Origin of the sequence: Virgibacillus senegalensis (genome assembly GCF_000821245.2) — a bacterium.
Classification (GTDB): domain Bacteria; phylum Bacillota; class Bacilli; order Bacillales; family Amphibacillaceae; genus Sediminibacillus; species Sediminibacillus senegalensis.
In genome coordinates, this window is the sequence record NZ_LN611422.1 from 2,539 (window position 1) to 99,321 (window position 96,783).

Here is a 96,783-nt window from a genome sequence, read left to right on the forward strand (position 1 = left end):
GGATAAGTGCTGAAAGCATCTAAGCATGAAGCCCCCCTCTAGATGAGACTTCCCATCATTTCAAATGAGTAAGATCCCTCAGAGACGATGAGGTTGATAGGTCCGAGGTGGAAGCATGGTGACATGTGCAGCTGACGGATACTAATCGATCGAGGACTTAACTTAAAACAAAAAGCGTCGCGGGCTTGGTCAGATGCGAAACGCATAAGCCAGTCACCGAAAAGCCCTGCATTATGGGCTTGTAGGGGAATGACTTATGACGCGAGCATCTAGCCCGCAGAGCTGGATTAAAAAAACGTGCCAATGTTCGTTGATTGTCTTCCTTCTTATCTAGTTTTGAAGGTGTAAAAGAAATTTTAAATTTACCCTTGATTTTTTGTGAAAAACAGCTATAATAGTTGTTGTCACAAAAAAAGTACACTTGGATGTACGCCAAAATGAGTCTGGTGGCAATAGCGGAGAGGTCACACCTGTTCCCATGCCGAACACAGAAGTTAAGCTCTCCAGCGCCCATGGTAGTTGGGGCTTTGCCCCTGCGAGAGTAGGACGCCGCCAGGCATAACCGTTCCACCGTAGCTCAGTGGTAGAGCAATCGGCTGTTAACCGATCGGTCGTAGGTTCGAATCCTACCGGTGGAGCCATGGAGAGCTGTCCGAGTGGCCGAAGGAGCACGATTGGAAATCGTGTAGACCGCTACCGCGGTCTCGAGGGTTCGAATCCCTCGCTCTCCGCCATTTCTAAAATGGCCCGTTGGTCAAGTGGTTAAGACACCGCCCTTTCACGGCGGTAACACGGGTTCGAATCCCGTACGGGTCATCACTCAATTGGAGGATTAGCTCAGCTGGGAGAGCACCTGCCTTACAAGCAGGGGGTCGCAGGTTCGAGCCCTGCATCCTCCACCATGAGTAAATTTGATAGGAATACATCTCCTACATTATCGCGGGATGGAGCAGTCTGGTAGCTCGTCGGGCTCATAACCCGAAGGTCGCAGGTTCAAATCCTGCTCCCGCAACCAAATTATTTTCACTCACTACGTCGAGTTAACATCTTGGCTAGTGAAAAATCCAGGTACTTGCAAGAGTGCAACCAAATTATTTTCTTAATATGGTCCGGTAGTTCAGTTGGTTAGAATGCCTGCCTGTCACGCAGGAGGTCGCGGGTTCGAGTCCCGTCCGGACCGCCACTTACATAGTTTCATATCATTTATTGGCTCGGTAGCTCAGTCGGTAGAGCAACGGACTGAAAATCCGTGTGTCGGCGGTTCGATTCCGTCCCGAGCCACCTTTTCTTATGGAGGGATAGCGAAGTTGGCCAAACGCGGCGGACTGTAAATCCGCTCCCATCGGGTTCGTAGGTTCGAGTCCTACTCCCTCCACCATTACATAGGGGTATAGTTTAACGGTAGAACAGAGGTCTCCAAAACCTCCGGTGTGGGTTCGATTCCTACTACCCCTGCCATTATAATATGTTGGCGGTCGTGGCGAAGTGGTTAACGCACCGGATTGTGGCTCCGGCACTCGTGGGTTCGATTCCCACCGGTCGCCCCATTTTCCAGTGTGTGGTATAGTTGGGCTATAGCCAAGCGGTAAGGCATCGGGTTTTGATCCCGTGATTCGCTGGTTCGAATCCAGCTAGCCCAGCCAAAAAATGCGGAAGTAGTTCAGTGGTAGAACACCACCTTGCCAAGGTGGGGGTCGCGGGTTCGAATCCCGTCTTCCGCTCCATTTTAAGGCGGCATAGCCAAGTGGTAAGGCAGAGGTCTGCAAAACCTTTATCACCGGTTCAAATCCGGTTGCCGCCTCCATATGAATAACGTGCCGGTGTGGCGGAATTGGCAGACGCGCACGACTCAAAATCGTGTTCCTTCGGGAGTGTCGGTTCGACCCCGACCACCGGTATCATGAGAAAAGACTTCAACCTTTTAGGTTGGAGTCTTTTTCTTTTGGGAGAAACCTTACTCCCACTATATGAATAGCCTATTGCAGGAGGATAATTTTTAGTTTCACTGCTAAATAAGGAGATGAAATTTTAAGAAGTCTAAGAAAGGAGGGTTTATCATGCAAATGTTCTACACTGTACGTGCAGGTGATACGATTTCTAAAATTGCTCAACGTTGGTCCATTCCAGTCGATTCCTTGATTGCTGCGAATTATCTCATTTCACCATATACAATTTTTATTGGACAGCAGTTATCTATGCCACCTGGGGTCGATCGCTATCGGGTTCAACCAGGTGATACCATTTTTCGAATTGCTCAATATTATCGAGTTCCTCAGTCGCTTATTATTGCTGCAAATAATCTTCAGCCCCCATATACCATCCAACCTGGTCAGCTTTTAACCATATCAAGAGGTGTTCCGTATTATGTCGTTCAGCCCGGTGACAATTTGTATCAAATCGCAAGGCGCTTTAATGTTGTAACTGGTGGAAACGTGAATTATGAATTGATTAGACAAGTAAACAATCTTTCTTCAACTACTATTAATCCTGGTATGAGATTAGTCATACCGTATGCACCACCTGGTGAGGATGGATTGATTGCTTATGTCTCCAATCGGTCTGGAGCATATGATTTATGGTTATATAATCCGATTGATGGCTCGAATAGACAGGTGACATTTGGCTTAGGTGAATCGTATTCGATTCCATATTGGTCTCCTGACAGTAGCAGAATCGCATTTGTAGGTAAAAATGGCGTATTATACTCAGTGAATTTGACGAATAACACATATGCTGCCATTGATCAGTTTGCACAACCAGAGGGAGTATTTCTTAACTGGGCTCCGGATAGTCAACGACTTGTTTATTCAAATGGGAATGAAATCATCATTTATAATGTAGCTACTCACCAAGTACAGCGAATCAATCAGCCAAACGCAAGGGATGTGCAATGGTTCCGAAGAGGACAGGAGCTATTCTTCGAGGCACAGGATGAAGCTGGTTTTAGTCAATTATACAGAATCCGGACAGATGGAACAGGCTTGCAGCAAATTACGCAAAACGCTGGTGGACCGTTCAATTTTGTAAGACTTTCATCAGATGGTCGTTATGTGCTCTACACGAGTCCTGGCGCTAGTATTTCAATTATTTATTCGATTGAACTTGCAACAGGCAGGGTTTTCGAGGTGGAAGGAGGACCGCTTGCCAAAAATTATAATCCAACATGGTCACCTAATTCGGCTACAATTGCCTATAGTGCAACTGCCTTTGAAAATGAGGGATATTTTTCGCAAATTCGAACAACTGGAAGGCAAGGAGAGAATGATCGGATATGGGCAATCTCAAATTGCTTTCTAACTCCTGTAACATGGTCGCCTGATGGAAGCAAAATTGCTTACTTATCTGGCTGCGATGAGCTAGAAGATGCCAGTGAGATTTGGATGGTCGATTTAGATGATCCGGTACCGATTCAACTTGGCACAGATGGGAACATTACGGCACTAGCTTGGTCGAGAACATCGATTTTCCCTGGTACTGCAACCTATACTAGTACCGATTATAGAGTGCAATTTCAATATCCTGCAAGTTGGCAAAAAGTTACAGATGAAAGGGAACGATATGAAGGTGTAGACGGCTTCTTTCAAGTAGGGGCGATAGCATATGATGGCCTGCTGGAGGATGTATGTCACAATGAAGCCTTTCATCTACTTCTTCCATACGGTAGTCAACCGCAAATTGTCTCAACCGAAATTCAAGGACAACCGGCTTGTTTTATTTATCCGTCAGAAGACCAGCCGGCGGAAATGAACAACCAATCCGCATTGATTGTCCAATACCCAACACCTATTACGATCAACGATAACAGCTACAATTTTTTGATTTTATGGGCGGATGTTGGCCATATTAATCAGATTTCTGCGACAGTTCGACTTCTATAAAACTATTTCGAGGGTGCCATCAGGGTACCCTTTTCTTGTACATAAGTTGTAATGTTCTTATTATTGGTAGATATTTGATTAATACTCTTCTTAGACGTTTAATTTCTATGCACAAAGAGGGAACTCTACATCAATCAATATCGTGTTGACAATGATGAAATGCGTGAATAATTCCCGAACAATAGGAAAATTGACCCAATAATCTGACTGCTTACGCTATAATGAAAGAAAACGTGGAAAGCAGGGATGGTATGACAGCTTCTTTTTCGTTTGAGAGTATAGCTTGGAAACGGATCGTGTTATTTTTATTCTTAATCCTTCTCCCGAATTATCTTGTGATGCAAGTGCAGCTTGTTGGTCCTGTCGATGACATGGTCGGCCTTTGCACAGCGCTTGATCTTGTTATCATTTTGCCATTGGTTCTATATTTTTTTGGATTTAAGAAAAGGGTTTCCTGGCTGGTGTTGTGTGCCTTTATATTCTGGGGACTGCTTCTGGCGAATTGGATGATCCCCAGTGAAGCGGATGCATACCTGTCTTACTTCACTCAATCGGTGATTGTGTTAGAGGCTGGTGTCATTCTTATCGAATTAATGCTTTTTATCATGGTCGTAAAAAAGTTTCCATTGCTTCTTGCAGATTACCGAAAAGAGAAGGATGTCCATTATCACTTTTTGTTAAGTTTTTCTGCTGCTATCCAACGCACATTTTCCTTCAAGAATGAAAGATTGAATAAATTCCAGTTCGCATTACGTATTTTGGCAACCGATATTGCGGCGGTTTACTATAGCTTGTTCAGCTGGAGAAAAACCCACCCCGCTATGGAGCATGGAAAAGGTCATTCTTTTACCTTTCATAAGGATGGCGGATACCTGGGAGTATTTATAATGCTGGTCCACGCTATGCTCCTTGAGATTATAGCAGTGCACATTATGGTTGCGCAGTACAGCCATACTGCCGCCTGGCTAGTCACGGGTCTTGATATTTACGCGTTATTGTTCATCATTGCGGATTACCAGGCCATCCGTTTATCTCCAGTGATGCTGGATTCAAAAGGAATTCATTTTCAAAAAGGAATCCGGCAATATGGATTTGTTTCATGGGAAAAAGTAAGCGGGATAAATGAAAATGAAAAATCAGTTAAGGAGGTAAGCCAAGACCGAAAAAGCATCTCCTTGGCACTTCATGGTCTTGAAAAAGAGCCAATCCCTTATGTGATTCAATTAACCGAACCAGTCCAGATCAGGCAAATTTTCGGATTCAAGAAAACAATCGAGTCTTTATATGTAAAAATGGATGAGGGACGTAAATTCTATGGGACTGTTGGTTCTTATATAAAGAAGGATTAAAGCGAATACTATCTAACCAATAATTTTACACGGATTATATTCTTAAGAGGACAACGTTTTTTGTTGTCCTCTTTTTATGACCAGATAAAAAAAGAAGGGGAGTCTGATTTCATTTTTTATCCGTAGGAAAGAATAAACACTCCCAATAATAGGCAAAGTAAGCGTGACTATACCTGAGGAGGTTTCAGTATGGAAGAAAACAAAGATAAGAAGGCTTCGAAGGGGCAGGACGTGGAACGTGAAACGTTGACCACGCGCCAAGGACGCCCTGTGGTTGATAATCAAAACATCCGTACGATTGGTAATCGTGGTCCTGCCACACTTGAGAATTACCACTTTATTGAAAAAATCTCCCACTTTGACCGGGAAGAGGTACCAGAGCGCGTCGTACATGCTCGTGGATCTGGAGCATTTGGTTATTTCGAAACCTACGGAAAAGTAGGGAACGAGCCGGTAGAGAAATATACAAGGGCGAAAGTATTTTCAGGAGCCGGGAAGAAAACTCCGTTAATGGTACGTTTCTCCACGGTGGCTGGTGCGAAGGACGCTCCGGAAACTGATCGTGACCCTCGTGGATTTGCGGTGAAGATGTATACGGAAGATGGCAACTGGGATTTGGTAGGAAACAACTTAAAGATTTTCTTTATTCGAGACGCTATGAAGTTTCCCGATATGATTCACGCGTTTAAAGCAGATCCGGCCTCCAATATAAAAAGTCCTGAGCGGATGTTTGATTTCGTTTCCCGGACTCCGGAAGCCACCCATATGATTACCTTCCTGTTCTCCCCGTGGGGGATACCTGCTACATACCGCCATATGCAGGGGTCAGGGGTGAACACGTATAAGTGGGTAAACGACAAAGGGGAAGCAGTGTTGGTAAAATACCACTGGGAACCGAAACAAGGGATACGCAATTTGACGCAAGAAGAAGCGAATGAAATTCAATCGAAAAACGTAGGACATGCCACTCAGGATCTATATGAAGCGATAGAGCGTGGCGACTATCCGGAGTGGGAACTGTTTGTACAAATCATGGAAGACGGGTACCATCCGGAGCTCGACTTCGATCCGCTTGACGATACGAAGCTTTGGCCGGAAGATAAGTTTCCGTGGCTGCCGGTAGGTCGGATGGTGCTAGACCGTAATCCAGAGGATTTCCACGCAGAGATCGAACAGGCGTCATTCGGTACAGGGGTTTTGGTAGATGGAATGGATTTTTCGGATGATAAAATGCTTCAGGGCCGTACTTTCTCTTACTCTGATACGCAGCGCTATCGCGTAGGAGCGAACTATCTGAAATTGCCTGTTAACGCGCCTAAGACAGGAATCCGGACAAACCAGCAGCGTGGTCAAATGGATACCCGTGATCCGCGGGAATCCGGAGACAATCCGCATATTAACTACGAACCTTCCATGGTGGGTGGTTTTAAAGAATCGGATGGATCCAAAACGCCGCCTCACGAGCCTGAGTATAACGCGGCTGCAATGAGTGCGCCGATTGACCGGCCCAATAATTATGGTCAGGCCGGCCACACGTATCGTAGCTTTAAGGATTGGGAACGCGATGAGTTAATAAAAAATCTCTCGGAAGCCCTAGCGATTTGTGACAAACGAATTCAGGATGCGATGATTGAACACTTTACGAAAGCCGATGAAGATTACGGGCGCCGGGTAAAGGAAGGCATCCAAGCGAAAATGGAAGAGATGAAGAAAATGATGCAGGAAGAAAGCAAACTTCCTGGCCGCGAAGCAGGGGAGTCCAAATATGGCCGAGGTTCCGTCGCGCAGCACGAAGCGACGGAAGATGCAGTGAAGAAAAGCCATGAGGCAGACCCTTATTAATTGCTGCAAAAAACGGAAAGGCTGTTTAGTCCGGTATGATCCGGGCAGAACAGCCTTTCTTTTTTCCAGAGATGCGGAGTTTTTCATGTTGCCTAAACTTCCTTCTTTTTTATACCTCATTAACTTATTTAAAAAGTCCGCCATTAATAAGGCCATTGATGATTCCGGCCATTTCTTTCGGGGATTTATCCATCTCGTTGTTCAGCCAGCTCTTTATGACATGAATGCTTCCGCTGATGATGAAGGTACTTAAATATTCTGAAGCGTCTTCTTCAAAGTTCTTGCTGGTTGTCCAATGGTTCATAAACACGTCATCCGCGAAAACCATCACTTTTTTCTGGAAGGTTGTATCGACTTTTTCGTTGAAAAGCGTCTTGCACACCTCATGCTTGGAAGCGAAATATTCAATCAGCTTTTCAATCATATGAAGAGAATCCTCTTCCTTCTCAAAATTGTATTGGCTTAGATACCCCTTCATGTCTTCAATAATTTCATTTTCTATTTTATCCAGGAGGTCATATTGATCGAAGTAGTGGGAATAAAAGGTGGAGCGGTTGATGTCGGCCAATCCGCAAAGCTCTTTCACGGTAATGGCCGCGATTTGTTTTTCCTTTAACAACTGCATCAGACTGTCCTTTAAAACCATCCGCGTGTATTTTTTTCTTCTATCCAATTTGGAGGAAGTCATAAAAATCCCCTTTCTTATTGCCTTGTCCATCCCAAAGGGATCCCGATCGGCAGTTTTTTTGTCGTTATCCAACACATTCGATTATTCTGTTGCCAAAATAACAAATGATAATGAACTGTTTGTTGAATATCCAACACGGTGTCCATATAATAATAAAGTGTGTGTTGGAAAATGGCAAGAGAGGGTGAATGAAAATAAAAATCGCAGCAGGAATTATTAAACATAAAAAGGCCGTTGCCATAACGTTTATGGTCCTTACCATCCTCTGTACCCTGGCACAGTTCACGGTGTCTGTAAACTATGATATGAAAGATTACTTGCCGGAGGATGCCCCATCAACGAAAACAATGGATGTAATGGACGAGGAATTTGAGGGAAGTGTCCCGACAAATAGAGTCATGATGCATGACTTGACGATACAGGAAGCCCTTGCCTTTAAAGAAGAATTGGCTGCCATCGACGGGGTGTTGGATGTTACCTGGTTGGATGATGCCATCGATATAAAACAACCGTTGGAAATGGCCGATCCGGATACCATTGAGAATTACTATAAGGATGAGAAAGCATTATTCTCTTTCAGCATTCGGGAGGGTGAGGAAGTGGCCGCCACTGATGCCATTTACGACCTGATTGGCGAAGACAATGCGATGGCCGGGGAAGATTTGAATACGGCCACGCAGCAGAAGATGGCCGGAAAAGAATCGATGTATGCGGGAGCCTTGCTGGTTCCGATCATCATCATTATTTTAATCATGGCTACGACTTCCTGGATAGAGCCGGTGCTTTTCCTGACGGCGATCGGTGTTTCCGTACTTATAAATATGGGGACGAATATTTTTCTCGGAGAAGTGTCTTTTGTGACCCAGTCAGTCGCACCGATTTTGCAGCTGGCGGTTTCGCTGGACTATGCTATTTTTCTTCTTCACAGTTTTTCCGATTACCGGAAGAAAACAGCAGATCCACAGGAAGCCATGCAGCTTGCGATGAAGAAGTCTTTTTCTGCGATTGCTGCCAGTGCATCGACGACCTTTTTCGGATTTATCGCCCTGACGTTTATGAATTTTGAAATAGGTGCCGATTTAGGCATTAATCTGGTTAAAGGAATTGTATTAAGTTTTATCAGTGTCATGGTATTTTTGCCTGCACTAACGCTATTGTTTTATAAGTGGATTGATAAAACGCAGCATAAACCTTTCCTTCCGCGGATCAGGAATAAAGGAAATTTGGTATTGAAACTAAGAATACCAGTATTGATTCTTGTGTTTGTATTAATCGTCCCGGCGTTTCTCGCGCAAAGCCAGACGAGTTTCATTTATGGAGTGGGAGACCAGCCGGAGAATACGAGGGCGGGCAGTGATTTTGCTGAAATCAAGGAGCATTTCGGCGAAAGCACCCCGATGGTAGTACTCGTCCCAAGAGGGGATACGGCTAAAGAAGAACAATTAGTCGAAGAATTGGAAGACACGGATAAAGTGTCTAGTGTCCTGGCGTATGTAAACACCGTAAGCGCAGCGGTTCCTCCGGAATATGTCGGAGAATCGGTTACGGAACAATTTTATTCGGAACGTTACAGCAGGATAATCCTGCAAACCGATACCAAAACCGAAGGGGAAGAGGCGTTCCGTTTAATTGAGCAGTTGCAGCATACCGCAGAGGATCATTATGGAAACGACGTTTACATGGCTGGAGAAAGTGTGACGCTATACGATATCAAAAATGTCGTTCAAAAGGATAATAAGTTAGTCAATCTTCTGACCATCGCTACGGTCGCTTTTGTTCTGCTGGTGACGTTCAGATCGATATCGATCCCTGTCGTCCTGTTGTTTACCATCCAGTCAGCCGTATGGATGAATTTATCGGTTCCGTACTTTACAAATTCTTCGTTAGTGTATGTCGGCTATCTGCTGATCAGCATCATACAGCTTGCTGCGACGGTGGATTACGCCATTCTGCTGACGGATGCCTATAAAGAGGATCGACAAGAAATGTCTGCACGCCAGGCGATCAAGAAAACATTAGATGAAAAAATCTTCGCTGTCGGCATATCCGCTTCGATTTTGACAAGTGTCGGGTTTATTTTGTGGATGACGTCGTCCAATCCAATCGTTTCATCCATTGGGATGCTGTTAGGAAGGGGAGCACTGTTATCCTTTATAATGGTCATATTCTTCCTGCCTGCCATGCTGCTGGTCTTTGATAAATGGATTGCCAAAACAACCTGGAAAGCAAATTTTAAAAAGGAGAAATGACGATGAGGAGAATCAAAAAGCTTCTACTTGTCTTTGCGATCATTATGCTCGTACTGCCGTCGCTGTTTGTTTCGGCTGAAGCGGGAAACAGCAAGCCAGAGGAAGATACCACCCAGGAAAAAGGGGAAGTCTCCTCCAAGGATGAGGTAGTCTATGGCAAGCTAAGCGCTGCAGGGGAAAGACAAGAACTTTATGTTGTAAATACGTTGGATGTCGAAAAAGCTGGTAACATCGTGGATTACGGATCGTACACCAACTTGAAAAACTTAACGAATTTAGCTGAGTTGGAACAGAAGGATGGGAAAGTAACCGTCGATGCTCCAGAGGGGAAATTTTATTACCAGGGGAACATGGATGATCAGTCTCTGCCGTGGGATATCTCCATTACCTATCTGTTGGATGGGAAAGAAATCGCACCGGAAGAGCTGGCAGGTAAAGCTGGTCATGTTGAAATCAAGCTAGCGACCTCGGCTAATGAAAAAGTGGACCCTGTATTTTTTGAAAACTATTTGTTGCAAATCTCGCTTTCTCTTAACATGGAAACCTATCAGAATATCAAGGCTCCAGACGGAACGCTTGCCAATGCGGGAAAAAATAAACAAGTGACTTTTACCGTGATGCCTGAAAAAGAGGAAGAGCTCATTGTCGAAGCGGATGTCTCAAGCTTTGAGCTGGATGGCATCGATATCTCCGCTGTACCATCTTCTATGTCGATTGATACACCTGACGTGGATGAGATGACAGGGGAGATGGACACGTTAACGGATGCGATTTCCAAGGTGAATGATGGAGTTGCGGAACTGGAGAATGGGGTTGCGCAATTAAACGATGGAGCGGTGGAATTGCGAGACGGTTCCACAGCATATAAAGAGGGAATTACCTCACTTGATGCTTCTTCTGAAGAACTGGTGAACGGCTCCGGCAGCTTAAAGCAAGCATTGGAGGAAATGAGCACATCTCTGGCGAATGGATCCGAAGATATGAGGCTGGGTGATCTGAAACAGCTGGAAGACGGGCTGTTTCAAATGGCAGATGGAATCACCCAGGCTTCAGATGGTCTGATTACGTTAAAAGAAAACTATGCCAAAGCTTACAGCACATTAGATGAAGCAATGGCAGCCATTCCGGATTATGAGCTTTCAGAAGATGCACTCAAGCAGCTGTACAGCAGCGGTGCAGATCCTGAAACATTGGATAAATTAAAAGAAACATACACAGCTGCACGTACGGCCAAGGGTACCTATTCCGCCGTCAAAGAAGGATTTGACGCAGTAGGTGGAACACTGGAACAAGTCAGCGGTGCTCTTGCAGGGATGGCTGGTAACTTGGAGGAGATGGCCAATCAGCTTTCTTCTTCCCGGAAAGACATGGACAGCGCGGATTCCTTTGCCCAGTTACAAGACGGGATCAGTCAACTGGCTTCGCAATATGCTTCTTTCCATTCCGGATTAGTGGAGTATACGGACGGCGTCCATCAATTGTCCAGCTCCTATGGAGAAATGGATGAGGGAATTTCCGGCCTGGCCGACGGGATAGGAGAAACGGCAAACGGAGTGAGCGAGCTCCATGACGGAACGGCTGAGCTGCAGGAGTCAACGAGTGACTTACCTGATCAGATGAAAGACGAAGTCAATGAAATGATGGATGAGTACGATAAATCAGATTTCGAACCGGTATCGTTTGTTTCCGAAAAAAATGAAGCCGTCAGTTCCGTACAATTTGTTTTAAAAACGGAAAGCATTAAACAAGAAGAACCGGAAGAGACCGAAGAACCCGTGGAAGAAGAGAAAGGTTTCTGGGATCGGTTGAAGGATTTGTTTAAGTAAAGGTGGCAGCATTTTCTTAGATGTCCTTTAAAGGGTTTTGAAAAGAAGATACGATCATCCCATACAGAAAAGACTCCGACATAAACGTCGGAGTCTTTTTTACGTTGGGATCGCTTTTAGTTGTGGAAACTTCTATGCTGGACTATTCTTCTTCCGCAATAGACCAGCTATGTTCAAATTCCACACTGCCTTTAAGCGTTTGGGAAACAGGACAATTACGGTCAAATACGCGAAGTGCACGTTCTGCTTTTTCGCGTGTCCCTTTTGGAATCGTTACCTCATAATGACAGGCAATCCTGGTGATTTTTAACACGCCTTCTGGTGCTTCAATGGTACCTTTAAAAGATCCTTTTAGCTTATCTGGATACGTCGGGATATTACGCGCTGCCAGCGCGCCTGATAATGTACCGGTTAGTCAGCCGCCAGCGGCTGCAACAATATGATCAAGTGTAGAAGGTCTTTCGACTTCTGGTACTCTTTTATAAAAGTCTTTTACACCACCATGCATCCCATAATAAACAGGGTCTTCAAAATCAGCAATGTAAGCTCTGCGGTCTCCGCCTTCATCTAGTTCGACGGTAATGTTTGAAATCTCTATCGATTCTCCCAAAAGATAACGCTCCTTTCTTTATTTTGAACCTCATTCTATTAGCTTCCACTGGAAAACGCAATGATGCGGTACGCTTCCCAAACTTTCGTAATCAATCATCCAATCCCATCAACTGTTTGTACCCTTGCAAATACGGAATTTCCGATGAGCTTCCCATCTCCAACGAATTCATGGCACGGTGCCAGTTTGGGTAGATAGGGACCGGGCGTGCGACTGATTCGATGCGGTCATGCTCCTCCTGGGTTAGCTGTATGTCGAAGGAGGCGATATTTTCCCTCAACTGCTGCTCGTTACGGGCTGCGATCACGATTGGACCGACGTTCGGACGGTCTTTGACCCAGGTATAAGCAATTTGCGGTACGGTAGCGTCATGATTCGCCGCTACTTCTTCGAGTGCATCAATCACTTGGTAGAGACGTTCTTGATCCTGTACCCACGGTTCTGACCAGCCGCCGCCCTGACGGGTGTTTTCAGGAGCCGATTTATTCCGTCCGATTTTCCCGTTTAAAAGTCCTTCGCCGAGCGGGCTCCAAATCATCGATCCGATACCGAGTTCCTTGCCTGCCGGAAGTAGTTCATACTCCGCTTCGCGCGCCTCAGGCGTGTAATAGATCTGTTGGGTGATCGGTGGAATAAACCCGGACAGCTCAGCGACAGAGTATGTTCTCGCAAGCGCCCAGCCACTGTAGTTGGATACACCCCAATAGCGGATTTTTCCTGACTTCACCAGGTTGGTCATGGTTTCTACTGTTTCTTCGACAGGGGTCTGCCCGTCCCACAGGTGTACAAAATACAAGTCAAGATAATCTGTTCCGAGCCGCTCCAACGAATGGTCAATCGAGGCTTCGATGTTGCTGCGGGAAGCACCTCGGGCGTTTGGGTCATCTCCAAATTGGAAGCCGGTTTTCGATGTAAGCAACACCTCGTCCCTGCGTCCCTGAATGGCAGCCCCAAGCACACGTTCCGCATCTCCTTTGGAATAAAGGTTCGCTGTATCAAACATATTAATCCCTGCTTCTAAAGCGATATCCACCATTTTCCGAGCATCGTCTTCGTTTATATTTCCGGCAGCTTCAAACCCATTGGTACCGCTGAATGGAATCGTTCCGAGTATATACTTTGGAACACGAAGACCGGAATTTCCTAAGTAAATGTATTCCATGATATCCCTCCTAGAAAATCACATTATCTTTATCAAATACCCGGAACATCGTAGGAGCAAAACGGTTCTTTTTTATATTGAGAAAAGATTTAGAGCTATTTGTATCTTTCAATCCGCTCTCTCTTAAGGGATGTCTCCTCCCACAACGAGTGACAATTCTCACATCATTACAAAAATCCTGTTGCTAAAATAAAACCATACCTGGCAGGAAAGGATGTTTTGCCGTTATGAATAAACGATACCTCAAAGTGTTAGGGCTATATGCATTATCATCTTTGGTCCCGGCTATTCTGTTTGGAAAAGAGGAGAGCGCTACAAAGTGGGTTACCAAGACCGCTGCCGGTTATAGCATATTTGCCTATGGTTTGAAGGCGATGACCAAAAGAAAAAAGGCTTGAAAAGGGAGAAGGGATTCCATTTCCTTTGTTTGATTATCTGGTTGCGAACAAGAAAAACAGTCTGGTACATAAAAGACTACTGTATGGATAGGATAAAGATGAAATCCATCATGCAGGAGGTCATTAGTATGGCTAAAAATCAAAATCAAATGCAGGGCGGTACCCAAATGCCGCAAAATATGGCAAACCAAGCGATGAACCATGGGGCACACGAAATGTTGGACTCCCATGAATTGATTGGCTGTTTAACTGGGGTTTTGGAGCAGTACCAATTGTACAATCAACATATCCAAGACCAGGAGCTGAAAGGGATCCTTCAGCGTCAATCCGCTTTCCTGACACAGCTGTATAACACTGTAATAGACAGCTTTCAAACCGGACAGGATCCGAACGTACCGACACAGCAGTATAAAATGGAGCAAAGCAACGAGATTACTTATGGATTGCAGGCCGGACAGCCAAAAAAACCAAAACAGTCTGTGGGTGAGCTTACGGACGACTGTTATTCTTCGTTTATGCTAAGCCAGACAAAATCAGCTGCCTCTACGTTTACAATGGCTGCCGCTGAAATGAACAATCCCGTCTTGCGCCGTGTGGTAGCAGACAGTGTACCGAACCTGATCGAAATGGGTTACGAACTGTTCCTTTATCAAAACAAGCATGGGTACTACCAGGTTCCCCAGCTAAAAGAACAGGATATGGCCACTATGCTCCACGCTTATACGAAAGCTCCGCAACAAGGGATGCATTAACCAGTCAATGCAGGGATAGCGTACTTCTCGCATCCCTGCATTTTTCTACTTATTGCTATTAAAAAGGAGACCCGTTACGGTAAAATAAACCTATACATAGTAAAACAGATGGCGGGTGTTTATATAGTGGTAACCAAACAGGAAATACGAGAGGAAAAATGGGACTATTTAACGGAACACAAACTGGGTAGATTCCCCTTTCCTTTGCAAAATCGCATCCCGAATTTCAAAGGAGCGGAACAGGCTGCTCAGTTCGTCACGACGATTCCTACTTACAAGGAAGCGAAGGTCATTAAAGTAAACCCGGATGCTCCTCAATTACCGATTCGGGCGCAAGTGTTACGTGATGGAAAGGTATTGCTAGTTCCCACGCCCAGACTGAAGGCAGGCTTTATCATGGTGAAACCGGAGTGGATTCCAGACGGGGAAGAAAGAAAGGCGGCAAGCCTGTCCCATATAAAATCCTATGGCAAAGAAATTCCGCTTGCGGCGATTCCAAAAATTGATTTGTTTCTCGTCGGTTCTGTCGCATTGCACCGAGATGGAAGAAGAGTGGGAAAGGGAGCCGGGTTTGCGGACAGGGAGTATGCCATTATCCGGGAGCTCGGAAATCCGGATGTCCCGATTGTTGGCACGATTCATAGTGCGCAATTAACGGATAAAGATATACCTAGAGATCCATTCGATTTAACAGTTGACTGGATTGCGACGGAAACAGAACTGATCAAAATCAGTTCCCGTTATAAAAAGCCGAGCGGAATTCAATGGGAGCTTGTGACTGAGGAAGAATTGGAAGAAATGCCAGTGCTCCGGGAGTTGCGAGAACGAACATAAATTTTCATCATTCTATATGCTCAATAACAAACACTCTTGGATGTTGAGAAATCAATGTTCGAGAGTTTTTTATTGGTTCCATAACCTTTCCTTTACTAGAAGAGTAGGATTTTAGAATTTCTGATATCTAAGAAAAACCAAAAAAACGTTTGCTTATTCTCCGCCAATGCGGTATGATAAATGCTAATCATGGATGATGTAAAGAATTTTTGAAATTAATGATATAAGGAAATTATAACATAAAAGGAGGAGAATCATGAAACGTTTTATTTTGTTTACCAAGACAGGAGTCGAAAAATGGCCATTGCAGCTTTTTCCTTCAGAAGAGGAAGAAATAAAACAGCCGCTGGAAGATTTAAACGGTGTCAAAGATGCAATTATCAAAAACGGCGGCTTGTATTACGTCAATACAAACAAACAGAACCCTTCCAGGCAATTCATCTACCGCTCGCAGATAAGTGCGATTTATGGACCTTACAACATACCAGGCAAAGAAAACTTAACGTTGGATCAAGTCATGTCACTGAACGAAGCTGCTTCCAGGTGGAAAAGTATCAGGAGTGTGGATACGATACGAAAGGCTATCCTGGCGAACCGTTTTTATGACTGGGAAGTCCGCAAATCTGAATCTGTTTGGCTAGTAACCTATGCAGGGCTTGTCAGGTTGTTTGGCCCCGAAGACCATATGGAAACAGACGAAGCATGCATATTGAAGGTCCAAGAACCAAAGAATCCGAAATTTGAAGAAATCAAAAAAGGAAAAGTGGAATGGATTGATCTATTAGAGGACAAAGAATCATCCATGGAAAAGAATGATTAGGGAATTTTCATTAACAAGAGAGTGTGAAGACTTTAGATGGAAGGCGGGGAATGAATGGCTGTTTTACAATGGATTGCTTGTATGATTGTGGGGATGCAGTGTTTAGGGCTAATTTTTTCCCTATGGGATACGTTTACTTCCCTCTTAAAACGTCACAACAATTTGAAGAAATACACAAAGGAAGATTACAGGCGTTGGGAGATCATTAAAAACAAAGGAATGATTTAGAATTGCTGTGATCGTTCTTGCTATTTGGAGCCAAAAGATTGTTTAACAAAAAACGGATGGAAAGGGGAAAAAGAAATGGGTCACGAGAAAAAGGATGAGAAACTTCACATTTGTCCCATGTGTTTCGGGGGAGGGATAGTGTTATTCCGTGAATATGACGATCCAGAAACGAATTTTGCAGTGTGTGAGAATGGTTGGTGCACCTATTGCGAAGGCATCGGACGCATTCCTTCGGAGAAACTGCCGCCTGAAAGCGATGAAGTCTTTACGGGCGAGGTCGAGTTACCGGAAGAAATTATGAAATTTATTGAAGAATTGTAAGACTACTGATTCTCGTTTCAAATAAGGAAATAGTGTTTCTATTAAGAAGAGAGGAATGATGGAATGGGAACAATGATTGTAATCGCAGTCCTATTGTTTATTTATCTGTTTTTTGTTATCAGGTTTCCGAATCGAAGCATGGAGGAGTTCAAAGACCGTATTTCGCAAATGAAAGCAGATTTGCAAAAAAAGGAAGAGGAACGGGTGGTTTTACAAGGTCAATACCAGGAAGCTGCGGTTTACGGTCAACAGCTTCGTGAAGATATTTTACATGCTCATGATGAACAGAAGGATCTTCTTCAATTGAAAGAAGAATGGAAACAAAAACATGAGTTTGTTTCCAACCAGAAGCTCCATGAAAATCAAGCCCTTTATTTTGCCAGCCAAGTCCCGGAAGAGGAACTCCATAAGGAAGACTTCGACTTGTTTAATTGGACAAGCCCCACACCAGATGATTCCTACTTACATAATGAGCCGTTTGAGCAAACAATCGAGAGTGGCGAGCAACAGCCGCAAGATCTGCACATACTAGCTGCGGAGATGGTGAATGACACGGAACCAAATATAGGAACCGATATGATCCGCGATGAGACCGACCATGGAATGGTGAACGGCATGGGTTTTCATTTACATGATCCGCAAAATCAGCCAGATCCTTTCGTTAATCTAAACGATTCGGAGGCGGGAAACAACGCAGGTTTTCCTGACAACGCATTTCCGGAGGAACCGATTGATTCCCTGCCTGATGATGGTTTTGTCGACATATCGATAATGGACGAACCACCCTATGAGGAATGGGATATGCCGGATAATGGGATGGATCTTCATACAGATGAAATAGATGACTTTGACGGTGGATTGGACATGTATGACAGTGCGCCAGATGATCCTTACCATTACTAACAAAAAAGGAGCGAATGCCATGGAGACGCTTATTTCTTTTTCTTTTTTAATCCCTGCAACGATTATGCTGTTTGTAATGCTTTTTTACTTAGCATTGGGTGAAGAGCTTGCTAAGAAAGAAACCGGAGAATCATTAGGATACATTGATTACCTTTTTGTCGGGCTGGCTGTTCCGGAAGCTGCTTTTGCCCGTCTCTATAACGTGAAGAATACGGAGGCAAGCGAAATACAAAAAGCACAACATGGTGTTATCGTACTGTTTATCGCATCTCTGCTTGTGTGTTACAAACATGCGGCAGCTGGTTTTGCCTTTCTCCCGCTTCTTACCGATCTGTTACTAACGTTCGGAGCCTTTTTCCTTGTAATACGGCTGTGGGCGGTTGTGCGCATCCATAAAATTTATAAGGAACGGAAGATATTCGAATCGTTGCTAAGCAAAGTGGAAGAAAAGCAAAAAGAAGCAGCAGAGACGGCACGACAGCAAAGACAGCTGGAAAGGCTAAATGAAAAGTTAAGGGAGAAAAAGTCACAAATAGAAGCAAGGAACAACCGCATCAACGTCTATGTTGCAAATAAACAGCAAATGATCAAACAACATATGGACCGGGATAAGGCAAAGATTGACCTTATGCGCCGGAACATTGGACGGCTTAATAACTATGTAGGTGGAGATACTGTCGTGGCGATTGACACCAATATATTGATGGAAGGGGATGACTATCTAATCGAAGAATTGAAAAAGCATCGGATTTTGATCAGTAAGGATGTACAGATGGAATGGGACGGGATTAATAAATACGCAAACGGTGAGAAAAAAAGAAAAGGAATCAGAGCGAGGAGACGACTGAAAGAACTGGTGAAAAACGGAAAGCAAACCGGAAACCTCGTTCAATTTACGGTAAAAAAGTGGGATAGTGATTTTATGAAAGAAAACAATCTGTTGGAAACCAATGATGATGACCGCATCATAGCGGACTACCTTTATGAGTATAAACAAGGCAGAAATCTTGTCGTCCTCTCAGGAGACCATATGTTTGAAATCAGCGCAAGCATCCATCTTCCTACTATTGAATTGGAAGACTATCAGTTGTTTTCCAGGGAAAAGCGAAATGAAAAGGTGGCGCTGGCGAAGTAGTTATTCCTGATTAGGGGGACGGATTGGGTTAAATATGAAATGGGGGAAGGATTGCTTGATGATTATTTTTCCATGTAACGAACCTTTTTGAAAGTTCCCTGCATCCCCGCGCATGAACCTTACACAATCACAAATACTATCACCACTTATCATTTACGCTGGAGTGAAACGATGTTACTCAGATTCGGCTACGTCTCAACTGCACTTTCTTTATGGGAAGCGTCTCCTTCCCGGACACTCACATTCACGAATTGGAAAAAGTTAGACAAAGATGAACGGGAGGAAAAGCTGTACTATCTCACAGAGCAAAATGTAATCAACACGCTTCGCGCTTTGCATTACAATATTGCCCATGGCATTGATATTTATCGAATGTCTTCCTCACTAGTACCGCTTGCCACCCATCCGGAAGTGAACTGGGATTTTGTCACTCCTTTTCGGGGGCTTTTCAAAGAGATAGGCGCTTTGGTGAAAAAGCATAGTTTACGTGTCAGCTTTCACCCTAATCAATTTACCTTGTTCACCAGCCCGCAGGAGCATGTTACGGATAACGCAATTATCGATATGACTTACCATTATGACATGTTGGAAGCGATGGGGTTACATAAGGAAGCAACGATGAATATCCATGTCGGCGGTGCTTATGGCAATAAGCAGGAGGCCATCGAACGGTTTGACCGGAATTTTGTCAAGCTGGACGGAGACATCCGCCGGCAGACGACGCTTGAAAATGACGATAAAACCTACACGGCAGAAGAAACCTTGCAAATTTGTGAAAAGCACGGTGTTCCATTTGTTTTCGATTATCACCATCACTGGGCGAACCCGGGAGAGGGGGCATATCAAGAGTTGCTGCCCCGGATATTTGCGACATGGGATGGAACTGGTTTCCGGCCTAAGTTTCACTTGTCCTCTCCTAAGTCAAAAAAACTGTACAGGGCCCATGCTGATTATGTAGAAAAGGATTTCGCAATGAACTTTATCAACGCGTTAAAAGCCCATGGAGCATCCGCAGATATCATGATCGAGGCAAAAGCGAAAGAAAAAGCAGCCCTGAAGCTTGTGGAAGAGTTAGCCAAAGTCCGTGGGTTCAAGCGGGTGAAGGGGGCTGCGATAGAGATATAAACAGTGTGAAAAACGTGTTACAACGTGTTTCGTTCCCAGAGATACCTGTTTAAGAGAAATAGGACGATAACTATCCAGTTAATTTTCATCCTCGTTCAAATTGATTGTTAGCACGTTTGTATCTTCTTTGGGCGTAAAGTTGATTGTTTTCAGCAGTATTGTTGCCTTCTTTTCAGATCCGTTAAACCTAGCAACAAGTTCATCTGCATCTTGAGATTCGGTTTCTGATACTTTAATCGTATAGTCAGTTTGGGTGTGTAGAACTTCTTTTTTTTCTTCTTTATCGTCAATAACGAAAAATTTTGCTTGCGGCAGCACAGCAAACTTCCCACTTGTACTTCCGGCAGTTAGGATTTCGATCAAATAATGCCGCCCCGCCATCCCACCCTTGAATTTCAGCAAAACCACCTGTGCTTTCGGTACAATGTTTCGTTTTTGAGGACTTTCTGGAGAAGAACTGTTAAGCAAGAAGACGATCAGGCAAAAAATAAACAAACTGACAAACGGTTTGATGACGTCCCTTCCTTTGTTAATTTTTCCAGCTATTAAACAATTACTAGACAACGGTTGCATTCTCCCCCTATATAATGGGAAAGAGGCTTTTCATCTATTTCGTATAAATGCCATTGCTCTAGGACCTATAGAAACACCGATTGTTAAGCTTTCTACGAGGCTACTTCAGAAACAAAAGAAAATACCAATGAAGGTATTCTGCGAAAACGTTTTGAAACGCCATCTTCCATTGCTCAATGTATTAATGATTAAGTAATTCGGATTGACGGAGGATTTACAATACGAAGTAAAAAAATAAAAAGAAACTGCCAACAGAATAATCGATTGAAAAGCCAGAAATAAAGAAATGTAGTGTTGGCTGCTTTTTAATACAGGGCACACTCAAAATCACTTCATTAAAAGTTTTGACTTTTCTAAAAAAACGTTGACAATCGATGCAAGAAATGGTAAATTTGAAATGTCTCATATAACCGACGGGTTATATTACTACCAAAGAACACAGAATCTACTAAAATAAGGTCTTAGTACCGGAATTGACTCTAGTAGAGTCTGGAAAAAAGACACTTACATTAATGTAAGTGTCTTTTTTTGTCTTTCATACTTTTCGGTCTATCGGTCGAAGGAAAGTGGATATTTTGGTAAAACGTGATTAAGTTTAGAATAATTTTGCGAATTATGGAAAAATAATGACAATTTGATTATAATGGACTAAAGGAAGAAAGGGAGGTTCGGAGGATGAATAAACGATTCGTCTTAGGACTAGATATCGGTATAGGTTCTGTTGGTTGGGGTATCATCGACCAGAATCAAAATATTTTGGATGCAGGTGTAAGGTTATTTCCCGAAGCTGATAAAAGCTTTAATGAAAGCAGAAGAAGTTATCGAGGAACAAGGCGCTTACTTAGACGAAGGCGACATCGAACAGACAGAGTAGTATTCTTATTGGATGAATACCAGATATGGAAAAAAGAAAAAAATATTGATTATAAAAAATATAAAGTGACTCCCTATCACTTGCGCATGAAAGGCTTAAGGGAAGCTTTGACAGATGAAGAATTAGCAATAGCTTTGTTGCATCTCGCAAAAAGAAGAGGAATACATAATTTGGAAGTATCGGACGATGAAAAAACAAGCAACAATGAATTATCAACTTACGACCAAGTAAAAAAGAATAAAAAGTTGCTAGAAGATAAATATGTATGTGAAATACAGGTTGAACGGTTGAATAAAGAAGGACAAATTCGTGGTCATCAAAATAGATTCCAGACGCAAGACTATGTTAAGGAAGCAAAACGACTTTTAGAAACGCAATCAAGTCATAATCCTCATATAACCATTGATTTTATAGAAAAGTATAAAGAGTTGTTACAAAATCGCCGTGAGTACTATGAAGGTCCAGGGTTCGGAAGCGAATATGGATGGGATCAGGACATAAAAAAATGGTATGAAAATATGATGGGGAGATGTAGTTACTTTCCAGACCAGTTAAGGGCCGTAAAAGAATCTCATTCAGCACAGCTTTTTAATTTGCTGAACGACTTAAATAACCTGACGGTGAATCGTGAAGAAAATATCAAGCTGCTTCCGGAAGAAAAGCAACGTATAGTGGACAGTTTATTTATGAAAAACAAATCAGTTTCTTTAAAAAAGATTGCTAAAGAGTTAGGTGTAAATGAACATGATATTAAAAGATACCGGGTCGATACAAAAGGAAGGCCACTTTTTACTGCTCTGACTACCTACCATGATATAAAAAAAGCTACAAACAAACCAGCAGTTTTAGAAAGTGTAGAAGCGATTGATGAAATAGCGGAAACTTTAACCATTTACCAATCAAAAAAAGATATTGAACAGGAACTTAAAAAAAGCAGTCTGCCTTTAAACGAGGAGGAAATAGACCACTTAAGCAATTTAAGTTATTCTGGCACCCACTCTTTAAGCTTGAAGATGATTAATCTAATTTTACCTGACTTGTGGCAAACGTCGAAAAACCAAATGCAGTTGATTACCGAGCTAGGGTATAAACCAAAAGATATTGATTATAGCAATAGAAAGTATATACCATATGCTCAAATAGAAGGTTATATTTTGTCTCCCGTGGTAAAGAGATCTTTTAAACAAACCGTACGGATTATCAATGCCATCATCAAGAAGTACGGAGTGCCGGATGAGATTATCATAGAGTTGGCAAGAGAGAAAAACAGCGATGATAAAAAGAAGTTTTTAAAAGATTTAAATAAAAAGAATGAATCAATAAACAAACAAGTCCGCGATAAACTGGAAGCATTGGATATCGATGCCTCTAAGGGCGTGTTCAATAAATTGAGATTGTGGCATCTTCAAGACGGCATTTGTATGTACTCTATGCAACCTATCGAAATTGAAGATTTAATAAGCAATCCGCAAAATTATGAAATCGATCACATTATTCCCAGGTCAGTCTCATTTGATGATTCTCAAAGTAACAAAGTTTTGGTTCATAAAGCCGAAAATCAAAAGAAGGGTAATTATACCCCTTTTCAATACTTCCACTCGAATAAAACGGATGTCAGTTATGATAAATTCAAAGCACACGTACTTCAGCTCGCCAAGTCATCACAAAAAATATCCCGAAAAAAGAAAGAATACTTGTTGGAGGAACGGGACATTAACAAGTTCACCATACAGAAAGACTTTATCAACCGAAATTTAGTTGATACCCGTTATGCTACAAGAGAGATACTATCAACCTTACAGCAATTCTTTTCTGAAAATAACCAGCATGTAAAAGTGAAGTCAATCAATGGTTCATTCACTCACTATCTGCGAAAGTTATGGGATTTTCCCAAGGATCGAGGAGCTGATTTTAAACATCATGCGGAAGACGCACTTATCATAGCTATGGCCAATCACATTTTCGAATATCAAAGTTCTTTTAAAGCAGAACACTTAATTTTTGCCAACGACGACATGATAGATTCAGAAACAGGAGAAATATTATCAGAGTCACAATTTAACGCGGCTTTCACGGAAAAAATCACGAAAGTAAAATCCATCAAACATTATATTGATTATAAGTACTCCTTTAAAGTTGACATGAAGCCGAACAGGCAGCTGATGAATGATACTTTGTATTCGACAAGGCAAAAAGGCGATGAAGAATATGTGGTCAATAAGTTAAGTGGTATTTATGATAAGGATAGCCAGGATAGTGTTAAGTTGAAAAAGTTGATGGAAAAAACGCCGGAAAATTTATTAATGTTTCACCATGATCCACAGACTTTTGAGAAGTTAAAACAAGTATTTGAACAGTATAGTGAATCTAAAAACCCTTTGAATCAATACTATGAAGAAGAAGGAGACTACTTGCGGAAATATAGCAAGAAAGGGAACGGACCAGTTATAAAGACAATTAAATATTATGGAAAGAGATTAAGCGAACATCATGACTTATCTCATAAGTTCCAACCGAAAGATAAAAAAGTCATTAACCTGTCCATCAAATCATTTAGAATGGATGTCTATAAAGATGGTGACCAGTTCAAGTTTGCTACAGTACGTTATAACAATTTGAAAGAGAAAAAAGATGGTTACCATATAGATGAGAAAGCATACCACGAAGAATTAGATGAAAAAAATATAAGTCCATCTGCAATTTTCATGTTCAGTTTGTATAAGAATGATATTTTACAGTTGAACGGAGAACTTTTTAGATTGATAGGCATTAATGATAATAAGCATAATAAAATCGAACTCAATACAGTGAGTCATGATTATAAACAATATTGTGAACAACATGGAATAAAGAACAATAGAATCATTAAAGGTATTTCAAAAAATACAAAAGATTTTTATAAGATAACAACCGATGTACTAGGAAATAGGTACATTAGTACTAAGGAAAAATGGAAGGATACTTTTCAGAAATAGTATGGGGGGTGAGAAATTGGGGTGGCGGATCATTCACATTACAAATGTTGATCAGTTATCGTTACAATTGGATAATTTGAAGGTAAGGAAATCGGACGATGAATTAAAAATTCCTTTACAGGATATTTTCGCGATAGTCATTGAAGATCTCACATGTAAGCTGACGAGTCGTCTCATGATCGAACTATCGAAGCATAACATTTTGGTATTGCTTTGTAATCAGCAATATTTGCCTGAGTGTGTAATCCAGCCTGTTACTGGTCATGCTCTTCAATATCGCCAAATGGTAAAGCAACTGAATTGGTCGGAAGAAGACAAGCATACACTATGGCAGCACATCATCAAGGAAAAAGTCAAAAATCAAGCTGAAGTAATGCATCGCAACCATGTTGAAAAGCACAGAGTCAACAAGTTACTTGAATTAGCCGGCCGTGTCGAGCAAAGTGATAAAAGCAACATAGAGGGGCAGGCAGCACGTATTTATTTCAATAGTTTTTTCGACGAGAATTATTCAAGAAGCAACCAAAACTATATCGAAAATGCGGCGCTTAACTATGGTTATGCGATTGCCCACTCGGCAATCGCACGTACTATAGTGGCCAAAGGGCTTATTTCCGGATTAGGAATAAATCATAAAGGGGAAAGAAATCCGCATAATTTGGCTTCTGACATAATAGAGCCTTTTCGTCAGATTATCGATTACTTCGTGATAAAGCACCCACCTGAAGGGTATTTGACTAAAAATTATCGTATACAATTAATCAACCTTCTGCACGCCAAGATATTGATTAATGGTAAAATGCAAACCTTTATTCGGGCAATTGAAATTACAATCGACTCTTTCCTGGAATTTTTTGAGACTGGCAAACCAGAAAAAATCAAGTTACCCACATTAGAAAAAATAGCGCTATATGAGCAGTCTTAGATTCGTGAGGGTTATGATTATGTTTGATTTGCCAGTAGAAACAAAAAAACAAAGAAGGACCTATTCAAAATTCCGGAAAGAGTTAATAAAGCATGGTTTTTTAATGATGCAATATTCCATCTATATTAAATCCTGTTTAAATAAAGAAGCTGCTGAAGGTACAATCCATCTAGTGAGACGCTTCCTACCCCGAGACGGTCATGTGCGTTCCATTATTATTACAGAAAAGCAATTTGAAAAAATGAAAATCCTGGTGGGTGAGGAAGATAAGAATATGGAAATACTGGGGGAAAATAGAACAATTGAATTTTAAGGTGGTGTATGATTGGATTTGCGATTATTGGTTCGGAAAGATGCTGAAGATTACGAGTTGAATGTAGGTAAATACAGTTCTTTGTTTGTCAACTACACAACAAATGAGCGAGCGCTTATACAACCTGTTATCGATTTCTTTCAACCACGGAGTAAAATGAAAAATGAGATAAGCGTGTCTGATATTGTGAATGAGTATGAGGAAATAGCTAGTTCTCGGTTTCGTGCCATTACGTTTACAAACGACTTATTACTAGAAGAAACAAAACTTGGCTCCAAGACCTTATTGAAAGGCCAAGTAAAACAAAGTTTGCTAAATAATGTAGAAGCAGATGGTTATATAAATAGCATTAATGTGTTAATTGAAGATCTTGTTGAGCAATCCATTTCAGAGTTGCCAGTCAGGCCGCGTTTATTGACATATGACTCCCTGATTAAACTTTTAGAAATTGATCTTGGTTCTGATATGCTAGGTGAAACAAATCACTTCATGCATCAGAACAAGTTATTGTTGCCGATTTTAAATAAATACTTAATCAACAACTTAAATCAGCCTGGGATTGTCTTTTTCTTTTACCCAGAAACATATCTTAGTCCAAAAGAACAAACAGAAATGCATCAATTACTGCAAATCTTTAGTGAAACTATCCCTGTATTTGTAATCACTAAATCGAAACAGTTTTTAAGTGATAGGTTATCAGGATTGAACTATTTCATTCATAATCACCAAATATTCAGTAAAGAATTTATTGAAGAATTGGAATGGAATAGTCCTGTTAACTATGATTATAATGATTTGGAAAAAAGGGTAGTAACATTATTTCAGCGTTTTGCCGATCTGTTGGAATTAAATCCGACTATTTCTAACTATACAGATGCGGATGTCGTATTGTTTACATCAATCGACCTATATGTATTCGTATCTTTGTTATTTAAAATGAAATTTGAATTTGAACTGAATTTAGATGAATCTCGGATAAATGCTCCCGTTTATAAGTATATTATAGATATTTATGAAAAGATTTGATATGTTTTCATTAGAGGTTTTAGTACTCTGTGTTTTTAGGTAGTAATGAGACACGAGGTATGTATAACCTGTACCATTATATGTTTTAGTACTCTGTGTTTTTAGGTAGTAATGAGACCATCGCTTACGGGCTGTCAACGAAACTACGGTTTTAGTACTCTGTGTTTTTAGGTAGTAATGAGACAGGTTATCGCTTTAGACGGCGAGGAGTACCGTTTTAGTACTCTGTGTTTTTAGGTAGTAATGAGACGGAGCAAGGGCATTGATCTTCAGGAAGCTAGTTTTAGTACTCTGTGTTTTTAGGTAGTAATGAGACTAGTAGAAGCACAAATCAATATTGTAATGGGTTTTAGTACTCTGTGTTTTTAGGTAGTAATGAGACAATGGCCGGATGCGACACATGGTGACCCTAGTTTTAGTACTCTGTGTTTTTAGGTAGTAATGAGACGTTTTGGCGTTACATTCTTTTCCGCCATAAGTTTTAGTACTCTGTGTTTTTAGGTAGTAATGAGACAACACACCACGGCTACATACAGCGATCTGGGTTTTAGTACTCTGTGTTTTTAGGTAGTAATGAGACATCCATGTTTGATGAACCTTGCTTCTGTCTGTTTTAGTACTCTGTGTTTTTAGGTAGTAATGAGACACGCACCATTGTATAAATTGCTTTATCTCCGTTTTAGTACTCTGTGTTTTTAGGTAGTAATGAGACGTCAGCCGTGCGTCTAGTTCATTTAATGGTGTTTTAGTACTCTGTGTTTTTAGGTAGTAATGAGACATATAAACCGGGACAGCAACGGATTACCAAGTTTTAGTACTCTGTGTTTTTAGGTAGTAATGAGACTTCGTTGCGAAGAATCCGTCGAAAAAGTCTGTTTTAGTACTCTGTGTTTTTAGGTAGTAATGAGACCCGCCTGTAATTCGGCGAGCACCTCGGCATGTTTTAGTACTCTGTGTTTTTAGGTAGTAATGAGACTCATGAAACCTTGAAAGAGATTGCCAGGTTGTTTTAGTACTCTGTGTTTTTAGGTAGTAATGAGACGTAAAATGGAGCAAGTGAAGCCAGTATTACGTTTTAGTACTCTGTGTTTTTAGGTAGTAATGAGACCTTGTGATAAGTTGTTTAACTTACTTCCGCGTTTTAGTACTCTGTGTTTTTAGGTAGTAATGAGACAGACATGGACACTGGGGATAGGAGGTCGAGGTTTTAGTACTCTGTGTTTTTAGGTAGTAATGAGACGTTCAAAGAAAGAAGCTGAAGCAAAGATAAGTTTTAGTACTCTGTGTTTTTAGGTAGTAATGAGACAACAAGTCGAATATGACGGCGGAACAGCCAGTTTTAGTACTCTGTGTTTTTAGGTAGTAATGAGACTGACTTGCTTCATATCTTCGCCACTATAATGTTTTAGTACTCTGTGTTTTTAGGTAGTAATGAGACCAGAAACAAGATAATCAGTTTGAACAGTTTGTTTTAGTACTCTGTGTTTTTAGGTAGTAATGAGACGTCAACGCCGGTAGTTTCCGTATCTACTGCGTTTTAGTACTCTGTGTTTTTAGGTAGTAATGAGACTCTATTTCTCCTTCAATACCGTCAAATTCAGTTTTAGTACTCTGTGTTTTTAGGTAGTAATGAGACTAAAAGTGCTGCCATTGTGTCTGGGTTTCCGTTTTAGTACTCTGTGTTTTTAGGTAGTAATGAGACCAAGTCGTCGCTCAAGATCTTGTGTATTCTGTTTTAGTACTCTGTGTTTTTAGGTAGTAATGAGACTGAAATCATTATTTTAACTGTGGACGCCGGGTTTTAGTACTCTGTGTTTTTAGGTAGTAATGAGACGCCCTCTACGCCCACGACCGCATCTTCGATGTTTTAGTACTCTGTGTTTTTAGGTAGTAATGAGACACGAAGCTGTTGTTAGTGCAACATTCTCCAGTTTTAGTACTCTGTGTTTTTAGGTAGTAATGAGACGGATATGGAGCAGCAAGTTCTCGGTCATCAGTTTTAGTACTCTGTGTTTTTAGGTAGTAATGAGACCCATCGCCCTTGATCGCGACGCACTGGCGGGTTTTAGTACTCTGTGTTTTTAGGTAGTAATGAGACTCATAGACGAATTAGAAGACCGCGTGCTTGGTTTTAGTACTCTGTGTTTTTAGGTAGTAATGAGACACGAACCGTTAAAGGAAATGTTCGAAGGTATGTTTTAGTACTCTGTGTTTTTAGGTAGTAATGAGACACCGTAGGGGAGATTTAATTGTCCCTTTGAGTTTTAGTACTCTGTGTTTTTAGGTAGTAATGAGACCATTAACGGAATATGGAACGTTGAGCAGCGTTTTAGTACTCTGTGTTTTTAGGTAGTAATGAGACCAAAGACTCCTACATAAAGCGGAGTTTTGAGTTTTAGTACTCTGTGTTTTTAGGTAGTAATGAGACCGTGCTATCGAAACTAGGTCGGCAGATTATGTTTTAGTACTCTGTGTTTTTAGGTAGTAATGAGACAAGCGGAGGCGGTTGAATGCCATTACCGGAGTTTTAGTACTCTGTGTTTTTAGGTAGTAATGAGACAAATATTGCTATTCGGTTATGCATTCGATGGTTTTAGTACTCTGTGTTTTTAGGTAGTAATGAGACTATTGTTAGCACACAATCCCTCCTATCTTCGTTTTAGTACTCTGTGTTTTTAGGTAGTAATGAGACAATGATTGCGATTGTTTTTCCATCGCGCCCGTTTTAGTACTCTGTGTTTTTAGGTAGTAATGAGACGTGACGGTGTGAGTTGGAATGGACAATGGTGTTTTAGTACTCTGTGTTTTTAGGTAGTAATGAGACGTTATTTGCCATTGTTGGTTTCCTCCTCTAGTTTTAGTACTCTGTGTTTTTAGGTAGTAATGAGACCTCCAGGGGTACCGATGATTTTGGAGTTCAGTTTTAGTACTCTGTGTTTTTAGGTAGTAATGAGACTGAAGGTGACGGACACAAACGGGGTGCCTAGTTTTAGTACTCTGTGTTTTTAGGTAGTAATGAGACATCACCTCGATGTTTTGCGTAACAGTGGCGGTTTTAGTACTCTGTGTTTTTAGGTAGTAATGAGACCATGGCGCCGGTTTCCTTGTCCTTCGCTAGTGTTTTAGTACTCTGTGTTTTTAGGTAGTAATGAGACTAAAGCAAGACAATTAATCAAACAAGCAGGGTTTTAGTACTCTGTGTTTTTAGGTAGTAATGAGACTTCAAAAGGAATGGCACAACCACCGCAATAGTTTTAGTACTCTGTGTTTTTAGGTAGTAATGAGACGCTAAACGGCCCTCTCCACACAATTACCACGTTTTAGTACTCTGTGTTTTTAGGTAGTAATGAGACGCCTGAAAGGAGGTAAAACATGAAGGACTTGTTTTAGTACTCTGTGTTTTTAGGTAGTAATGAGACGTCGAGCTGGTAAAGCGTACAGTAACCATCGTTTTAGTACTCTGTGTTTTTAGGTAGTAATGAGACGACTGACAAAGCTCGAAAAGGAAATCAGCCGTTTTAGTACTCTGTGTTTTTAGGTAGTAATGAGACCCCCCTAATGTGATGATCGCTCCCGCCGTCGTTTTAGTACTCTGTGTTTTTAGGTAGTAATGAGACGCTAATTGCTGGCTGGTAGGTTCGTAGTTTGTTTTAGTACTCTGTGTTTTTAGGTAGTAATGAGACCACATGGCCTGTTTGCAAAGTATCTGCCAGGTTTTAGTACTCTGTGTTTTTAGGTAGTAATGAGACGACAAGTTATAGGATAACGAGAAGGAACAAGTTTTAGTACTCTGTGTTTTTAGGTAGTAATGAGACTGAAATCGGGATATGACGCCGTTGAACGTAGTTTTAGTACTCTGTGTTTTTAGGTAGTAATGAGACTAAATCCAAAAGTTGAGAATGTGACGACTGGTTTTAGTACTCTGTGTTTTTAGGTAGTAATGAGACCCGAATACAAACCTCCGATAGCGTCAGACGGTTTTAGTACTCTGTGTTTTTAGGTAGTAATGAGACTTAATCAGCATGCTGTTCGAGCATTGGCCCGTTTTAGTACTCTGTGTTTTTAGGTAGTAATGAGACTAAATCCAAAAGTTGAGAATGTGACGACTGGTTTTAGTACTCTGTGTTTCAATAGTAATAAGACAAATTTGGTAGTTATTCGCAAAAAAAGATAAAATTTTAATTCATATTGAAGCTAGTAGCAGTTTAATTTATGGGACTATTATGTGAAAAAAAGCCTGATTTATTGGAAATCAGGCTTTTCTGGTTATAAGTCAAAGCGAATTAAAACTTATTTTTAATTCGCTTTCCTGCCCGGCTCCGCAGAAGCAATATTCGCTAAAACCGAACCATCCTTTTTGCCGTGCATGAAATAATAAATTACTGTCGTGACGATTACCAACAATCCCATCAAAATATACAGGTTGCGGTATCCGGATAACGGGATGATCAAGCCGAGAACATACGGCCCGAAACCGAGACCTGCATCAAGGGCGATATAGTAAGTGGATGTGGCCAATCCGATACGGTGTGTCGGAGTTACTTTTACTGCGATTGCTTGGGTCGTCGATTGCATGTTACCAAAGCCAAGCCCGATCAGAACACCGGCCAATAACAGGACAAAGCTGTTTCCCGCTGTGCTGAGGAGAAACAATCCTGCTGCGAATAAAACAAATGTCGGGTACATCACCCAGTTGGCGCCTTTTACATCCATCAATCGTCCAGTGAAAGGACGGGAAATAAGAATGGCCACGGCATACACCACAAAAAACAGGCTGGCTACTTGTACCAGGTCAATTTCAATAGCATAGAAATTGATAAAAGACAGTACGCTAGAGTAGCCAAGCGATAATAAAAGCACAACCAATGCGATCGGCAACGCTTTTGGTTCGATAAAATGCGATAACTTGAATCCTGGTTTTTCAGCCGTTTGCACCGGCTTTTTCACTACCGGCACACGCACAAACAGGGCGATCAGGAAGCTGATAATGCCTAATGCCAGGCAAAACGCGAATATCGATTGGTAGCTTGTATGTTCACTCATATACAGGCCGATGAAAGGGCCGATTGCTGTAGCAAGGGTGATACTCATGCTGTAAAAACCGATTCCCTCGCCTTTCCGTTCTTCTGGTATGACTTCTGCGACGATTGTGCCAGTTGCGGTACTCGCCATTCCCAGCGCAATTCCGTGTAATAAACGTGTGATTAACAAAAAGGTGATGCCGGAATTAATAAAGTATAAGGCAGATGTCAAAATGAAAAAGATCAGCCCGGCATATAACATCTTTTTGTTTCCTATTTTGGTGATCATCCGTCCGAGAAACAGTCGTCCGATCAGTGTTCCGATAATAAATACGCCTGTCACCAGGCCTGCCTGACTTTCTGATACACCAAATTGTTCGACTGCATACACAGCCATGGTGACCAATAATAAATAAAAGACTAAATATAAGAAAAAGTTAGCTGAGGATACAATGGTAAAATCTTTGGTCCATAATTTTGCTTTTGATTGATTCACAAATTTCTATCTCCTTACTTCAATATGTTGTTTCGAATTTGCTCCATGATGCGGATGGTCTCCTGTTGTTCTTCTTCGGAAATGCCATCTAAGATTTCCTGTTCAAATTGATCAATGGTTACACGGACATCCTCATAAACAGTGGTACCAAGCTCTGTTAGCTGCATGGGCTTTTCGCGCTTGTCTTTGCCGGCAACCTGTTCGACATACCCGGCTTCCTCCAGGCGTGCAATGGTTCTCGTTACGGTTGGTTTCTCGACGCCTTGATAGTGGGAGATATCGACAGCGGTTGAAGCGCCATGGTTGTATAAGTAGTACAAAATTGTCCATTGGGAGCGATGCAGCTGATGTTTGTTTAGCTGCACGTTCAATTGGTTCTCAAACGGGCGGTATAACAAAATCAGTTGATGAAAGAACTTTTGGGCAGATTTTATGGGAAACACCCCTCTTTTAAATGGTTATCAAAGGTAACAATTACTCAAGGTAACTATATTAGATTACCAAAAGTGACAGCAGCTGTCCAGTCGTGAAGGGAGGGATAGGAGGCGAGAAAGACTTAGATAAAAAGAAAAGGGAGAAGAATACTCTGTTCTTCTCAGTCAATGGAAAGGAAGGCTAATTGATTTTTTTGGTTTCGTTGGCAGACTCCGAGAATATTAATCCGCCAAGACTTATGAGAAGCTTATCCATTGCTTGATTTCGTATAGTAAAGAGTGCCTTGTCATTATAACCAATTTCCATGGCAGATTTTTCGATTGACCAATTGTTAAAATAACGGTATTTGATGAATTCCTGTTCAATTGGGGATAACTCCGCTAGAGCCCGCTCTATCGATGCCAATAACACTTCCAATTCCGCTAGTTCATTTGCCAGTTTTTCTTGATGATCCATAGAAAATGCAATCCTTTTCCCCTCCGATGTTTTTCGTTGGGCCAAAAGACGCTCCATTTGGTTTTTTATGTTAATCGCTGCCACTTTATAGTTGTTGTAATTCTTCAGATGCTTTTCAATCCGTTTGATCATTCTCTTTCTTTCTTGCTTGTCCAAATCTACAAAAAACATGTACATTTCCCCTTTCACATAAATAGTAATTTTTTCCTCCTTATAGTAGTAAAGAAAAAGGCTCCCTAATTTTGTAAACTATTCTTCAGATTTTCTTTGTACATTCTTGGATAGGAAAGGGGGGAAGTATGTTAGACTTTAAGGGGAACGACGGGGAAGGGGATAGATAATGAAGAATAGAATTATTTTTTTGATTGTTATGTTAGCGGTTACTTTGTTTTCCTTAGAAGCTTGTTCAAAAAATAGTGATAGTTCATCAACTGCCGATGTACCAACGGAGGCAGAAAGTAAGCCGAATTCTTCGGGAATATCCGCCGATTCAGACAGCAAGAAACAAGAAGAAGCGAGAGATGAACAGGAGCCCGAGACCGAAAAAAGTCCACACACAGATAATGCCCCAAAAGCGGATCGTGAGTCAGAGTCAGACGCTGAAACTCCAAATGAACAAACTCTTGCTCATACGGATGAGTCTGATAGTAATCGAGAAGCCTTTGATGTAGGGGAATATTTAAATGAAAATTACCCAATCGAAAACACCCATTACACAACAGAAACCTGGGAAAATGAAGAAACCGGAGAAACAGAATATATGGTTAAAATACTACCCGATACCAAAGAAAGTGATGAAGAGATCACGGGAGCCCTTAAAAATGGAGAGACCGATGAAAGAATTGATAAGATGATGAATCTGGCTGAAAAAATCATGGATGATTTGACCGAGAAAACTAACAACATTCATGTTGATTCTGTTAATTATGTATCCTACGACGGGGACTATGGTTTAACGTTGATTCAGGACTATAGGTAATGAAGGATCAAGGACACAAAGAGTATTATGTCCTTGTTTTTTCTTTTAGAGGACTTTCTTAAACTAAAGGAGGCCTTAGTTGAACAAAAATATTTTATAATATCAGAAGTGAAAGAAAGGTCCCCGTTACTTCTTATTTTAGATGATCTATTAAAAAGTCTCTGTCTTCAGGAAAACTTAAATGAAGTTTTTTTAATTCGTTTAGGTTTTTCCAAGCAACATCATAGATTAAATGATCAGGGTCTTGAATTGTCATTTCACCATCAACAATGTTCACTAAGAAATAGTGAACTTCAAAAGAAGTATTGATTTCCTCATAAATACCTTTCTTGACCTTTATTTCGTCAACTACTTCCGCAACATATCCTGTTTCCTCGTTAATCTCCCTGATACAACATTCTTCAAATGTTTCATTTTTTTCTAGTCCACCCGATGGTACAGTCCAAGTTTTGTCCTCTTCTGGTTTTCCTTGCAATACCATTAGCAGTTCTCCGTTTTCATTTACACATATACCCGACGAACCGAACCATTTTTGCATTCAACAAGCACGCTCCTTTTGTGTATTTTGGGTTACCTTTCACTGATTAAATAAACTCAATAACAAAGGGGGCCATCCTTTCGAAAAAAGCATCTATAATTTAAGATTGATTTTCTGAATTTTTTCTGTGATTCTTATTCTCTGCGTAATAATTCCATAAATGATAGATAAGCCAAAATGTAATGATTGCTAAAAGAGGATAATAAGCCTTGAAACCATTTGGAATAAAGGGAAATAGTATTATAACTGTTATTAGAAATGGGGGCATAAAAATCCAATAACGTTTATTCTTAAGGTATTTAATAACATCACCCCTTCTCAATACTTAATCGAAATGTCTCTACAAAAGTTCTGTTCTTTCGTTTTTCGTCCTTGCTTTGTAAGTGAAAAGGATTCCTGGTGCTCATGCATCTGAAAGGGCATGAAATGATTAAAGATAATTAATTCCACTTCTCTCCAATTTTATGACTGACTAGGAATAACGGGATAAGAAAGACCATAAATGCTATTGCATAAAAAATTGAATCCAAGGTTAAGAGATCAGTGTTGTGGAAGCGATAGAAAAACAAACTATAATAGGGGATAATCAGTAATAGGGATGTCAAGACTCCAGGAGTGTAGCCCCTTAAGTACAAAGCTTGTAATGGGTGGGTAAAGATGTTTAAGGCAAAAAGTAAGTTTATCCCTAAAAACATATAATAATGTTGTGTGATTATAGCTATCACAATCAATGTACAGACAAAAACAGAAAACACAAGTACTACGACAGCAAACTGTACGGACGTAATACTTTTATAGCGATTAAGCTCTTTTTGTATAGACGAAGGAATATGATAACGAACACGAGGATACGTATTTTGGAACCACTTTTCAACCGTTATGATTTCTTCCAAATTATGAAGCATAAATATGATTAGGAATGATAGAATCCATATATGTATATCCACTCTCATCCCCTCCCATCATGATATATATATATCAACTCATGTTACTCTCATCTGCTCCGTTAGCTTAATAACTTCTTCAAAAAAGGAAATATTTATCAATCGGGCGGATTGATAAAAAGTCATAAGCCTATTTTCTCGTTGGAAAGGAAGAGGGATTAGGCTTTAAATAAATAATTTTACGATCCGAAAATCTGTTCAACTCACTTTTTTTGAAGATAGCTATTTTATGAAGTACTTTCCTCTTTCTTGCTATAGATTTCATAAGCGAGATACCCAAGAAAAAAGCCAACTCCAGCACCTAAACCAACATTCATATTAAAAATCACACTGATAAGACAACCTAAAATCATTCCCAATGGTATTAAACTATCTAATAAGGTTTGAGCACTTTTTGTTTTTTTCTTGCCAAGAGTTCCGTTGTTATATTTATGTTTTAGCCTTAAAACTACAAATAACCCGATCGCTCCGACTATTACAATAGGTGCTAAAATCTTCATAATTCCCATTACAACATCCATCTTTGTACCTCCTTCCATCATTTTTTATCTGATTTAAATTTAACATAATTCATTCAACAACCTGGCCCAATGATGGGACATAAGCAAAGAGATTTATTTGCCCCGTGCATCCAATGAAGAGAACCCAAATTTTATTTCTTTTATTTTTATAGTACCCGGCGCCTAAAACAGCTAAAAAAATAACAAATAGCGCCACCATTATACTCATATCCATACTTTCGCTCCCCCGAGAGTATTTACTTGATAAGAATTACGTTACAAACAAAAGAATGTTTCAATAAACTTCTTCAAAACAACAGAGAATATCATCGCCGAAAAAATTCGCTGGATAGACGGAATTGCCAGTGTTAATGATGTCGAATGCAGACATTTATTCATGAGATATTGACACCATTTAGGAGATGTGATATTTATTTGTTAGGTGTTAGCACTCTTAGACGCCGAGTGCTAATCGTGCAATTCTAATAACATCCAATACATTAGAAAAAGGGGTTGTGACACATGGGAAAAAGAAAATTCAAGGCCGAGTCCAAACGGTTACTGGATTTGATGATTAATTCGATTTACTCGCAGCGGGAAGTTTTTTTGCGGGAGTTGATTTCCAATGCTAGCGATGCCATCGATAAAATCTACTACAAAGCGCTCACCGATGAAAATTTGACCTTTAACCAAAGCGATTACTACATAAAAATTGAACCGGATAAGGATGCGCGTACCTTAACGATTACGGATACAGGAATCGGCATGACCCAGGACGAGCTGGAAAAAAACCTTGGCACTATCGCAAAAAGCGGTTCGTTGAACTTTAAAAACGAAAATGAAGTAAAAGATGGCCATGATATCATCGGCCAGTTCGGAGTAGGTTTTTATGCGGCGTTCATGGTTGCGGATGTGGTGACCGTTACAAGTAAAGCGCTTGGCAGCGATGAAGCATTCAAATGGGAGTCCAAAGGCTCGGATGGTTATACCATTGAACCTGTTGAAAAAGAGTCGACTGGTACGGTCATTACCCTGAAGCTGAAAGAGAATACAGAAGATGAAAACTATGATGAGTATTTGGAAGAATCTCGCTTAAAGGGAATTGTCAAAAAGTACTCGGACTTCATCCGCTATCCGATTAAAATGGATGTGACGAAGAGCAAAAAAGAAGATGACGGCGATGAGTATGTCGAATATAAAGAAGAAGAAACCATCAACAGCATGGTTCCAATCTGGAAAAAGAACAAAAATGAATTGAGCGACGAAGATTACGAGAATTTCTACCGTGAAAAACGTTATGGATTTGACAAGCCGCTTAAACACATCCATTTGAGTGTGGACGGTACGATTCGTTACAACGCGATGCTCTTTATTCCGGAGAGCCGTCCGTTTGATTACTATACACAAGAGTATGAAAAAGGGCTGGAGCTGTATTCCAACGGCGTCCTGATCATGGAAAAGTGTGCCGATTTAATTCCGGATCATTTCAGCTTCGTCAAAGGGCTGGTGGATTCTGAAGATCTTTCCCTGAACATTTCACGGGAAATGCTTCAGCATGACAGACAATTGAAGCTGATCGCCAAAAACATCAACAAGAAGATAAAGTCCCAGCTTCTCAGCCTGCAAAAGGACGACCGGGAGCAGTATGAGAAATTTTATAACGCCTTCGGCAGACAGATTAAATTTGGGGTTTATAACGAATTCGGCGCCAATAAAGAGGTGCTGAAAGACTTGCTTCTGTTCTATTCTTCGAAAGAGAAGAAGCTGGTCACATTGGCTGAATATGTTTCAAGAATGCCGGAGGATCAAAAGTATATTTACTATGCAACGGGTGAATCGATCGACCGCATCGACAAGCTGCCGCAAACAGAGCTTGTGGCCGATAAAGGATACGAAATCCTTTATTTCACAGAAGAAATCGACGAATTCGCCATCCGCATGCTGGCAACATATGAGGAAAAAGAGTTCAAATCTGTTTCCAGCAATGATTTAGGATTAGAGGATGAGGAAGAGAAGACAGAAGTCGATGAGAAAGAACATCAGGAGCTGTTCGATTATATGAAGGAACAGCTGAACGGAAAAATCAAACAAGTACGGGTGTCGAAACGCCTGAAGACTCACCCGGTCTGCTTGACGGCAGATGGCGAAATCTCCATCGAAATGGAAAAAGTCATCAACGCCATGCCGGACAATCAGCATATTTCTGCTGATAAAGTGCTGGAAATCAATCCGACTCACGAGGTTTTCGGCATTTTGAAGGATGCTTTCGACAACGATAAGGAAAAACTGAACCTTTATACAAACATTTTGTATAACCAAGCCCTGTTAATCGAAGGACTGCCTGTCGAGGATCCGGTTGAGTTCTCGAACAACATGTGCAAGGTAATGGTGACGGCTTAATTAATTGTGTGGTTAAAAAGTGAACATGGAAAGAAGTGAAACTGTGAAGTGAGAGTCATTCGGATTCTTGCTTCGCAGTTTTTTCTATTTACAACATAATTTTAATAAAGCTCATTTCAAAAAATCCTCGCTTTATTGTATAGTGATGTTAATGTAAGGGTTTTCTTTTTCGGTGAGGAGGAAAAGAATGATACAGGATTTTGTCGGAGACGTAAGCGTTGATATAAAAGAACAGGAATGGTTGAAAGTCGAGAGGTGGATGTCGAAATCGCCTTTATATATTACGTCCGAGCGATCTGTAAAAGAAGCGGGTGAACGGATGCTCGAGCATCAAGTGGATTGTTTGCCTGTGGTGGATGAGCAAGGACATCCGATTGGTGCCATGACACTGCATGAAGTTTTTCGGCTTATGACGGAAGGCAATGCTGAACAACCGCTTTTCCCAAACCATATGATCGAACAGCCGGTTATTCATTCTAATGACAGCCTGTTGGAAATAGGCTCACGCCCGTGCGGCTGCTTTTCCGTTGTAAATGATAAAGGGGAACTTGTCGGAACGTTATCGCGGCAGGAAATGGAAAAAGCGTTTCGCCATCATATTGAATCATGGAACCAAAAAAGGCATGCATCCGAAGCATTGTCGGTGATTTTAGAAACAGCGTATGAAGGAATAGCAGTGGTTGATGAACATGCCACTATCCTCGAATTTAATGAAGCATACAGCCGATTTACCGGCATTCCGCGGGAAGATGCCATAGGTAAGCACGTACAAGAAGTGATTGATAATACGAACCTGCATAATACGGTCAAAACAGGAATGACGGAACGCGGAGTGATCCAGTATATCAATGGAGAAGCAATGATCGTTCACCGCATCCCGATTTGGAGAGAAGACCGTGTTGTCGGCGCCATTGGCATGCTGATTTTTGAAGGGGTAGGGGAGGTATATCGCATTTATGAAAAACTGCAGAGGAACGTGCCGGAGCCAAAGTCGGAAAAGACTGGAATCGCAGCACCTCGCCAGGACGATAAGCTGATGTCATTAGATCAGATTATCGGGAAAAGCGCTAGCATCTCTATTATCAAACAATTAGTGCGCAGGGTATCCAAAACCGATGCTACCATTTTGATTGCCGGTGAAAGCGGGACAGGGAAAGAGCTGTTTGCCCAAAGCATTCATCAGTTAAGCGGCCGGTCAACAGGGCCGTTTGTCAGCGTGAATTGCGGTGCGGTTCCCGATCAGTTATTTGAATCGGAGCTATTTGGCTATGAAGCAGGAGCTTTTACTGGAGCTAGCAGGGAAGGGAAGCCGGGAAAATTTGAGTTGGCCCAAAATGGGACGTTGTTTTTGGATGAAATAGCGGAAATGCCTTTGCTTATGCAGACAAAATTGTTGCGGGTTCTGCAGGAAAAAGAGGCTGAACGAGTAGGCGGTACCAAAAAATACAACATAAATACGAGAATCATTGCCGCCACCAATCGGAATTTAAAGGATATGGTAGAAGCAGGTCAATTCCGCAAAGACCTTTATTACCGCATTCAAGTCATTGAATTAACCGTCCCTCCACTTAGAGAGCGGCCGGAAGATATTCCGTTATTGCTCTCTCATTATATGAAAGAAATTTGCCAAAAGTATCGGCTTCCCTTGAAAACAATGACAAAAGACGCGATGGCGGCACTATCTCATCGGCGATGGGAAGGAAATGTGAGAGAATTAATCAACGTACTGGAGAAGCTGCTTATTTTAGTAGAGGGGGACAGCATTGACGTGAAACACCTCTCTCTTCTAGGAGAAGATCAGGTCAATGTCCCGACAACATCCCAAGGGAAAGGCCCGGACGGGTTGACGGAAAATGTGAAGGAACAGGAAAAACAATTAATAGAAAAAGTGTTGAAAGAATCCGGAGGAAACAAAACCAAAGCAGCCGATAAGCTGGGAATACACCGGACAACCTTGTATCAAAAAATAAAAAAATATCAATTAGACGTTTAGTGTAGTGTTTTCACTACAACAATACAGATAAAGTGTAGTGTTAAAACTACACTTTATTTTTTCATCCCCTTTTATGACGGTTTTTAAACTTGGCATGATTTTTGCATGTATAAGGATGAAGACATGAAGGGGGTGCAAGTAATTGGAAAACTATGCAGGTTTTCAAATGCCGCAAACTATAAATTATGGAAGAGGTGCTTTTGAAAAACTAGGCAAGGAAGCAGCAAGAAGCGGAACAAAGGCGCTGATTATAAGTGACAAGGTAATGGATGGTCTTGGCTATGTGAGAGAAGGACAGGAAAACCTGTCGATCGAACACGTAGAATCGGTTGTATACCTTGGTGTGGAATCAGAACCGACAGATTCCTATGTAGAGGAAGCTTTAACATTGTTTAAGGCGGAGTATTGCGATATCGTAATTTCTATCGGTGGCGGAAGCTGTATAGATACCGCAAAAGCCGTTGCCGTATTAGCAACAAATGAAGGATATATTGGCGAATACATGGGCAATAGAAAAGTCGCTGACTGTGCACCGATTGCCCATATTGCAGTTCCGACAACTGCGGGGACTGGTTCAGAGGCCACAGATGTAACCGTTATCACGAATACCTCCAATGACGTGAAGATGATGATTAAACAACCAGCATTCATGCCGGCGGCAGCGATCGTGGATCCGCTTCTGACGTTATCGTCGCCTGCACACGTAACGGCGGCAACAGGAGTAGACGCTCTAAGTCACGCGATAGAAGCATTCCTGTCGAAACGGTCCCATCCGATGACAGATATGATAGCCAAGAATGCAATGAAATTAATCATGGAAAATATCCGGACGGCTTATTCACACCCGGATAATCTTGATGCGCGAGAAGCGATGTCGATAGGGGCGCTTCAGGGAGGAATTGCCTTTACCAATTCTTCGGTATGCTTAGTGCATGGGATGTCCCGCCCGATTGGCGCGCTGTTCCATGTGCCGCATGGATACTCGAATGCCATGCTTTTGCCTGCTGTTTTAGAATTCAGCCAAAAGTATGCATTGAAGCGGTTAGCCGTTGTGGGAAGAATCTTCTCTCCGGAAGCGGCGAAGCTATCGGACAACGAGGCGGCTGAGTTGGCTGTATTGTCTGTGAAAAAATTATGCGGGGATTTATCGATTCCGAATTTAAAAGACTGGGGGCTAAACGAACAAGAATTTGAAACCGCTATCAGCAAAATGGCGGATGACGCTTTAGCGAGCGGTAGCCCGGCGAATAACCCAAGAGTTCCGACGAAGCAGGAAATAGAAGCGTTATATCACGTTTGTTTTGATTATGACTTTTCTTCTGTAAGTAAAGTCAGGTAAGGGGATATGGAGGGGAGAAGATGGAGTTTTTAGGGATGTTTGGTTTGATAATCTCACTGGTTCTCCTGATTTATTTAACGATGAAAGGCATCAACATCATCGTAGGAGCCATTTTAAGTTCTATTCTGATTGCGCTTACCGGCGGTTTGAACTTAGAAACCGCTATGTTGGATAATTATATGACCGGTTTTACGGATTACTTTTCTTCCTGGTTTTTGGTTTTTTTGCTTGGGGCGATATTTGGAAAGGTAATGCAGGAAACTAAATCGGCAGAAAGCATAGCGCAATGGATCAAGAAGACATTGGGGGAAAAGAGGGCGGTGTTCGCGGTAGTTGCAGCGGCAGCCATCATGACCTACGGTGGTGTCAGTCTGTTCGTTGTAGGTTTTGCTGTTTATCCGATTGCGGTATCGCTTTTCCGGGCAGCTAACCTGCCGCACCGTTTTATTCCTGCCGCTCTTGTATTCGGATCTATTTCTTTTACGATGACGGCGCCTGGTTCCCCTGAAATTCAAAACATCATTCCAACCGAGCACTTTGGGACTACACCAACAGCTGGTGGATTTATCGGATTGTTCAGTGCTCTTCTGGTTATGGTAGCCGGTGGCCTATGGCTTGGCCGAATGGTGAAAAAAGCATCCGATAATGGGGAAACGTTTAGTTTACCAAACAGAAGCAGTTCACAGGCAGCAGAAGAAACGGCTGCAGCGTTGCTTCAAGAGGAAGTAGAAGCAGGACCGGAAAAGAAAGCTTTGCCGCACATTGTGGTTGCAGTGTTGCCGCTAGTAGTGGTTATTGGCTTGTTAAACATATTGGGGCAGTTCATGAATCCGACAGTGTCCTTGCTGATTGCCTTGACAACGGGTATTTTCCTGACTTGTACAATGATGTATAAGTATTTGAGTGAATTTTGGGGTTCTCTTTCAGAAGGAACGCAAAATGCGTTGGTCGCCCTCGCGAATACTTGTGCAGTGGTCGGATTTGGCAGTGTGGCAGCCCAAGTAGCCGCCTTTGGCAATCTCGTAGATGCATTGGTAAACATGCCTGGACCGCCATTGATCGGTTTAGCGATTGGCGTAACGGTAGTTTGCGGTATAACGGGATCGGCCTCCGGTGGACTTGGAATCGCCTTGCCGATTCTTGCTCCGATCTACATGTCCCAAGGACTGGATCCCGGAGCTATGCACAGGGTCTCCGCGTTGGCATCTGGCGGGATTGACTCTCTTCCGCACAATGGATATGTGGTGACCACCGTGCGGGCTATCTGTGGTGAGTCGCACAGACGAGCCTACAAACCTATTTTTATGGTCAGTGTGATCGTACCACTGATTGTCATGTTTATGGCAGCAATACTATTTTCTATTTTTTAAGATCATGAGGAGGAATTTAGATGACACAAGTAAAACAAAAAGTACTGAAAAATTACATTGGCGGCGAATGGGTAGAAGCTAAAACCAATCAAACAGAGACGGTTTACAATCCGGCAACAGGGGAAGCGTTAGCGGAAGTGCCCCTTTCCTCCAAAGAAGATGTGGACTACGCTGTCCAGGTGGCTGGAGAAGCCTTTCAATCATGGAAAGAGGTGCCGGTACCAAAACGGGCCCGTATCCTGTTCAAATACCAGCAATTACTGGTCGATCATTGGGATGAACTTGCAGAAATCGTCACAAAAGAAAATGGGAAAAATCTCGCGGAAGCAAAAGGAGAAGTACAGCGTGGGATTGAAAATGTAGAATTTGCCGCTGGAGCGCCTTCCCTAATGATGGGACAGCAGCTACCTTCGATTGCGAATGGACTCGAATCGGGTGTTTACCGCTATCCAATCGGTGTCATCGGCGGTATCACTCCATTCAACTTTCCAATGATGGTCCCGGCCTGGATGTTCCCGATGGCAATTGTAACGGGCAACACATTTATCCTTAAACCGTCGGAGCGGACTCCTTTGCTTGCTATTCGGTTGGCAGAATTACTGGAAGAGGCTGGCTTGCCGAAAGGAGTCTTCAATATCGTCCATGGGGCGCACGACGTGGTAAATGGACTATTGGACCACAAAGGAATCGCGGCTATTTCTTTTGTCGGTTCCCAGCCGGTCGCGGAATACGTGTACAAACGAGGAACAGAAAACCTTAAACGCGTACAAGCGTTAGCCGGGGCGAAAAACCATTCCATTGTGCTGGGTGATGCCAATCTGGATAATGCGACGACGCAAATCATGAATGCGGCGTTCGGTTCTGCAGGAGAACGTTGTATGGCGGCATCCGTCGTTGCAGTGGAAGAATCGGTTGCAGATCGTTTTATTGAACAGCTGGTCACAAAGGCAAATGAAATCAAAATCGGAAATGGACTCGATGAAGGAGTGTTCCTCGGGCCGGTTATCCGGGATGCGCACAAGGAACGGACCTTGCAGTATATATCCACGGGAGTGGAAGAAGGAGCGACACTCGTCCGTGACGGCCGAAATGATGAGGATGCCCAAAGAGAAGGGTACTTTGTCGGACCTACCATCTTTGACCATGTCACTTCCGAAATGAAAATATGGCAGGACGAGATTTTTGCCCCGGTATTGTCGATTGTCCGGGTGAAAGACCTGGATGAAGCGATTGCCCTCACCAATCAATCAAGGTTTGCCAATGGCGCTTGTATTTTCACGAAAAGCGGGGGTAGTGTCCGCCAATTCAGGGAAACAATTGATGCAGGTATGCTCGGTGTCAATATCGGCGTTCCGGCACCAATGGCTTTCTTTCCGTTCTCAGGCTGGAAAGATTCGTTTTATGGGGATCTTCATGCAAACGGGAAAGATGGTCTGGCATTCTACACACGGCAAAAAGTAGTTACTTCACGTTGGGTGTAAAATGATAGATAAGGAAAGAGCTGTCAGCAAATTGACAGCTCTTTTTTCTTCGCATTTGGGGTTTCCGTAAAACTTATCCGACTTCCTGCATTTTCGATCGTTTTTCTTTCCCTTACCGGATGTTAGTCTTCCTTTTTCGTTTGCTCGTTGAAGGGATGAGGAGCTTTTCTCGATATTTTGCGACTGTCCGTCTCGAAATCATCACCCCTTCTTGATTTAAAATGGTGGTGATCATTTGATCAGACAGCGGCTTTATCGGATTTTCCCCATCGATCATTGTTTTTATTTTTTGCTGGATGGAATGGGCTGAAACATAATTGCCATCCTGTAGCGGAATCCCCGTACTGAAAAAATACTTCAATTCAAAGATGCCGAATGGCGTATGCGCGTATTTGTCATTGGTAGCCCTGCTTACGGTGGATTCGTGCACATCGCACCGGGATGCAATCTCTTTGATCGTCAGGGGTTGTAAGGTAGTGCCGTTTTCAAAAAAAGCCTGCTGTTTTTCCACGATGGCCTGCATGATTTTTTGCAGTGTGTACCGGCGTTGTTCCAAACTCTTGGAAAGCCAAGTAGCCTTTTTGTACTTATCCCGCAAGTACGTTTTCACCTCTGTGTCTCCGATTTGCAGCAGATCCGTAAAATCATTGGAAATACGGATCGTGGGCACCAGCCGATCATTCGTCTGCATGAAAAGTTGGCCATGTTCTACTTTTACATATAAATCTGGAATGATGGGAGAATTGCTGGTTTGACTATCAAACCTGGCACCGGGTTTCGGATCTAGAGATTTTATCATATCAACCAAGTCGGTTACCTCTTGTTCGGAGATATGTAGAGCTGCTGCGATTTCCGCCCACTTCTTTTCGGCTACAGCTTCTAAATAATCGGTAACTAGTATTCTGGCGTTTTTAGTATGTGGGTAATAGTATTCCAGCTGAAGTACCAGGCACTGTCTCAGATCTGTTGCCGCTACACCGGCAGGTTCCAATCCTTGCACTACGGAAAGCATTCGTTGCATGGTGTTTGAAGAGACTCCGATTCTATCAGCAGCTTCGTCCACATCCTCTTTGAAGTAACCGTTTTCATTCAATGAAAAATAATATAGTGGATAGCTTGTTCTTCTGCTTTTGAAAAGGAACGGAGAGACAACTGTTCAAGTAAATAGTCAGGCAACGTTTCTTGTTGACTGCCAATAAAATCAAAAGGGTTGTTCATTGGCTCTTTATAACGGTATTCTGCAAAGTCGACGGCAGGTTGTTCTATCTCTATCAGCGGGTTTTCCAGGGCTTCCTTTTGAATATAATCCGCTAAATCCGCAGCTGAATATCGCAAAATCGATATGGCTTGCTTCATTTCGGTAGTCATGGAAAGCTTTTGTGTTTGCTGTTGGGTAAGTTCAACGTGCATGGAAAGCCTCCTCCAGAGAATGCATCGTTTTCTTGCGGCTATTGCCGTTACGAAAATTATAGCATAAATCAGCCACCGGAAAATATCCGGTTTGTTTTCTATTTTACGACTGGGTTAGCCTAAAAGTGGAATATCAATCAAGGTACCTTGAGAAATTTGATTTATAGTGTAAGGATGAAGGGGGATGAAACGATGGTTAATAATAAAACTCCAAAAAGCACGTAAAAAAGAAACAAACTTTGACGAAATGCCTTCCCGAAAGGACAAAATGCGTGCAAAGTAAATCTTGAATACTTATCCTGGAAGAATCCTATTTTGAAAATTCGGTTAGACAGCTTTCAACAGGTAAACATGATAGAAACGAGGTATCAGCATGACTCCAATAAAAAATCAGAAACGCAATAAACTATTCATTCTAATAAGAGGATTAGCAGTGATCTTGGGGGGATTTATCGCAGCATATGGACTGGAAGCCGTATTGATTCCGAACAATGTTTCGGATGGGGGAGTTACCGGGCTCAGCATCGTCGGTTCACAGTTATCCGGCATGCCATTGGGAATCCTGATCGCCATATTCAATATCCCTTTCATTTGGCTGGGATACAAACAGATTGGGAAAAGCTTTGCCATCTTTTCGATAATCGGCATTGTATCCCTGGCAGTCGGTACCAGTCTCATGCATCATATACCGGCGATCATCGAGGGGGATACGCTGTTAATCACGGTCGTCGGCGGGATTATCATCGGGTTTGGAATGGGTCTCGCATTGCGTAACGGCGGCGCCCTGGATGGAATTGATATGCTGGCGGTGCTGCTGTCGCGAAAATTACCGTTTGGGACAAGTGATTTTATTTTATTCCTGAACCTGTTTGTCTTTATTTTCGTAGCGACCGTGTTCGGACTACAGGGAGCGATTTTATCTGCAATTGCTTACTTTATTGCTTCAAAAGTGATCCATATCGTCGAGGAAGGATTGAGTGGATCCAAGACATTCAAGATTATTACGACAGAGCCGAAAACAATGGTCGAAACGATACGGGATCGTCTGGGGAGGAGTGCCACGTACAAGGAAGCATATGGCGGTTACTCCCATGAAAAATTCATGGAAATCACCTGTGTCATCAACCGGCTGGAGGAGAGCAAGTTAAAGGAAATCATCCAGGAAATTGACGATACTGCCTTTGTCACCGTATATGACGTGGTGGAAGTGAAAGGCGGGAATTTCAGGAAGAGTGATATCCATTAAAGGGACAGAAAAATATTAAGTTGAGCAGGAAGAAAAAGTAATTTTTTACTAACAAGAGGTCTGTTTATGGGGGCCTCTTCTTTTTATGCTGAAAAAGACTATAACTTATTACTTTTCCTCTACGGAAAAAAATTATAGTAATTTTCTATCGGCTTTCGACAAATAGTTACAATTTTCTTGAACTTCGAATGTTAATATAGTAATGGAATTTAACTAAATTATTCAAGTAGGTGATACAAATGGACTAATATACAATTAGAAAATCGGAACTAGCTAATTTAATATTTAGGAGTTGAATATATGTTGCTAGTAGATGAAATGGAAAATAAAGAAAAGGTATATGAATTTGTTAACAATCAATTGATAGATCTTTTCAACAAAGAAGATTATTTACGTATAGTTAAAATAACCAACGGAAAAATTGCAGGATTTAGCAAAAAAAATTTTCACAAGGTCCCTGAAGGTTTATTAAAAAATGTTGCAAGAAAACAGATACAAAAAATAAAAAACATAACAAAGTTTTTAAACACATTTATTGAGCATAGAAAGGATTATTTTAACTTAGAAGTTAGGGAGTTTGTGGTGAAGATTGAGGGCTCAGAGTTAACAGAAGTAGAAAAATTAATTCTCTTTTATGTGAATTATCCAGAAATATATAAACAAAATATGGAGTTGATAGAATATAACATAAAAGAAAAAAAACCATGCCTTCACAGAATTTATAAATTATCAGTAACTGAAAAACTAGAAATTTTTTTTAATATAAATAAGGAAAAGTTACAAGAAAATCTTAATTATGTTAATTTTCACAATGAAGAAAATAAATCATTGAAGAATATTAAAATCAGCAGTTTAAGAGAATATTTGATTAGTGAGTCACTCCCTTTATTAGGGGAGGGTTTTTATCTAAATATGTATAAGTCGTTTGAAGAAGAGTGGAGATCCTGGGAAGAAAAAGACCAAATATCATTTATTAATTTAGGAATTCATGATGCAATTGCTTACTATTATTCTTTATTAAAACAACTTGAGGAATTAAAAAAACAAAAAAAATCCTATGAAGAAAAGAAAAAAATAGAAGTCAAGGAACTAAACAGCTTACTTAGTGATAAATCAGAAGAATTAAAGGAAGTTAAAGATAGGAACAGGCAAAAAGAAGATGATATTAATGAATTGTTGAATGAGCACATTAAATTATCTGAAGAATATGAAGAATACAAGAGAGGGTATAAGAACATAGAATCTGAACTTTCTGTAACTAAGAACCTACTAAATTCTTATAAGAAAGAACAAATAGAAATCGAAAATAAAATTCAGAATAGCACAAGTTTTTTGTTTGAGAATGAAAAGATTTATCTATTTACAAAAGTAAGAGATAGTACGTTTGCAAATTACCTTGAAGAGAGACAAATAATTTATTTTAATAAAAACACAGATTTAGGAGAAATACTTGCCAATATTGAAAAAGATGAAGTATGTTTTATTAACTTTGATGGGGTGAGTACAAAAGATTCATTTCAACTTGAAAGACCTTTTAAAGAAAAAAATATCATTTACCGTACTGTTAGCGGTGGGGCAATAAATATAGTAAGAAAAATAGTATATTACCTAGAAGGAGAATTACACAATGAAACTAAAGAAACGAATTAATCCTGAAGTTGAAAGAAAGCTAAATGACGCCATCTTTGTAGGTAGACTGGTGCGGGAAGATGAGTTAGCCGGAACACCGCTTGGTGAACCAGTTTATTTTAAAGATGAATTTAACGATGACATTCAGTTTCATATTAAATGTTTGTCACCAATTCCAGAAGAGGTATCAAAGCAATTTTACTTTCCTAATAAAATTTTCACGGGTGGTACTCGAAGTTCTAATAACTATAGAAAGCTAACCGAATGGATTGATTATGACCGCATCCATCACTTTGAGAAAAAGGATAAGATACGTGAATACTTTGAAAATAAAATTATCGTTTTTAAAATGAATGTTAAACCCGAATATATTTATGTGGAATTAATAAAGGTAGAAGATACACTTCCTTCCGAAAAAGGGTACTCAATAGTACCGGGACCGCAACTACGATTAAATGAAGAAAAAGAGGATTTTGAAAAAAAATTGGTCGAAATACATAGACCTTTCACTCTAAAACATTACCCTCATATATTTGATTTACCTGAATTCATATATTATCAGGGAAATTTATACAAAATTGATCTTAAGGCAAGTACTAATACAACTACTTATACTCAACAGGAGTCTCATGAAGTAGTATATAGCCCGTCCATAGATGAGTTATTTATGAACTGTGTGGATGTACGAATTGACGACCATTTGTTTTTTGTCCAGCAAGATCGTATGCCTGATTTACGGGATGCAGTAGATGAGAATGGACGAAATCTAAATTCGCAAGTTGAAGTAGGGAAAATGCGAGAGGTTAATAGTGAACAAGTAGAAGAGACGAGGGAAAGTAAACAGGACCAAGAGTTTGAATACAAATACAATAAAGCTGAAATCGATTTCATAAATCTTTTGGAAAAAAACGCCAAACGAAGGGGGCTATATTTTAATAACGAGGACCTATTTACTTTTCATATTAGTGTCAAAACAAACTTATTGAGTATCATAGGTGGAATGTCAGGTACCGGAAAATCTCAGTTAGCCAAGTTATATGGAGAAACTATGGGGCTTGAGTATGGTGAGGAGTTATTAATGATTCCTGTTTCTCCATCATATCATGAACCCAATGATATTCTTGGTTACTTGAATCCCACAACTGGGGTTTATCATGAGAGCGAGACGGGCCTTGTAAACTTATTAATTGAAGCAGAAGAAACCCCAGAAAAAATGTTCATGGTTATTTTTGATGAAATGAATCTTTCTCAAGTAGAACATTGGTTTAGTCCATTTATTTCCCTTCTTGAACTAGAAGAAAGTAATAGATATTTAACTCTGTTTAATGAAAATAGTTATTGTGTAAATAATAAATACAAACCTAGAGTAAAGATTGGCAATAACATTATATTTGTGGGTACCGTTAATTTTGATGAAACAACTAAAAACTTTTCAGATAGATTATTGGATAGAACTAATGTAATAAGACCTACTAAATTATCTTTTAAGGAATCTTTAGAAATTGCTAGAAATGAAGAGGATACAGACGAAATTGAAACTTTTAATGTCCAAGCGACTATTTACCGTAACGAGTGGTTTAATAAAAAGGAAAGTAAAACAAGCCTTTCGTTTTTAACTGCAGAAGAGGTGGAGATACTAGATGAATTGCATAATTTACTTAACAAGAATGATTTCCAAAAAGGTGTCTCTTTTCGAGTTGCTTTAGGTATTTCAAGATTTTTAGCAAATATTCCTTCTACAGAAGAAGGACAATTGTTAATTAATAGATCTGTTTCTTTTGATATGCAAGTTAATCAACGAGTACTGACAAAAATTAAAGGTCTTGAATCTTACGTTGAACCGCTTGTAGGCACTTACTCTGAAAAGGAGTATTTTAAAGGAGAAATAGTAGATCTTTTGACTTCTGAAAAGGCTCAACAAATATCCTCATTTGATAAATCAATTGCATTTTTGAAAAGTAAAGCAAAAGAGTTGATGTTATATGGTTATGCAAACTAAAGGCACTCCAAGAATAGAAGTTGATGAGAGTATTGTATTGCCATTTCAATTAATTGTGTCAGTAGGGTGTGGAGTAAATAAACAAAAAATAATAATAGATACAATGACTATGAATCCTAAAAATATTCATAATTTTGTTTATGAAATTGAGGAACTTAAGGAATTATCAATCCATTTAATTGGAGATGCATCTAAACAGGTCAATGTTGTATGGGGAAATATGCAAGAAGATGATCTTGAAGACCCTACATTTGGTTTTACACTGAATCAAGATAAAACAAAACAAAATTTATTCTCTATTAATGATGAGGAACAATATCCCTGGAGGTGCGGTACCTACCATTTTGAAGTGATTTATGAGGAGAAAAAGTATTTAGCTGGATTCAAAATAGTTCCTAAAAATGTTAATTCTGCTCAATTTTCAAGAATATATGCTCTTATAAATGAGGAACTTGAAGGATTGGCGATAGACTATGTTCGGAAAAAGAAAACCTTTGGTGAATTAATTGATTTAGAAGAAAGTAGTCATTGGAGGTTTGTAAATTGGTATATAAATACCGAAACCAAGTTATTTAATGCCTTAACTAGTATTGAAAATGATAGTCATGGCCAACTAAAAAAAGATTACAAAATAGAGAATGAGCCTAAACACATTGATAGCTTTAGTGTAAGATGGGAAAATTCTATTAAAGGCCAAGTATTTAAAGGATCAAAGTATTTAAATAAAAAATTGGTACAAGATTGGGATACTGATTTGAATAGATTAGTAAAAAACAGAACTATACAGCTGTTAAATAAGCTGGTGGAGGTTTGTGAATTTTTATTAGGTATCAATGTGGAGTATGAGCAGTATGCCAATTCACTTCGAAAAGAGGTTGATACTCTTCGCGTAAAAAGAACAAATGTAAATAACTCAAGGTTAGTTGCTCAACGAGAGAAAAAACGTATTAGTGAAACTCTCTCATTAAAAGAGATGGAATTAAAAAATATTACTAATCAACTCAGCAGAAGTAGAAATATTACAAATAAATTTTTAAATTGCAAAAAAAACCTGTCGGCTCGTATTAACTCTGAGTTCTGGTATAAGATCTCGAATAAATTACCACGACGAATTACGATGGGAAGGCATATAGGCTATCAAATATTCCAAAAAATCTGGAAAGAATCAAGATCTATGATTTCCGATGAAGGTTTAAAACCTATTGATTTACCTGTATATAAGTCGACTTCAGAGCTATACGAGTATTACGTACTCTTCATAATTATTAATGTATTTAAAGATCTTATGTTTACACCTAGAGAAGATTCCATAGCTGAACAATTGAAAAGGACATTTTTTGAAGATGGGCTTAAAGATGGTTCTAAAGTATCTTTATATAAAGATAAAATGCGTATTGATATTACCTATGACGAAATGATTGCTCATAATGCCGACTCTGCATTAGATAGTAATACTAATTATTATAGTGGTGGAAGAAACCGGAAACCTGATATTAGGATTGATTATTTTAACAATTACCAGGAAAAATGGAACTTCCAGTCTTCTTTTATAGTAGAAGTCAAATATAGCCCTTTCTATAATATCCATAATAAACAAGGTAAAACTAGAGCGATGGAACAAATGTCTGAATATTGGAGAATAATGTATGTTTTTGAGAAAAATGGTCGTAAGAAATTTAGGCGACAAGTGGTTCATGATGTAGTATGTATTTATCCAGGAACGGTTAATAAACCAATAAGATTCAGTGATGACTTTGGGACTTTTTTGCAACTGTTTCCGAATGAAGATAAGGATGACATTTACGACATCGTAGGAAAAAATGAATTGAAATCAATGTTTAGTGATTGGCTTGACTTGGATTAATGTTTAATTAAGAATTTTTTAATTGGCCATTCAGGAAGGTTTTTACAAGGTTTGAGATAGGGAACCTGGATGGCCATTGTGATTTTTATAAAATTAATACTTTATTCATCATCATTTAGCGGAATTGCACAACCGTCATCCGTGCAAACAGCTCCGTTGCCTCCGTCGAGGGAAAGATCCTGGAATTGAGGCTTAGGCTTCTCTTCTTCCCAAATCTGTTCAAGCGCTCCTTTAAACGTTTCTAAAGGCTGGGCGCCGGAAATGGAATATTTCTGATTCACCACAAAGAAAGGAACACCTGTCGCCCCGATTTGCTGAGCGGTTCTTTCTTCAGTCCGCACTTCATCTGCGAATGCCGTTTCATCGTTCAATACTTCCAGCGCTTTGTTTCGATCTATTTCCGTGGCTTCTGCGATATCGGCCAGCGTCTCTGTATCTCCGACGTTTTTCGAGTCGGTAAAATAAGCGTGCAACAGGTTTTCGGTAAGCTCTTTTTCTTTCCCAAGTGTCCGGGCAAACTTCGCCAGACGATGCGCGTCGAAAGTGTTCGTTGGTTTCATGTCATCGTAATTGTAGGTTAGGCCGATTTCAGCAGCCTGTTGAATGAGCCCTTTGTTCATTTCGCGGACCTGCGCTTCGCTGGACTGGAATTTCGCAGCCAATGCTTCGTAAATGCTTTGATCGGTATATTTAGGAGCGGTTGGATCGAGTTCGAAGCTCTTGTATTCCACCTCTACCTCGTCTTTATGCGGAAACTGTTCAAGCGCCATCTCTAAACGCCGCTTGCCAACATAACAAAACGGACAGACAAAGTCGGACCATACTTCTATTTTCAAAAGAAACACCTCTGTTCGGTTGGTTTATCGTCATTGTAGCACAGCGGTCGTAAAAAGCTCACCATCCTGCTCAGACTTATCTTCCATCTATATTTAATTGACTATATACAGAGTAGGTGAAGCTGATTTTGGAAAAGCTAACAGGTAGAAAAAATTGAGGGGGGTTAATGAATGCCTATTCAAAACGACTATGAAATCCAGCAGCTGCTTGAAGTGTCTCAGAGATTGGAACATGCAGCCAACCAGGCAAAAAACAAAGCTGACTTGGAAGCGATCGAACAGCTTCAAAATCAACTGCAGGAAATACAAGGGAAAATACAGGACGCAAGGGGAAGAGCGATCAATGGAAGCGGAACATCAAGCGAGCCATTGTTTGAAGCTCAGCTGCGCGTCGAAGAGACACAGCATCAGATGGAACGAGCGATGAATAATTTGACTGCGATGAATGATGAAGTGCAGCCATGACTCGCAAGCCAATTACTTTAAAGTAATTGGCTTTTCTAAAGTGAAAGTAACTACTTTGTTGTTTTCAGGGATACTATGAAATGGTATCATTTTCCTATAACAATTAAGTTAATCGTCATAAGTACTATGTTTAAACACAGAAGGAGATAACTACAAAGCATGTCTAATAATCATTCATTTACAATAACAAAGAGCAATAATCTAACAGAAAAAGTTGGTTTAAGTTTTTTGAAATCAATAGATGATCTTATATCATTCATGATAAGGAAATGCGTAAAGTGATCCTTAATGAGCTGGGAATATCAAAAAAATACCAAAAAACATTTGATTTAATATTCATAGAAAACAAAATTGAAAAAGATGGAGAAATAGTTATAAATAATTCTTCACAAGTTACTTTAATAGAGGTGAAAACTACTAAAAAGAAAGTATATAATAATCCCTCAGGTTTCTTTTTGGGGGCTACTGAAAATGAGTTTAAACTAGCTGAATTACTAGGAGATCAGTATAAGTTTTGTTTTCTTTGTTTACATCCAGATTGTACTTCTTATAAATTTTTATCATTAAGAGTGAATTGAATCGTATTATTAAAAATAAAAGGATACAATACCAAATAAATCTCTAATATATTTTTATTTTTCATTACTTAATCATAGTTGTAATCGCATTCATAACAATTGAAAGTTGAAAGACTATGAATTGTAATTTTAACTATAAGAGAGGTGAACAACTTGAATAATCAAAAGGATTTTAAAACAGAACAGGCAATGCTAGATAGTACGATAAAGAATATAGAAGACAGGAAATATTATGTTTGGGAGCAAACAGAAAATAAACGTAACAATAAAAAGAAGCGGACTAGTTTACCTGGCGATACCATAGCATATCGAAATGGTAAAAGGGAAATGTCTCTCTTGGATCAAGCACAGCGAAATCCTTACTTTGGGAGAATTGATTTTAACTCAGAAGAGTACGGTGTAGAAACACACTATATTGGAAAACAGGGGATAAAAAATATAGACGAAGACATAGTAGTGGTGGATTGGCGTATGCCACTTGCCTCTATATACTATAATTACACTCCTGGTGAACCCAGGCAGTCTTTTAAAGTGGAGGATAAGAAAAATAACAGGCAAGAGGAATTTGAAGTAGAAGTACTTCAGAAGAGGGAGTTTACGATAAAAAATAAAAAGTTAATAAAAATTCTCCAGCAAGTAGCAAAGGAAAACAGCAAGCTTAATAAAACATTTACGGATAAAGGTGAAGAACTTACAGTTACAGATGATTTCCTGCGAGAAATAATTGAAAAATCAGAAACGACAGGGTTTCTCAAAGAAATTATCGCCACTATTCAGCATGAACAAAATAAGGCGATAAGGCAGCCCATCAGTAAAAATCTAATTGTACAGGGAGCCGCAGGCTCTGGAAAGTCTTCCATTGCCCTGCATAGGCTGTCATTCTTGCTGTTTAATAATAAGAAAGTGATGCCGGAAGATGTTCTTATTCTGGGACCTTCGAACTTGTTTATCAGCTCTTTTAAAGATATGCTACCAGAATTAGATTTAAAAGGCATCCAACAATCTACTTTTCAAGACTTCGCATTACGTTATTTAAAAGGAAAAATTGGAACCGAATTCAGTGGAAGTTACCATGATTTCTTTGAGAGTGTTTTATTTAAAAATGATAAAAAAAGTAAAAGAAAGAGAATTGCATTCAAAGGATCTGAAGCCTTAGCAAGGTTAATAGACATTTTTGTTGATGAGTATCAAATGAACTATAAAGAAAGGTTTAATAATATCTCTTTTCATGGCTATATATTGAATCGAAAAGATCTGGAACATTTTTTTGAGGGTTATAAATATCTGCCGTTTTCGGAAAATGTTGATAAATTCATAATCCACGTGCAAAACTATTATCGTGACATCTTAAATAAGGAAGTAGAAAAAATCAAGGAACACTGTGACTCCATTACAGATAATTACTTGAAAAGAGCTGGATTAACAGAAAAGGAATTTAATGAACTTTCAAAGAAAATGAAAGATATATTTATATACAAAAAGAGAGTACTGGAAAAAGATTATAAGAAAGTAATGGCTGAATTCCAAGACACATACAAAATTCCTGATTTAGTGACTATTTACAAGCAAATTTTATCTTACGAAATATTATTATCATATCAGCATGAATTAAGTGAGGAAACAATAAATGCTTTCAAAGATTACAGTATTGAAAAAATTTCATATTTTGATTTACCGCCACTTTTATATCTATACTTTTCTTTATTTGGAGAGCCAAAGAAGTTGACGCATATAGTGGTCGATGAAGGACAGGATTTTAGTTATATGCATTATGCTGTTCTCCAACAAGTTACAAACACAATGACGATATTAGGAGACAAAGAGCAGTCTATCTTCGTGGATTATGGCCAACAAGACTGGAAAGAATTAAGGGATACTCTGTTCGCAAATAGAGAAGGTCAGCTTTGTCAGCTTTTAACAATGGAAACCAGTTACAGATCGACAAAGGAAATTATTGATACAGCCAATATTGTACTCTCGAATCAATTTCCTTATCGTACATCAATAACTCCTATTAATAGATCAGGACCTGATGTAAGTCTGGAAGAAGTTAAAAATGGGGAAGAGTTGATGGATAACATTAAATCTTGTATGCAAGAATGGACAAAGAGATACAAGAGGATAGCTATTATTCATAAAGATAAAAGAAAAGCAGCCAGGCTAGCTGAATATTTGCAGCAAGAATTAAGGTGCGAAGTAGTCTACATACAGCCGGATAAAGAAATAACAAACAGTCAGATCTCCGTCCTGGCTTCTTATAATAGTAAGGGAATGGAATTTGATGCTGTCCTGTTAGTAAACGTCAATAAGGAGTCTTTTCCGAAAGATGACTTACATGCACGTTTGCTGTATGTTCTGTTAACTAGAGCACAGAAAGAAGTGAAGGCATTTTATCAGGATACACCTTCAGCTTTGCTTGATGGCTTAGTGAAAAAACAGCCGCTGAGGGTTACGAGGTTTGATGATATTTTATAAATTAATGAAAAAAATGTGTCAGGAAAGCATTACTTCTTTTCCCTGATAAATAACAATTATAAGCATTTTTACGCTGGTAGGTATTTCCGCACTATAATTAAACGATTAACTAAACCCAATTTTACAGTATGAGAAGTGAGAAATTTACCAAGAAAAAACAGGAGTACTTTTCTTAGTGTATTTGAAGCCAAATACGATAATGTGTCGGAAATACAGAAAGACTGCCATCATTCTCTCAATGGCAGAACTCGGCAGTATCTCTAAAAATTTTAAAAAAAGAAATAAAATAAAGCAACTCCCTTTTTTCAAGGGAGTTGCTTTATTTTATTTTCCTCATAATAGGCAGTATTCAAATCATCAATAAATGAAGAATATTTCTTCCGGGTCACTAGCATTAAAGTCTTTTTAGCCCGTGTCATGGCTACATATAACTTTTTGCGTTCCCGTGATAAAAATTCTTCCTCATCTTCACCTACAGGAGTTCTGAATGGCATCTTACCCTCTTTAAGATCAGTGATAATAACATGATCAAATTCCAGGCCCTTAGAAGATTGATAAGTTACTAATTTTACTCCTGGTGAAACCATATCAGCTTCATTTTCTTTTATTTTATAGACTGGGAACCCTTTAGCTTTTAATAACTCATCTAATGCATCCAATTTATTATGACTGGTAGCAATGATTCCAATTGTATCTTCAGAAAATGAACTCCGGATAGTCTTTACATGATCTAAAATACTTTGCTCTTCCTCATTTTGGTCGTTACAGAAAGAAACCTGAGGAACTTTTCCGGTTATTTCCGGAACAGCAGCTTTATGATAATCTTTGTCCTTTACATACAACGTGTCTTTTTCCTGGAAATCATTGGCCAGTTGGACAATCTGTTTTGTGGACCGGAAAGTTTGTTTTAGCAGACGGCTTCGTCCACCGATAACGTCAATACCAGCCTGTTTCCATGTAAATGTACGACGATAGATTTGCTGCCCCTTGTCAGCACCTATTGTCAGGCTTTTTTTACTGACTGAACTGATAGCTTTTAATTGCATTGTATGAAAATCTTGTGCTTCATCAACAAGGATATGATCCGGTCTCAGGTCATCTGGAATTTGATCTGCTTTTTCAACCAGAACACGAGCCAGATCATCTCCGTCTATTCCCTGGTGTTTTGGATGATTGTGTAACAGTTCATTATATTTTTCAAGAACATCATAAATGGTTTGCCGGTTTTTTTGGGTAACCCTAATATCACTGCCTCTTCCAGCTCTTTTAGCGTTAAGGTAGTCTTCTCTTGATGTTATCCCGGCACCCTTAATCCATTCAATTTCATCGCCCAGAAATTTTAGCAGACTCCTGTCTCCTTTTGAATTACCAGCTTTTATGTGAGGGAACTCAGCATCTTTACTCTGCTTGTTTACAATGTTTTTTGCAAATCGTATGGTATTCTCCCTCTGGTCTCCTAAAATCAAACGTGTATGAGGGTAATCAGTTTCTTTTAATAATTCCTGGCCCCATTGATGAAACGTTTTTGCTTCCAGGGGAGTGGAATTCAGTTTAACAGACAGCTGTTTAATGTAATTTGTTAATGCTCTGTTGAAAGTTAGAACAAGCAGACTGTCGTCAGGCTGGGTTTTGGATAAATGGTGAGCCCTGGCTAACAGAATAGTAGATTTGCCACTGCCGGGTATTCCTTGGATTAACAGATCTCCTTTTGGTTTAAATGTGACACATTTTTGCTGTGCTTTTGTTAATTCGACTGACTGAGTTGTCATAGGTATTCCTCCTTGTGGATTAAAAAAGATCCATTAAATCTTTTAGTCCCTGTTGCTCTTTCTCTTCAGCATCTTTCAGCTGCTTAGTTGTTTCATTAATTAAGTTTTTGTCTCTGCTAGTAAAACCATCGTTTTTCTCTTCAAACCGGGAACTGTGGTAGTGGATATGCTCCACATTGGAATGGAGGCAGTTGTCTAAAAAGCTCTCTTGGTGAATCCCTTTTTCTCCAACAATATATAACCGATTCTGTGCTCTTGTCAGACCAACGTAAAATAACCGGATTTCTTCGTCTATGTCGGGCTGACTGCTGTGAGGAAATTCCCGATCACCTAGATACAGGATAAAGACAACCGGATACTCTAGTCCTTTTGCATCATGAACTGTTTTGAGAATGACTCCCTTATCTTCCATATCAGGTACTTCTTCCTCTAATTCAATCGCATAGTCCATCAGGTCATCTACCTCGACAGCACCTTGGGACATAGCATCTTTTACAAAAATAAGGACAGTCTTATCTGCATCCTTTTCCATAAGTTTGGCTACCACTTCATCGAGTGGTTCGTCTTCATATTCATTTTCCAAGTCGGTTACCAGTGCAGTCAATGACCTGCTTTTCTGGTTCTGTGGATGCTTCCTTGTATAGGCAATATTTAAATTTTCCAAATGCTCAATTACTTTATCACCCTGAGGGGAGTACGCTGAATTCTTACGATAAAGAATACATATATCAGAGGGAGCATATTCTCCGTTATCAACGAGTTCTTTGATAGTATTAGATACGTAGCTGGCAGCCAGATCAATTGAATGAGTTTCCACTACTGCGGGTTTAAAGCCTGTCCGGGCATCATAAGATACTATATTCTTTTCTCGGATAAAATCATTAGCAAGTGTAATTACTTCTCCTGTTGAACGGTAGTTCTGTATCAGGTCTATTTGTTTGACGCTTTTTCTATCTACTTTGCTGAAATGCTCATTAAATCGGTTTAAATTTTCACTGTTAGATCCATTAAACGTATAAATCGTTTGATTTTTATCTCCCACTACTGTGACAGAATGAGAGGTATCAATCATAGAAAGAAGCAGTTTTTCCTGAGCGATAGAGGTATCCTGGTATTCATCCACAAATATATAATGATACTGGGAAGATACTGCATTATATGTTTGGTTCCGTAATTGCAGCAGTCTGATTGCTTCGGTTATCATTCCCTGGAAATCTGTTACATTTTTAAGCTTTTCGATTTTACTAATCCGTTTCCAGAACTTTTTAAGATCGTTTCCTTTTATTAGGATACGACCGTACTCATAGGTGGTTACAGGATAGGGTTTCGACAGATCAATATCATCGTAATACTCTATCGGGTTACTCTGAAACCAGTTACCCTGTCTGATAAGGTTGTAGGCTTGTGAGAGTACTTTATTTACAACTGTACGATCCGCATAGTCAATGCACAGACCTTTTAGCAGAGAAGGTTCAAGGCTGAGAAAGTCTTCCGTGTTTATTCTTTGAAATCCGGAACGGAACCGTGATTCACTACAGTGAATGCCATACTTAATAATACGATGGGCAAGGCTGTGGAAGGTTAAAATGGCAGGTTTGCCACCAAAGCCAACTTGATCTGAAAACTCTTCCAGTTTATTTAACAGTTGACTCTTTGCCGATCTGGAAAAAGAGATACCAAGAATTTTGTCTGTATCTGCGCCAAGTTCACTCTGTGTGTAAAGAATTTTTGCTGCCAGTGTAGTCGTCTTTCCAGTTCCTGGCCCGGCATTTATTTGCAGGTATTTTCCTTTGTAGGTAACAGCCTGCTGTTGTTCTATATTTAAGTATTCCAGTATTTTACTCATAGATAACGTCCTTTTTATGAAAGGTTTTGGTATTTAATTACTAGTATTCTATCAAATTTTGTAATTTATTAACATATATGTTCGATAAATTGTTAAAATGGTGTTGGAAATAATGGAAACAAGAATGAAGGGGTGTCACAATGAAGACTTCTGCTAAAGATGTCAGGGAAGAACTGCTAAATCGTCTGCGTTTTGACTTAATCGGGCCAGAGACAGAGCATGAAACACTTAAAAATAAACCTTTACAGAGATATTTAGCCGGAATTTTATGGCCAATGAAATCCGGCTTGGCTGTTGTGGAAGATGAGAATGAAAGCAATAATGGCAGGGATACTGCCAAGGAATCTATAGAATCAATTGCTCCGTTGGCAAAAGCTATGAATCCTTCAGCTGTCGGTATGTCATTCCTAGTAGATAAAAGTCTGTCAAACTTGGTAGTAGATGTTAAATTTGGTATGTATGAGCCAGACAGCGACAAGGAGTGGAAGCGGATACCTTTTGAGTTGCAGAAATTTAAAATAGATTTAAGTAATAAAATCGGTGAAAAGTGTTTCAAGCGGGTTACAAGGGCAGATTCAAAGGATAACGAAGAGGTAAATGAATTAATAAGACTTGAATGGATAGCAAGACCGTATCGGAATTGCTATGCAGTTAGTATGTTTTTAGTAAACCGTTATACTCAGGAAACAGATGAACACGAGATTGATCATAAGTGTGTCTTCCAGCCAAAAATAGTTGTCAAAAGTGAATTAGCTAAATCCATCATGGTAAGAAGTGCCTTTTCTAATAATGAAAAAGGCTTCCAGGATGATGACACCAAATCAAATGAGCTTCTTTATCGCAATGAGTCTGTTTACGGTGTTGGTCACAGCATAGCCGTAGCTTGGGATGATGTTGATCACAAGGCAGATAGAGCTGGAAAACTGGAAACAGAAATTATACCAGCACATGAAATACCAATGGTAATCCCACCTGACTGGAAGAAGGGTGGTACATTGAATATGAATAAACTAGGCAAAATGACTACCGCAAACCAAGTCGAAGAGGCACTTATGCCTTTACTAAATGAATATGACAAATGGATAAAAGAAAGAAGTAAGGAAGTTAACACAATAACGGATTATAGAGATACTGCAGAAGAACATTTGAGTAAGTGCCGGGAATCTTTACAAAGAATGCGTAACGGTCTTTTGCAGTTAGCACAAAATGACAAAGCCTTTCAATCTTTTATATTTGCTAACAGGGTAATGGCCAGTCAGCGGGCTCACACGTTGGCTGCAGAGGAGAAAATATCTCCGGATAATGTAAAATCGGTATGGAGGCCTTTTCAAATTGCCTTCTTTCTACAGAATATTGAAGGAATCATTGATCCTTCATCCAAAGATCGAAAAATTGCTGATTTATTATGGTTCCCCACTGGTGGGGGGAAAACAGAAGCATATCTTGGTCTGACCGCTTTTACATTGGGTTACAGAAGGTTAATGAAATCAAGTGACTTACGGACAGATGTAGGTGTGTCAGTTATTATGCGCTATACCTTAAGGTTATTGACTGTTCAGCAGTTTCAGCGTGCTACCGCAATGATCTGTGCTTGTGAGGAAATCAGGAGAGAAGCACCGGAAATATGGGGAGAAACTCCTTTCAGAATTGGATTGTGGGTTGGTCAGAATAGTGTACCTAATAAATACGAAGATGCAAAGAAATTGATTGCAGCTAGGACGGACGCTATTAACAGAGGGCTGAAAGATAAATATGTTGACCTGTCTAAAGGTACACCGGTACAACTGGTATCTTGTCCTTGGTGTGGCACAAAGCTTGTGGATGATAAAAAGCCAAAAACATTCCTAAGTACCTATAAATACAAGGATAAAAAGAAAAGAGTTCAGATATTCTGTCCTGATAGTGATTGTTCCTTCCACAGAAATAATTCAAATAGAGAAGGATTACCTGTTCTGGTTACCGATGAAGAAATATATCGCCTATTGCCAGATATGGTTATTGGCACGGTGGATAAATTTGCCCGTATGCCATGGCAGCCGGAGATCCAGAATTTATTTGGTAAGGTAAAAGGTGAGCTGAAAGGGTGGGGTTTTCTGTCAAATGGAGGGGTCAAAGAAGAAAAAGACAATGCTAGAAGTGTGGCAGGCAGTCTGGATATTGCTGATAGCACACCGGTTCATCCGCCAAACTTAATTATTCAGGATGAGCTGCATCTTATTTCCGGTCCTCTTGGAACAATGGTGGGATTATATGAAACTGCAGTTGATTATCTTTGCTCCGTTACAGTTAATGGAAAAGAAATTGGCCCGAAAGTAGTAGCTTCTACTGCTACAATTCGGAATGCCGATAAGCAAATAGAAGGGCTTTACACGAGAAAAACACAAATTTTCCCAAGTCCAGGCCTTTCCCATAAGGATTCTTTTTTTGCTAAGCAAAGGCCAGTTGAAGAAGTACCGGGCAGGTTGTATGTTGGATTATTTGCTCCGGGTAGAAGTATGAAAACAGCCCAACTGAGAGCTTACGCCAATCTGCTGGCAAGCATTCCGGAGATGGGGAAAGACTATGATTCAAAAAATCTAGATCCTTATTATACTTTGGTAGGATATTTCAATAGCTTAAGAGAATTAGGTGGAGCTGTCCGTCTGATAGAGGATGACGTACCTGCACGGATTAATACACTTAGCAAACAGTTCAGTGAAGAAGACAAATACCAGTTTACTAAAAGAGAGTTGGAGAGGGATGTCCCTGAGTTAACAAGCCGTATTGATTCAGGGAAAATACCAGAACTGTTGGCCCGTCTTCAGCAGCAATATTATAAGAATGGGGAAGTGGCCCCGGTAGATGTGTTGCTGGCTAGTAACATGATATCAGTCGGAGTTGATGTTTCCCGATTGGGATTAATGGTAGTAAATGGCCAGCCCAAAACTACTGCAGAATATATTCAGTCTACCAGTCGTGTTGGTCGGAAGTTCCCTGGTCTTGTTATTACTTCATATAACTGGGCACGACCGAGAGACATTTCTCATTATGAAGAGTTTTTTGCCTATCACTCCGCTCTGTATCGGTATGTGGAACCAATCAGTGTAACTCCGTTTGCATCCCGTGCAAGAGACCGTGGTTTAGCAGCTGTTCTGGTTTCTATGTTGAGACTGAATGAAGCAGAACTGACTGACAATAGTTATGCAGGAAGAGTGGATAAGATAAATGAAGCAGCAAAAAAAATAACTAAAAATTTTCTGAACAGAGTAGAAAAAATGAATATACCTGCTGAGGTTGTATCTCAACATTTAGAAAAGCTGTTAGAGGAGTGGGAGGAAGATGCAGGTAAGAGCAAGCTTAATTACTATAAATCTAAGCGTGATAATGAGAGTGAGTCCAACCTTCTGTATCAGATAGGGGGGAAAGAAAAAGAGGGTACATTTAAAACTCCGAATTCAATGAGAGATGTAGAACCAACCGCCGGTATTTATATTGGAAGGGATTGAGCAGCATGGGAAACAAAGTTGGAGAATTAAGGCCAAGTCAGTTAATTACTACATTCGGACCGGGATCGATAGTAGATCTGCCCGACTATTCGGTTATTATTGGTGGAATAGATAAATGGGATAGTATAGATGTTTCAAAAGCTAAGACTATTGAAGAACCGAGAATCAGGAAGAAATTACGAATTCAACAAATAAAGTCAATCCCTTTCAGCAGGGACAAAGAGTTTGGAACTATTCCAGCATACCGTTTTCCGGAATATCATGTCTGTCCATCCTGTCGGAAACTGGGGAGACGGAATGGAAGAGACTTTTTTGAAGAGGAGGGAGTCCTTTACTGTAAGAACCCAGATAACCCGAATGGAGCTTGCCCAAAGGTTAAGACGCACCCTGTTCGCTTTATTACCGCTTGTAAGAAAGGACATATAGATGATTTCCCTTGGTTGTTTTATGTCCATAAAGGTGAAAAATTTGATTCAAAGAAATGCAAGCTGTATTTGGAAGATAAGGGTGAGACAGGCTCTTTAAAGGATCTGGTAGTTAGCTGTAAAACATGTAATGAAGAGAGATCCATTAATGAAGCACTGGTTAGTACCAAGTTATTGGGGAGATGTAGTGGAAACAGACCTTGGTTAAGGGACAGAGATCCAAAAGGCTGTGAGGAGGAGAAAGAACTGTTGCTCCGAGGTGCTTCCAATATTTATTTTTCGTCATTGGAAAGTTCCATCGTCATTCCCGCACAAGCTGATGATAGTCTTGATGAATTTGTTAAAAGCAAAGTTGAAATGGGAGATGATGAACTAGTTAGTAACAGAACAGTATTTGATACAGTTTATAAGAGAAATCCGGATGTGTACAGAGTTGGTTTAGATAAAGTCTGGAACATTGTTCAAAAGCTAAAGAATGGAACGGAGCAAGAAGTAGATTTAAAAAAACCAGAGTATAATGCGCTCCTTACCCAACCGCATAATTATGAAGACATCGATTTTGAAGTGGAAAAAGAAGAAGTGCCGCAAAGATATAAAAGTATTGTTTCTAACTTAATTAAAGTAAAACGGTTAAAAGAAGTGATGGTACTAAGAGGTTTTACCCGTATTCACCCATCACCAGATCTCACAACCCGGTTATCAAGGAAATCTGAAAACGAAAGTGATGCATCTAACGATCAGGTGGACTTAGCACCTTTAAGTGCAAACGACAAATTAAGCTGGTTGCCAGGTGTGGAAACATACGGGGAAGGAATTTTTCTGACTATTAATGAAGACAAATTGAAATTATGGGAAGATAAGTATGCGAGTTATGAAAAATCAATGGAAGCAGCCCATAAAAAAATATATAAAGAACGAGATATGCCGGAAGATGCTATTCCTGCTTTTGAAGGCTTGCGCTATGTACTTCTTCATACTCTTTCACATGCCCTAATCAGAGAGTTAACCTTACATTCCGGCTATTCTTCATCTGCACTAAAAGAACGGATTTATTCTGATGCGGAAAACGAAATGGCTGGCATACTTATTTATACTTCCACTGTCGACTCGGAAGGAAGTCTTGGCGGACTAGTCGAACTGAGTAAGAGAGACCAGTTTGAGTCTATCTTGGCAAGGGCATTAGCGGCAGCGAAATACTGTTCAGGTGACCCGCAGTGTGCAGAGCATGATGTTGAAAAGCTTGTAGATGTCAATGGTGCCGCTTGTCATAGCTGTATGCTTATTGCAGAGACCTCCTGTGAGAAATCAAACCGTTATCTGGATCGCTCTTTACTTGTAGAGACAGTTTCTAACTATGGAAGGGAATTTTTTGAAAGTTGAATACGTTACAGGATAAAGTTGTTCATTTTGTTTTTGTATGCACACATAATTATGATGACTACCTGCTGGATCGTCTTATAAATGTACTTAGTAAAGTAGATGTTAAGAACGGAATTGGTTCAATCCAATCCGTTCTTAACTTTCCTTTTGACTTAGAATATTTACTGTTCGAAATATTAGGAGAAGTATATAAAAAGGAATTAAGAACTTCCGACTTGATTAACGCTTTAGAGATAGCTCGTAGGATGGCAAAATATCAGATTGCTTCCCAGCCAAGAATTATACCGGTGTGGACAGGACCTGCTTTTGACAGAAGTTTAACTCCCTTTAAAACCTATGAAACAGTAAAACAATTAATTGATTCGGCAAAAGATGAAATTTTTATTGTGGGGTATAACTTTTCATTCAGGTATGAAATAATTCGTGAGCTGCTTGGAAGCATAGAAAAAGCGGCAGAGAGAAAGTGTCGGATAAATTTAATTGTCAACAATGAAGAGAGCAACTATAGGGAAATCATGAGTAACTGGAACAAAGAATCTTACTTGTTAAATATTTATAGCTGGATTGGAACACCGGAAGAAGATTACGCGAGTTTACATGCGAAATTGGTTATTATTGATCAGCAAAAAATGCTGTTAACTTCGGCTAACTTTTCTTATCATGGATTTAAAAAGAACATTGAAACAGGTGTTGTGATCGAAAATCATGAAGTCACCAGATCCATATGGAAACAGTACCAGTCATTGCTTCGTAATAATGAAATGAAAAAAGTTTACTAAAGACTGAGAGGCGCTCCTGTTTGTTTTATTCTCTATAAATCAGTAAAATAATAGTATAAAGAATTAAAGGAAGTAAACTATGAAAACATTGAAAGTACTTGATTTATTTGCAGGTGGAGGAGGCTTTTCCACTGGCTTTTTACAGGCAAGTTACCCTGATATTAACTTTGAAATATTGAGGGCAGTTGAACTGGATCAGGCTGCCTGCGATACATTGCGCAGTCATATAGGGGAAGATAGAGTGATACAGGGAGATATAACGACGACGGAGGTAAAGGAGGAGATTTATACCTCCTGTAGTGACGTTGATGTGGTGATAGGTGGACCTCCCTGCCAGACTTTCTCCTTAGCCGGACCGGCCAGATCAGGCACCGCGGAGATGCGTCAAAAGTTAAAGGATGATCCACGAAATACATTATACAAACATTTCTTTGAAATAGTAGACCGTATCAAGCCTGTTTTTGTTGTATTTGAAAATGTCGAAGGGATGCTTTCAAAGAAGGTTGATGGAGCACAGGAGCTCAATAACAAACAAGCCCAAGTTATTGAGCTGATATGTGATGAATTAGAGTCCAAAGGCTACAAAACCGGTATTCAAGACAGTATCTCTGACCGATTTCAAGTGTTAAATGCTGTCCAATACGGGGTACCCCAAAACAGAAAAAGGATCATCATTATTGCCAATCGTTTGGGAATGGATAATCCAAGACTCGATCCTACGCATGGGTGGGATGATAAACCTTTTCTTACAGTGAAAGATGCTATTGCGGATCTACCGGTCAGGTTACCTAAAATTTCTTTTGCACGTCTGGATAGTTTGAAAAATATAGATGTGATTAAGAATAATTACAAAGCAAGCCTGTTAACTTTTATGAACATGCTTAAAGATTTAGCTATAAAAGAAGTACACTGCAAGCAATCAGAAGGAGTAATGGAATTATATAGTAGTTTAAAGGAAGAATACGAACTTATAAAAGATAAGAAAACCTACAAGATGTATAATCTTAAGAAGTTTATAGAGAAATATAATGAATTAATTTTGAAATACAGTGTTAATCAATTCAGGGATAGTCAAGAGTTATGTAATCATCAGTCGCGTGAACATAACTTTAGAGATATTATTATTTTTATAAAGACAAAACAAGGAAGTAATTCGGCACGTTTTATGAACCATGAGTCAGATGATTACGATCGGTTTCTGGATTCTCTTTATCCTTATAGCAGGAATAAACATAAGGACACTTACGTTAAACACAGCTGGAATAAACCTTCCAATACAATTTTGGCTCATATGGAGAAAGATGGATTGAAATTCATTCACCCTGAACAGCCAAGGACACTAACTCCGTATGAGGCCCAACTACTGCAGTCTTTTCCGAAAGAATACGTCTTCCAGGGGGGAAGAAACGATCAATATCGTCAGATCGGTAATGCAGTCCCGCCTAGTCTGGCAAAAGTAATCGGAGAATCCATCCTTGAAATGAGTATGAGATTTGAAAAGATTAATGGTGTACAAGCTATATAGGTTATCATAAATCGACACTTTCCATTCGGGCGGCGTCTTCAATAAAATGAATTATTCTATTGATCGTTTGCTCGAATTCTTGTTTTATTTCATGTTCCCATACGCGAAGTATATTTCATTTATTTGCAAAATAATACCGATTTACCTCTTCATCTCTTTCCCTGTTCCGGTTCAATTTTTTTATCCAGAACTCGCTGTTAGTTTTAGGGGAGTTTCCGTGTATAGGACAACTATGCCAGAAACATGAGTCTATAAATATTACAACTTTATACTTTTTAATGGATATATCAGGTTTTCCGAATAGGTTCCTCGTATTTTTTCGAAATCTGTATCCCCTTCTCCAGAGTTCTTTAGTAACTTTATCTTCTAACTTAGATTTTGACTTAATAGCCTGCATGTTTTTTCGCCTTTGTTCTTTTGTTAAAACATCAGTCATTATGAACATCTCCCTATAATAGTATATGTTTATCATTATCCTGGCTAATTAATCCTAAACATTGGGGTAAATAATAATAGAATTATATACCTTTTATAAAGGGCAGTTTAATCCGAAAATATGTTCTGCAAAAAATTTACTTTCCGTCCAAAGAGTTGAATTACATGGGATGCAAATGCACCAGACACTCATAGGGAATATGCTATGAGTGCCTGGTGTTTATTTGTTATTTCTTTTGATATTGTTCTACTCGGGAATCATTAATTACTCCATCCCAATTTAAACCAAACGTAAAGTCGTATGCATTTCCTTCCGTATCAACGTGGACTTCCATATCATGTGGAACATCTTCATATTGTTCTTCTACAGTCTTCATATTAGCTGGCATTTGAAATGGCAGCAGTCCTGAAGGTTCAACAGCGCCTGAAACGATATCAAGTACAGCTTGGTCTTGTACTCCAAAGTTTACAAGGATAGCATCCGCTTGGCTTTCAAATTCAGCAAGTACTGACGGCGTACTCATGTTGATTGAAACAATTACTGGTTTGTCTCCCATCTCCTCTTTCGTTTCAAGTACGAGATCCAAATCTTTTGTGTTTGCAGCTGTCACGGTTTTGTCTTTGTATGATCTGTTGGTGAAATCTTCTGTTGGATGACCACCAGCTATGCTTTCTTCTCTAGCATATTCAGCCGTATATTCTCCGTACTGTAAGCTAATTGGCAAGTAGCCATTTCCACCACTTAGGCGGTCTTCAACAGAATAGCCAAGTCCTCCATCTGGACTTTCGATTCCAACTAATGCAAAGTCTGCTTCATTAGGATCATTCGTCACATTAAAATATTTTTCTACTACCTCTAGATTAAATGGAATTTCATAGTAACCCGGTGTCGTTCCTCCGCCAAAGCGGGACTCTACAGGAGGGTACCAACGCTCCGGTACATAAGCTGTTAGCTTTTCGTTCGTTTCGTTTTTCATTGGTAATACGTTATCTTTGTTTTTAAGCATGACAATCGACTTGAGTTGCGCTTCAAAACCTGCTCCCATGTATTCGGAATTTCCGACAGTATTAGCTGTTTCTTCGATATTAAGATAAGGATTTTCAAATAATCCTACCTGGAAAATATTTTTCAACAATCTTTTTGCAGAATCCTCAAAACGATTACGCATAAATTCTTCGCCATGGTCTTCAACACCAATTTGATAAGCGGCTATAATATCGTCCGATTCATCAACACCACCGAATTGATCCACGCCATTCATAATAACTTTATAGAATCGTTCCGGAACAGAAAGGTGTTCTACTCCCCAAGAGGTTCCGTAACCGAATTTCTCCATGTCTTCAATTTCATAGCCAATATCTTCGGTTATTCCCCAGTCTGTAGTCACTACTCCATCATAATTATATTTATTTCTTAGCAGATCTTGGATCATATATTTACTATATGAATTGCCAACATTTTCCCCATATTTTGTATCTTGATTCCAAGAAATGGTGTAGTAAGGCATGATTGCAGAAACGGAGCCAGTACCATCTCTTAAGTCAAATGCCCCTTCTAAAAATGGAGTTAGATGTTCATCAAAGTTGTTACCTGGATAAACGGCGTATTTTCCGAACGGATAGTGTGCGTCGCGCCCAGCTTCACCTGATCCACCGCCTGGCCAGTGTTTAGCCATTGTGTTAACACTTTTAAATCCCCAAGCATTCGCAATTTCATCTTCATCCCTGGATGTTTGGAAGCCATCGGCATAAGCCCGAGCCATATCTGCGGCAAGGTTAGGATCTTCGCCGAACGTTCCCGGGAACCGGTACCAACGTGGGTCTGTTGCAATATCTATTTGTGGAGAAAGTGCCGTTGAAATTCCCAGTGCACGATATTCCTTGGAAGCAATATCCCCAAATTCTTTAACAATATTCGGATCAAAGGTTGCAGCTAACCCAATGGATTCTGGCCACATCGATATGTCTCCACCCGCACCGGCGTTATACTCTGCACTTGAATCAGAACCATGGCGTGGATCGGAACTGTTATTTAATGGAATACCTAAACCTAAGCCTTCTGCGAGTGCTTGAGCATTATTGTTCCATTGTGCAGCAGTTTCAGGACTTGCAACACTGGTAAATAAAACGTGACGCAGATTGTCGTTAACAATATAACTTCTTTGTGCTTCAGTTAATTCAGCGGAATTAATCGATTGGTGTGAACTGTACAGCATTAGACCAGAGATTTGTTCTACTGACATTTTAGATGCTAAATCGGTAGCACGTTCTTCAACAGACAACCGCCAATCTTCATAATCATCCAACCGATTATTCTTGTTTAGGTCTTTAAAAGCGTATCCACCCCGAATCAGATAATCAACTCCTGATTCTGTTGAATAAGCTAATGTTGGGCCACCCCTATTCGTAATGTAATTTAATTCCCCCGATTCAATTACAGACCACTTTCGTCCATTGTCTTTCGTTAGTCCTTCACCATTGCCATTGTTGTTAGGATTTGCACTGCTTGCCATCACTGGACTCTGTAGGCCAAGCATTAGAACTGCGATGGAAGCAATACTTACTGTTCTTTTCAACCCTTTAAGCATGTTTCAACCTCCTTGAGTTACTGTAAAATCAAGTGCATGAAAAGGCTAAGATGACTGACAAGTAGTAAAGAAAGATTTCGTAAGTTGATAAAGCATGTAGTACGTTCTCATTGTGAATGGTGTAAGCGTGCTTCCCTATGGTAGTTGTTTAACTAGCAGTTAGTTTAATAATGTCATTGGGTTTTTTAGTGAAGAAAAACTCTACAGGATGGAATGTGAATAATTAGAAGACTTGCCTCCTTTCTAGAGAAAGCGCTTACTAATTTATTGTAAAATGGAAAACGGTATTTCCTTTTAAAAATTAATAGCATTTTTTAAAGAAAATCTAGATTTTTTTAACATACAGACATTGGTTAGTTTTCAGGAGGAAAGTTTTCTGAGAGGGTTTATACTTCAATAATGAAAAAGAAGAGAATGGGGAAAAGATAAATACATGTTGATATTTTGAGGGCCGGTATTTTATTAAAAAGTATAGCTGCTAAAATAGTCAGCTATACTTTTTCGTTTCTCAACTTCTCAACTGCGGGGAGATCAGCAGGTGCCCACTTTAGTGAATCAAGATTTTCTCGTTTCAGCCAAATCAATTTGGAGTGTTCATTAGGGGTAAGTGTCCCTTTAACCATGTTGCATTTAATCGCAGTTAAATTAATAATAAATTTTTCATATTCGTGTGTATTTTCGTTAAATAGTTCAGTTGCTTTTACCCTGGCATTCATTTCCTCCTCAATTTCTCTTTCAAGCGCAGTATAGAGATCTTCTCCTTCTTCTACTTTTCCACCCGGAAATTCCCACATGTTCGGAATCGACATGTCAGGAGAACGTAATGCACAGAGGATTTCATTGTTTTCATTTTCTATAATGGCTGCTACTACTTTTACTGTTTTTTTCATATTCACCCCTCCTAGAGGTATTCTATCATAGCACGTTAAAGCTTGGAGTGTTATACATCTCAAGACCTCGCGTGTTGGTCCAAAAATCAAGAAGAGAGCTAAAGAACATTTGGATATTTATTATGAAATCTTGAAAAATCCAATCCCTTTAACATATACATGTAATGCATGACTAAAGAAGGGAGTGGAAGTTTTGGCGGTTATTTCTGTGATGAATTATAAAGGCGGGGTAGGAAAAACAACCTTAACTGCAAATATTGCTGCCGAGATGGCAAAAACAGGTATGGAAGTCCTGTTGGTGGATTTAGACCCTCAGGCTAATCTGACTTTATCTTTTATTAGCATTGAACAATGGCAAAACCTCGATCGACTAGAACGGACGGTAAAGCATTGGTATGATGCCTACTTAGATAAAGATGAAGACATGTCACTCAAAGACTTAATTATTTCTCCGCCAATGGTAAACAGTCGTCTGGACACCGATCCTGAAAGTGGAAGGATTGACTTAATTTGCTCCCATTTAGAATTAATTAATGTAGATATGGAACTATCAAGCAGATTAGGCGGCAACACTGACCGGACCATTAGAAGTAATTATCTAAGGGTGTTGACCCGTTTAAAAAACAAGCTGGATGAAATAAAAGGAGAATATGATGTTATTATTATCGATTGTCCACCAAACTTTAATCTCATAACACAAAATGCCATAGTTGCCAGTGATTTTTATATTGTTCCGGCAAAAGCAGATTATTTATCTACACTTGGTATAAACACGTTAATCCGCCATGTTGAGGAACTGAAGCGTAAATTCAATCAATACTCCCGGCAATCAAATGACCCAGATACCTCTACCATTTCCCCGCATATGCTAGGTGTTATTTTTACCATGGTTTCTTACCGTAATCAGCAACCCATTTCCGCACAAAGTGACTATATTAATCAGATAAAGAGAGACCGTCATTGTTTTACTAATTTTCTTAGAGAAAGCAAGACAATATTTGCCCATGCTCCAGAGAGTGGAATTCCGGTAGTGTTGCAGCGAAAAAACGAACAGCAGGAATTGATTTGTAAAGAAGTGAACGGAATGGTGAATGAAATATTTATGTTATCGAACCTAAGTTGAAGGGGGAGCTAATCTTGTCACAAAAAGAGATGGAACAAATGTTGGATATGCTGAATGGGGTAATCAAGGGACTGAGTGAAGAACAGTACCATAACCTTTTAACAGGAAAGGCAACACTTCAATATGTACCTTCATCTGGACCCGAATTTGCTTTAGTTAGAGAAAAAATAATAAAGGAAGCTCATACCATGGAGGAGATAGAAACTACGATGGGTAAGCCTGTTAAAAAGTATTTGATTGCTTTTTGCAGGCATGAGGGAATTGGCATTTTAAGCAAAGATACAAAAGCGGTTATTTATCAAAAAATAGCTTCCCATTTTAAGATAGATGGTAAAAAGGTTGAAAATGAAGAAACGCCGGTGATACAGATCGCAAATGCACTAAAAGAAATAAATATTCAGGAGGATGCAAAAGAATTTTTGTTGAATCATCCCTTACTCCGGACAAAAAAGGATTTAATGTATCTTGCTAAAGTCCTTCACGTTCACATAAATAAGAGTGCTACTAAAATGGAGATATTAAATCGGGTTGTCGCATCAGTGACAGGAGCAAAGGCAAGAGGGAAGCTGATCCGTGGAGAAAACTAGAAAGTTCATTAAATCTTTATTTTGGATGTAATGTAGCTCAACATATGATGAAGATGCTTTATTTTTGTATAGGGATCTGACTTATCGGACAGAGACTTGTGGGGGATTATTAGAGTGCTGCCCTAAATGATAGCTCATATTAAGAAGTCTGTTCATTGAACTTCCAAATGCTTTTTCACCTAAAAATTTCTTGCCTTTTCATTTTTTTACTATATTTTAGGATTATTTTTTAACCAAAACTTGGTAAAATATATTTATGCTAGTAATCTTGTTGGAATATTATCTATTTAAGGAGGAAGATATAAATGTTTAAGACTACTGTGCATTGCACTAATTGTAACAAGAAGATCTCATCAGGTGAAAAAGTAACTATTCATACTGAAATCCCTTCATTTTCTAATGCTCCTATGGGGAGAGCTGACACGGTAATACAAAAGCTAATAGAACAAACTAATGGTGAAATCTTATGTAAAAATTGTCAAAGGGAATAGAAGATGGAAAAGGAAAAAGGATCGGCAATTAGACCAGGTGAAAAAGTATAGAAATGGAGTAGCTCACCTTTAACTATTGTATGCATGATTATTGTTGTTAAATAATTTAATCGCTTTCTCTTTGCCATTTATTTCTTCCTCAATCTCTGAAGAGTAGTGCAGAGAGATTCTCTCCCTCTTTTTTTCCTCTAGAACTGGAACTCAAATTAGGAACAGACAATCATAAAGCGCATAGGATTTCGTTATTTTCGCTTGGATAACAGCTCAACAAACTTTTACTGTTTTTAACTTTAAAACCCTCAATATTCATTCATATTATGGCTAAGAAACACAAACTATCAGCTTGCAAAAAAGGCGAAAAATGAAAGTTGTTGCAATATTATGTTAATATATGGGGGGGTTATGTCTTTACAGGTTAATTTATATGTAAAAGCGAAAATGATACACAGACTATAGGGGTGTGTTAAATGTCAAACTATAATGTTAATAATAGTACAGTAAATACATTACTGAGCTGGATAGAGCAAGGTATTGTCGCAATTCCTGAAATACAACGACCGTTTGTTTGGAAGGCTTCAAAGGTAAGAGATTTATTAGACTCTTTATATAAGGATTATCCAGTTGGGTATATTATCACCTGGCAAAATCCCGATGCTCGCTTAAAAGACGGAACTGTTTCTCAAGGAAAGAAAATATTGATTGATGGCCAGCAACGAGTTACGGCTTTAATGGCAGCTATCTCTGGCCAAGAGGTAGTGGATAACAACTACAAAAAGAAACCGATAAAAATAGCATTCAATCCTCAGGAGGAAAAATTTGAGGTTCAAAATTCTGCTATTTTGAAAGATAAAAAATGGATTCCTGATATCGCAAAGATATTTCAGGAAGGGTTTAGCACCTACAAATTTATCAAAGAGTATTGTGATGAATATCCTGATGTTGATCCAGATAAGTTAAGTGAAATAATCCAAAGACTTATACAAATCAAACATAGTTCTATTGGTATCATTGAACTTTCCCACACATTGGATATTGAAACTGTTACAGAAATTTTTATTAGAATCAATTCAGCAGGGGTAAATTTGAGCCAGGCTGATTTTGCCATGTCAAAAATAAGTGTTAATGATAAGTTTGAGGGGCCATTAATAAGAAAAACGATAGACTACTTTTCACATTTGATAAAGAGTCCGGCTATCTTTGATAATATAAGAAATAATGATGTGAAATTTTCGGCTACTGATAATTTCAACAAAATTAAATGGGTCAAGGATTACAATACTAATATCTATGAGCCAAGCTACTCAGATGTATTGCGTGTAGCTTTTACTTTTAAATTTCTACGTGGGCCAATTTCCAACTTAGTAAGCTTGTTGTCAGGAAGGGATTTTGAAACAAGAGGGTATAGAGAAGAAATTATTGAAAATTCCTTTTATGAGTTAAATGATGGAGTATTAAAGTTTATAGATGAAACAAATTTCAAGCGATTTATCATGATTATCAAGTCAGCTGGGGTAATACATGCGAAGCTAATTAGATCACAAAATGCTTTGAATTTTGCTTATGCACTGTTTTTATTATTACGGGAGAGGAATATAAGCGGATCAGATATCAATAGAATTGTACGTAAGTGGCTAGTGATATCTATTCTTACGGAAAGATATTCTGGATCTGCTGAATCTATGTTTGACTTTGATATTAAGCGGTTTGCATCACAGGAAGATCCCATGGATTATGTAGGAACTGTAGAAGCAGGGGAATTGTCAGATGCATATTGGGAGAATATATTAACTGCAAATTTGGATACGTCGGTTACTAGCAGTCCATATTTTAATTTGTTCTTGATGGCACAGATATATGATAAAGATTATGCTTTTCTATCTAAGTCAATAACAGTTCAGCAGGTGATTGAAGAAAGAGGAGATGTGCATCACTTGTTTCCGAAGAGATACTTACAAAAAAATGGTTTTAACAACCGGGGTGAATATAACCAAATTGCAAATTATGTATATACTGAACAAGTTGTAAATTTGGCAATTAAAGATCAAGCTCCCAATGAATACATGGAAAAGGTAAATCTTCAAATTGATGATAAGCAATTTAGGATAGGGGAGATTAATGATTCAGAACAATTAAGGGACAATATGAGAATGAATTGTGTACCAGAGTCTATTTTTAATGCGGGATTTCAGGATTATAAATTATTTTTAGAAGAAAGAAGACATTTAATGTCACAAAAGATAAGAAGATTCTATGAGAGCTTATAGAAGTGAATATATTACGGTTGGAATATTTCCAGCCGTCTTTTTTATACAATTTGATATTTACGGGCTCTACAATATTTGTTGGGGTTTTAGAAAAATTCCCCATAAAAAATACACACAAGCTCCGATCTCTACTACACTTGAATTGACTAAGAAACAAGCAAGCAGATAGGAGTTGTGTGTACATGCATTCTAACATGACATTGCCCGGATTAGAAAGTGTTTCTATCAAGAAAGTAGACGAGGTGGAGGGAGCTTACCACATGGAGGTGGAGATGCCCAGGCAGGCACAAACCTGTCCGGCGTGTGGTAACCAGACTTCCCGCGTTCATGATTACCGAATACAGAAAATCCAGCACTTGAAGGTATTTGAACGAACCACCTATTTGTTTTACCGCAAACGACGCTATGCCTGTTCCTGTGGTAAACGATTCGCAGAAGCCAATCCGATGGTGGACCGTTATCAGCGTCATTCAAGAGAGTGGAACCAGGCACTTGGCCTTCGGGTGATCCAGGGGATGAACTTCAAGGATACCGCTGCGCAGTTCCGTACCTCACAAGCTACAGCCATTCGCCGGTTCGATCAGGTGGCCACACCAGAACTTCAAGAGGTGGAAGAGCTTCCAGAAGTGATTGCGATTGATGAATATAAAGGCGATACCAATGCGGGGAAATACCAGGTCATCATTGGCGATGGAGAGACCGGAAATCCAATAGATATCCTGCCTGATCGATCCGTCAAAACCGTCAAGCAGTACCTTCGGGAAAAAGGGGGTAATGTCCGGAAGGTCATCATGGACATGAGCTATAGTTTTAAGTCAGCTGTCCGGAAGGCGGTGGGAAGCCCCATCATTGTGGCCGATCGTTTCCATTTTTGTCGGTATATTTATTGGGCTTTGGAAAAGGTGCGCAGGCGAGTCCAAAAGAACTTCCATGAATACGACCGGAAAAAGTGTAAACGGATGAAACATATCTTTTACAAGAAGCAGGAGGAACTAACCGAGAAGCAGCGCTGGTATCTGAACCGATACCTCGATCTATCGGATGAACTACGAGTCGCCTATAAGCTGAAAGAGGCTTTTCGCAGCTGGTTTGAAGAGGCAAAAGCAATGGGGAAAACCGATATTGGCTATGTAAAACAACGATTGTATCAGTATTATGACCGAGTGAAGCAAAGTGGTATGGAAGAATATCTACAAGCGATTGGCACCTTGAAGAATTGGCAGACAGAGATTCTGAATAGCTTTGCGCTCGATTATAGCAATGGGTTTATTGAAGGATTGAACAACCAAACGAAAGTCATCAAACGGAATGCTTTTGGGTTTCGTCGTTACGATCGCTTAAGAACGAAAGTGTTATTACATCATCAACTGAAGGAATTCAGGGGCTTTCAAGTGGGTTAAGGAGTAGGAGCAAATTTCTCCCACCCCAACATTTGACGTAGAACCNCTAAATGAAACACTCGTAACAGAAAACTCTTTATAGAAAAGAAGGCTCTACAATATTTGTTGGGGTTTTAGAAAAATTCCGCATAAAAAATACACACAAGCTCCTATCTCTACTACACTTGAATTGACTAAGAAACAAGCAGATAGGAGTTGTGTGTACATGCATTCTAACATGACATTACCCGGATTAGAAAGTGTTTCTATCAAGAAAGTAGAAGAGGTGGAGGGAGCTTACCACATAGAGGTGGAGATGCCCAGGCAGGCACAAACCTGTCCGGCGTGTGGTAACCAGACTTCCCGCGTTCATGATTACCGAATACAGAAAATCCAGCACTTAAAGGTATTTGAACGAACCACCTATTTGTTTTACCGCAAACGACGCTATGCCTGTTCCTGTGGTAAACGATTCGCAGAAGCCAATCCGATGGTGGACCGTTATCAGCGTCATTCAAAAGAGTGGAACCAGGCACTTGGCCTTCGGGTGATCCAGGGGATGAACTTCAAGGATACCGCTGCGCAGTTCCGTACCTCACAAGCTACAGCCATTCGCCGGTTTGACCAGGTGGCCACAACAGAGCTTCAAGAGGTGGAAGAGCTCCCGGTTATAAAATTGATGCTTTTTGAAAGAAGTGAGCAAAGTGTAGATGGTTTGGATTTCGGGAAAAAGAAAAGGGAGAACGAGACGAATGATAGCTCCACAAAGTAGAAGGAGGTAATCGAAATGGCAAATCATGCATCAGATAACCAGGAAACGATTAAGAAGATAAAAGATCTGATCAAAGATGAAAAGGTGGCGATGCTGACCACGGTATCGCCGGATGGTAAATTGATGTCCCGGCCGATGCAGACGCAGGAAGTTCAATTTGATGAAGAGGAGATTTGGTTTCTGACCGAAAAAGACACGGATAAATTCCGCGATATCAGCCAGAATGCCGAAGTCAATCTGGCGTATGCAGATGATTCTTACGTATCGATCTCTGGTACTGCTGAATTTGTCCAAGATGAGGAAAAGAAAAAAGATTATTGGAATCCGATCATCGGAAAAGTGCTCAATACCTCTGCCGAGGATCCGAATGTCGTGCTGGTTAAAGTGACGCCAAACATTGCAGAGTATTGGGAGGCTGGCATGAGTATGAAGACAGTGAAGGAATTCGTGAAGAAGATGACCAGCAACGATTCCATTGAAGAAGACAATGACTTGAAAGAAACCGTACACTTTAATGAAAATATGCGATGAGGAATAAAAGCCATGGGATTTTCCCATGGCTTTTTTAAAGTTGATATTAAGTAACGTATGATATAGCAGCATGAATAACAGGAGTCATGAAAAGTGATGTACTCCTGTTATTTCGTATGCTAAAATCATGGCTAAAATGATTGTTATCTTATTGCTATTTATGGTGGCAGTCTAAATCTTCCTAAGTAGAAAAAGACAAAGGGGAATAGTGTTTTAACTGGGGCAATGGACTTGACAGGAATGTAAGGATTCGATGAAAGGAACTGGTGATTATATGAAAAAAATGAAGTATTTTGTCTTAGCGTTAGGTATCATTTTTCTGTCCGTATATCTTTATCAGCATTTCATTTATTATATGATCCCGTTCAATCCTATAGAGGAGTATGCAGCGGAATCCCCAGATGACTTTCATATTACACAAAATCTCCCTGACGGTGAAAAAGTCAATGCAAAGAGCCATGATCAGAAAACTTGTGATTTAATTTTGGAGTATCTAAGCAATCTGAAATTAAAGCCGTTAAAGGATAAGGATGCACGAAACGCGCTTGCTAAGAAAGAAAATGAGGCCTATATAACAGGAATGCTAAAGTTAGATCAATCAAGAGAAATATTTATTTCAGACCTATTTATAGATGACCCTGATGTCCTTTATATTAGCTCTTCGATAGCCGGGTTCAATGGAGAAGGATATTATAAAATTGTTGATTCTACATTCGATTATGACTATATCATTGATTTGATTGGCAATCAGGAGGAATAAAAGAGGGGGTATCGGAGTGATACCTGCGTGCATTACGCATACTCCGGTTGTTTTCTTATATATTTTCTATACCTCCTTATCCAATCCCGTATCTTCACATTTCACGAAATAGAAAGGCCCCGCCTTGCAGACGGATTATAATATATAAACCCGTCTACAAGGTAGGGCGTGTTACTTCAAAATAGGTTGGCTTCTTTTTATTTTGTTATAATAATATCCAACCACCATCTGTATGAACCGCTGTAACCATTCCGTTTCCTTGAACAATTCTAAACCCTTCGTCAACAAATTCGAGGAATGGTAGATCAACCCTTATAAGGTCATACTGTGGATTGTCATCGAAGAAATATTCGAGTTGTTGTAAATAATCCTCGCCATTTCGGCATACTTCAATAACTAGAGCACGGTCATTTCCTATGTTACCCATAGCCGATATTACCCCGGCTGCCAAGGTGACGGGAGTCGGTAACATAAAGGCAAGCGATAATACGGTTGCAAACGCGTTTAGACCACTAACAAGTTTTCCCTCATCAACATAAGTGAAGCCTTGCATTCTAATTTCATATTGCGCCCTTTTAATTTTGTATAGATTATCACGGGACAAAGTGAGGTTTCTAATATACTCTATTCTGCGACCCATAACAACATCCCCCTTTAAATTTAACATTGTAAGAGAATCTTCGTTGGCCAACTTAAATCGTCTTACAATATATAAAGGGTAATTAATACTTGAATAATCAACCCACTTCATTGAAAATATCTATTGTTTCTAATTAGAATAGAAGCCCGGATATACCGCTTTAGAGCGTTTTGAATGCTTGGGCGCATATGCTATAAAACATTTTCAACCGTTCCTGTTTTATTAATTGGTATGAGGTGATACAGTTTTTATCTTTTTATTTCCTAACCACAGGAATCCACATTTCACCGAAAACGGTGCCGTTTCGCTCCCCCATCTGAACCGTGGCATTTGGACCTCCGACATAAGCAAAATCGGTTGCTTCTGGCAAGACCTGCCCAAAGGCAACTCCAGAAACATGGTTGTTCAATTCGTCAGCCGTCTTTCCTTCCCCTTTGACAACCAGGTATTCCCCCTCTGGAAATTCAATCACTCTGGCTTCTTCTGGAACAGATGCCGATTCCTTTGCCATGACGCCGGCATAATGCATCATCTTGTTATTCACCGCTTCATTCACGGCAAAAATGTAGTCATTTGCTGCGATGGATTTTAACGTATCCAGTCTTCCATCTTGGCTTGCCTCCTGCCAAAAATCTGCTTTTTCTTTGCTCAAGCTGGCAAAGTCCCTGTAATCGCTCTTCAGTTCCGTTCCTAAACCTATTACGGTAAAGCCTTCTTTTTCTTCTAAAATATAATCTGCCATCTTTTTGCCATCCTTTTTTAAGATTTTTTCAAGCTAATTGTCTGCATCACTTGATGGGTATATAATACCGTTAAATAGTATCAAAAATTGATACTTTTAGGAGGTCATGATGAAAAAAGTTGAACGAATTAATCTAATTATGCGGTTTATCAACAACCGTGGTCGCTTTACCATCTCTGAAATCATGCAGGAATTTAACATATCACGTTCAACAGTTATTAGAGATATTCGGGAAATTGAAGCTATGGGCATGCCGCTTGTCTCCGAGGTTGGAAGGGATGGCGGATATTTTGTCATGCATAACTCTGTCCTTCCCGAAATCCGTTTTACCGATGATGAAGTTAAAGCGCTTTTCATTGCCTTTATGGCGACAAGAAATCAGCAGCTTCCATATCTAAAGAGCCGTCAATCGATAGCTGAAAAGTTACTCGGTCTCATATCGGAAAGTCAGCAGGATGATCTTATTTTTTTAAATCAAATTTTGCTTTTCGAAGGGACCAATCCACATCACCCTGATTTGCTTGATCTTTCCGACCTGCCCCATCCCATGGTGGAAAAACTCTTTCAAATGCTGCTTTGGGACAGATATTTAGTTATTACCCTCAAAGAAGAAAAGGAGACAAAAGCTTTCCCGATTTATCTTTTGCACCTTTACCACGAAAAAAGTCTTTGGCTGATTGAAGGCTTTGACTTAAAAGAAGAAAAGAAGAAGATCTTTTCAGTCGACCGAATCATTGATATTCTACCTTGCTCTATGGAAAAAAGGCTAAGTGAGCAAGTAATCTTCTTAAAACTAAGCGAGCGGAGAGAAGCGGCAAATCTTGTCCTTGTTCTAGGGCCAGAAGCAATAGCCCAGTTCAAAAAATACCATCCACTAGATATGTCTCTTTCCTATACAGATCCTTACCAAACGACAGCAGTACTAAAGACATTCATCAACGTTGACCAGCCCGAAGAAGTGAAGGAGATAACAAACTGGCTGCTTTTTCTAGGAGAGGATATCGAGATCAGAGAAATGCCGGAAAAAGTTTTGAAAGCTTTGCAAGAGAGAATAACGTTATTCTGCCCGTAACAGGGTGAGGCTAAAACCAAAATTAAAAGACGGTTGGATAGTGACATGAAGAGCAGGGATGGAAGTAACAGTACGCGATAGTAGGATATACATCATGATATCTCGCAACTCGGAAGCGAGATATTTTTTCCTGCAGATGGAAATTATATGTTAAATTAAATTTAATAGAAAGCGTAAGAATATTCAGATGAAACTATGAAGGGAGGAATAGTATGGAGAAATTTTATTCTCTGTGTCTTCAAGGAAAAGTGAAAGCTGCGATGGAATACCTAAACAGTATCCGAGTTAAGACGGAAGACATGATCAGACTGGAAAAATGCATGAATGATAGATTTTTTTCTGATGCATATAACGTGGATAAGCAATTCAATGACAAGTGGATTGAAAATGTTATAGTAGCTTACCATCATTATTTTCGTGCAGTATTGTTAAATCATAAAATAAAAGATAACGCAGAGATTGTACTTAGAAAAAGCTTGGCCGACATTTTACAAATCGGTGACACTGTAAACATAGATTCTATAGAGCAAAAGCTCTCTGAAGTTTTCCTTGTAAAAGGCTACTTCTTTTTGGGAGGCGTTACCCCTCCGTTTAGAGGTCCTTATGTTTGGGGTAAAATGGAAAAATTGCAATATGAGGTGGAGATTCCAGCTGCTATCCAGCGAGTTACAGTGAATATGATGTCTGACTTTTTATTGGAAAGTTGGATTAGTTTTGCAACCTGTGAACAGAAAACTGTGGGTGGTTGGGCAAAAGACGGTGAGTTGTATTGTAATGCAAAAAGATATAAAGATAGAAATGGAGAAGCATTTCAAATTTTCTATCTAAAACATGAAGCACAACATTTATATGACTTAGCACATTTTCCTAAAATAAAACCGATACATTTAGAGTATCGAGCGAAATTAGTCGAACTCATTTATAGTACCAATCATTCTATTTTAAGGAAGTTTTTATTGGAAGCCAGCAATGATGAAGCCTTCCCGCATTCATTTGCCTCTTACCTTATTATTAAAAGGTTATCCGGATTAATCTTTGATAATGATTTAGTGGATAACATAGATTCTTGGCTGGAAGTTGAATATAAACGCATATCATCCTTATCAACACAACTATTTGAAGAAAGTACCAAGGAAGTGGAAAAGCTGTATACATAACGAACGGGAAACTTTTCTAATGGCAGATAGTTATGTATCCTTTATTACTTGCTGGAAGGTGGAGGAATGGCATGGAATACTACAAATATCTCAGACAATTCGTCGGGCACAGACCACTGATTTTACCAGGTTCCGTGGTGATTATTTTAAATGAACAAAACCAAGTATTATTGCAAAAAAGGCGTGATGCAAAGGAGGAATCACTCCCAAAGAAGATCAACTTTGCATAAAAGAAGATCAAGTAACAGCCAAAGAAGATCAACTTTGCACAAAAGAAGATCAAGTAACAGCCAAAGAAGATCAACTACCCCCTAAAGATGATCAAGTTCGGATTTCCTTATCCAGATCTCTATTGCAGAAGCTCTTTTCTACCACAACGTCTTTACTCCCATGTATTCCAGCGCCTGATTCACTTCGTCGACATCATACGTGCCGTTTTGCAAACAAAAACGGATGACGAGGTCAAAGGGATCATTGTATGAAAGGGAATAACCGGCTGCATCTAATAAATCTTCGGTTTTTGTTTCGTCTAATCGCAATCCGATTGCAAGGGCGGCAACGGTTTGTTTGCTTGTTTTGTAATCCGGGTTGGATCTGATTTTGGAGAACAGTCTTCTGTCAAGTCCAGCCCGTTTATACACCTCGGAATCGGTATATCCTTTCTCGTCGATGAACGCAAAGAGTGTTTCGGAAAAGGAAGGGGTCTGGTTTTCCTTTATGTAGTCTTCTAAAGCGATAATATTGGTTTCGCTGTCTACGGTGAAGTTGCGTTCTGATTCATATAACGGGATGGATAAGCTTAGCTGATGCGTTTCCACATATTCCTGTAATTCTTCCAGAACGTGTTGATCAAGCATGCCCCGGCCTCCTCATTGTCGCTTTAAAGGCGACCTTTTTGTTTGTTTTGGTTGCTATTATTATAGCATTCAACGGAAATGAAAGGATGAGGAATAGATGAAACAAAAGGTAACAGAAATTATTTTTTTACTCGACAGAAGCGGTTCGATGAGCGGATTGGAAAGCGATACAATTGGCGGGTTTAATGCATTGATTGAAAAACAGCGGCAGATGGAAGGAGAAACAAAGGTAACAGCGGTTCTGTTTGATGACGATTACGAAATTCTCTGGAATGGCATCCAAGCGGAGCAGGCGGTTTTAACGAGTCAGGATTACTTTGTCAGAGGGATGACAGCCTTGCTGGACGCTGTCGGCAAAACGATCGTGGAAGTGAAGCGGCGAATTTCACAAGCAAGTATAGAAGAACAGCCGGATGAAGTATTGTTCGTGATAACAACCGATGGCTTGGAAAATGCCAGTGAAGAGTTCACTTACGAAAAAGTCAAAACACTGATCAAACAGCAAAAAAAGCAGGATGACTGGCAATTTTTGTTCCTGGGAGCAAATATAGATGTTGCCGAAGAAGCGAGCCGGATGGGAATAGAGGTGGAGGATGCCCATGCATTTGAAGCATCTGTCGATGGCATGATGAAGATGTATGATCAGGTCCACGAAGTGATGGTGGAGAAGCGGAGCAGACAATAAAAATAAAACCTGATGGTCAACCAATCGAGAGTTTTTAGATACTGAATTGTTTTTCCATAAGAAAAAGGCCAGGGAAATATCCCTGGCCTTTTGTACTGTCATGTCTCTTATGTTTTCATCAACAAATAAATAAAGTAACCACCGCCGATAACCGATACAATGAGGCCGACCGGTATTTCCGATGGCGCGAGTATATTGCGTCCGATAGTATCTGCTGCCAGCAACAGCAAGGCACCCATCAATGCTGATATCGGCAGGAACCGTTCGTGAGTCGGCCCGACCAGCTTTTTCGATAAATGCGGGACTACCAATCCGAGAAAAGCGATCCCTCCGCCGACTGCGACACTGGCACCGGCGAGCGCTACTGCAATGAACAGCACGGTCATTCGTTCGCGTTCCACTTTGGTGCCGAGCCCTTGGGCAACGTCTTCGCCGAGATAAAGGGTGTTTAGCGATTTTCCTTTATAAATTGCCAGCGGCACAAAGACAAGGATCCATGGCAATAACGCAAGGACATAGCTCCAATCGGTTCCGGATATGTTACCGGATAACCAGATGGTGGCCCGGGTAAAATCATTTGGATCCATTTTCAGTTGGAAAATGATGATCAATGCAGCGAAGGCACTGTTGACACCGATTCCGACTAATACGAGGCGGATGGGCGAAACGCCGTTTTTCCAGGAAATCGCATAGATGAGTACGGCTGCCAGAATAGCCCCGAGCAATGCCCATATCGGCAAGATGAAAATGGACATGGAGCCAGAGGCACCAGTGTTACCTTCAACTAAGAAAATGTATAATACCACTGCGAAACCTGCCCCGGCATTAATCCCGATGATGCCAGGGTCTGCCAATTCATTGCGGGTGACGCTTTGCAGCAGTGCGCCAGAAATGGCCATACCTGCCCCAATCAACAGGGCGATGGTCATGCGCGGCAAACGGAACTGGAACAATACCACGGCGTTCTGATCGTTGCCGCTGCCGGTAAGCGTCTGGAAAATCTCGATTGGTGAAATCCGGATGACTCCGAGATTCAAGCTCAAAATCAGAGTGCCGATGATTGCAAGAAACAAAACCAACCCGGTCAACCATGTTTTTTTCTGTGTCTGTTTGCTCATTATAACGTTCTCCCTTCACGGCGTGCTAAATAAAGAAAGAAGGGAACACCGATCAAGGCGGTTACCGTTCCGACCGGTGTCTCAAATGGCGGGTTGATCATGCGGGAAACAGTATCTGCCACTACAAGCAGGATTGCACCCAAAATCGCCGAGCAGGGGATGATCCAGCGGTAATTGATACCGACCAGGAAACGCGTGATATGCGGTATCACCAATCCAATAAAGCCGATGGTTCCCGCTACAGATACTGCTACACCGGTAAGCAGCAATACTACAATCGTACCGGCCAGTTTAATAAAAGCGGTTCGCTGGCCGAGTCCTCTGGCCACATCTTCTCCTAAGTTGAGCACGGTTATCGAATGGGCGAGCAGGATGGCAAGGATGATGCCGATGATGACAATCGGTGCCAGTAATTTCACATGTACCCACTGCACACTGGAAACACCGCCTGCATACCAAAAGCTCATGTCTTTTGCAATATTGAAATGAATAGAAATGCCCGAAGACAACGAATTTAGCATCGCGGTCACTGCCGTTCCTGCCAATGCGAGCTTTACCGGAGTCAACCCTGTTTTCGATATGGATCCGACAGCAAAGACGATTCCTGTCCCAAGTCCCGCACCGGCAAACGCCCATAGCATCAGAGCAAAGCTGGAAGAACCGGGAATCACGGCAAGCGCGACGGCTATCATAAAGGATGCTCCCGATGTGACTCCCATAATCGAGGGAGAAGCAAGCGGATTCCGTGTCATCCCTTGCATGATTGCCCCGGACATTGCCAGGGCGGCTCCGATTAACGCAGCTGCCAGCACCCTAGGTATTCGCAGATTACGAACGATTTGATGGGAGGTGGAGGAAGGATCGAATTGATAGATGCTTTGCCAAATCGTAGAAAACTGCAGGTCCGCTGCGCCGTATAAAATGGACAGTGCCATCGTCAATAGGAGCAGTGCCAGGCCGCCTATTAAAATAATAGAAGCAAGAAGAGGGCGCGAGCCTTTCTCTGCAGTTGTATTGTTTGCCATATGTAATGCTCCTTATGGATAATCGATAGTGAAAATACTATCATTATAATATACTCAGTTTATAAAATAAAGCTTGTTATTGATAATGAGAATTGTTATCATTTAAAATGTCAATAGATATACAGGAGGATAATTACATGAAAAAGAAAAGCTATCTTTACATATTTACCAGTTTGTTAGTTTGTTTTTTCGTTTTATCAGCTTGTGGCAATGATCAGGACAATGCTTCTGAAAATGAGAATGAGCAAACCGAAACAGATAACGATTCCGGAGAACGGACACTGACTGATGCGATGGGAAACGAAGTGACGATTCCGGAAAATCCGGAGCGAGTGATTGCATCTTACCTTGAGGATTACCTCGTGGCATTGGATATTACGCCGGTGGCGCAATGGTCGGTCCAGGACGGTGCTGACGTTCAGGACTACCTGCAGGATTCCCTGGGCGATGTACCTACGATTCCGCATGACCTTCCATATGAAACGGTAGCAAGCCATGATCCGGACTTGATTATCATGGATTCTGCCGACATGGTGGAAGGAAACAAATATGAGCAATACAGCAGTATCGCTCCGACATATGTGGTCGGAACGGAACAAAACAATGACTGGCGCGAAGAGTTCAAACAAATCGGCGAAATTTTCGGCAGGGAAGATGATGTTCAGCAAATCCTGGATCAGTATGAACAAAAAGCCGAGAACGCCAAAGAGGAAATCCAGAATTCGATAGGCGATGAATCAGTTGCAGCGATTTGGCTAGTGGGCAGCACCTTCTATATCGTCAGTGACGACTTGTCCAGCGGAGATGTCCTTTACAACGACCTTGGACTTGGCGTACCGAATGTAGTCGAGGAAATTTCCGAAAGCTCGGAAACGAACTGGTCTGAAATTTCGCTGGAAAAATTGGCGGAACTTGATGCTGACCACCTTTTCCTGATCAACAGTGACGGAGAAGGTTCCGAAATGCTTGAGGATGACATTTGGCAGAACATCCCGGCAGTCAAGAATGGCAACATTTACGAATACGGCCCTGAGTCCAGCTGGCTCTATACAGGACCGGTTGCCAATGAACAAATGATTGAGGACGCGCTAGAAAGTCTGACAGAATAATAATTGAAAAGAAGCTTCCGGAGGGGAGCTTCTTTTTTGTTTCTCAAAGTTTAAAATCTTTCTCCATTCCCATCCTATTTTCAAAAAACTTGTCTGCTAGAAAGTTTATCTCTTCTGGCTTTTCTACGACAGTCCAATGTCCACAGTCTTGAATCTCATGTAGCTCGGCATGGGGTATATCGTTTAGTAACAATTCCTGAATTTTATAAGGGGGCAACATATCATCGCTGCCTTGAGCTACTTTTATTGGTATGTTTGCTAATTTGTCCACTTTGTCAGTTAAATCGTAATTATTTTTTATATCTTTCCCTATCATCTGGTTCGCCTGTTGATTGAAACTAGTACTTCTTTTCTCCTTCAAGGTAGTTTTGGAATATACATAGTAAGGGTCTAATATAGCCAAAATATCTTCTGCAGATGCTGTCCCTTTTTTCGTTTTCCTGCTAACCCAAAAATACTTTACTTTGTCTTTAACAGACATCTTTTTTAACAGTTCCTTAGCAAACACCTTATACCCTTTGGATGAAATCCCAATTGCAGCAGTAAGAAAGATTTTATTGACTCTGTCTGGATATGTCGTTGCATAAAGAAGTGCTAACATGCTCCCCCATGACTCACCGAATAGGTTCATTTTTTCGAGCTTTAATTCAGACCGTAATAGTTCCAATGTATTCACTTCTTCTGCCATGGAGTAAGGTTTATTTCCATGAGGTTCTGACTTTCCACATCCCCTCTGATCATAGAAAATCAGTTTGTATTTATGGGAAAGTGGCAAAACAAAAGGAAGAAAAAAGCGATGTTCACTGCCAGGACCGCCATGCAGGAAAACAATAGCTTCTCCCTCTCCTACAATGTTTACATTCACGTGGTGCCCATTTAATTTAATAAGCTGCTCCATTATAAGAGTCACCTCCTTACTTCCATCATAAAGGTAATTTGTTCTAAAGAAAAAGCCCAACGTTGATTCGATTTTTCAGGAATGAATGCTCTTTAATACTTAAATATAAAAAGAGGGAATGTTCGACATTTTGGAAAGGGATAAGCCACATGGTACGAATCTTCCCGTATAAAGCCTATGCCTGAAAGCTTTGTTTTTATGAATGCATTAACATAAGCAACGCTGAAATTTTGGAACCGAAGAATAGGCTAATCGATGTTTCTCTGATTTCTATAAGGACTTGAAGAATATTCACGAGATTATTAAATAAAAACGGTGAAGGGAATAACTTTTCCCTTCACCGAATCTTTTAACGATAGTTTGTTTCAAAGGTTTCCAGCATTTGCATCTGATAGTCTTTTGCAGCGGCGGCTAGCTGTTTGTTAATATCCAGCTTGTTTTCATTGGCCAGCCACTTTGTCAGAGCTTTCACTGTCGTGATCATGTCCTTGATCATGGACTTGCTCATCCCTTCATTGATTGCAAAGAAATCTTCCAGCAACAGGGTGCGCCAAAATTCCAGGTCACATTCTTCCCAGCTTTGCTTGGCACTGTTTTCAATAATTTCTCTTACATTGTGAAGGCTGTTTCGGTATTTTCGCTCTGTTGCTTCTGATTTTCCGTCTGTCTTTTCTTTATAGAAAGAAAAGATATCTTTAGCATAAAAAGTATTCACCGTTTGCGGCGTGAAACCGAGTTTTTCGTAAGTCGCGATATCGGCTTCCGACACTGCGACATCACGAGGAGCAGGGGTAACCGGTTTGATATCGGAATGACGATTGTCTCCTCCTGTTACAAAAGGGGACAGCGGCAGACCAAGTTGCTTTCTGACGGTATTGAAATCTGCTGTAACCTCGACTGATCCATATTTTTCGTAGACAGCTTTATACAAATCATACTCTGCCTGTTTCAGCCATTCCTCAGCAAGGAAAGTTTGTCCGGTTTCCACCAGTTTCCGAAGAGATTTGCCCTCATACATCGGGATCGGCTTGTCCACGTCCGTATGCATCGCATTGTGCGCATATAGGGAGAAGTATTCAGGCACTCCCTCGTCGTAAGAAATCGCCAATTGCTTGCTGTCAGCCTGCACAGGGAGCTTGAAACGCTGTTCAAAGCTTTCCACGAAGGTGATGGCGCCGTCGGACTTTTCGACTTTTTGGAAAAATTGATCGGCGATCGACAAATCGTTCGTTGTGAAGGTCAGCGATTTGTTTTCAATGACCAGGGTGGCGTTCACTTCGGACAAACGGACATTTCCGTTTATCTCGCTGTCGGAAAATACCTGGACATTGCTTTGCCATGTCAGTTTTTTATGCTTTTCCTCCCACTGGTCGATGCCGAAATCATCGTCGTTATATAAAATCCTATCTGCCTTTTCTTTGTCATTTAACAGGAACATGTGCGTGTAAGTCACCATTTCCCGTTCCTTGCGTTCTTCGGCTTCTGGACCTTCCAGCAAGGCGGTTAGGATTTCCGGATAGTAATCGATTAATACATCTTCTGTAGCTTGACCTGTTTCATTGACCAGCTGCTTGGCATAGTTTGCAGCATGCTGGAAATGCTTCGGTTTGACCAGCGTTCGTACCCCGTTAAAATAGTAGGCGCCGTCGATTGGTTCCAGCAAGGCAAGGGTTCCATTCCAAGGGAAAAAGTGTGGGAGGTTTTCCTTTGACTTTGGAACAGGGAAGGTGGATCCGCTGAAGTAATCTCGGAACAGGACACCCGCTTCTGTTTCGTCAACAGCCTCGATCATTTGCGGTTTCATATTCGCCCAACGAATGGCCATTTGTTTATCTTCCTCGGTCAATCTTCGTTCATTTTCCTTCAAGAACCATTCAATGCCCCGCAGTCCGTTTTCATAACGATGAAAGAAGTAGAGCCAGAAATTGAAAAACCCTCGTTGGTTTTGCCCTAGCTTATAGCTTGTCCGCTTTTTAAAATCGGCTTCCATTGGATGATAGACATTGGGAGGGACCTGATCCAGGATAAAATCGTTCAGCTGGTTGACCAGGCTGAGTTTCTGCTGGTAAAAGCGTTCTTCTTTTACATCCTGCAGCTGCACTACGTTTTCTTTTTTCATACAGCATTTTTTATATTTTTTTCCGCTGCCGCAAGGACAGGGATCATTTCTTCCTACTTTCGCATTCACGGTCATCTTCATTCTCCTTTGTTTTGGTATTTCTCTAGATGCTTCGGCTGCCTATCTTCATGTATCAGAAGGCATTCGATCTATGTAGGAGGTTGCACACCAAAAAGGCTGCTAGAAGCAGCCTAACTATTGTAACATTATTCGTCCGATGAAACGGTTTTAAGAGCTTCGCTCGTGCTTTTTCTGTTGTTTATGGAGGGTATGTTTCGTACCCCATTCATGCATTGCTTCCAGAATCGGTTTCAAGCTTTTGCCGTATTCTGTGATCGAGTATTCTACTTTGGGCGGTACCTGCGGATAGACGACACGCTTAATGATATCCTCTTCTTCCAGTTCACGCAACTGCTTGGTCAGCATTTTCTGGGTGATTCCAGGTACACTGCGTTTAAGATCACTGAATCGTTTCGTGCCGTCTTTTAGCAAATGCAGCAGGATAATTGGCTTCCATTTGCCAACCAGGATGCCCAATGCATCTTCGACTTTGCACAAGTCCGGTTCGATTGTCATGTGCTTCACCTTCTCATGGTATCATTTAGTATACTATAGCACTTTAAAGTGTGTACTTATATTTATTGTTTATATCTTTTACAATAACAGTATCCAGTAAAAAAGGAAAGACGGAATTTTTTTGGACTCTTTCCGAATTAATCAAAAAATGAAATTAGAATGATATACATTGGGGGACTTGCTGCCGCTCACTCTACGATGGCGTGCAAATCACTGAACAGGAACGAATCTCAACGATGACGGCAATAGAGATAATCGAGCTGTTTGCTTCGGAAGTCGTTCCGGCTGTTCGGAAAGCGACAGCCAGGCAGTAATGTTGCAGAAAGGTGGAAGGTACATGGAAAAATATCGAATCGATAAAAATAAAGGTCTCGAATTCGGGATTTATACATTAGGCGATCATTTGCCCAATCCATTGACAGGAGAAAGAATTTCAGCAGAACAGCGGCTGCATGAAATTATTGAATACGCAAAACTAGCCGAGCAGGCGGGGATTGATTTCTTTAGTGTTGGAGAAAGTCATCAGGAATATTTTGCGACACAGGCGCATGCCGTGGTGCTTTCTGCGATTGCCCAAGCCACGGAAAAAATGAAGATTGCCAGCTCATCGACGATTATCAGCACTTCCGATCCGGTACGCGTTTACGAAAATTTTGCGACACTGGATTTGATATCCAAAGGCAGGGCGGAATTGATTGCCGGCCGAGCCTCGAGGATTGGTTTATTTGATTTATTAGGCTATAATGTTCGCGACTATGAGGAACTGTTTGAAGAGAAATTTGATTTATTGCTGCAAATCAACGAACAGGAAGTAGTCAACTGGAGCGGGCAGTTTCGTGCTCCGTTGAAAAATGCGCGTGTCCTGCCGCGGCCGCAATCCGGCTTGCTGCCGATTTGGCGAGCTGTCGGAGGTTCACCGGCCAGTGCAATCAAAGCAGGTTATGCAGGGGTGCCAATGTTCCTTGCGCACTTGGGAGGACCAGCGACTGTCTTCAAACGATCCATTGACGCATACCGGGAGGCTGCACGAAGCAGAGGTTTCGATACGGAGGAACTGCCGGTAGCTACGGCAGGCTTTTTCTATGCAGCGGAATCCTCTCAGCAGGCGTTGAAGGATTTGTATCCATTTATCAACGAAGGCATGAAGAAAACGAACGGGCAAGGTTTCCCGAAGCAGCACTTTGCACAGGGTGTTGATCCGCATAATATCATGAACATCGGAAGCCCGCAGGAAATCATAGAGAAGATATTGTACCAGCATGAATTGTTCGGTCATCAGCGGTATATCGCCCAAATTGATTTCGGGGGCATGCCGTTTGATAAGCTTCAGAAAAATATCGAATTGATCGGTACGGAAATTTTACCAGCGATCAGAAAATATACAGTAAAGAATTAGGGGGAAGTGGAAGTGAAGATTGTCGGATTGTCCGGCTCGATAGTCGGCAGTAAGACGAGAACGGCGATGGACTTTACCGTCAACGTTCTCAAGAATAAATATCCCGATTCAGACGTGACACTGATTGATTTAGCGGAATATGACATTCAATTCAGCGATGGCCGCAATTACTTGGAATACGAAGGCGATACCAAGTATGTAGCCGAAACGATTATGGAGGCCGATGCCATTATCATCGGCACACCTGTTTTCCAGGCGTCGATTCCAGCTACATTGAAAAATGTGTTCGATTTGCTTCCCGTCAACGCGTTTCGCGACAAAGTTGTCGGCATGCTGGTGACGGCAGGTTCAGCAAAGCATTACCTGATGGTCGAACAACAGTTAAAACCGATTCTTGCTTACATGAAGGCACAAATGGTGCAAACCTATGTCTTTATTGAAGAAGAAGACTTTTATCGAAAAGAAATAGTGAGTGATGATGTGAAGTTTCGCATCGAGCGTTTGGCAGAAGACACGGTCTTGTTAACCGAGACATTCAGTAAGATACAGGAAGTGAAAGAAGCGGAATATGACTTTTAAAGTATGCCCTATGGAGAAACCATCCATAGGGTTTTTACATAACACATGTTTTAACAGGGGGGACTTGGATAAATGTCCGGTTTGCTTCTGAAACTTTAGAGGCATGAACTTCGTAAGTTTGTTATATAGCAAAGGGGAGGTACTGGAGAGTTGGATGAAGATAAATCGATGGATCCGCGAATAAAACTGCTGGTCGACGAGACGAAAAGGAAATTCGGTTTGGAAGACTATTACCTGGAGCGGTATCAGCTCAGCCGGGATGTGAATTTGTGCAAAAACACCGTGTACATGATAACGATGGAATGGTTTCCGTTTCCTGTTTCAACGGCCTATGAAGACGAGTTAAATCCTGAGGGAACGGCAGTAATCGAGATGGTTATCGATCAACATGTTTATTCAAGTGCCATATTTGTCGGAGGAAAGTCATACGCGAAAAAGGGGATTGTCTTTTCCGAAGAATCACGCGATGCAATAATTCACTGGGTGGAGAAGGAGTCTGGACTAAAATATGGTAAACAGTTTTTTCTGGAACGTGCCTCCCGGTCTGAATATCTGTTTAAGGCATGTGTCCAAGGGACTATCGTTTCTCCAGGTGGTAGGATAAAATTGGAGTTAGATTCAGAAGGCAACTTGATTTTCTTTTCGGTTTCCGGAGATTTTCCTACCAATGAGATGGTCGAAGAATCATCGTATCGACTTTCTATTGAAAACATAGAACAACTGGTTAAACAGCAAATACAAGTAGTTCCATTTCCTTCCTATGAGCAGGAGAAGCTGATTTCGATTTACGCATTGGAAGAGATTTATGTAAAAAATGACCAAGATGGAACGCTACCTTTTCCCGCAGGCTACTTTGCGGGGACCTGTCTAAGGATAGACGAACCGATCCTATGGGAAAAGCGAGATAATTCGTTTCCTTCTTTTTATCCACAAGAAATGAATTGGCACGAAAATATAACAACAGATCAGGCTTTTTCCAACGAACCATCACCGGATGTATTTCCTATTACTTATGAGCAGAAAGTTGGCTGCATGGAGGCAGTAAAACAGGTATTGCGCCAAGAATATCCGGAAGATTCAGGAAGGTGGATCCTGAATACCATTCACCGTGAAAAGGGAAAGCTGGTCGCAACGCTAAAGTCTAATAATCAAAGTAAAAGTGTGTTTAGTAGAAAGCTGCTTGTGTTCATCGATGCTGATCGGCTGTTCCCCATTCAATATATCGATAATCAAACGATGTTGGAAATGGTTGCTTCTTTTGACGTGTTGAATATGGTGGCGGTTACAAAGGAAGAAGCATTTAAGAAACTAAAAGGTCATATAAAGTTAAATCCGGCATACGTCTATGATCTCAGGGAGGAAAGGTTTGTCCTCTGCGGCAAGCTGGATTGTGATTATGGTGTTTCTGCAGCTGACGGAGAAGTTATCGAGTTAAAGGATTTATAGTCTGAAAAGGATGACGGACACGCGGAAAAAGCGAAATGAAACCAACTACCCCCTTTAAAACGATGTTGACGGAACAAAAAATAGTTTATGGGTCGTCTGCTATAAAAGGAAGATAAACACTGTGAGGCTCCATTGTCTTGCGGGACTATTTTAAAAAATGTAAGGAAAGGCGGGAAGCAACCATGTACGAATTGAAGACGAAGGAAAATGACCGGAGCGTGTTGGAATTTATCGATGCGGTCGATCACCCGAAAAAGAAGGAAGATGCCTACCGGTTATTAGATCTTTTTACGGAAACGACCGGGTACCAGGCAAAAATGTGGGGAACGAGCATTATCGGTTTTGGCGCTTATCATTACAAATATGCATCGGGCCATGAAGGCGATGCTCCGCTCGTCGGTTTTTCTCCGCGCAAGGCGAGAATCAGCCTGTATATGGCTACGGGAGACCCTGATCGTGGCGCCCTGTTGGATAAACTGGGGAAACATAAAGCAGGCAAAGCGTGTGTTTATATCAACAAACTGGACGATATTGACAGAGAGGTGCTTAAACAGATGATCACCCAGTCTGTCGCATTTTTACAAGAAACATATCCGCCAGACGAATGATAGGTCAAAAACCGCTCTTTGCTCAGCAAGACCACTGAAAAACTGAAGGTCTTTGAAAAGTAGACTTTAAAAAAAGCGGTCTGTATGGAATTTGATTTCCATACAGACCGCTTTTTATCTAATTTCAAGTGATTTGTGCCCTCTATTCCTTCATTAGTTTAACGATTCGTTTTACATTTAGCTGTGAAAATCGCCATCGCACCTTGCATGCGCATGCCTTCGAGACCCGAAGGACATTTATCCCAGCTTATTAGCTTACTTCCGTCGTAAACGTCTGAAAGACATCAACCTTTTAGATCTCCTGATGGGAAAAACCGTAGAGATCGCTCTTGAGAAAGGCGTGATTCAATCGAAGTCTCTCATCCTTGATGCGACACACACCAAGGCTCGATACAATCAAACATCCCCTCAAGAAGTATTGCATAGCCGTTCCAAGAACGTCCGTAAAATGATTTATTCTATCGATG

The 96,783-nt window shown here is 40.3% G+C and carries 74 protein-coding genes, 14 tRNA genes, 1 rRNA gene, 4 pseudogenes and 1 CRISPR repeat array; of the genes and pseudogenes, 66 read left to right on the forward strand and 27 right to left on the reverse strand.

The genetic code is table 11. From position 1 onward, the window contains the following. Positions 1–442 precede the first annotated feature (442 nt). From rrf to BN1067_RS00505, 18 genes are all read left to right on the forward strand, one after another. Positions 443–558, forward strand: a 5S ribosomal RNA gene (gene rrf / locus BN1067_RS00420). Positions 559–566: 8 nt separating this feature from the next. Next, positions 567–641 (forward strand) — tRNA-Asn (locus tag BN1067_RS00425). A gap of 1 nt (position 642) precedes the next feature. Beyond that, a tRNA-Ser gene (locus BN1067_RS00430) sits at positions 643–734 on the forward strand. A gap of 10 nt (positions 735–744) precedes the next feature. Next, positions 745–816: transfer RNA gene (locus tag BN1067_RS00435), tRNA-Glu, on the forward strand. Between the two features lie 10 nt (positions 817–826). After that, positions 827–902: transfer RNA gene (locus BN1067_RS00440), tRNA-Val, on the forward strand. Between the two features lie 36 nt (positions 903–938). Beyond that, positions 939–1,015: transfer RNA gene (locus BN1067_RS00445), tRNA-Met, on the forward strand. 91 nt (positions 1,016–1,106) lie between these two features. Next, positions 1,107–1,183, forward strand: a tRNA-Asp gene (locus BN1067_RS00450). 25 nt (positions 1,184–1,208) lie between these two features. Beyond that, positions 1,209–1,281: transfer RNA gene (locus BN1067_RS00455), tRNA-Phe, on the forward strand. Positions 1,282–1,292: 11 nt separating this feature from the next. Continuing rightward, positions 1,293–1,378 (forward strand) — tRNA-Tyr (locus BN1067_RS00460). Positions 1,379–1,384: 6 nt separating this feature from the next. Next, positions 1,385–1,458 (forward strand) — tRNA-Trp (locus BN1067_RS00465). 13 nt (positions 1,459–1,471) lie between these two features. After that, positions 1,472–1,547 (forward strand) — tRNA-His (locus BN1067_RS00470). Positions 1,548–1,568: 21 nt separating this feature from the next. Beyond that, positions 1,569–1,643, forward strand: a tRNA-Gln gene (locus BN1067_RS00475). A 6-nt stretch (positions 1,644–1,649) separates the two neighbouring features. Then, positions 1,650–1,724 (forward strand) — tRNA-Gly (locus BN1067_RS00480). Positions 1,725–1,730: 6 nt separating this feature from the next. Next, positions 1,731–1,804, forward strand: a tRNA-Cys gene (locus BN1067_RS00485). A 12-nt stretch (positions 1,805–1,816) separates the two neighbouring features. Beyond that, positions 1,817–1,898 (forward strand) — tRNA-Leu (locus BN1067_RS00490). Between the two features lie 159 nt (positions 1,899–2,057). After that, positions 2,058–3,878: a LysM peptidoglycan-binding domain-containing protein gene (locus tag BN1067_RS00495; protein ID WP_053216982.1), complete on the forward strand. Its 1,821-nt coding sequence runs from the start codon at positions 2,058–2,060 to the stop codon at positions 3,876–3,878. Between the two features lie 251 nt (positions 3,879–4,129). Next, entirely contained in the window at positions 4,130–5,227 is a 1,098-nt protein-coding gene (locus BN1067_RS00500; RefSeq protein ID WP_199868433.1) for a hypothetical protein, read from the forward strand. A gap of 189 nt (positions 5,228–5,416) precedes the next feature. Continuing rightward, positions 5,417–7,069 carry a catalase gene (locus BN1067_RS00505; protein WP_053216984.1) on the forward strand — a complete coding sequence of 551 codons (1,653 nt, stop codon included), beginning with the start codon at positions 5,417–5,419 and terminating at the stop codon, positions 7,067–7,069. A 124-nt stretch (positions 7,070–7,193) separates the two neighbouring features. Here the strand turns inward: BN1067_RS00505 and BN1067_RS00510 are convergent, their stop codons facing one another. Further along, positions 7,194–7,787 carry a TetR/AcrR family transcriptional regulator gene (locus tag BN1067_RS00510; RefSeq protein ID WP_234400597.1) on the reverse strand — a complete coding sequence of 198 codons (594 nt, stop codon included), beginning with the start codon at positions 7,785–7,787 and terminating at the stop codon, positions 7,194–7,196. A gap of 158 nt (positions 7,788–7,945) precedes the next feature. Between BN1067_RS00510 and BN1067_RS00515 the strand changes: the two genes are divergently transcribed. Continuing rightward, the gene (locus BN1067_RS00515; protein ID WP_053216985.1) at positions 7,946–10,006 is read left to right on the forward strand and encodes an efflux RND transporter permease subunit; all 2,061 of its coding nucleotides are present in this window, start codon (positions 7,946–7,948) and stop codon (positions 10,004–10,006) included. A gap of 2 nt (positions 10,007–10,008) precedes the next feature. Next, a complete protein-coding gene (locus BN1067_RS00520) occupies positions 10,009–11,832 on the forward strand; it encodes a coiled-coil domain-containing protein (RefSeq protein WP_053216986.1) in 1,824 nt (607 codons plus the stop codon). A gap of 142 nt (positions 11,833–11,974) precedes the next feature. On the opposite strand, the pseudogene BN1067_RS00525 reads toward BN1067_RS00520, so the two are convergent. From BN1067_RS00525 to BN1067_RS00535, 3 genes and pseudogenes are all read right to left on the reverse strand, one after another. Continuing rightward, positions 11,975–12,226, reverse strand: a pseudogene (locus BN1067_RS00525) (OsmC family protein); the annotation flags it as partial. 21 nt (positions 12,227–12,247) lie between these two features. Then, positions 12,248–12,442, reverse strand: coding sequence for a hypothetical protein (locus BN1067_RS00530; RefSeq protein WP_053216987.1), 195 nt, complete (start codon positions 12,440–12,442; stop codon positions 12,248–12,250). Between the two features lie 91 nt (positions 12,443–12,533). Further along, entirely contained in the window at positions 12,534–13,604 is a 1,071-nt protein-coding gene (locus tag BN1067_RS00535; protein ID WP_053216988.1) for an aldo/keto reductase, read from the reverse strand. Between the two features lie 227 nt (positions 13,605–13,831). On the opposite strand from BN1067_RS00535, the gene BN1067_RS19665 reads away from it, so the two are divergent. The 8 genes from BN1067_RS19665 (at position 13,832) to uvsE (ending at position 20,120) form a co-directional block, all read left to right on the forward strand. Next, positions 13,832–14,002 carry a hypothetical protein gene (locus BN1067_RS19665; RefSeq protein WP_199868434.1) on the forward strand — a complete coding sequence of 57 codons (171 nt, stop codon included), beginning with the start codon at positions 13,832–13,834 and terminating at the stop codon, positions 14,000–14,002. 128 nt (positions 14,003–14,130) lie between these two features. Then, positions 14,131–14,754, forward strand: coding sequence for a spore coat protein (locus tag BN1067_RS00540; protein WP_053216989.1), 624 nt, complete (start codon positions 14,131–14,133; stop codon positions 14,752–14,754). A gap of 126 nt (positions 14,755–14,880) precedes the next feature. Continuing rightward, positions 14,881–15,588, forward strand: coding sequence for a 5-formyltetrahydrofolate cyclo-ligase (locus BN1067_RS00545; RefSeq protein WP_053216990.1), 708 nt, complete (start codon positions 14,881–14,883; stop codon positions 15,586–15,588). 256 nt (positions 15,589–15,844) lie between these two features. Continuing rightward, positions 15,845–16,408 (forward strand): helix-turn-helix domain-containing protein, encoded by a 564-nt coding sequence (locus BN1067_RS00550; protein WP_053216991.1) that lies wholly within the window; start codon positions 15,845–15,847, stop codon positions 16,406–16,408. A 303-nt stretch (positions 16,409–16,711) separates the two neighbouring features. Continuing rightward, on the forward strand, positions 16,712–16,957 hold the full coding sequence (locus tag BN1067_RS00555) for a hypothetical protein (RefSeq protein WP_053216992.1): 246 nt from the start codon (positions 16,712–16,714) through the stop codon (positions 16,955–16,957). Between the two features lie 63 nt (positions 16,958–17,020). Then, positions 17,021–17,860: a hypothetical protein gene (locus BN1067_RS00560; protein WP_053216993.1), complete on the forward strand. Its 840-nt coding sequence runs from the start codon at positions 17,021–17,023 to the stop codon at positions 17,858–17,860. A gap of 19 nt (positions 17,861–17,879) precedes the next feature. Then, positions 17,880–18,995, forward strand: coding sequence for a PIN domain-containing protein (locus BN1067_RS00565; RefSeq protein WP_053216994.1), 1,116 nt, complete (start codon positions 17,880–17,882; stop codon positions 18,993–18,995). Between the two features lie 171 nt (positions 18,996–19,166). Further along, positions 19,167–20,120: a UV DNA damage repair endonuclease UvsE gene (gene uvsE / locus BN1067_RS00570; RefSeq protein ID WP_053216995.1), complete on the forward strand. Its 954-nt coding sequence runs from the start codon at positions 19,167–19,169 to the stop codon at positions 20,118–20,120. A gap of 78 nt (positions 20,121–20,198) precedes the next feature. Here the strand turns inward: uvsE and BN1067_RS00575 are convergent, their stop codons facing one another. Next, positions 20,199–20,693 (reverse strand): hypothetical protein, encoded by a 495-nt coding sequence (locus BN1067_RS00575; protein ID WP_053216996.1) that lies wholly within the window; start codon positions 20,691–20,693, stop codon positions 20,199–20,201. A 675-nt stretch (positions 20,694–21,368) separates the two neighbouring features. Here BN1067_RS00575 and cas9 point away from each other — a divergent pair. The 4 genes from cas9 to BN1067_RS00595 are packed head-to-tail and all read left to right on the forward strand — an operon-like array spanning position 21,369 to position 26,806. Beyond that, positions 21,369–24,542, forward strand: a complete 3,174-nt coding sequence (gene cas9 / locus BN1067_RS00580) for a type II CRISPR RNA-guided endonuclease Cas9 (protein WP_053216997.1) — start codon at positions 21,369–21,371, stop codon at positions 24,540–24,542. Positions 24,543–24,558: 16 nt separating this feature from the next. Next, entirely contained in the window at positions 24,559–25,467 is a 909-nt protein-coding gene (cas1, locus tag BN1067_RS00585) for a type II CRISPR-associated endonuclease Cas1 (protein WP_053216998.1), read from the forward strand. A gap of 19 nt (positions 25,468–25,486) precedes the next feature. Then, positions 25,487–25,780, forward strand: coding sequence for a CRISPR-associated endonuclease Cas2 (gene cas2, locus BN1067_RS00590; protein ID WP_110943232.1), 294 nt, complete (start codon positions 25,487–25,489; stop codon positions 25,778–25,780). Between the two features lie 12 nt (positions 25,781–25,792). After that, a complete protein-coding gene (locus BN1067_RS00595) occupies positions 25,793–26,806 on the forward strand; it encodes a hypothetical protein (RefSeq protein WP_053217000.1) in 1,014 nt (337 codons plus the stop codon). 16 nt (positions 26,807–26,822) lie between these two features. Next, a CRISPR array of direct repeats spans positions 26,823–30,885; the repeat unit is 36 nt; unit sequence GTTTTAGTACTCTGTGTTTTTAGGTAGTAATGAGAC. Positions 30,886–31,102: 217 nt separating this feature from the next. On the opposite strand, the gene BN1067_RS00600 is transcribed toward BN1067_RS00595, so the two are convergent. The 3 genes from BN1067_RS00600 to BN1067_RS00610 form a co-directional block, all read right to left on the reverse strand. Further along, positions 31,103–32,323 carry an MFS transporter gene (locus BN1067_RS00600; protein WP_053217001.1) on the reverse strand — a complete coding sequence of 407 codons (1,221 nt, stop codon included), beginning with the start codon at positions 32,321–32,323 and terminating at the stop codon, positions 31,103–31,105. A gap of 14 nt (positions 32,324–32,337) precedes the next feature. Next, entirely contained in the window at positions 32,338–32,766 is a 429-nt protein-coding gene (locus tag BN1067_RS00605) for a MarR family winged helix-turn-helix transcriptional regulator (RefSeq protein WP_407701338.1), read from the reverse strand. A gap of 172 nt (positions 32,767–32,938) precedes the next feature. Continuing rightward, positions 32,939–33,385: a hypothetical protein gene (locus BN1067_RS00610; protein ID WP_053217002.1), complete on the reverse strand. Its 447-nt coding sequence runs from the start codon at positions 33,383–33,385 to the stop codon at positions 32,939–32,941. 169 nt (positions 33,386–33,554) lie between these two features. On the opposite strand from BN1067_RS00610, the gene BN1067_RS00615 reads away from it, so the two are divergent. Further along, on the forward strand, positions 33,555–34,193 hold the full coding sequence (locus BN1067_RS00615; protein ID WP_053217003.1) for a hypothetical protein: 639 nt from the start codon (positions 33,555–33,557) through the stop codon (positions 34,191–34,193). Between the two features lie 133 nt (positions 34,194–34,326). Here the strand turns inward: BN1067_RS00615 and BN1067_RS00620 are convergent, their stop codons facing one another. The 3 genes from BN1067_RS00620 to BN1067_RS00635 form a co-directional block, all read right to left on the reverse strand. Beyond that, positions 34,327–34,731, reverse strand: a complete 405-nt coding sequence (locus tag BN1067_RS00620; RefSeq protein WP_053217004.1) for an NUDIX hydrolase — start codon at positions 34,729–34,731, stop codon at positions 34,327–34,329. Positions 34,732–35,171: 440 nt separating this feature from the next. After that, the gene (locus tag BN1067_RS00630) at positions 35,172–35,684 is read right to left on the reverse strand and encodes an HXXEE domain-containing protein (protein ID WP_267893591.1); all 513 of its coding nucleotides are present in this window, start codon (positions 35,682–35,684) and stop codon (positions 35,172–35,174) included. 218 nt (positions 35,685–35,902) lie between these two features. Beyond that, on the reverse strand, positions 35,903–36,184 hold the full coding sequence (locus BN1067_RS00635) for a hypothetical protein (RefSeq protein ID WP_053217053.1): 282 nt from the start codon (positions 36,182–36,184) through the stop codon (positions 35,903–35,905). Positions 36,185–36,697: 513 nt separating this feature from the next. Here BN1067_RS00635 and htpG point away from each other — a divergent pair. The 5 genes from htpG (at position 36,698) to BN1067_RS00660 (ending at position 44,758) form a co-directional block, all read left to right on the forward strand. Next, positions 36,698–38,575: a molecular chaperone HtpG gene (htpG, locus tag BN1067_RS00640; protein WP_053217006.1), complete on the forward strand. Its 1,878-nt coding sequence runs from the start codon at positions 36,698–36,700 to the stop codon at positions 38,573–38,575. Positions 38,576–38,762: 187 nt separating this feature from the next. Continuing rightward, the gene (locus BN1067_RS00645) at positions 38,763–40,568 is read left to right on the forward strand and encodes a sigma-54-dependent Fis family transcriptional regulator (RefSeq protein WP_053217007.1); all 1,806 of its coding nucleotides are present in this window, start codon (positions 38,763–38,765) and stop codon (positions 40,566–40,568) included. Positions 40,569–40,710: 142 nt separating this feature from the next. After that, entirely contained in the window at positions 40,711–41,907 is a 1,197-nt protein-coding gene (locus BN1067_RS00650) for an iron-containing alcohol dehydrogenase (protein WP_053217008.1), read from the forward strand. 20 nt (positions 41,908–41,927) lie between these two features. Continuing rightward, positions 41,928–43,277: a GntP family permease gene (locus BN1067_RS00655; protein WP_053217009.1), complete on the forward strand. Its 1,350-nt coding sequence runs from the start codon at positions 41,928–41,930 to the stop codon at positions 43,275–43,277. Between the two features lie 20 nt (positions 43,278–43,297). Continuing rightward, positions 43,298–44,758 (forward strand): CoA-acylating methylmalonate-semialdehyde dehydrogenase, encoded by a 1,461-nt coding sequence (locus tag BN1067_RS00660; protein ID WP_053217010.1) that lies wholly within the window; start codon positions 43,298–43,300, stop codon positions 44,756–44,758. A 112-nt stretch (positions 44,759–44,870) separates the two neighbouring features. Here BN1067_RS00660 and rpoN read toward each other — a convergent pair whose 3' ends face one another. Both rpoN and BN1067_RS00670 read right to left on the reverse strand, forming a co-directional pair. Then, the gene (gene rpoN, locus BN1067_RS00665) at positions 44,871–45,821 is read right to left on the reverse strand and encodes an RNA polymerase factor sigma-54 (protein ID WP_199868435.1); all 951 of its coding nucleotides are present in this window, start codon (positions 45,819–45,821) and stop codon (positions 44,871–44,873) included. 26 nt (positions 45,822–45,847) lie between these two features. Then, entirely contained in the window at positions 45,848–46,168 is a 321-nt protein-coding gene (locus BN1067_RS00670) for an RNA polymerase factor sigma-54 (protein ID WP_053217012.1), read from the reverse strand. Between the two features lie 373 nt (positions 46,169–46,541). Here BN1067_RS00670 and BN1067_RS00675 point away from each other — a divergent pair, with 373 nt between their 5' ends. The 4 genes from BN1067_RS00675 to BN1067_RS00690 all read left to right on the forward strand — a co-directional run bounded on the left by BN1067_RS00675 (position 46,542) and on the right by BN1067_RS00690 (position 52,906). Next, positions 46,542–47,414, forward strand: a complete 873-nt coding sequence (locus BN1067_RS00675; protein WP_053217013.1) for a YitT family protein — start codon at positions 46,542–46,544, stop codon at positions 47,412–47,414. A gap of 300 nt (positions 47,415–47,714) precedes the next feature. Further along, positions 47,715–49,064, forward strand: coding sequence for a hypothetical protein (locus BN1067_RS00680; RefSeq protein ID WP_053217014.1), 1,350 nt, complete (start codon positions 47,715–47,717; stop codon positions 49,062–49,064). Continuing rightward, a complete protein-coding gene (locus tag BN1067_RS00685) occupies positions 49,042–51,042 on the forward strand; it encodes a hypothetical protein (protein ID WP_053217015.1) in 2,001 nt (666 codons plus the stop codon). Before BN1067_RS00680 ends, BN1067_RS00685 begins: the two co-directional genes overlap by 23 nt. Continuing rightward, complete coding sequence (locus BN1067_RS00690) at positions 51,026–52,906, forward strand: DUF2357 domain-containing protein (protein WP_053217016.1); 1,881 nt, start codon at positions 51,026–51,028, stop codon at positions 52,904–52,906. The genes BN1067_RS00685 and BN1067_RS00690 overlap by 17 nt, the downstream gene beginning before the upstream one ends. Before the next feature lie 101 nt (positions 52,907–53,007). Here BN1067_RS00690 and BN1067_RS00695 read toward each other — a convergent pair whose 3' ends face one another. Further along, positions 53,008–53,742, reverse strand: coding sequence for a DsbA family oxidoreductase (locus tag BN1067_RS00695; RefSeq protein ID WP_053217017.1), 735 nt, complete (start codon positions 53,740–53,742; stop codon positions 53,008–53,010). 171 nt (positions 53,743–53,913) lie between these two features. Between BN1067_RS00695 and BN1067_RS00700 the strand changes: the two genes are divergently transcribed. The 3 genes from BN1067_RS00700 (at position 53,914) to BN1067_RS00710 (ending at position 57,260) form a co-directional block, all read left to right on the forward strand. Further along, complete coding sequence (locus BN1067_RS00700; RefSeq protein WP_053217018.1) at positions 53,914–54,207, forward strand: hypothetical protein; 294 nt, start codon at positions 53,914–53,916, stop codon at positions 54,205–54,207. A 278-nt stretch (positions 54,208–54,485) separates the two neighbouring features. After that, positions 54,486–54,785 carry a DUF3883 domain-containing protein gene (locus BN1067_RS00705; RefSeq protein WP_053217019.1) on the forward strand — a complete coding sequence of 100 codons (300 nt, stop codon included), beginning with the start codon at positions 54,486–54,488 and terminating at the stop codon, positions 54,783–54,785. Between the two features lie 153 nt (positions 54,786–54,938). Beyond that, a complete protein-coding gene (locus BN1067_RS00710) occupies positions 54,939–57,260 on the forward strand; it encodes a HelD family protein (RefSeq protein ID WP_053217020.1) in 2,322 nt (773 codons plus the stop codon). Positions 57,261–57,565: 305 nt separating this feature from the next. Here the strand turns inward: BN1067_RS00710 and BN1067_RS00715 are convergent, their stop codons facing one another. Together BN1067_RS00715 and BN1067_RS00720 are read right to left on the reverse strand one after the other, a co-directional pair. Then, on the reverse strand, positions 57,566–59,029 hold the full coding sequence (locus tag BN1067_RS00715; protein WP_053217021.1) for a 3'-5' exonuclease: 1,464 nt from the start codon (positions 59,027–59,029) through the stop codon (positions 57,566–57,568). A gap of 19 nt (positions 59,030–59,048) precedes the next feature. Next, positions 59,049–60,875, reverse strand: a complete 1,827-nt coding sequence (locus BN1067_RS00720; protein ID WP_053217022.1) for an ATP-dependent helicase — start codon at positions 60,873–60,875, stop codon at positions 59,049–59,051. Positions 60,876–61,015: 140 nt separating this feature from the next. On the opposite strand from BN1067_RS00720, the gene drmA reads away from it, so the two are divergent. The 4 genes from drmA to BN1067_RS00740 all read left to right on the forward strand — a co-directional run bounded on the left by drmA (position 61,016) and on the right by BN1067_RS00740 (position 68,469). Beyond that, a complete protein-coding gene (gene drmA / locus BN1067_RS00725; protein WP_053217023.1) occupies positions 61,016–64,360 on the forward strand; it encodes a DISARM system helicase DrmA in 3,345 nt (1,114 codons plus the stop codon). A gap of 5 nt (positions 64,361–64,365) precedes the next feature. Next, a complete protein-coding gene (drmB, locus tag BN1067_RS00730) occupies positions 64,366–66,165 on the forward strand; it encodes a DUF1998 domain-containing protein (protein WP_053217024.1) in 1,800 nt (599 codons plus the stop codon). Continuing rightward, entirely contained in the window at positions 66,162–66,944 is a 783-nt protein-coding gene (locus BN1067_RS00735) for a phospholipase D-like domain-containing protein (RefSeq protein ID WP_053217025.1), read from the forward strand. Before drmB ends, BN1067_RS00735 begins: the two co-directional genes overlap by 4 nt. A 79-nt stretch (positions 66,945–67,023) precedes the next feature. Beyond that, positions 67,024–68,469, forward strand: a complete 1,446-nt coding sequence (locus tag BN1067_RS00740) for a DNA cytosine methyltransferase (RefSeq protein WP_053217026.1) — start codon at positions 67,024–67,026, stop codon at positions 68,467–68,469. Positions 68,470–68,473: 4 nt separating this feature from the next. Here BN1067_RS00740 and BN1067_RS00745 read toward each other — a convergent pair. From BN1067_RS00745 to BN1067_RS00755, 3 genes and pseudogenes are all read right to left on the reverse strand, one after another. Then, a pseudogene (locus BN1067_RS00745) lies at positions 68,474–68,905 on the reverse strand (very short patch repair endonuclease). A gap of 226 nt (positions 68,906–69,131) precedes the next feature. Then, entirely contained in the window at positions 69,132–71,492 is a 2,361-nt protein-coding gene (locus BN1067_RS00750; protein ID WP_234400598.1) for a glycoside hydrolase family 3 protein, read from the reverse strand. A gap of 491 nt (positions 71,493–71,983) precedes the next feature. After that, positions 71,984–72,382, reverse strand: a complete 399-nt coding sequence (locus BN1067_RS00755; RefSeq protein ID WP_053217027.1) for a (deoxy)nucleoside triphosphate pyrophosphohydrolase — start codon at positions 72,380–72,382, stop codon at positions 71,984–71,986. Positions 72,383–72,566: 184 nt separating this feature from the next. On the opposite strand from BN1067_RS00755, the gene BN1067_RS00760 reads away from it, so the two are divergent. The 7 genes and pseudogenes from BN1067_RS00760 (at position 72,567) to BN1067_RS00795 (ending at position 80,289) form a co-directional block, all read left to right on the forward strand. After that, positions 72,567–73,505, forward strand: coding sequence for a ParA family protein (locus BN1067_RS00760; RefSeq protein ID WP_407701339.1), 939 nt, complete (start codon positions 72,567–72,569; stop codon positions 73,503–73,505). A 14-nt stretch (positions 73,506–73,519) separates the two neighbouring features. Next, positions 73,520–74,092 (forward strand): hypothetical protein, encoded by a 573-nt coding sequence (locus BN1067_RS00765; RefSeq protein ID WP_053217029.1) that lies wholly within the window; start codon positions 73,520–73,522, stop codon positions 74,090–74,092. Between the two features lie 958 nt (positions 74,093–75,050). Further along, a complete protein-coding gene (locus BN1067_RS00775) occupies positions 75,051–76,847 on the forward strand; it encodes a GmrSD restriction endonuclease domain-containing protein (RefSeq protein WP_053217031.1) in 1,797 nt (598 codons plus the stop codon). Positions 76,848–77,023: 176 nt separating this feature from the next. Further along, a complete protein-coding gene (locus tag BN1067_RS00780) occupies positions 77,024–78,247 on the forward strand; it encodes an ISL3 family transposase (RefSeq protein ID WP_110943234.1) in 1,224 nt (407 codons plus the stop codon). A gap of 199 nt (positions 78,248–78,446) precedes the next feature. Then, positions 78,447–78,899: pseudogene (locus tag BN1067_RS00785) on the forward strand (transposase family protein); the annotation flags it as partial. A 114-nt stretch (positions 78,900–79,013) separates the two neighbouring features. After that, the gene (locus tag BN1067_RS00790) at positions 79,014–79,529 is read left to right on the forward strand and encodes a pyridoxamine 5'-phosphate oxidase family protein (RefSeq protein WP_053217033.1); all 516 of its coding nucleotides are present in this window, start codon (positions 79,014–79,016) and stop codon (positions 79,527–79,529) included. Positions 79,530–79,782: 253 nt separating this feature from the next. Then, positions 79,783–80,289, forward strand: coding sequence for a hypothetical protein (locus tag BN1067_RS00795; RefSeq protein WP_053217034.1), 507 nt, complete (start codon positions 79,783–79,785; stop codon positions 80,287–80,289). Positions 80,290–80,494: 205 nt separating this feature from the next. Here BN1067_RS00795 and BN1067_RS00800 read toward each other — a convergent pair whose 3' ends face one another. After that, positions 80,495–80,929: a hypothetical protein gene (locus BN1067_RS00800; RefSeq protein WP_053217035.1), complete on the reverse strand. Its 435-nt coding sequence runs from the start codon at positions 80,927–80,929 to the stop codon at positions 80,495–80,497. A gap of 256 nt (positions 80,930–81,185) precedes the next feature. Continuing rightward, entirely contained in the window at positions 81,186–81,671 is a 486-nt protein-coding gene (locus tag BN1067_RS00805; RefSeq protein ID WP_053217036.1) for a GyrI-like domain-containing protein, read from the reverse strand. A 109-nt stretch (positions 81,672–81,780) separates the two neighbouring features. Between BN1067_RS00805 and BN1067_RS00810 the strand changes: the two genes are divergently transcribed. From BN1067_RS00810 to BN1067_RS00820, 3 genes are all read left to right on the forward strand, one after another. Beyond that, positions 81,781–82,743, forward strand: a complete 963-nt coding sequence (locus BN1067_RS00810) for a helix-turn-helix transcriptional regulator (protein WP_053217037.1) — start codon at positions 81,781–81,783, stop codon at positions 82,741–82,743. A gap of 212 nt (positions 82,744–82,955) precedes the next feature. Further along, positions 82,956–83,900 (forward strand): hypothetical protein, encoded by a 945-nt coding sequence (locus tag BN1067_RS00815; protein ID WP_053217038.1) that lies wholly within the window; start codon positions 82,956–82,958, stop codon positions 83,898–83,900. Positions 83,901–83,971: 71 nt separating this feature from the next. Further along, entirely contained in the window at positions 83,972–84,130 is a 159-nt protein-coding gene (locus BN1067_RS00820; protein ID WP_199868436.1) for an NUDIX hydrolase, read from the forward strand. A 138-nt stretch (positions 84,131–84,268) separates the two neighbouring features. Here BN1067_RS00820 and BN1067_RS00825 read toward each other — a convergent pair whose 3' ends face one another. Beyond that, positions 84,269–84,757 (reverse strand): hypothetical protein, encoded by a 489-nt coding sequence (locus BN1067_RS00825; RefSeq protein WP_053217039.1) that lies wholly within the window; start codon positions 84,755–84,757, stop codon positions 84,269–84,271. Positions 84,758–84,854: 97 nt separating this feature from the next. On the opposite strand from BN1067_RS00825, the gene BN1067_RS00830 reads away from it, so the two are divergent. Next, positions 84,855–85,442 (forward strand): vWA domain-containing protein, encoded by a 588-nt coding sequence (locus tag BN1067_RS00830; protein ID WP_053217040.1) that lies wholly within the window; start codon positions 84,855–84,857, stop codon positions 85,440–85,442. 107 nt (positions 85,443–85,549) lie between these two features. Here the strand turns inward: BN1067_RS00830 and BN1067_RS00835 are convergent, their stop codons facing one another. Together BN1067_RS00835 and BN1067_RS00840 are read right to left on the reverse strand one after the other, a co-directional pair. After that, positions 85,550–86,560 carry a FecCD family ABC transporter permease gene (locus BN1067_RS00835; RefSeq protein ID WP_053217041.1) on the reverse strand — a complete coding sequence of 337 codons (1,011 nt, stop codon included), beginning with the start codon at positions 86,558–86,560 and terminating at the stop codon, positions 85,550–85,552. Then, positions 86,560–87,585: a FecCD family ABC transporter permease gene (locus tag BN1067_RS00840; RefSeq protein ID WP_053217042.1), complete on the reverse strand. Its 1,026-nt coding sequence runs from the start codon at positions 87,583–87,585 to the stop codon at positions 86,560–86,562. Before BN1067_RS00840 ends, BN1067_RS00835 begins: the two co-directional genes overlap by 1 nt. Positions 87,586–87,722: 137 nt before the next feature. Here BN1067_RS00840 and BN1067_RS00845 point away from each other — a divergent pair, with 137 nt between their 5' ends. Next, positions 87,723–88,694: an iron-hydroxamate ABC transporter substrate-binding protein gene (locus BN1067_RS00845; protein ID WP_053217043.1), complete on the forward strand. Its 972-nt coding sequence runs from the start codon at positions 87,723–87,725 to the stop codon at positions 88,692–88,694. A 43-nt stretch (positions 88,695–88,737) separates the two neighbouring features. On the opposite strand, the gene BN1067_RS00850 is transcribed toward BN1067_RS00845, so the two are convergent. The 3 genes from BN1067_RS00850 to BN1067_RS00860 form a co-directional block, all read right to left on the reverse strand. Then, entirely contained in the window at positions 88,738–89,592 is an 855-nt protein-coding gene (locus tag BN1067_RS00850) for an alpha/beta fold hydrolase (protein WP_234400599.1), read from the reverse strand. A 349-nt stretch (positions 89,593–89,941) separates the two neighbouring features. Further along, positions 89,942–91,786: a YecA family protein gene (locus BN1067_RS19670; RefSeq protein WP_053217045.1), complete on the reverse strand. Its 1,845-nt coding sequence runs from the start codon at positions 91,784–91,786 to the stop codon at positions 89,942–89,944. Between the two features lie 153 nt (positions 91,787–91,939). Then, positions 91,940–92,287, reverse strand: coding sequence for a winged helix-turn-helix transcriptional regulator (locus BN1067_RS00860; protein WP_053217046.1), 348 nt, complete (start codon positions 92,285–92,287; stop codon positions 91,940–91,942). 337 nt (positions 92,288–92,624) lie between these two features. Here BN1067_RS00860 and BN1067_RS00865 point away from each other — a divergent pair, with 337 nt between their 5' ends. The 5 genes and pseudogenes from BN1067_RS00865 to BN1067_RS20040 all read left to right on the forward strand — a co-directional run. Next, positions 92,625–93,683 carry an LLM class flavin-dependent oxidoreductase gene (locus BN1067_RS00865; RefSeq protein ID WP_053217047.1) on the forward strand — a complete coding sequence of 353 codons (1,059 nt, stop codon included), beginning with the start codon at positions 92,625–92,627 and terminating at the stop codon, positions 93,681–93,683. Positions 93,684–93,695: 12 nt separating this feature from the next. Then, a complete protein-coding gene (locus tag BN1067_RS00870) occupies positions 93,696–94,262 on the forward strand; it encodes an NADPH-dependent FMN reductase (RefSeq protein ID WP_053217048.1) in 567 nt (188 codons plus the stop codon). 150 nt (positions 94,263–94,412) lie between these two features. Beyond that, positions 94,413–95,708 carry a hypothetical protein gene (locus tag BN1067_RS00875; protein ID WP_053217049.1) on the forward strand — a complete coding sequence of 432 codons (1,296 nt, stop codon included), beginning with the start codon at positions 94,413–94,415 and terminating at the stop codon, positions 95,706–95,708. Between the two features lie 182 nt (positions 95,709–95,890). After that, complete coding sequence (locus tag BN1067_RS00880; RefSeq protein ID WP_053217050.1) at positions 95,891–96,316, forward strand: DUF1801 domain-containing protein; 426 nt, start codon at positions 95,891–95,893, stop codon at positions 96,314–96,316. A gap of 226 nt (positions 96,317–96,542) precedes the next feature. Next, a pseudogene (locus tag BN1067_RS20040) lies at positions 96,543–96,783 on the forward strand (IS5/IS1182 family transposase); the annotation flags it as partial.

Coding starts and splice junctions, on each gene's coding strand:
- BN1067_RS00495 (WP_053216982.1), top strand. CDS start 2,058: ATGCAAATGTTCTACACTGTACGTGCAGGTGATACGATTTCTAAAATT.
- BN1067_RS00500 (WP_199868433.1), top strand. CDS start 4,130: ATGACAGCTTCTTTTTCGTTTGAGAGTATAGCTTGGAAACGGATCGTG.
- BN1067_RS00505 (WP_053216984.1), top strand. CDS start 5,417: ATGGAAGAAAACAAAGATAAGAAGGCTTCGAAGGGGCAGGACGTGGAA.
- BN1067_RS00510 (WP_234400597.1), bottom strand. CDS start 7,787: ATGGACAAGGCAATAAGAAAGGGGATTTTTATGACTTCCTCCAAATTG.
- BN1067_RS00515 (WP_053216985.1), top strand. CDS start 7,946: ATGAAAATAAAAATCGCAGCAGGAATTATTAAACATAAAAAGGCCGTT.
- BN1067_RS00520 (WP_053216986.1), top strand. CDS start 10,009: ATGAGGAGAATCAAAAAGCTTCTACTTGTCTTTGCGATCATTATGCTC.
- BN1067_RS00535 (WP_053216988.1), bottom strand. CDS start 13,604: ATGGAATACATTTACTTAGGAAATTCCGGTCTTCGTGTTCCAAAGTAT.
- BN1067_RS19665 (WP_199868434.1), top strand. CDS start 13,832: ATGAATAAACGATACCTCAAAGTGTTAGGGCTATATGCATTATCATCT.
- BN1067_RS00540 (WP_053216989.1), top strand. CDS start 14,131: ATGGCTAAAAATCAAAATCAAATGCAGGGCGGTACCCAAATGCCGCAA.
- BN1067_RS00550 (WP_053216991.1), top strand. CDS start 15,845: ATGAAACGTTTTATTTTGTTTACCAAGACAGGAGTCGAAAAATGGCCA.
- BN1067_RS00555 (WP_053216992.1), top strand. CDS start 16,712: ATGGGTCACGAGAAAAAGGATGAGAAACTTCACATTTGTCCCATGTGT.
- BN1067_RS00560 (WP_053216993.1), top strand. CDS start 17,021: ATGGGAACAATGATTGTAATCGCAGTCCTATTGTTTATTTATCTGTTT.
- BN1067_RS00565 (WP_053216994.1), top strand. CDS start 17,880: ATGGAGACGCTTATTTCTTTTTCTTTTTTAATCCCTGCAACGATTATG.
- uvsE (WP_053216995.1), top strand. CDS start 19,167: ATGTTACTCAGATTCGGCTACGTCTCAACTGCACTTTCTTTATGGGAA.
- BN1067_RS00575 (WP_053216996.1), bottom strand. CDS start 20,693: ATGCAACCGTTGTCTAGTAATTGTTTAATAGCTGGAAAAATTAACAAA.
- cas9 (WP_053216997.1), top strand. CDS start 21,369: ATGAATAAACGATTCGTCTTAGGACTAGATATCGGTATAGGTTCTGTT.
- cas2 (WP_110943232.1), top strand. CDS start 25,487: ATGTTTGATTTGCCAGTAGAAACAAAAAAACAAAGAAGGACCTATTCA.
- BN1067_RS00610 (WP_053217002.1), bottom strand. CDS start 33,385: ATGTTTTTTGTAGATTTGGACAAGCAAGAAAGAAAGAGAATGATCAAA.
- BN1067_RS00615 (WP_053217003.1), top strand. CDS start 33,555: ATGAAGAATAGAATTATTTTTTTGATTGTTATGTTAGCGGTTACTTTG.
- BN1067_RS00620 (WP_053217004.1), bottom strand. CDS start 34,731: ATGCAAAAATGGTTCGGTTCGTCGGGTATATGTGTAAATGAAAACGGA.
- BN1067_RS00630 (WP_267893591.1), bottom strand. CDS start 35,684: ATGAGAGTGGATATACATATATGGATTCTATCATTCCTAATCATATTT.
- BN1067_RS00635 (WP_053217053.1), bottom strand. CDS start 36,184: ATGGGAATTATGAAGATTTTAGCACCTATTGTAATAGTCGGAGCGATC.
- htpG (WP_053217006.1), top strand. CDS start 36,698: ATGGGAAAAAGAAAATTCAAGGCCGAGTCCAAACGGTTACTGGATTTG.
- BN1067_RS00645 (WP_053217007.1), top strand. CDS start 38,763: ATGATACAGGATTTTGTCGGAGACGTAAGCGTTGATATAAAAGAACAG.
- BN1067_RS00655 (WP_053217009.1), top strand. CDS start 41,928: ATGGAGTTTTTAGGGATGTTTGGTTTGATAATCTCACTGGTTCTCCTG.
- BN1067_RS00660 (WP_053217010.1), top strand. CDS start 43,298: ATGACACAAGTAAAACAAAAAGTACTGAAAAATTACATTGGCGGCGAA.
- BN1067_RS00670 (WP_053217012.1), bottom strand. CDS start 46,168: ATGCACGTTGAACTTACCCAACAGCAAACACAAAAGCTTTCCATGACT.
- BN1067_RS00675 (WP_053217013.1), top strand. CDS start 46,542: ATGACTCCAATAAAAAATCAGAAACGCAATAAACTATTCATTCTAATA.
- BN1067_RS00680 (WP_053217014.1), top strand. CDS start 47,715: ATGTTGCTAGTAGATGAAATGGAAAATAAAGAAAAGGTATATGAATTT.
- BN1067_RS00685 (WP_053217015.1), top strand. CDS start 49,042: ATGAAACTAAAGAAACGAATTAATCCTGAAGTTGAAAGAAAGCTAAAT.
- BN1067_RS00690 (WP_053217016.1), top strand. CDS start 51,026: ATGGTTATGCAAACTAAAGGCACTCCAAGAATAGAAGTTGATGAGAGT.
- BN1067_RS00700 (WP_053217018.1), top strand. CDS start 53,914: ATGCCTATTCAAAACGACTATGAAATCCAGCAGCTGCTTGAAGTGTCT.
- BN1067_RS00715 (WP_053217021.1), bottom strand. CDS start 59,029: ATGACAACTCAGTCAGTCGAATTAACAAAAGCACAGCAAAAATGTGTC.
- BN1067_RS00720 (WP_053217022.1), bottom strand. CDS start 60,875: ATGAGTAAAATACTGGAATACTTAAATATAGAACAACAGCAGGCTGTT.
- drmA (WP_053217023.1), top strand. CDS start 61,016: ATGAAGACTTCTGCTAAAGATGTCAGGGAAGAACTGCTAAATCGTCTG.
- drmB (WP_053217024.1), top strand. CDS start 64,366: ATGGGAAACAAAGTTGGAGAATTAAGGCCAAGTCAGTTAATTACTACA.
- BN1067_RS00740 (WP_053217026.1), top strand. CDS start 67,024: ATGAAAACATTGAAAGTACTTGATTTATTTGCAGGTGGAGGAGGCTTT.
- BN1067_RS00750 (WP_234400598.1), bottom strand. CDS start 71,492: ATGCTTAAAGGGTTGAAAAGAACAGTAAGTATTGCTTCCATCGCAGTT.
- BN1067_RS00755 (WP_053217027.1), bottom strand. CDS start 72,382: ATGAAAAAAACAGTAAAAGTAGTAGCAGCCATTATAGAAAATGAAAAC.
- BN1067_RS00775 (WP_053217031.1), top strand. CDS start 75,051: ATGTCAAACTATAATGTTAATAATAGTACAGTAAATACATTACTGAGC.
- BN1067_RS00790 (WP_053217033.1), top strand. CDS start 79,014: ATGGCAAATCATGCATCAGATAACCAGGAAACGATTAAGAAGATAAAA.
- BN1067_RS00795 (WP_053217034.1), top strand. CDS start 79,783: ATGAAAGGAACTGGTGATTATATGAAAAAAATGAAGTATTTTGTCTTA.
- BN1067_RS00800 (WP_053217035.1), bottom strand. CDS start 80,929: ATGGGTCGCAGAATAGAGTATATTAGAAACCTCACTTTGTCCCGTGAT.
- BN1067_RS00805 (WP_053217036.1), bottom strand. CDS start 81,671: ATGGCAGATTATATTTTAGAAGAAAAAGAAGGCTTTACCGTAATAGGT.
- BN1067_RS00810 (WP_053217037.1), top strand. CDS start 81,781: ATGAAAAAAGTTGAACGAATTAATCTAATTATGCGGTTTATCAACAAC.
- BN1067_RS00815 (WP_053217038.1), top strand. CDS start 82,956: ATGGAGAAATTTTATTCTCTGTGTCTTCAAGGAAAAGTGAAAGCTGCG.
- BN1067_RS00820 (WP_199868436.1), top strand. CDS start 83,972: ATGGAATACTACAAATATCTCAGACAATTCGTCGGGCACAGACCACTG.
- BN1067_RS00825 (WP_053217039.1), bottom strand. CDS start 84,757: ATGCTTGATCAACACGTTCTGGAAGAATTACAGGAATATGTGGAAACG.
- BN1067_RS00830 (WP_053217040.1), top strand. CDS start 84,855: ATGAAACAAAAGGTAACAGAAATTATTTTTTTACTCGACAGAAGCGGT.
- BN1067_RS00835 (WP_053217041.1), bottom strand. CDS start 86,560: ATGAGCAAACAGACACAGAAAAAAACATGGTTGACCGGGTTGGTTTTG.
- BN1067_RS00840 (WP_053217042.1), bottom strand. CDS start 87,585: ATGGCAAACAATACAACTGCAGAGAAAGGCTCGCGCCCTCTTCTTGCT.
- BN1067_RS00845 (WP_053217043.1), top strand. CDS start 87,723: ATGAAAAAGAAAAGCTATCTTTACATATTTACCAGTTTGTTAGTTTGT.
- BN1067_RS00850 (WP_234400599.1), bottom strand. CDS start 89,592: ATGGAGCAGCTTATTAAATTAAATGGGCACCACGTGAATGTAAACATT.
- BN1067_RS19670 (WP_053217045.1), bottom strand. CDS start 91,786: ATGACCGTGAATGCGAAAGTAGGAAGAAATGATCCCTGTCCTTGCGGC.
- BN1067_RS00860 (WP_053217046.1), bottom strand. CDS start 92,287: ATGACAATCGAACCGGACTTGTGCAAAGTCGAAGATGCATTGGGCATC.
- BN1067_RS00865 (WP_053217047.1), top strand. CDS start 92,625: ATGGAAAAATATCGAATCGATAAAAATAAAGGTCTCGAATTCGGGATT.
- BN1067_RS00880 (WP_053217050.1), top strand. CDS start 95,891: ATGTACGAATTGAAGACGAAGGAAAATGACCGGAGCGTGTTGGAATTT.